Below are 113,137 nucleotides of genomic sequence, written 5' to 3'. Positions count from 1 at the left end.
TCGTCATCCGGTTGAAGGAGTCGACGAGGACGCCGATCTCGTCGTCGGCGCGGACCAGGACCTTGTAGTTCAGGTTGCCCGCGGCGACCGCCCGCGTGCCCTCCGCGAGCATCTGGATGGGCTCCGTGATGCCGCGCGCGAGGTAGAGGCCGAACCACGTCGCCGAGAAGACGATGACGAGGGTCATCAGGAGGAAGAGCAGGATGTAGATGCCCTTGAGCGGCTGCTTGAGCAGCCGAAGCTGCTTGTACTCCTGGAAGGACTGGCTGATGCCCCGCAGGCGGGACTCGAGCCGCTGCGTCACGTAGCTGCCGACGACGAGCGCGCCCGCGACTCCGCGGTCGCTGCTCTTGATGGGCACGATGGCCTGGATCATGTCGCCCCGATCGAGCTCGTGGACCGTCGTCACTTCCTTCCCGGCGAGCCCCTGTCTCACCTGCTCCTTGTTCACCGACTTCGTCGGCACGGCGGGCCCGATCGTCGCGTCCCTGGCGTGCACGATCAGCTGGCCGCCGCGGTTGAAGACCGTGATGGCGGCGAGCCCGAGCCGCTCCTGCTGGCCGTTGAGGTACGTCTGCAGCACCGGGCGCTGGTTCGGGGCCATGAAACCCTCGCGCGCGAGCACGTCGGCCATGTAGCGCGCGTGGCGCAGGGCCATGGCCTCCTGGCCCTGGTAGTACGTCTGCGCGACCTCGAGGGCCTGGTCGAGCGGCCGCTCCACCTGCGGCTTGAACCAGCCCTCGATCGACGTGTTGATGAAGTTCGACGCAATGATGAAGATGAGGATGGCCGGCGTCAGCGACAGCGACAGGAAGGCGAGGACAAGCTTGGCCTTGAACCGGGCGCCCAGGACCTTCTGCCGCCGCTCGAAGGCGAGCTTGACCAGGTTGCGGAAGAGCAGGAGCACGAGCAGCAGGAAGACGATCAGGTTCAGGTTGAAGAGCGCGAATACGGCCAGGTTGGAGGCGAGGGGAACCTGTGGCGTATGAAGCCAGACCTTGAACCCCCACCACGCCAGGGCCAGGAGCGCGAGCCCGCCGGAGACGATGAGCAGGTTGCGCCGGTAATGGCCCCGCTGCTCGGCCGGGGTGTCGATCAGCGGGCTCACTGGCGCCTCGTGGGTGTGAGCAGCGGCGACTGGACCCAGTCCGACTCGGCCGCCTCTCCGCTGAACCGGGCGATCCACGAGTTGACGCCGTTGAGCGAGACGTCGGCGCGGACCCGGATGAAGTAGAGCTCCTGGGGGTCGAGCGCGGCGTCCGGGGCGAGCTTGCCGGCGCGGAGCTCGGAGACGACGCGCTGGGCCTCGCGGAACTTCTTGGTCATGAAGGGCTCGCGCTCCTCGCCGCCGAGCGACACGACCTTGTACTCCTTGGTCGCGGGGTTGTACGTCACCTGGCGCTCGATCGTGCGCGATTGCAGGAGCCGGTTGCGGAAGCGCTGCTGCCAAAGCTCTACGAGGAAGCGCACGTGCACGGGCACGCCGCTGTGCAAGCTCTCGGTGAGCGTGGACGGCACGGCGCCCAAGAGCACGCCCTGGACGGTGACGTCGAAATCGTTGAGGAAGATGGAGAGGTTGCTGATGCGGAGGTCACTCTCGGCCCGGGCGGCCGGGGCCGGGAGACAGACCACGAGCAGGGCGACCAGGGCGATCACCCAGGGGCTAGCCTGGTGGCTCACGGCTGGAGGTCTTCCCACGGACACGTCATTATAGCGTCGGGCGGGGCCAGGAGCCCGGGAAAGCCGGGCAGCTTGGAGGGGTTTGAGTCGGCTGCTAGAGGGCTGCGATGCCGGGGTGGGACGAGAGGCCGTTGCCCGGCACGAGCCGCTCCAGGCGACCTGCGAGGGTCCCCGGGGCTTGCGTCTGCGGCCGCGCGACCCGCTGGCGCCGCTCGGCGGCGAGGGCGTCCATCATGGCGGCGACCAGCTCGTGGTTGAGCGCGTGGCCGGCGTTCCTGGCCGTGATGTGACCCGTGAGCGGGCGGCCCAGGAGCCAGAGGTCGCCCACCAGGTCGAGCATCTTGTGCCGGACGAACTCGTCCTCGAAGCGGAGGCTGTCGTTGAGCACCGAACGCTTGCCGACCACGACGGCATTGTCGAGGGAGCCGCCGCGTGCCAGCCCGTTCTTCCGCATGGCCGCCACGTCCTTCAGGAAGCCGTAGGTCCGGGCCGGGGCCAGCTCGTCCACGAACACACTCTCGCTCACATCGAGGGAGACGACCTGGCAGCCCACGACGGGATGCGGGTTGTCGAGCGTGTAGGTGATGCGGAAGACGTCCGAAGGGGCGATCTCGAGCCAGCGGTTGCCGTCCCCGACGCGCACGGGCTCGCGGACGGTGACCGCGCGGCGCGGAACTGGCAGCGTGACGGCGCCCGCAGAGTAGAGCAGGTCCACGAAGGGCTTGGCGCTGCCGTCGAGGGCGGGGACCTCCTCGGCGCTGACGTCGGCCACGAAGTTGTCGATGCCGAGCGCGGCGGCGGCGGCCATCAGATGCTCGATGGTGCGCACCCGCACGCCGAAGGCGCCGAGCGTGGTTGCCGCACGCCCGTCTACGACATGCTCAATGTCGGCCGGGACCAGGGTCCCGTCAGCCGCTCGGAAGAGAATGCCGGTGTCAGCGGCGGCGGGGGACAGCGTGAGCTTGACCGGTTCGCCGGAATGAAGCCCAATACCTTCCACCGAAACCTGCCGCCTGATCGTCCGCTGGTAGCTCATACCGCGGCGGGTATAGAGCAAGTGAGATGCCATCCCGGACAACATGACATAACCTTTTGTTTTATCTGACTGTTCCTGCATCGAACCGGCCAGCGAGCCCGCGTTCCGATGACTGTAGGACACGCCACCCGGGCCCGCTTGTCTCATTTAGGCTACGCATTCGGGCCACCACCGCCCTGGATGATGACACGCGCTTCAGACCCGTCGCCAACTGCGAGCACCGCGGCACCGTCTTTGCTGATCCCGCGCACCGTTTCCCGCGGGATGTGGCGGGCCGGGTCGAGATCTTCCCCGTGGAGGCGGCAGTGCAGGCGCAGCGGCTCGCCGCCCGGGGCGGAAGCATCGAGAGCGAAGATCGTGAACTCGACTCGCCGTGGGACGAAGCCCTCGACGTCCAGCACGTACAGGCACTCGTTGAGCCAATTCACGAGGAGAGTCTCGGGTGCTCCACCGTGGGCACGGACCTCGCGCGCGTCACGCTCCTCGACCGAGGCCGGATCCGCCAGGAGGGCGAACACGCCGAGGGCCACCTGCGCGAAGGCCTCCGGCAACGTCGCGCCGCGGCCGACCACGCCCCTGCCTCCGCCGGCCTCGACATAGGTGCCAGCCTCGAAATACGTGAACGCTGGGGTAAAGGCTGGGCTCAGGCGCCGTCTCCGCCGAGATCGCCGTAGCGCGCCTGTAGGATAGCCAGCCCCACGGGCCCCGCGGTCTCGGTCCGGAGGATGCGAGGGCCCAGGCCCCCGACCACCGCGCCCGCGACGCGGAGGGTGTCGGCCTCGGCCCGCTCGAGCCCGCCCTCGGGTCCGACCACGACCGTGGCGCGGCTCACGGGCCGCGGCGGCAGCTGGGGGCCGAGGGGCTCGGGCGCGTCTTCCCAGAGGCAGACGAGCAGCCCGTCGGTCTCGCGGGCCGCGATCCACGCGGCCAAGCTCTGGGGCGGCGTCACCTCGGTAATGAGCGCGCGGCCGCATTGCTTGGCGGCTTCCTTGGCCACTCGCTGCCACCGGGAGAGGCGCGGCCCCGGCCGCCCCGGCTCGACGCGCACCACGGTGCGCGCCGTCACGAGCGGCACCACGCGCGCAGCGCCGAGCTCAGTCGCCATGCGGATGATGCCCTCCATCTTGTCGCCCTTGGGGATGCTCTGCGCCAGAGTCAGGTGCAGGGGGGATTCACTCTGCAGCGCCGCACGCGCGAGCAGGGTGCCGTAGGCGAGGCGGCCGCTCAGGCGCTCGAGCCGCACCGTCAGCACGTTGCCCATGCCGTCGAAGGCCTCGACGATGTCGCCCGGGCCCAGGCGCAGCACGCGCGTCAGGTGCCGCGTCTCCTCGGCGTCGAAGGTGACGCGCTCCCCGGCGATGCCCTCGTGGCGGATGAGAAAGCGGGTCACGCGGCGGCCGCTTCCAGAAGCAGCGAGGACCAGCCCTCGATCACGAGCCGCCCGCGGAGCGCCAAGCCCGCCGGCTCGAGCGCCGCGATCACGTCCTTGTCCTCGTGTTCGAGGATGCCGCCGAGGATCAGCGCGCCGCCCGGCGCCGCCAGCCGGCGATAGTGCGGAGCGAGCGCCAGATGGGTGTGGGCGAGGAGGTTGGCGAGGACGAGCGGGAAGGGCGGGACGTCGCGGAGCGACTCGGGCCCAGCCATGAGGAGCTCGATGCGCTCGGCGCAGCTGTTGCGGGCGGCGTTGACCCGCGCGGCCGCGATGGCGTCCGGATCCACGTCCAGAGCCACGACGAGTCCCGCGCCCAGCTTGACGGCGGCGACGGCGAGGATGCCCGTGCCGGTGCCGATGTCGAGGACCCGCTCGGGCCGTGTGTCGGCGATGGCTTCGTCGAGGAGCGCCAGGCATCCCTCGGTGCTGCCGTGGTGTCCCGTGCCGAAGGCGCGCCCGGGCTCGATCACGACCGCGATTCGATCCGTCGCCTCTGCCGCTTCCCACGGCGGCTTTACCCAGAGCCTCCGCCCGACAGCCCGCGGAGGGAAGCACTGCTGCCACGCGCTGGCCCAGGCTTCCTCGAGGAGCGGCGCGATCTCCACATCGCCCGGCGCCGTCAGGAAGCCCAGGGTGCTGAGGCCGGCCGCGTACTCCCGCACCGAGGTTACGAGGGCGGTGGACGAGGCGCTGTCGGAGAAGAAGGCGCGAAGCCTCGCCGCAGAGACGGGGCTCTCCTCCTCCACCACGCCCAGGGCGCCCTGTTCCCAGAGGAAGTTGGTCAGGCCTTCGGAGGTTTCGGGCGAGGTCGGGACGGTGATCTGCCAGAAGGCCATCAACTGCCGAAGAGCTTCTTCATCCGCTCGAGGAAAGAGGAGAGCAGCGGGCCCGAGGACGCCTTCGATGCCTCGCGGAGATCTTCGAGGAGCTCCCGCTCCCGCTGCGAGAGCTTCTTCGGCACCTCGATGACCACCTCGTAGACCGCATGGCCGTGCCCCCGCCCTCTGAAGTGGGGCATCCCCTTGCCCTTGAGCGTCAAGCGCTGGCCCGGCTGGGTGCCGGGCGGCACCGTCAGCCGCGCCTTGCCGTCGAGGACGGGCACGTCGACCTCGTCCCCGAGGCAGGCCTGGGGATAGGTCAGCGGCAGGGCGCAGACGAGGTCGGTGCCCTGCCGCACGAAGATCTCGTGCGGCCGGATTTGGAGCAGCACGTAGAGGTCGCCCGGGGGGCCGCCGTTGAGACCACCCTCTCCCTCGCCCGAGAGGCGCAGCTGGTTGCCGTCCTCGATCCCCGCGGGGATCGTCACCGTGAGCAGTCGCTCGCGCGCCACGCGGCCTTCGCCACGACAGCCCGCGCACGGGTGGCGGTTGACGCGGCCCGCGCCTCCACAGGCCGGGCACGGGCGCGCGACGGTGAGGAAGCCCTGGGAGAAGCGGACCTGCCCCTGGCCGCGGCAGGTCCCGCACGTCTCGGGCGTGGTGCCGGGCTCCTGGCCCGAGCCGCGGCAGGCCTCGCAGGTCTCGTGGCGGGGAACCTGGAGCTTGGTCTCGATCCCGTGCGCGGCCTCCTCGAGCGAGATCTCGAGCCGGTACTGGAGGTCTTCGCCGCGCCGTGCGCGCGCGCGGCGCGCTCCGCCTCCGCCGCCGAAGAACCCCTCGAAGAGGTCCTCGATGATGGTGCCGAAGCCGACGTCGCCGGGGCCGCCGCCGGGCCCAGCGACGGTGCCGAAGCGGTCGTAGTGCGCGCGCTTGTCCGGATCGGAGAGCACGGCGTACGCCTCGCTGATCTCCTTGAAGCGCTCCTCGGCCCGGGCGTCACCGAGGTTCTTGTCAGGGTGGTGCTGCCGGGCGAGGGCGCGGTAGGCCTTCTTGAGTAGGGCGTCGTCGGCGCCCCGGCCCACGCCGAGGACCGAGTAGTAGTCCTTGGACGCCACGCTAGGACGGGTCGGGGCTCGAGGCCACGGTGACCATGGCCGGGCGGAGGACGCGCCCGTTGAGGAGATAGCCGCGCGCCGTCTCGTCCACCACCGTGCCCTCGGGCCGGCCCTGGGCGGGCACGCGCGCGATGGCCTCGTGCCGCTCGGGGTCGAAGGGCTGGCCGACGGAGGGGAAGGGGGTCACGCCGAACTTCTCCAGCACGCGCAGGAGCTCGCGCTGGGTCAGTTCCACCCCGGCCGTGACGGCCGCCGCCGCGGGCTCGCCGCGGGCCGCCTGGAGCGCCCGCTCGAAATTGTCGAGGACCGGCAGGAGCTCGCGCAGGAGCGACTCGTTGACGTAGCGCGTGTACTCCTCGCGCTCGCGGGCGGCGCGCTTGCGGGCGTTGTCGAACTCGGCGGCAGCCCGGAGGTAGCGGTCGCGGTGCTCCTCGGCCTCGCCTGTCTTGGCTTCGAGGGCGTCGCGGAGGCGCCGGATCTCTTCCTCGGGCTCGAGCGAAATACCGCCGTTGTCAGGGTCCAGGATGTGGTCGTTCATGACACAGAAAGTATAGCAGACGGGAGCAGGTTGACCTGCGGCAGGCACCGGTTTGACCTGCGGACGGGGGGAGTGCGGGGGCACGCGGTGTGAGCCGCTGCCGAAGGCGAGGCGCGAGGGCTGAGACTAGTCGAGGCCCCCGCTGATGAACAAGGACCTGCGGCCGGCACCGCATCAGGATGGGAGGTACAGTTCTCTCTGCACCCGCGATAACGAGTCGGAGACGAGCCGCGCGGTCTCGTCCACGATGGCGATGACGTCGCCGTAGGCCATGCGTCGCGGCCCGACCACTCCCAGCACGCCCAGCACCTGACCGCGGTAGGTGTACGTGGAGGTGATGAGGCTGCACTCGCGCATCTCCTCGACCGGATTTTCCCCTCCGATCAGGACCTGCACGCCCCGCTCCTCGGCCATGCGCGTCAGGAGGTCCACGAGGCGCGCCTTGTCCTCGAAGGCCTTGAGCAGCCCGCGCATGGTGCCGACATCGCTGAAGTCGGGGTGGTCGAGCACGTTGATGGCGCCGCTGATGTAGAGGTTGCGGTCGCGCAGCAGCCCGGCGATCTCGTCGAGGACGCCACGGCTCCTGGTCCAGAGCGGGTCGAGCGGGTCGGCCGGGTGCTCGATGTCGTCGAGGATGGCCTGGAAGGTCTTGCCGCGGTAGCGCCGCGTCAGGGTCCGGCCGATCTCCCGCAGCTCCTCGACGCCCGGGCGGGGCAGCGGCGTGATGGCGCGGGCCGTGACCCAGCCCGTATCCGTGACGACCACGGCCAGCGCGCGGTCTTCGCCCAGGCCGACCAGCTCGATCCGGTCCAGCGCGGTGCGGCGGAGCGGCGGGGCGAGGAGCATCCCGGTCATGTGCGTGCCGTCCGAGAGGCGCGTGGGTGTCTCCGACATGAGTCGCTCGCCCGCGTCCGCCGGCGGGGCGGCGGTCTCCGCGGTCTTGGCACCGGCCGGGGCGGCCTTCCACGGCACCTCGCCCAGGGCGCTGACGTAGAAGCGGTAGGCCTTGTCCGTCGGCACGCGGCCGGCCGACGTGTGAGGGTGGGTGAGAAAGCCCTGCTCCTCGAGGTCGGCCATGGCATTGCGGATGGTCGCCGGCGATAGCCCCCGGACGTGACGGCGCGAGACGGAGCGCGACCCCACGGGCTGAGCGGTCTCCACGTATTCCGCGATGACAGCCAGGAGCACCTGCCGCAGGCGCTGGTCGAGAAGGGGCAGAGCCATGGTGGCCGTATCGTACCCGATTAAAGGAGATCGATGAAGAGCGCGTCCGAGAGGAGAAAGCCCGCCTCGGTCAGGCGGACGCGCCCGTCCCGCCCGCCGAGGAGCCCGCGCTCACGCCACGCCGCGAGCGTGGCCTGGAGCCGCGCCGGTCCCAGCGCCGCGCGCTCGTCGAGCCACGCTGCCGGCACGCCGTCGCCGAGCCTGAGACCCAGGATCAGGCGCTCGGCCATGCGCTGGCGCGGCGTCAGCGTCTCGTGCGTCCCGACGGGCGGCTCACCGCCCGCGACCATGGCGCCGTAGCGCTCGACGGACTTGACGTTGCCGTAGCGCACGTCGCCGAGGAACCCGCAGGCGCCCGGGCCCAGGCCCAGGTACTCCTCGGCGCGCCAGTAGATCTGGTTGTGCGTCGAGCGGTGCCCCGGGCGGGCGTAGTTGGAGACCTCGTAGTGCTCGAAGCCCGCCTCCGCCGCGAGCTCGGTGAGGCGCGTGTACTGCGCGGTCACCGTGTCCTCCGGCGGGAGGACTATTGAAATTTCGCTCGCCTCGGTCGGCGGGGCCCCAGCCCCGCGACGTCCTGCGGCTCGCCCTGCGGACGCCGCCGCGTGCCAGAGGCTGCCCTCGTCGAGCGTCAGGGCGTAGGCCGAGAGGTGATCGGGCCCCCAGCCGAGCGCACCCTTGACCGTCTCCTCCCAGGTCGCGAGGTCGAGCGCCGGCAGGCCGTAGATCAGATCGACGCTGACATCCTCGAAGCCCGCGGCGCGCGCGGCATCGAAGGCACGGCACGCCTGCGCGGCCGTGTGGAGCCGGTCCAGCGTCGGCAGGATGCGGTCGTCCAGGCTCTGGACACCCAGGCTGATGCGCGTGACGCCCGCCCGGCGATAGCCCGACAGCCGCTCGAGGCTCACGCTCTCGGGATTGCACTCGACCGTGATCTCGGCGCCGGCCTCGATGCCGAAGCGCGACCGGAGGCGATCGAGGATCTCCGCCATCGCCTCGGCGGGCAGCAGCGAAGGCGTGCCGCCGCCGAGGAAGACGCTGCGAAGGTCGACGGCGCCCGCCCACGGGGCGCGGGCGACGAGATCCATCTCGCCGAGGAGCGTCGGGAGGAAGCGCGCGACGGCGCCGGGCGAAACGGGCGCTGTGTTAAAGGAGCAGTAGCCGCAGCGCTTCGTGCAGAAGGGGACATGCAGATACGCGCCGATCGAGCCCGAGCGCGGAATCCACGAGTCAAATGAGGCCATCACTACCTAATCCCCAGGCTCCTCAAAAAGGTCCAGATGCGAGGCGGCGCCCCGCCGTTCGAGTTGAGCGGCCGTCGCGAGACGAGGGCTGAGTTGATCCGCACGCGAGGCGTACGAACCATCATCTCAGCCCTCGCCTCGGGGCCCCGCCCCTCAGCTCGAACGGCCACGAACGTGCGGCCGAGGGCGCCCCAACAATCTTTTTGCTAAATGGCGCAGATGGCCCCTTATCGGCAGCCTGCCTAGGGCAGCCAGTTGCCCAGGCGGCCCCAACGCGGCCAGTGGCTCTCCCCGTTCCACGACCAGTAGATCAGGAAGGCCTTGCCGCGGATCTTCTCGCGCCGGACGAAGCCCCAGTAGCGGCTGTCCTGCGAGTTGTCCCGGTTGTCGCCCATGACAAAGTACGAGCCCGACGGCACCACGAGCGGGTCGCATCCGTAGAGGTAGCCGCAGTGGCCCGACGGGACGGCGGGGATCGAGCCGGGTCGGACGTAGGGCTCCTCGATCGGCCGGCCGTTGAGCTTGACGCGGTTGTCCTGCACCTGCACGGTGTCGCCCCCGACCGCGATGATGCGCTTGATGAAGTCGCGGCTCTCGTCGTTGGGGTACTTGAACACGACGATGTCGCCGCGGTCCGGCGTGCGGAAGCCCGGCAGGTGGGTGTCCGAGAACGGCAGCTCGGCGCCGTAAAGGAACTTGTTGACGAGAATGTAGTCGCCCACGAGCAGGGTCTCCATCATGGAGCCCGACGGGATGGTGAAGGCCTGGACCCCGCACTGGCGAATCACGAGCGCCAGCAGCACGGCGATGAAGATGGCCTCGGCGTACTCGCGGACGAGCGACTTGCGGCGCGCGGGGGCCCCCGCCTCGACGGGCGCGGGCGCTTCGGGTTGGGTCTCGGTGGGGCTCATCTGACGCTCAGCTCTTGAGGACCAACAGGAACGCCTCCTGCGGCACCTCGACCTTGCCGACCTGCTTCATGCGCTTCTTGCCCTCCTTCTGCTTCTCGAGCAGCTTGCGTTTTCGCGAGATATCGCCGCCGTAGCACTTGGCGGTAACGTTCTTGCCCATGGCCTTGACGGTCTCGCGGGCAATGACCCGGCTGCCGATGGCCGCCTGGATGGCGACCTCGTAGAGCTGCCGCGGGATGACGGCTCGGAGCTTTTCCGCCAGCGCCTTGCCCTTCTCGTAGGCCTTCTCGTGGTGGACGATGACGGAGAGCGCGTCCACGGGGTCGCCGTTGAGGAGGATGTCCAGCTTGACCATGTCCGATTCGCGGAACTCGAGAAAGTCGTAGTCGAAAGACGCGTAGCCCTTCGAGATGGACTTGAGCCTGTCGTAGAAGTCGACCACGATCTCGGAGAGCGGGAAGTCGAACTGGATGTGACAGCGCTTGCCCAGGTACTCGAGCGACTTGTGCTCGCCCCGCTTCTCCTGCGCGAGCTTGTAGATCTCGCTCATGAACTCCGTCGGCACGAAGATGGAGCCGCGGACGTAGGGCTCCTCGATTTTCTCGATCTTGTCCGGCGGCGGCAGCTTGGACGGGTTGTCGATCTCGATGGTCTCGCCTCGGGGTGTGACTATGCGGAAGCGCACGCTCGGGGCCGTGACGATCAGCGAGAGGTTGAACTCGCGCTCGAGCCGCTCCTGGACGATCTCGAGGTGGAGCATGCCCAGGAAGCCGCAGCGGAAGCCGTAGCCGAGCGCGAGCGAGGTCTCGGGCTCGAAGTTGAAGGCGGAGTCGTTGAGGCGCAGCTTCTCGAGCGCGTCCCGCAGGCCTTCGTACTCGGTGTCCTCGATGGGGTAGAGACCGGCGAAGACCATCGGCTTGGCGTCGCGGTAGCCGGGGCAGGGCTCGGCCGTCGGCTTCAGCACATCCGTGATCGTCTCGCCCATCTTCGCGTCGGCCACGCGCTTGATGGAAGCCGTGAGAAAGCCGACCTGGCCCGCGCTGAGCTCGTCGACCGCGCGCATGTCGGGGGCGAAGACGCCGACCTGCTGGACCTCGTACGTCTTGCCGTTCGACATCAACAGGGCGCGCATCCCCGCCCGCACGCGCCCGTCGATCAGCCGGACGTAGACGACGACGCCCTGGTACGAGTCGTAGAAGGAGTCGAAGACGAGCGCCTTGAGCGGCGCCTCCGCGTCTCCCTTCGGTGGCGGGATGCGGCTCACGATGGCTTCCAGCACTTCGGGCACGCCCGTACCGTGCTTCGCCGAGATCGTGAGCGCCGTGTCGCCGTCGAGCCCCAGGATCTCGGTGATCTGCGCCCGCGTGCCGGGAACGTCCGCCGCCGGCAAGTCGATCTTGTTGATGACCGGGATGATCTCGAGCCCGCCGTCCAGCGCGAGGTAGAAGTTTGCCAGCGTCTGGGCCTCGACGCCCTGGCCCGCGTCCACGATCAGGAGCGCGCCCTCGCACGCGGCCAGTGAGCGCGACACCTCGTAGGAGAAGTCCACGTGGCCGGGCGTATCGATCAGGTTGAGCGTGTACTCGTGGCCGTCGCGCGCCGCGTAGAGGAGGCGCACGGTGTGGGCCTTGATGGTGATGCCGCGCTCCTTCTCGAGGTCCATCGAGTCGAGGACCTGCCCCACGGCCTTCTTGGCGTCCATGGTGCCGGTGAGGGACAGCAGGCGGTCCGCCAGGGTGGACTTGCCGTGGTCGATGTGGGCAACGATGGAGAAGTTGCGGATGCGGTCCGTGGTCATCTGTCTCAGGATATCACGCGCTGAGCCGCGATGCGTCAGCGGACGAGGCGGGCGTGCGAGGCCACGACGGCGCCGTCCTCGAGCACGACGCCGGGGCCGACGTGGGCGTGCGGGCCGATGCGGACGTCCGCGCCGACGATGCAGTCGCGGAGCACGGCGCCGGCGCCCACCGAGACGCGCTCCCAGAGGACGGCGCCCTCGACGGCTGCCGCGGCTCCAACGGCGCATCCCGGGCCCAGGACGGCGGACGGGCCGACGCGACAGTCGTCCGCGAGCCGGCACCCCGCGCCGATCACGACCGGCGCCACGGCGGAGACGCGCGCGCCCAAGATTGCATCGGTCGCGATCGATAGCCGGTCGCCGCCCGCGCCCGCCGGGCCCACGTCCGTCGCCACCCGGCCCTCCAGCAGGTCGAGCTGGGCCTGGCGGTACTTTTCGGGGCTGCCGATGTCAATCCAGTAGCCGTCGCCGACCCACCCGAAGAAAGGCAGGCCGTCGGCCAGGAGCCCCGGGAAGAACTCGCGCTCCATGGACGCGACGCGGCCGGGCGGGATTCGCGCCAGCAGGGCGCCGTCGAGCACGTAGATCCCGGCGTTGACCGTGTCGGCCGTGCGCTGCGCCGCGCTTGGTTTCTCCACGAATCCTGTCACGCGCCCGTCGCCCGCCACCTCGACCAGGCCGTAGGGGCTGGGGTCTTCCACGCGCGTCAGGAAGATCGTGGCCCGCGCCCCGCGCTGGGCGTGGAAGCGCAGCATGGCGGAGAGGTCGACGTCGGTCAGGACGTCGCCGTTGAGCACGACGACGAGGCCGCTCACGAGATCGGCCGCGTTCCGGACGCCGCCCGCCGTCCCCAACGGCTCCGCTTCGACGGCGTAGTGGAGCCCGACGCCCCAGCCGGCGCCGTCGCCCATGGTCCGCCGAACCTCGTCCACGAGATAGGAGCACGACAGCACGACGCGCTCGACCCCGTGCCGACGCAGCAGGGCCAGCTGGTAGGCCAGAAACGGGATGTTGAGCAGCGGGACGACAGGCTTCGGGCGGGAGCTCGTCAGGGGGCGCAGGCGCGTGCCTTGGCCCCCGGCCAGGATGACGGCGGTTATGTGTCCGGTGTCCAGGGCTGCGCCTCGCTGATGAGCATGACCGGGATGCCGTCGCGGATCGGGTAGGCCTTCTGGCACCGCTGGCAGATAATGCGCGTTTCCTCGAAGATGAGGTTGCCCTTGCAGGCCGGGCAGGCCAGGATGGCCCGCAGCTCCTCGTCGATCATCGTTTGGTCTCCTTCCTGAAATGGTCGAGAGTCTGGATCAAGCCGTCGCCGAGAGGCACGGTCGGACGCCAGCCGAGCACGCGCTCGGCGAGCTTGGGGCTCAGGCAGCTGCGCCGCTGCTCGCCGGGTCGCGCCGGGGCGTGGACGGCGTCGACGCTCGATCCCGCGGCTTTGCTGAGCGCGACGCAGATGGCGTTCACCGAGGTCTCCACTCCCGTCCCGATGTTCACCGGCCCGGTGACGTCCGCGCGCTCGAGGGCCAGCAGGTTGGCCGCCGCCACGTCGTCCACGTAGACGAAGTCGCGCGTCTGGAGCCCGTCGCCGTTGATCACCAGCGCCTCGCCGGCCAGGACGCGGCGGCAGAAGATGGCCACCACGCCCGCCTCGCCGTGGGGGTTCTGGCGCGGACCGTACACGTTGGCGTAGCGGAGAGAGATGCCGCTCATGCCCCAGAGGGCGCCCCAGGCCTCGACGTACTGCTCCATCGCGACCTTGGTGATCCCGTAGGGCGAGGCGGGCCGGGCCGGGTGCTCCTCGGGCGTGGGGATCAGGTCCGTGTCGCCGTAGCCGGCGCCGCCGCTCGAGGAGTAGATCATCCGCCGCACGCCGAAGCGCCGGCAGCAGTCAAGCAGGTTGAGCCCGCCCCCGATGTTGACCGACGCGTCGAAGGCCGGATCGGCGACGGAACGGCCGACGGAGGCCTGGGCGGCCAGGTGCGCCACCGCGTCGGGACGCTCGGCCGCGAAGACCTCGCTGAGCTGCCCGCTCCGGATGTCCAGCGCGTGGAAGGCCGCCTGCGGGGGGAGCCACGCGCGGTTGCCGGTGGAGAGGTCGTCCACGATGGCCACCGCGTGCCCGGCGCGGATGAAGGCGTCCGCGACGTGGGAGCCGATGAAGCCCGCTCCCCCCGTGACGAGCACCTTCACGCGGGGCGCCCCATCGCGCGGCACCATTCGAGTGTTCGGGCCAGTCCCTCTTCGAGCTCGACGGCCGGCTCCCAGCCGAGCAGCCGCCGCGCCCGGCCGATGTCTGGCTGGCGGACCTTCGGGTCGTCGGTCGGCAGCGGGCGGAAGACGATCTCGCTCGTGGAGCCCGCGGCGCGGATGACGTGCTTCGCGAGCTCGAGGAGGGTCATTTCGCGGGGGTTGCCGATGTTGACCGGGTCGTTGATGGGCGCCTGCATGAGCCGCCAGATGCCCTCCACGAGATCGGAGACGTACGTGAAGGAGCGCGTCTGGGAGCCGTCGCCGAAGACGGTCAGTGGCTCGTTGCGCAACGCCTGGCGGACGAAGGTCGGCACCGCCCGGCCGTCCGTGAGGCGCATGCGGCTGCCGTAGGTGTTGAAGATGCGGACGATGCGCGTGTCGAGCCCGTGGACGCGGTGGTAGGCCATCGTCATGGCCTCGGCGAAGCGCTTCGCCTCGTCGTAGACGCCGCGCGGTCCCACAGGGTTGACGTTGCCCCAGTAGTCCTCGCGCTGCGGGTGCACCAGCGGGTCGCCGTAGACCTCCGACGTCGAGGCGAGGAGGAACTTGGCGTGGCGGGCCTTCGCGAGCCCGAGGGCCCGGTGGGTGCCGAGCGAGCCGACCTTGAGCGTCTGGATGGGCAGCTCGAGGTAGTCGATGGGCGAGGCGGGGCTCGCGAAGTGGAGCACGTAGTCGACGGCGCCCTTGATCGAGATGAAGTTGGTCACGTCGTACTCGACGAAGACGAACCGCGGGTCCTGGATGTGGGCGATGTTGTCGAGCGAGCCCGTCAGGAGGTTGTCCATGCAGACCACCTCGCAGCCCTTCCCCAGGAGGAAGTCGCAGAGGTGGGAGCCGATGAACCCCGCGCCGCCCGTGACGAGGACCCGCACGCGGGCGCCCTCAGGCCGGCAGGACGGGTTTCCGTCCGACCGAGTAGTACTCGAAGCCGAGGCGCCGCATCCGCTCCGGCTCCCAGAGGTTGCGCCCGTCGAAGATCACGGGGCGCTTGAGCAGGCCGCGCAGCCGCTCGAGGTTGAGGTACTTGAACTCGTTCCACTCCGTCACCAGCACGACCGCGTGCGCGCCCTCGGCCGCCTCGTAGGGCGAGGCGCTGAAGGTGACGCCGGCCGGCAGGAGCCGCCTGGCGTTGTCCATGGCCGCCGGGTCGTAGGCGCGGATCCTGGCGCCGGCCGCGTGCAGGAGCTGGACGACCTCCACGCTCTTGGCCTCGCGCATGTCGTCGGTGTTCGGCTTGAAGGCGAGGCCCAGCACCGCAATCGTCGTGTCGTCCAGCGGGCCCAGGGCCTTGGCGACGGTCTCGACGAGATGCGCGGCGCGCTCGCGGTTGATCTCCACGATCGAGCGGAGGAGCTTGAAGTCGTAGCCGAGGCGGCCGGCCGTGTGGATGAGCGAGTCCACGTCCTTGGGGAAGCAGGAGCCGCCGTAGCCCAGCCCCGCCTGGAGGAACGCCCCGCCGATGCGCGGGTCGAGCCCCATGCCCTTCATGACCTGCGTCACGTCGGCGCCGGCCGCCTCGCAGATGTTGGCGATGGCGTTGATGAAGGAGATCTTGGCGGCGAGGAAGGCATTGGACGCGTACTTGATGACCTCCGCCGACGGCAGGTCGGTGATGATCATGGGTCGCTCGAGCGGCGCGTAGAGCTCGACGAGCGTCATCGCCACCTGCTGGGAGGGCGCGCCGATCACGATGCGATCCGGGCGGAGCGTGTCCTCGATGGCCGAGCCCTCGCGCAGGAACTCGGGGTTCGACACGACGTCGAACTCGACCGGGCGCGGCTGGTGGCGCCCGATGACCTCGCGGACGAGCTCGCCCGTGCCGACCGGGGCCGTGGACTTGTTGACGACCACCTTGTAGCGGTCCATCGAGCGGCCGATCTCGGCCGCGACCGCCTCGACGTGCGAGAGGTCGGTCTCGCCGCTGTCCTTGGGCGGCGTGCCGACGGAGATGAAGATCACGTCCCCATGGCGGATGCCCGCGCCCAGGTCCGTGGTGAACGAGAGCCGCCGGTCCTCCACGTTGCGCGCGACCATCTCCTCGAGGCCCGGCTCGTAGATGGGCATGCGCCCGGCCTTGAGGGCGTCGATCTTGGCGCGGTCGTTGTCCACGCAGACCACGTCGTTGCCCAGGTCGGCGAAGACCGCCCCGGTGACGAGCCCGACATACCCTGTGCCGACGACGCAGATGTTCATGGGTGCGCGCTTGCGAGCATCCTAGGATACCAAACCTTGGGGTCAGGTCTTGCATTCCTACATTGGTTCCTTGGCGGGGTATGTCTCAGCGCGTAGGCAATGTAGGAATGCAAGACCTGACCCCGTCAGAAGAGGCGCAGCAGGAGGCGCTCGGCGACCATCCCGGCGAAAAGCAACAGGAGGTAGAAGTTCGAGAAGAGGAAGAGCTTGAGCCAGCCTCGCTGGTCGTGGGGCTCGCGGGCGAACTTGACGGCGAGCCACATGAGCCGCCCGCCGAGCAGCGCCGCGATCACGAAGGTTACCGGCCCGCCGACGCCGAAGGTCGGCGCCGCAAGAGACCACGCGGTCAGCCCCGAGGCGTAGAGCAGGATGAGCCGCGCCGTGCCTTCGACGCCCACCACCTCGCTGACCATGGGGAAGCCGCCCGAGGCGTAGTCGGCGCGGTAGCGGAGCGCCAGCGCCCAGAAGTGGGGCATCTGCCAGAGGAAGAGGATGCCGAAGAGGATGATGGCGCCGGCGTCCGTGAGACTGCCGCCGGCCGCCACCCAGCCGATGACGGGCGGGATCGAGCCGGGGATGGCGCCCGGCACGGCGGCGAAGGGCGAAGTCGGCTTGAGCCACGGCGTGTAGACCCCGTTGTAGAAAACCGCCGCAATGATCCCGAGCACGCCCGCGGTGCGGCCGATGCCGAGCCACAGCACGACCGCGCCCCCGACCGTGGCAAGGGCGGCGAAGGCGAGGCCCTGGGCGTGCGAGAGACGCCCCGAGGGCAGGGGACGGTTCGCCGTCCGCGCCATCAGCGCGTCCTTGTCTCGCTCCTGCACCTGGTTGAGGGCCGACGCGCCCGAGGAGAGCAGCATCACGCCCGCCAGCACGACCAGGCCGTGCGCCCAGGGGAAGTCGGCGCCGAGCGGCGCGCGCAGCATGAAGCCGGCCGCCGCCGAGACCAGCACGAGCAGCACGATGCCGAACTTGGACAGCTCCGCGTAGGCGCCGACGCGCTCGCCGAGGCCCGTGGCCGCCCACGCGCGGGCGGTCGGGCTTAAAGCCCTAGGAGGCACGGGCGACCCCGCCGATGATCTCGCGCGTCGGGGCTTCCGCGCCCCGCGCGACGGCAATCCACCCCTCGGCGTGAGCCGAGAGCCAGACGAGCACTCCCCACAGCGCGTAGGCGACCACGGCGTGCGCCGCACGGAGCGGCACGGCCGGCCCTCCGAGCACGGCCATGATCCCCAGCGCCACCTGCAGGACGGCGAGCACCGCCGCCGCCGCCGCGGGCCTTGCCAGCGCCGTACGCCGCGCCGTCAGCGCGAGGTGGACGAAGAGCCCGAGGAACACCACTCCGAGCCACCGGTGGGTCCAGTGAACCCCGCTCTCCCAGTGGTGCGGCAGGAGGCTGCCGCTGCAGAGCGGGAAGTCGGGGCAGGCGAGCCCCGCCCCCGCGTGGCGCACGTATCCGCCGAGCGCCAGCTGGAGGAGGAGCGCCGCCAGGCCGGCCATGGCCAGCCGCTTGAGCCGCGCCGGCACCGGGGGGTGCGCCCGCGTGCCCTCGGCCAGGATGATGAGCCCGGCGAGGATCAGGAGCGCGTTCACGAGGTGGGCGGTGCTCACGAGATCAGGCAGCTTGAAAAGCACCGTTACGCCGCCCAGGCCGATCTGTGCCGCGAGGAGGGCGACCAGGATGAGGCTCAAGCGTCGCGGCGCGCGCGCCGTCGTGCGCCGCCACGTCAGGACCACGGTCACGAGCAGCAGCAGGGTGAACGGGATGGCCTTGAGCCGGTGGCTGAACTCGATCAGGACCTCAGTTTGCGCGGGCGGCAGGAGGCGCCCGTGGCAGAGCGGCCAGTCGGGGCAAGCGAGGCCGGAGCCGGTGGCGCTCACGATGTTGCCCATGGTCATGAGCAGGGAGAGGGCGACGATAGCCGCCCACGCCCAGGCGCGCGGCGGGCAGGCGCGCGGCGGGCTACCCGCCATGCGAGGCTCCGAGCGGGGCGATGGCGCCGTCCTGGCCACCGGCGGCCTGCCAGCGGAAGAAGACGACGCTGATCGCGATCAGGAAGACGAGCCCCCCGGGGATCCACATGATGAGGCCGCCCAGGTGCTGGTCGGTGTGCGGCGTGAGCGCCTCCCACACCCGGGGCGCCGCAGCGTAGTAGGGGTAGAGCACGCTCCCGGCCATCGTGATGAAGATCGAGACGACGACCATGGGCAAGCCGACCACGAACAGGTACAGCATCTGCACGGGATAGGGCGCGCGCGGCAGCTCGTGCGAGGGCGACATCACCGGCCACCACAGGATGACCGATACGACCATGATCATGAGGTGCTCGACGATGTGCACGCCGTGGTGATCCATCGCCAGGTTGTAGAGCGGCGGCAGGTGCCAGGCCACGAGCACGAGGTTGAAGCTCGCGAACGCCCCCGAGGGCCGCGTCAGGCGGCGCCCGAGGCTCAGCACGAGCGGGTGGCGCAGGAGCGGCGAGAGCATCCAGCCCGGCGTGCCGTAGAGCAGGAGCGGCGGCATGGCGAAAACCAGCAGGAGGTGCTGGACCATGTGGGCGCTGAAGAGGTAGTGGTCCGAGAGATCGTGGAGCGGCCCGGTCAGCGAGCCCAGCAGCACCGCGAGCCCCGCGAAGAAGGAGACCACCTTGACGCCCTTCACGCGCCGGCCCTGGGCGCGCCCCCGGCGGAGCGCGGCTACGTACACGCCGCCGAGCGCCGCGACGCCCGCGACGACGGTGAGATCGGGGTGCCACGCGGTCCAGTCAAAGCCGTCGGGCCCGAGGGGCGGCGGCCCCGCGGGCCCGGGCACTACGTGCGCCATGCTTCTACCCGCGCGCGAGCAGGATGTAGGCGCCGAAGAGCGCCATGATGGCGAGGATGATGGTGACGGCGATGATGAGTGGGCCGACGAAGAGCACGGTCAGCAGCTTGTTGTCGTAGCGCAGGTGCATGAAGAAGGCGACCACCAGCCCGAACTTGAAGACGGAGAAGACGAGGAGCAGCGCGACCAGGGCGTGGCTCGGGATGCCCGGCACGTACAGCGCGCCGATCTCGATGGCGGTGAGAAGGCCTAGCACCACGGCCACCCGAATATAGGTCTGGACCGTGGCATGGCCCCCGCCCGGGGCGTGGGCTGCTGTGGGAGCGGCGTGGCTCGAATCCATAACCCTCGGCCTCCTACGGGATCAGGTAGATGAGGGTGAAGATGGCGATCCAGACGATGTCCACGAAGTGCCAGTACAGGCCGCAGATCTCGACCTTGAGCGAGTCCTGCGCCCCGAGCTTGCCGCGCAGCGCCAGCACCCAGAGCGAGAGGAGCCAGATGACGCCGCCCGTGACGTGGGCGCCGTGGAAGCCCGTCAGCACGAAGAAGGTGGAGCCGAAGAGGTTCGTCTGGAGCGTCAGGCCCAGGTGGACGAAGTGCGTGAACTCGAAGATCTGGAAGCCGACGAAGCCCGCGCCTAACACCGCCGTCATGAAGAGCCAGATCTTGCCCCACTTCATGTCGTTGCGCTGGACAGCGGCCAGCGCCAGCACCATCAGCAGGGACGACATGAGTAGGACGAAGGCGCTGAGCGACGTCAGCGGGATGTTCAGGATCTCGTGGGGGCCCGGCCCGTTGATGCTCTTGCCCTTGTAGGCGAGGTACGTGCCGATCAGCGAGCCGAAGAACATGCACTCGGAGCCGAGGAAGGCCCACATCCCCATCTTGCGATGGTCGAGCCCGGTGCAGCCGATGTTCGGGTCGTGCGCGACGGCGGTGTGCTCCGCGGCCATCAATGGGGCCCTCCCGCGGGCGGCCCCACATCCGTTTGATGATGGTACTCGAGCATGAACCGGATCATGCAGTAGAGCGTCAAGAGGCCGCCCCCGACCACCTGGTAGATGCTCACGAGGGCGCCCGAGAACATCACGAAGAGGGCGCCCGCCAGGAGGATGGGCCAGTAGGACGGCGGAGGCATGTGGATGGACGCCGTGTCCACGTGGGCCGCCGGCGCGCCCTTCCGGGGCGGGGCGCCGTGGCCGTCGCCGTGCTTCTGCACCCAGAAGTCGTCGCGGGCGTGGACCACGGGCTCGGTGGCGAAGTTGTACACGGGCGGCGGCGAGGGGATGGTCCATTCCAGCGTGCGCCCGTCCCAGGGGTCCGCCGGGGCGGGGGCGCCCGAGCGCGTGGTCGCGATCACGTTCCAGATGAAGACCAGGAACGAGAGCACGATCACGAACACGCCCATCGTCGAGACCATGTTCCAGAAGTTCCAGCCGAGGTCGGGCGCGTACGTGTAGATCCGCCGGGGCATGCCGATGAGTCCCAGGAAGTGCATCGGGAAAAAGGTGACGTTGAAGCCGATCAGCATCAGCCAGAAGTGCACCTTGCCCAGCCGCTCGTCGAGCAGCTTGCCGAAGATCTTCGGCCACCAGTAGTAGACGCCCGAGAAGAGCCCGAAGATCGAGCCGCCGAAGAGCACGTAGTGGAAGTGGGCGACGACGAAGTAGGAATCGGTCTGCTGCAGGTCCACCGGCGGGGAGGAGTGCATGACGCCCGATAGGCCGCCCAGGGTGAACATGGCGATGAAGCCCAGCGAGAAGTAGAGCGGGCTCGAGAACTGGATCCTGCCGCCCCAGAGCGTGCCGATCCAGTTCAGGATCTTCACGCCCGTCGGCACCGCGATCAGCATGGTCGAGATGGAGAAGGCCGAGTCGGCGATCGGGCCCATGCCCACGGAGAACATGTGGTGGCTCCACACGCCGAAGCCCAAGAAGCCGATCATGATTCCCGAGTAGATGACCACGGGGGCGCCGAAGAGCGGCTTGCGCGAGAAGGTCGGCAGCACCTCGGATACGATGCCCATGGCGGGCAGGATCAGGATGTAGACCTCGGGGTGGCCGAAGATCCAGAAGAGGTGCTGCCAGAGCAGCGGGTCGGCGCCGCCCGCCGGGGCGTAGAAGAGCGTGCCGAAGAAGCGATCGAACATCAGGAGGATCAGCGCCACCGTGATGGCCGGGAAGGCCAGGATCACCAGGAACTGCACCACGAAGCTCATCCAGACGAACAGCGGCATCCGCATGAGCGTCATGCCGGGGGCGCGCATGTTGATGATGGTCACGATGAAATTGAAGCCGGCCATCAGCGAGGAGATACCGAGCACCTGCAGGCCCAGCATCCAGAAGTCGATGCTGTGCGTGGGCGAGAACTGGGCCGAGGTCAGGTTCGCGTAGCCGAACCAGCCGGCGTCGGGCACCGTGCCCGCGAGGAAGCTCAGGTGGAGCAGCAGGGCGCCCGAGAAGAAGACCCAGTAAGAGAGCGCGTTCAGCCGGGGGAAGGCCACATCCCGCGCCCCGATCAGGAGCGGGATCATGTAGTTGAAGAAAGCCGCGCTCATCGGCATGATCGCCAGGAACACCATGGTAGTCCCATGCATGGTGAACAGCTCGTTGAAGCGCTGGGCGCCGACCAGCGTGCTGTCGGGTTGCGCCAGCTGCAGGCGCATGATCACGGCCTCGATGCCTCCCACCAGGAAGAAGAAGAAGGCCGAGACGCCGTAGAGCTGCCCGATGCGCTTGTGGTCCACGGTCGTGATCCAGGACCAGAGCACGCTCCCGACGCTCAACTTCGTGCCGTGCATGTACGCCGCGTGTGTCGCCATGGAAGTCCTCTTATTTCAGGCTCAGGAGATAGGCGGCGAGCGCCTTGGACTGCTCGCCCCGCATGCCCAGGTCCGGCATCAGCACGCCCGGCTTCATGTGGCCCGGGTTCTCGATCCACCTGGCCAGGTTCTCCGGCGTGTTCACCATCAGGTTGGCGCCCATGGTCTTCCGGCTGCCGAAGTGCGTCAGGTTGGGCCCCAGCACGCCGCCCGAGATGCCCGCGATCGTGTGGCAGCCCACGCAGGCGGACTGGCTGAAGAGATCCTGGCCCTTCTGCGCGAGGGGATCCGTGGGCTGGACGGGCGGCCTCTGCTGGGCCGCCACCCACTTCTCGAAGTCGGCCTTGGTGTGCACGATGACGCGGAAGCGCATGTTGGCGTGCGACATGCCGCAGTACTCGGCGCACTGGCCCGGGTACTCGCCGGGCTCGTCGGGCGCCAGCGTGATGCGGTTGACGCGGCCCGGCACCACGTCCCGCTTGCCGCCCAGCCGGGGCGCCCAGAAGGAGTGGATGACGTCGGGAGCGTGGAGGTTGAGGGCGACCGTCTGGCCCGCCGGGAGGTGCAGCTCGTTGGCCGTGACCACCTTGAGGTCGGGGTACTTGAACTCCCACCACCACTGCCGCCCGCCGACGTCCACCCGCAGCGCCGTCGCCGCCGGCGCCTCCTGGGTCTTGAAGATCGCGGAGATCGTCGGGATGGCGAAGATGAGCAGGATCAGCGCGAAGACGATCGTCCAGGAGACCTCGAGGACCGTGTGGCCGTGGACCTGCTTCGGGATGGGCGCGCCGGGCCTCTCGCGGTAGCGGAAGCAGACCCACAGGAGCCCGGCCTCGACGGCGATGCCGATGCCGAGCGTCCACCACGAGATCAGCATGAAGATCTCGTGCGTGACCCGGCCGAACCCCGACTTCGGCCTCACCGTGGTCATGGGCGAGTCCCACATCGACCAGCCGCACGAGGAGAGCAGCAGTGCCACGGCCAGCAGCAGGAGCGCCGCGGGGATGCGGGAGAGGAGGCTCTTGCGCATAAGGCCCTTTACCTGGGTGGTACGCCCGGATCCGGGGCGGGGGCCACGACGGCGGAAGCCGCCGCCGGACGCTGCAGGTCGAAGACAGCCACCCAGCTGCGGGCGGCCAGCACGAGCACGATGATCACCGGGATCGAGGTCCATAGGACGTCGGAGCGCCGCCGGCGACGCCCGGGCTCCTGGGCGCGGCGGCAGCGCATGACGTAGGCGAAGGAGCGGGCCTGAGCGGCCAGGAACACGGTCAGCACGACGGCCAGCAGTAGGTGCGTTATGGTCGGCACAGCCCCCTCGGTGCGGTGATCAGAGCGTTAGCCCGGAAGTCTACTTGAGGGAGGCGGGAAAACCAAGTGTGAAACTTCACAATTAGCCGGCCAGTTCGAGCAGGGTGTACAGGAGCGTGTTGGCGCCCCGCTCGATGGCCCGCCAGTCGCTCGTCTCGTCTGGGCGGTGGCTGCGCCCGCCCTGCGAGGGGATGAAGAGCATGCCCGAGTCCGTCACGAGGGCGAGATTCTGGGCGTCGTGGCCCGCGCCGGAGGGCATCCGCTTGACCTTGAGCTTGAGCCCGGCCGCAGCGGCCTCCACGGCCCGCATCACGCGCGGCGCGCAGCGCGCGGGTTGGCTCTTCGAGATCGGGTCGACCGTCACCTTGAGCTTCCACTTCTTCGCGACGCTCCTGGCGAGGGCCAGACACTGGCGCTCGAGGCGGGCCAGCACCCTCGGGTCGAGCTCGCGCATCTCGTGGAGGAGGACACAGCGGTCCGGCACGATGTTGGAGACGCCCGGGCCGACCTCGACCCGACCGAAGTTGGTGACGCTGCGGCCGCTGCCCTTCGTGATGATCAGCCGCCGCGCGCGCAGGGCATACTCGGCCGCCGCCATGAAGGCGTCCCGGCGCCAGGCCATGGGTGTGGTGCCGGCGTGGTCGGCCTGGCCCCTGAAGGTCACCCAGCTTCGGCGGTTGCCCACGATACCCTCGACGACGCCGATGGGGATCTTCGCCGCCTCGAGGTGCGGACCCTGCTCGATGTGCAGCTCGACATAGGCCGAGAGCGTTTTGGGGTTGCAGCGCGCCTTGGGAGCGTCGTAGGCGTTGAAGCCCGCCCGCGCCATGGCGTCCACGAGCCGTTCGCCGTCAGCGGCACGGAGGCGCGGGATCTGCTTGGCGTCGAGCTTGCCGGCGAAGGCGCTCGAGCCGAAGAGCCCCGCGTAGCGCCCCTCCTCGTCGCTCCACGCGGCGACCATGAGCGGCAGCCGCGTGCGCACGCCCGACTCGTGGATGGCCTGGAGGCACTCGAGGCCGGCGAGGACGCCCAGCGCCCCGTCGAGCGGGCCGCCGTTGGGCACCGTGTCGATGTGCGAGCCCGTGATGACCGACGGACCGCCGTTGCCGAGACGGCCGAAGGTGTTGCCCGCCTCGTCCACCCAGGTGCTGAGCCCGGCCTCCTTCATCCGCCCCAGCAGCCAGGCGCGGGCCTCCTCGTGCGCCGGGCTCCAGCAGGAGCGCGTAATGCCCCGGCCGTCGGGGTTGCGCCCGAAGCGCGAGAGGGCTTCGAGATGGGTCCTGAGGCGCGGCAGGGAGATCGCGAGCGGGGCGGCCATGGCGGGCCGCAGTATACCCCAGCGCTTCCGGAGGGAAAACCCGCCGCGGATGCGGTCTTGACACCCTTCGCGGGCGGCCCGTATCATGGAAATGAATTGTCGTTCAGTGACGCAGCCGTGTCTCGAAGTCCTCACCCGAGGGAGGGTTTATGGATTTTGCGCTGACGCCTGAACAGACATCCTTCCGGGAAGAGGTCCGGTCCTGGCTCGCGAAGAACCTGCCCAAGGACTGGAGCGACCGGATGCGGGTGGGGTCCGACGTGCCCCGGCCGGAGGTCTACGACTTCCTGCGCACGTGGCAGCGCAAGATGTACGAAGCGGGCTTCATGGGCCTGACCTGGCCCAAGGACTACGGCGGCCGCGGGCTCACCTTCATGGAGGAGATGATCCTCCAGGAGCAGATCGCGCTGGCCAAGGCGCCCCCCGTGCTCAACATCCTGGCCATCGGCATGGCCGGTCCCACCATCATGGCCTACGGCACCGAGGAGCAGAAGCGGCGCTATCCGGCGAAGATGCTGTCCTGTGAGGAGATCTGGTGCCAGGGCTACTCGGAGCCCAACTCGGGCTCGGACCTGGCCTCGCTCCAGACGCGCGCCGAGAAGGTGGGCGACCACTACGTCGTCAACGGCCAGAAGGTGTGGACGTCCATCGCGCACCAGGCCGACTGGATGATGCTGCTGGCGCGCACCGACGGGAAGGCCGAGAAGCACAAGGGGATCACGTACTTCCTGCTCGACATGCACAGCCCGGGCGTGACCGTGAAGCCGCTCAAGCAGCTCACCGGCGACGACGAGTTCAACGAGGTCTACTTCGACAACGTCAAGGTGCCCGAGGCCAATATCCTGGGCGGGCTCAACAACGGCTGGGCGGTGGGCATGACCACGCTGATGTACGAGCGGCTGGCCCTGGGTTTCGGCCTTCAGGTGCGGCTCCGGATCGCCCTCGACGGACTCGTGGACCTGGCCAAGCGCACGAAGAAGAACGGCGCGCCGGCCACGCAGGACCCCAACGTGCGCCAGAAGCTGGCGCAGATGTGGATCGACACCGAAGTGTTCAAGTACACCGGGGCGCGCGCCATCACCAAGCTGCTCAAGGGCGAGCTGCCCGGCCCCGAGGCCTCGGCCGGCAAGATGATGTGGGTCGAGGGCCACCAGCGGCTCCAGGAGCTCGCAATGGAGATCCAGGGTCCGTATTCCCAGCTCGGCCGGGGCAGCCGGTGGGCCGTGGACGGCGGCGTGTGGCAGTACAGCTTCCTCCGCTCGCGCGCCAACTCCATCGAGGGCGGGACAACCGAGATCCAGAAGAACATCATCGGCGAGCGCGTGCTCGGCCTTCCGAAAGGCTAGACCATGAACTTTGGGTTCAATGAAGAGCAGGAGCTGCTGCGGAGCACCGCCCGGAAGTTTTTCGACAACGAGTGCGCCTCGGTGACCGTCCGCAAGCTCATGGACGGCCCCGAAGGCATGACGCCCGACCTCTGGAAGAAGATCGCCGAGCAGGGGTGGACCGGGCTCATCTTCGCCGACGAGCACGGCGGCATGGGGCTGGGCTTCGTCGACCTCGTGGTGCTCATGGAGGAGATGGGCCGCGCGGTCGTGCCCGGACCGTTCTTCTCCACCGTGCTGCTGGGTGGTCTCGCGGTCCGGGAGGCCGGCACGGACGCGCAGAAGAAGGCCTGGCTGCCGAAGATCACCTCGGGCGAGGCGCGCGCGACGCTCGCCTGGATGGAACCCTCCGCCGATCTCGGCGCCCGCGGCATCACGCTCCAGGCGACGGCCAAGGGCGCGGGCTTCACGCTGAACGGCACCAAGCTCTTCGTCCACGACGCCCACACCGCCGACGTGATCGTCGTCGCGGCCCGCACGTCCTCCGGGCAAAATCCCCCAGCGGGCGGGCAAAATCCCGAAGACGGCGTGTCCCTCTTTCTCGTTCCCAAGGGCACGCCCGGCTTGAGCGTCACGCTCCTGCCGACCATGGATCAGACGCGGAAGCTCTGCGAGGTTGGGCTCAAGGACGTCGCGCTCGGAGCCGAGGCGCTCATGGGGCAGGCCGGCTCGGGCTGGGCACCGCTCGCCCGCGTCATCGACCGTGCCACGGTCGCCCTCTGCGCCGAGATGTGCGGCGGCGCGCAGAAGGTGCTCGAGATGACGGTCGAGTACGCGAAGATCCGGCAGGCTTTCGGCCGGCCCATCGGCTCCTACCAGGGCGTCAAGCACAAGGCGGCGGACATGCTGGTGGACGTCGAGAACAGCAAGTCGATCACGTACTACGCCGCGTGGGCCATGGACGAGGGCGTGCCCGAAGGCCAACTCGCGGTCAGCATGGCCAAGGCCTACGTCTCGGACGCGTACCGCCGGGTCTCCGGCCTCGGCATCCAGCTCCACGGCGGCATCGGGTTCACCTGGGAGCACGACCTGCACCTCTACTTCAAGCGGGCCAAGGGGTCGGAATTCACCTTCGGCGACGCCACGTGGCATCGCGAGCGGGTCGCCCAGTTGGTCAACCTCTAGCGTGCAGGCCGCCGATAAGGGCCCATCTGCTTCGTTGACGCCCTCGGCTGCACGCTCAACGTACAGGAGTACGCCTCGCATGCAGCCATCGGGCGCCGCCTCGCATCTGGGCCCTTCTCGACGGCCTGCCGGGTAGTTGAGTGGGACGGGTCCGAGAGCGGTTCGGCAAATGGATCCGTCGGGGCGCCGCGCCGGCGCCTCCCAAGAATCCCCTGCTGTTCGCCGACCACGAAGAGATACAGGACATCGCGCGCCAGATGGCGCGCACCAAGGTCGAGCTCGATCGCTCCATCCTGACGCTCAGGAGCTGGGCCCGCGACATCTCCCGCCGCGTGGCCGAGAGCGGCGGGGGGCTCGACCAGGGCCACGATCTTCGCTCGCTCGGCGAAACCGTGGGCGGTCTCGCGCACAATTTCAACAACTCGCTCGCGGCCATCCTGGCCTACACCGAGCTGCTCCTCCGCGACGCGCCCAAGGATTCGACCGCCCACCGCCGGCTCGTGGTCGTCCGCGAGGTTGCGCTCGAGGCGTCGGCGACGGTGCGGCGGCTCCAGGATTTCGTCTCGCGCCAGCCGGAGGTCGCCTTCGGCCCCGTCGGTCTCCCGGCCGTCATCCAGGAAGCCCTCGACCTGACGGCGCCGCGCTGGCGCGACGACGCCGAGCGCCGCGGCGTCGTCATCACCGTCACGCAGGACATGGAAGCGCTGCCGCCCGTCGAGGGCATCGCCTTCGAGCTGCGCGATGCTCTCGTGCGCCTCATCCTCAACGCCGTCCAGGCGATGGACGAGGGCGGTACGCTCGGCATCCGCGCCGCCAGCGAAGAGTCGGGCTGGATCGTCATCGAGGTGCGCGACACGGGTATCGGGATGACAGAAGAGCACTCGCGGCTCGTGGCCAACCGCGCGCTCGAGAAGGCCCCGACCGGCCGCGGCGGCCGCGGGCTGGCGGAAGTCGCCGAGATCATCGAGCGGCACGGGGGCAGCATGAGCATCGAGAGCGAGCCGGGCCGGGGCACGGTGGTCCGCCTCCGCCTGCACGCGAGCCGCTTTCAGATCATCCCGCCCACCGAGGGCGTCGTGGCGCCCGTGCACCCGGAGCAGGCCTCGCGGATCCTGCTCGTGGACGACGACCCGCGTCTGCTCACCGTCCTCTCCGACATGCTCCAGTCCTACGGGCACGCCGTCACCACGGCTGCCAAGGGCGAGGAGGCGGTGCAGATGTTCGACCCGACCTTGCACGACGTGGTCATCACGGACCTCGGCATGCCGCGCATGAACGGCTGGGAGGTCGCCGAGCGCATCAAGGCGCAGTCGCCGGAGACGCCGGTGTTCCTCCTGACGGGCTGGGGCGAGAGCGTGGCCGCTCACGAGGGCAGCCAGTTCGTGGACCGCGTGGTCGCCAAGCCGGTCTCCGCCGAAGCCCTGATGGAGCAGCTGGCCGAGCTGCATCGCACGCGCGCTCCGGCCCCGTGACGCCCGTCCGGCCCAAGCCCGCGTCGTCCGTCCTCCTCGTCCGCCCGGGGTCGCAGTCGCCGGCCGAGGTCTACATGATCCGGCGGCAGAAGAGCATGCGCTTCCTCGGCGGCTTCTACGCGTTCCCGGGCGGCAAGGTGGATCCCGAGGACGGCGAGCCCCAAATCCTGGCCCGCTGCCGCGGCATCACGGCGGCCCAGGCCGAGCGGCTCGTGCCGTCGGAGGACGGCCTGCCGGCGCTGGCCTTCTGGGTGGCGGCGGCGCGCGAGCTGCTCGAGGAGACGGGTGTGCTGCCGGGCTGCGACAGCGCCGGGCGCCCCGTGGCGTCGGCGGACGCGACGGCGGCCGCGCGGCTCGAGGCGTTCCGCGCCGCACACATGGCAAAGCGCGCGCCGCTTGCCGCGCTGCTCGAGACGGAGGGCTGGTACCTCGATCTCGGACCCTTCCGCTACCTCTCGCACTTCATCACGCCGCCCTCGAGCCCCATCCGCTTCACGGCGCGCTTTTTTCTCGCCCCCGTTCCCGTGGGCCAGAGCCCGCGCCTCTTTCGCGAGGAGGCCTCGGAGAGCTTCTGGATCGACCCGGCCGAGGGCTTCCGTCGTCACCGGAGCGGGGAGTGGGCCATGGCCGAGCCGGCCGACTGCGGGCTGGGCTATATCGCCCAATTCGATACGCTCGCCGAGGTCTGGCGCGCCCATGAAGACGGCAGGCACAAGTTCCACGGCATCCTCGACCGCGTCCAAGCCGCCGGCGTGGAGATCCGGCGGGGCGCCGACGGACGGACGCCCGCCGCGCCTTGACACGCGGGTGCTCCGAAGGCTTACTCTGACCGCCTATGGCTGATCTCGACGTCGACAACGTCGTCTCCTTCCTGATCGACCAGCCGCTCGCCGAGGGGCTGGCCTCCCGCGCGGCCGTCGTGACTCCCGAGCGGACGTACACGTACGGTGAGCTCGCCGCGCTCTCTGACCGCGCAGCCTGCGGGCTCCGCCGGCTCGGCGTCGAGTCCGAGCAGCGCGTGGCGCTCCTCATGCATGACGGTATCGGCTTCGCCGCCACCTTCCTGGGCGCGCTCAAGCTGGGCGCCGTCGCGGTCCCCCTCAACACCCGGCTCGCCGCCCGCGAGCTCCACGTTATCCTCGCGGACTGCCGCGCCAGGGTTGTGGTCGCGGACCGGGAGCTGGCCGCCTCGCTCGACCACATCGAGCGCGCGACCGTCGTCGAGTTCGAGGTGCTCGTGCGGGACGCCCCGGCGGGCGCCGTCACCGCCGAGCCCGTCGGCCGCGACGCCATGGCCTTCTGGCTCTACACGTCGGGGACGACGGGGACGCCCAAGGCCGCCGTCCACTGTCACCGGACGCTGCTCAACAGCCATCACTACGCCAAGGACGTCCTGGCCATCGGCCCTGAAGACCGGGTGTTCGCGACCTCCAAGCTCTTCTTCGCCTATGCCCTCGGCAACGTGCTCGCCCTCCCGCTCGCGGCCAGGGGCAGCTGCTTCCTCCACCCCGCCTGGGCGGAGGCCCCGGTGGTGCTCGAAGTGCTGCGCGGCTACCGTCCGACGATCTACTTCTCCGTGCCCACGGTCTACGCGCGGCTGCTGCGCGCGGACCTGCCGCCCGACGCCTTCCGCTCGGTGCGCCTCTGCATCTCGGCGGGGGAGCGGCTTCCCGCCGAGGTCTACCACGCCTGGAAGGAGCGCTTCGGCGTCGAGATCCTCGACGGGATCGGCGCCTCGGAGACGGTGTTCATCTTCGTCTCGAACCATGCCGGCCGAAGCCGCGCGGGCTCGACGGGCACGGTTGTCGAGGGAAGCGAGGTCAAGCTGCTCGACGACGCCGGCCAGCCCGTGCCGGACGGGCAGCAGGGAGTCCTCTGGGCCAAGACGCCCTCGACCGCGGCCGGTTACTGGCAGCGCCTCGATCACTCGCGGCGGACCTTCGTCGGCGAGTGGTTCCGGACCGGCGACGTCTACGTGCGCGACGCCGGCGGCTTCTACACCCACTGCGGGCGCGAGGACGATTTTTTCAAGGTCGCCGGGCAGTGGGTCGTGCCGGCCGACGTCGAGGCGGCGCTGATGAAGCATCCCGCGGTGCTCGAGGCGGGCGTGGTCGGCGCCGAGGAGGCCTCGGGCCTCGTCAAGCCCTTCGTCTTTGTCGTGCCCCGCGACGCCACGGTCGATGCCGCCGCGCTCCAGGCCGAGCTCATGCGGCATGCCGAGAAGATGCTGCCGAGTCACCAGCGGCCGCGCGAGATACTCGTCGTGCAGGAGCTGCCGCGCACCGCCACGGGCAAGCTCCAGCGCTTCAAGCTCAAGGAGCACGTCAAAGCCCTTGGTTAGCCACGCGATCGAGGTCAAGGTGCGCTGGTCCGAGGCGGATCCCGCCGGGATCGTCTTCTACCCGCGCTTCTTCGAGTGGTTCGACCTCGCGACCGAGGCGCTCTTCGAGTCCCTCGGGCTGGCGTGGGCCGAGATCTTCCCCATGTTCCGCGTCGTCGGCGTGCCGATCATGGAGTCGAGCGCCCGGTTCCGCTCGCCGGTGCGCTACGGCGACGTGGTGCGGATCCGCTCGACGGTGACCGAGGTGCGGGCAAAGACCTTCCGCGTCGAGCACGAGGTGGCGGTGGGGGACCGGCAGTGCGCCTCCGGCTTCGAGGTGCGCGCCTGGGTCGGGTGCCCGGCGGAGCCCCGCGGGCCGCTCAAGGCCAGGCCGTTTCCCGAGGAGGTCGCCGCGCGCCTGAAGGGACAGGGAGGCATCTACGCATGAAGCCGGAAGTTGTCGCGTGCATCCCGGAGAGGTGAGAGCCATGGGAAGCTTGGCCTCCGTCTACCTGTCGAGCCACACGCCGCGCTACTGCACGCTCGAGGCCGCCGTCGAGGGGAAGCTCGCCTCGGAGGCGTTCAGGCCGGTCCGCGACGGCCTGGTCGCGCAGGGCAAGGAGGTCGGGAGAGCCCGCCTCGACGTCATGGTCGTCAACTCCTGCCACCTGATCACGACGTTTCCGACCGTGGTGGACGGGACGCCGCGCCATCGAGGCGTGCTGACGGCGCAGGAGGCGCCCGAGATCATCCACGGTGTCGCCTACGACTACCCCGGCGACTACGAGCTGGCGGCGGCCATCGTCTCCCGCGGCAAGGCGGCTGGCCTCCAGAGCGTGCTCGCCAACGACGTCCACTACCCGCTCGACTACGGCACGGTCATGCCCATGGTCTGCTACCTCGATCGCGCGCAGGAGCTGCCGATGGTGCCGGTTTCGGTGTGCCTGGCGGCCGATCTCAAGGAATCCTTCGAGTGGGGGCGCCACATCGCCAAGGCTGCGCGGGAGAGCGGGAAGCGTGTCGGCTTCGTCGCCAGCGGCAGCGTCTCTCACAAGCTCGTCCGCGGACCCGAGAAGGGGCCCAAGCCCGCCGACGAGGAGCTCGACCACCGCCTGGCCAAGATGCTGGCCGCCGGCGAGTACCGCCAGGCCTGGGAGTGGCTGCCCGAGTTCGCCGAAGCCGCCGAGCCCGAGATGGGAGGCCGGCACCTGGCCATGATGCTGGGGGCCATCCTCGAATCCGCGCAGGGCTTCGAGGCGACAGTCCACGCCTACGGCCCCTCCTCGGGCAGCGGCAACTATGTCATCTCGCTGCTTGCTCGCGAGGGACGGGCCTAGTAGTCTTGTGAGGCTTTTGTCGGTGTCTGTCCACATCGCTCCAATGAAGCCAGACAGCTTCAATGAAAGAGGAGGCGCCATGAGAGAAGTCACGCGTCGGAAATTCCTCGCCACAGCATCGGTGGCGGCAGCCGGGGCCGCGGCCGGCCCGTGGGTGCTGCGCGCCCAGGCCCAGTCGGGACCCTTGAAGGTCGGTGTTATCCTGCCCTACACGGGTGTCTACGCCGAGCTCGGCGTGAGCATCACCCAGGGCATGAAGCTGGTCTTCGCCCGCGAGAACGACATGGTCGCCGGGCGCAAGATCGAGATGATCCAGGAAGACGACGAGATGAAGCCGCCGGTGGGGATCCGCAAGATGGAGAAGCTCATCGACTCGGACAAGGTCGACATCCTCACCGGGCCCGTGCACAGCGGCATCCTAATGGGCATGCGGGACAAGGTCCACAACTCGAAGACCATCCTCATCGTCTCCAACGCGGGCGCAGACGCGATCAGCCGCGAGCGCTGCTCGAAGTGGATCTTCAGGACGTCGTTCTCCAACTGGCAGCCCTGCCACCCGATGGGCACCTGGGTCGCGAAGAACCTCTCGAAGGAGGCGTTCCTCATCGCCCCCAACTACCAGGCCGGCAAGGACATGATGAACGCCTTCAAGGAGAGCTTCGTGGCCGCGGGCGGCAAGATCGTCGACGAGGACTACCCCAAGCTCGGCGAGACGGACTACGCGCCGTACCTGACCAAGATCCGCCAGTCCAAGGCGAAGGCGGTCTTCGCCTTCTTCTCCGGTACGGACGCGGTGAACTTCGTGAAGCAGTACGACCAGTTCGGCCTCAAGAAGACGACCAAGCTCACCGGCGCGGGCTTCCTGACCGAGCCCGACGTGCTGCCCGCTCAGGGACAGTCGGCGCTCGGGATCATCACGGGCCACTTCTACTCGCCGCTTCTCGACAACCCGACCAACAAGAAATTCGTCAGGGACTTCAGGGCCGCCTACGGCGGCAAGGTGCCTGACGGCTTCGCCTGCCAGGGCTATGACACGGCCGAGGTCATCGTTCGCACGCTCAAGACGCTCAACGGCAATACGCAGGACAAGGACAAGTGGGTGGACGCCATCACCAAAGTCGAGTTCGACAGCCCGCGCGGGCGCTTCCGCTTCGACCCCAAGACGCACAACGTCATCCAGCCCTTCATCTACATCCGCGAGGTGAAGGAGACGGCGCTCGGCTTGAACAACGTGCCGTTCGACAAGGTCGCCGACGTGCGCGACCCCGGCACCGGCTGCACCCTGCCGGCGTGACGGAGCCCTGGCGGACCGGGCCCGGAGGCCCGGTCCGTCGCGTCGCACCCGCTCGTGGCCTTCCTCCCTGACGTCTTCGGCCAGGCGCTGAACGGCCTGGCCTACGGCGTCCTCCTCTTCCTCCTCTCGGTCGGCCTCACCCTCATCTTCGGCATGCTCGACGTCGTCAACCTCGCCCACGGCTCCTACTACATGCTGGGCGCCTACGCGGGGCTGACACTCATCGCGGTGACGGGTAACTTCTGGCTGGCCCTCCTCGTGGCGCCCGCCGCGGTCGCGCTGATCGGCGCCGGCATCGAACGGACGTGTCTCCGCCCGCTCTACCGGCGCGGCCCGCTCGACCAGGTGCTCCTGACCTTCGGGCTCATTTATGTCTTCGAGGACCTGGTCAAGTGGATCTGGAGCGGGCGCATTCGCTCGATCCCCACGCCGGCCCTCTTCTCCGGCTCGGTCACGGTCTTCGGCGCCACCATTCCGTCCTACAGGCTCTTCGTCATCGTTTTCGGCTTGGCGATAGCCGTGGCGGTGTGGGCGCTCATCGAAAAGACGCGGCTTGGCGCCATCATCCGCGCGGGCGTGTTCGACTCCGAGATGACGGCGGGCATGGGCATCAACATCGACCGCGTGTTCACGGGCGTCTTCGCCTTCGGCGCCGCGCTGGCGGGACTCTCGGGTGTCATCGCGGGGCCCATCCAGTCGGCGTATCCCCCGATGGGCGCCTCGATCCTGGTGCCGGCGCTCATCGTCGTCGTCGTCGGCGGCCTCGGCAGCCTCAAGGGCTCGCTGGCGGGCAGCCTCATCATCGGCCAGGCCGAGACCTTCGGGAAGGTGTGGCTGCCGGGCGCCTCCATGCTGATGATCTACGTCGTCATGGCCCTCATCCTTCTCTTCCGCCCGCAGGGGCTCTTCGGTAGGGCTCTCAAGTGATTCCCCGCGCTCTTGGCTTCGCTGCGCTGGTGGCGATCGTCGCCGCTTTCCCGCTCTTCGCCGGCAACTACCCCGTCAAGCTCCTCCAGGAGATCCTGATCTGGGGTATCTTCGCCATGAGCCTCGACCTCCTCATGGGCTACGCTGGCATGGTCTCCTTCGGGCATTCCGCTTTCTTCGGCATCGGCGGCTACGTCGCGGCGCTGGCTCTGGTCAAGTCGTCCGGTCTGGTATCGGCCCTGCTGCTCCCGGCGTTGGCGGCCGCGGCGGCGGCGCTCGTGATCGGCTTCTTCTCGATCCGCGTGAGCGGCGTCTACTTCATCATGCTGACGCTCGCCTTCTCCCAGATGTTCTACGCCGTCGCTTTCCAGGCCGCGTGGCTGGGCGCCGAAGATGGCCTCGTGGGCGTCCCGCGGCCGTCCGTGCTCGGCTGGAGCCCGGCGAGCCCCGCTGCCTTCCACGCCTACCTCCTGGTGATCGTGGCTCTCTCCACGCTCTTCCTGTGGCGCATCGTCCGCTCGCCGTTCGGCCACGTGCTCCGCGGCATCCACGACAACGAGGGGCGCATGCAGGCGGTCGGCTACCCCGTGAACCGCTACAAGCTCCTGGCGTTCGTCATCGGCGGGACGGTGGCGGGCGTCGCCGGCTCGCTCTACGCCCAGCTCGTCGGCTCGATCTCGCCCGACGCCTTCCTGTGGACGACCTCGGGCGAGGCCCTCCTCATGGTCATCATCGGCGGTACGGGGACGCTCGGCGGTTCGATGCTCGGCGCCGCCGCCTTCATTCTTCTCCAGAGCATGGTCAGCTCCTACACCGAGCGCTGGATGCTCATCCTCGGGCTGACCTTCGTCCTCCTGGTGCTCTTCGCGCCGGGCGGCATCCTCGGAGTGCTGCGCGGCCGCGTGGGGATCCGCTCGTGAGTCCAGCGCCTCTCCTCGCCATCGAAGGCCTCGTGCGCCACTTCGGCGCGCTCTCCGCGCTCAACGGCGTGTCCTTGGCGGTGGCACCGCGTGAGCGGCGCGCCATCATCGGGCCCAACGGGGCAGGGAAGACCACGCTCTTCAACGTCATCACGGGACAGCTCGCGCCCTCGGCTGGACGGATCCTCTTCGACGGCGAGCCGATCGCGGGGCTGCCGCCGCACGCGCTGGCGCGGCGCGGGATGGGGCGCTCCTTCCAGCGCACGAACCTCTTCCTGAAGCTCACGGTGCTGGAGAACCTCAGGCTGGCCGCCGCCGCCGACGGGCGCGGAAGCTACGATCTCCTCGGCAGCGTCGAGCGGCTGCGGGCGCCGCTCGAGCGCGCGCGCGGGGCGGCCGAGGCGGTCGGCCTTGCCGGCCGATTGGGTGAGCTTGCCGGCACGCTCTCCTACGGCGAGCAGCGCCAGCTCGAGGTGGGCGTGGTGCTGGCGACAGGGCCCAAGCTCATGCTGCTCGACGAGCCCACGGCCGGCATGTCGCCCGAAGAAACAGCGCGCATGACGCGGATGCTCGAAGGGCTGCCGCGCGACGTGACTATGCTGATCATCGAGCACGATATGGACGTGGTCGGCTCGCTGGCCGAGCGCGTCACCGTGCTGCACTACGGCGAGGTGCTGGTCGAGGGCACGTTCGACGAGGTGAAGCGCGACCCGCGTGTCTACGAAGTCTACCTGGGCTCGGCCTGATGCTCGACGTCGAGGCCATCCAGACCTACTACGGCGAGAGCCACATCCTGCACGGCGTGTCGATCCGGGTGAGCGAGGGCGAAGCCGTGGCGCTCCTCGGACGCAACGGCGCCGGCAAGACGACCCTCATCCGCAGCGTCGCCGGCTTCACGCCGCCCCGCGAGGGGCGCGTGGTCTTCGGCGGCCGGCCGGTGCAGGCGTGGCCCGCGTACCGCATCGCGCGGCAGGGGCTGGCGCTGGTGCCCCAGGGGCGGCGCATCTTCTCGCCGCTGACCGTGCGCGAGAACCTCACGCTTGGCGCGCGACCGGGAGAGTGGACGCTCGAGCGCGTCCACGCGCTCTTCCCGCGCTTAGGAGAGCGGGCACTCCAACCGGGGGGTACTCTCTCGGGAGGCGAGCAGCAGATGCTCGCGATCGCCCGCGCCCTCATGACCAACGGGCGTATGCTGGTGCTCGACGAGCCGTCGGAGGGGCTGGCGCCCATCGTCGTGCGCGAGATCGGGCGCATCGTGCGGGGGCTCAAGGGCGGGCGGCTGTCCATCCTGCTGGTGGAGCAGAATTACCACCTCGCGCTCCAGGTCGCCGACCGTGTCTACGTGATGAACAAGGGGCAGATCGTCTGGGAGGGCACGCCCGCCGGCCTCGAGGCGGACGAGGACGTCAAGCGCCGGTACTTGGGGGTCGCATGAGCTGGATCGATCCTGATTTTCCCACGCGCGCCACGCCGAGCGATCGCGTCGGGCGCGTGCTCGGTCTCAACCCGGGGATGATGACGGGCCCCGGCACCAACACCTACCTGGTCGGGCGGAGCGATCCGGTCCTGATCGACACGGGCGCGGGCGTGACCGGGTACGTGGGCGTGCTCGAGGACTATCTCGGCGAGCGTGGGTGGCGCCAGCCCTCCCGCGTGATCCTGACCCACCGCCATCACGATCACCTCGGCGGCGTGCCGCACCTGCGCGAGCGCTTTCCGGGACTATCCGTCTCGAAGATGATCCACAAGGACACCGGACTGCCCGAGGGCACCGCCGACCTGCGCGACGGACAGGTGGTGGAGGGCGACGGCGTGACCCTCCGTGCCGTCCACACGCCGGGGCACGCGTCGGACCACCTGTGCTACTACCTCGAGGAAGAGCGCGCGCTCTTCAGCGGCGACCTGATCCTGAACGGCTCCACCAGCGTGATCCCCGACGAGGACGGCGACCTCGCCGACTACATGGCGTCACTGCGCCGCGTGCAGGCGCTGGGCGTCCGGCGCATCTATCCCGCCCACGGGCCCGTCATCGAGGACGCCCCCGCGAAGATCCAGGAGTACATCGACCACCGGATGGAGCGCGAGCGGCAGATCGTGGACGCTCTCGGGAACGGCGCCCGCACCATCCCGGAGATGGTCAAGGTCATCTATGCCGACATCCCGGAGAAGCTCCACGCGATGGCGGGCATGTCGGTCCACTCCCACCTCAAGAAGCTCAAGAAGGACGGCCGCGTTGCCGAGGAGCGAATCACCAGCGCGCCGTCCCGCTGGACCCTCCTGAACTAACCCCCTTAACCCCCTCACACTCGATCGGGGCAACCGAAACCGGGCGGGTGGCGTCGGGGGCGGCCGCTGCGGGGCCGGCCTCGTTCCCCCTTCGCAAGTGTCCGCAGCCCGCAGGGCTGCGATTCACGCCGGCGTAGGGTGGCGAAGCCGGCCCCGCAGCGGCCGCCCCCGACGACAGGCCCCGCCCGCCTCGCGCGCTGTGGCCCGTGACCACGCCGACCTAGACGGGGTCGGGATAGATGCGCTTGAAGACGGCGGGCGAGCCCGCGTCGAGCTTCATGAAGGGCCGTATCCGGTGGGTCCAGGGATTTTTGTCCCGGACCTGGTTCCACGCCTCGCTCTTCGGCACGTCGGGCCGCTCGAACTCGTACACCGTCAGGTACTTCGGCTGGCCCTCGACCACCATGAAGCGGCGCACCCGTATGACGCCGGGCACGGTCAGGTAGTCCGGAATGTAGACGGTGTTGTACCAGGCGTTCCACTCCTCCTCCATGTGGGCGGGGATGTCCATCCGTCCCATCTGCAGATACGGCGACGGCCCCATCGTCAGCTCGACAGGGGTGGTCCGCGCCGGATGGATTTGGCGGTAGGCCTGGAGGAGGTAGTTGCGCCCGACGTGGCCGCCCGAGGTCTTGGTGCGCCATGGTGACGGGCGGAAGCGCACCTCGTCGAGGAAGGCCTGCGTCCGCAGCACGCTCGGCTCCTCGAGCTCGTACATCGCCAGGTACTTGGGCCCGCCGGACAGTGCCGCGTAGCGCCCCGCGCTGAGAAAGCCCGGCACCTTGAGGAGGTGCTGGATGTGCTCCTCGTTGTACCAGCGGTTGAACTCGACCTCGTGCTCCGGGTCGACGTCCGTCCACAGCATCAGGAGTCCGGTGCCGCGCGTCTTGGGCATGGAGATCTCCGGTTGCCGCGCCGGCGCTTACGTGCGGGCGGCGGTGACGAGAGCGGAAAAGAGGCGGCGGGCCGGCTCGGAATTGCCGACGAGGTGCTCGGGATGCCATTGGACGCCGAGCACCCACCGCGAGTCGTCGTCCAGTTCGACGCCTTCGATCAGCTGATCGGGCGCCCACGCGACGGGGACGAGGCCGCGGCCGAGAGAGTTGATGACCTGGTGATGGAAGCTGTTGACCTCGATGTCCTCGCCGCCCAGCACCCGTGACAGGCGGCTCCCCGCCGCGACCGTCACCTTGTGGGTCGCCTGATCGCGCGCCTCCTTCTGGCTGTGCCGGATCTCGGTCCCGGGGTTCGTCGCCACGTCCTGGTGGAGGCTGCCGCCGAGGGCGACGTTGAGCACCTGGACGCCGCGACAGATCGCGAGGAGCGGAGTCCGCTTCTCGAGCGCCATGAGCGTCACCTGCGTCTCGAGCGCGTCGCGCGAGGGGGCGACTTCGTAGAGCGTCGGGTGCGGCGTCTCGCCGAAGGAGGCCGGGTCCATGTCGCCGCCGCCCGTGAGCAGGAGCGCGTCGAGGCCGCGCACGAGGCGCTCAAGGGATGATTTCGAGAGCTGGGGCGGCAGGAGCACCGGCACGCCGCCCGCCTGCTGGACGGCGTGGAGGTACGCCGAGTTGACGTAGGCGCGCTCGGGAGTCTGCCCGGCCGTCTGCCCAAGACTCCCGTCGACGGTGATCGACGTGGTCACGCCCACGAGCGGATCGCGAAGCATGCGGCTATGCTACCATACGCCGCATGAGCCTCGACTCCGCCTCCTCGCAAAAAGACGTGGGCACAGCGCCGGCAGCGGGCCCGATGCACCAGGTGATGGGCCGTCGCTGGATGGTGGCGGCGGGCCACCCGTTAGCAGCGCAGGCGGCCGCGCGGATCCTCGAGGCCGGCGGCAACGCGATCGACGCCGGAGTCGCCGCGGGGTTCATGCTCGGCGTCGTCCACCCGGACATGGTGAGCTTCGCCGGCGTGGCGCCCATCCTCGTGCATCTCGGGCGCACCGGCGAGACGTTCGAGGTCTCGGGCGTCGGGCCGTATCCGAAGCGGGCGACGGCCGAGTTCTTCCGCGAGCGCTGCGGGGGCCAGATCCCCACCGGCCTGCTGCGCACCGTCGTGCCGGCCTCCCCGGACGCGTGGTGCGCCGCGCTCGAGCGCTGGGGCACCAAGAGCTTCGCCGACGTGGCGGCGCCCGCCATGGAGTGCGCGGAGCACGGGTTCCCGCTGTCCGTCTTCTCCGCGTACCAGTTCGGCCGCGCTGCCGACAAGATCAGGAAATTCCCCACCTCGGCCGCGCTCTACCTGAAGGACGGGCAGGGGCCGCCGCCAGGGCATCTTCTCGTCGAGGCCGAGCTCGCGCAAACCATCAAGACCATGGCCGCGGCGGAACTCAATGCGCGCGCGCAGGGCCGCGCGGGAGCGATCCGCGCCGCCCGGGACGCCTTCTACAAGGGCGACATCGCGAAGCGCATCGCCGAGTACCACGCGCGCGAAGGCGGCCTGCTGACTGCCGAGGATCTCGCCGACTTTTCCGTTGAGATCGCCCCGGCGCTCAAGACCTCGTTCGGCGACTATGAGATCGCGGCGTGCGGCTTCTGGTGCCAGGGGCCCGTGCTGCTGCAGATGCTGAACCTGATCGAGGGCTACGACTGGCGCGCTCTCGGCCACAACACGCCACGCGCCCTGCACATCCTGACCGAGGCGATGAAGCTCGCGTTCGCCGACCGCGAGGCGTATTACGGCGACCCGCTCCACGTGAAAGTGCCCGCCGACGGGCTTTTGTCGAAGGAGTACGCCAAGGCGCGGCGCGCGCTGATCAGGGAGGACCGTGCCTGGCCCGACCTGCCGCCTGCCGGCGATCCGTACTCGCTGCGAGCGGTCGCCAACGGCGGCCACGGCGTCTCCGGTCCTGTCACGATGCGGCCCGGGGGCTCTCTCGACACGTCCTATGTCTCGGTCGTGGACGCGGAGGGCAACGCCTTCTCCGCGACCCCGAGCGACCCGGGCGTGGATTCTCCGGTTATCCCGGGCGTGGGCTGCGTGGTCTCGCCCCGGGGCTCACAGGGATGGCTCGCGCCGGGACATCCGAGCGTGGTCGCCCCCGGCAAGCGGCCGAGGCTCACGCCCGCGCCGTCCATGGTGCTCCGCGACGGCCGCGCATTCATGCCCTTCGGAACCCCCGGAGGCGACGTTCAGCAGCAGGCGATGCTCCAGGTGTTCCTGAACATCACGGCGCACGGCATGGCGCCGCAGCAGGCCGTCGAGGCGCCGCGCGTCGCCACGCGGAGCTTCCCCGATTCCTTCTGGCCTCACGCGCACGCCCCGGGGCTCCTCGAGGCCGAGAAGCGCGTGAGCTCCGAGACGCGCGCCGCGCTGGCCGGCCTCGGACACCGCATGGCCGACTGGCCGGAGTGGGACTGGCGCGCGGGGGCCGTCTGCTGCGTGGTGGTGGGGCCCGACGGCATCCTGATGGGCGGTGCCGACCCGCGCCGCGGAGCCCACGCCATCGGCTGGTAGTTCCCCGCAGGAAATCCTTAGCCTGAAAATAGTCTGGTTTTGGGCGCCGATCGCCCTCGTTTCCTTTTCGGGGCCTTCTCATATCATCTCGGACCGTGGAACGCGGAGGACGTCAAACTAATCGAAGATCCACCTGTGAAGTCATTCCAACGCGAGGATGACGAGCGTGATTGCGATCACCATGACGGCAATTGATGTCAACAGTCTCAAATGGGAGAACTGGATGATCTGAACTCGCCCGGTCTTCGTCAACCTGAGCCCAAAAACTCCCTACTCGTCAGTTTGGACTTCCTCACATTCGTCCTGATGGGCTTTGTTCATGCGACGCAAGAGTCGCGACCATCGGCTCCGCTGTAAGCGCCTCCCGGTACAGGACGGCGAAAGCTCTTCGACACCGAAGACAGCAAAACATCTCAGACCGAACTCCAGCAGGAGGCACGATTCCCCCAGATTCACCCTCGGAGACGGGCCAATTCATCGCACAAGCCTCGTACTCCTCAGAGCGACGGGCTCAGGCGACCGCGCGGGGGCCGGTGGCGTAGGCGGAGAGCAGTGCGGAGAGCTTGAAGGGCTTCGCGATGACGAAGTCCACGACCGCGCTGGCCTCGCCGACCGGCGCTTCGGTCTCGTCCCAGCCGGTCATCAGCCCGACGCGCAGGTGCGGCCAGCGCGCCCTGACCGCGCGGGCGAGGTCGGTGCCCGTCATCCCGGGCATGCCGAGGTCGGTGAGCACGAGGTCGACGGGCTGGCCCGCTTCGAGCCACGCCAGCGCTTCTCTCCCGCCCGCGGCCTGAAAGGCCGTGTGGCCCGACATGCTGAGCACGTCGGCCAGGGCGGAGCGCACCTCGGGCTCGTCGTCCACGAGCAGCACGCGCAGCTGGGTCGGTGACGCCGGCGCCGGCGTCGAGGATGCGGGCGCGCCCGCAGCCGCACCGGCCGCAGGCAGCGTGATGTGCACCGTGGTCCCGCGTTCCGGGGTGCTGTCGATCTCGAGCTTGCCGTTGTGGCGCTGGATGATCCCGTAGGTGACCGAGAGCCCCAGCCCCGTGCTCTTGGGTCCCTTGGTGGTGAAGAAGGGGTCGAGCGCCCGCTGCCGCACCTCCTCCGACATGCCCGCGCCGGAGTCCGACACCTCGCAGTGCACGCCCTGGCCGTCGGCCCATGTCCTCACCCCGAGCCGCCCTCCGTCCGGCATGGCGTCAATGGCGTTGAGCACGAGGTTCATCAGGACTTCGCGCAGCGGCGCGAGCTCCCCGGCCACGGGCGGGATCGCGCCCAGGTCGAGGGCGGTGTCGATATGGATCTGGCGCAGCAGCGCTTCGTTGTGCCAGCGCGGGCGCGTCAGGTCGAGCACCTCCTGCGCCAACTGGTTGAGGTCCACCGGCATGGTGCGCGAGACCGGCTGCACGCGGCTGAAGCGCTGGACGCGGCGCACCACCTCGGCGCCGTCCTGCGCGGCCCGCTGGACGATCTCGAGGTAGCGACGCGCCTCGGGGTCGGGCACCTTGGCCTGCAGGGTCTCGAGTCGGCCGAGGATGACCGCGAAGAGGTTGTTCAAGTGGTGGGCCATGCCCGAGGCGAGCTTGCCGATGGCGGAGAGCGTCTCCCCGCGCACCAGCTGGGCCTGGGTCGCCCGCAGGTCGTCCACCACGTTCTGCAGCCGCGTCGCCGACTGCTGCGCCTCCTGGAGCAGGCGCGCGTTGTCCACGGCGTAGCCGATGTACGTCAGGAGCGCGCTCAGGAATTGGAGATCGGTCGGGCTGAACGGCCGCGGCGTCGGCGGTGAGGTGCTCGCGTCTTCCTTCTTGGCGAGGTTGATCACGCCGATGACGCGGTCGCCTACGCGAACGGGCATGCAGATGAAGGAGCCCGTACCGTACTTGGGGTCGTTGACCTTGGCGAAGCGCGCGTCCTTCTCGATGTCGTCCACGATAACGGCGTCCCCGAGCTGGGCGACCTTGCCCGCCACACCTTCCCCGAGCTTCACCTCCGCCTGTTCGTGGACCTCGTCGGGCAGCCCGCGCGAGGCCGCGATGCGCAGCGTTTCCCGCTGCTGATCGAGCAGCATGATCGAGCCGATGTTGGCGTGCACGGCCCGCATCGTGCTCTGCAGGACGGAGGCCAGGAGATCCTGGATCCTCGGGATGTGGGTGGACATCTCGACCAGCTCGTTGAGCGTGCCCAGCTTGAACACCAGGTCCTCGAGCCGCTGTGTCGAGGTCCGGAGGTCCTCCAGCATCTGGTGGAAGGCGCCCGCCAGCTGGCCGATCTCGGCGATCTGGCCCAGGCCCGGCACGCGCACCGCCGCCTCGTCGGCGTCCGGAAAATCCCGGTCCGCGGGGATGGGCAGCGTGACGTCGGCCGCCAGCCTGGCGATCTGGTCCACCAAGCGGCGGAAAACGACGAACCCCAGGCAGGCGATGATGAGCGCCATGAAAGCCGCGAACTGGGCCTCGGTCTTGGAGATGAGGTTCGAGACCGAGAGGAAGGCGACGAAGAGGAGGAGCGGCAGCAGGGCGACCAGCACGAAGATGACCGCTGCCGCCTCGCGGAGGCTCATGGCTTTGGACACGAAACCGGAGAGCTTCATCGCTGGTTCTGTCTACTGTAGAATCGCGGTGGGCGATTCCGCAAGGGAACTTATCGCCCTCACCAAGCCAGGAAAGGAAGGTCCATGCACGATCCGTCTCTGCACAACCCACTATCCCGCCGGGAAGTCTTGAAATTCGGCGCCTTCGCCACCGTGGGCGGGGTCCTCACGCCCGGGATCTCGATGGCCCAGGCGGTCACGGCGGACACCAAGGGCATCGTCGCCCGGGAGATCCAGCTGACCGTCGGCGGCACCGCCATCCCCGCCTACGACGCCCGCCCCGAGCGCGCCGGGCGGTACCCGATCGTGGTCGTGATCTGCGGCTTCACCGGCAACAACGAGTACAACAAGGACGTCGTGCGCCGCTTCGCCCAGGCCGGCTTCTACGCCATAGCCCCGGAGCTCTACCACCGGGAAGGCGGCATGCAGGGGAAGAACTTCCAGGAGATGGGGCAAATTTCGGGCAAGGTGACGCGCGCCCAGTATCTGGGCGACATCCGCGCCGCGGCCGACTACGCCGAGCAGCAGACCTGGGCGCGGGCGGACCGGCTCGGCGTGACCGGCTTTTGCGGCGGCGGCGCGCTGACGCTCCATTTCGCCGCCGAGTACCCCGGCGTCGCGGCGGCGGTGCCGTGGTACGGTCACCTCAAGCGCACCTTTTCCGACGTCCCCGGCGTGGATGCCTTCAGCCTCGCCGACAAGATCAAGGCGCCGGTGCTGGGGCTCTACGGCGAGGCGGACCCGGGCATCCCGGCGGACGACGTGAAGCGGTTCGAGACGGAGCTCAAGAGGCGGGGCGTCGCGGCGGAGTTCATCCTCTACCCGGGGGCGCCGCACGCGTTCTTCGACAAGTATCTCAAGGCGTAGACCGATTCACCACTGCGGGCCCCGCCGCGCAGCGATCCGGGCGCGGTGGGGGCAGGTCAACAGGGGGCTGACGCCACCGTGAACACGGATCGCGACCCGACGGCGACCACCTATCTCGGGCTCTTCTTCGTCGCGCTCGCGACGGTGATGTACGAGATCGTCCTCACCCGCATCTTCAGCGTGACCATGTGGTACCACTTCGCGTTCGTGGCGATCTCCATCGCCATGTTCGGCATGACGGTCGGTGCCATCATCGTCTACCTCCGGCCGGCGTTCTTCACGCAGGAACGGGTGAGCGAGCATCTGGCGCTCAGCGCGGTCCTGTTCGCCGTGTCCGCCGTCGTGAGCTTTTTCATTTCGCTCTTCGTGCCCTTCGATGGAGATATGACGGTGTCGGGGGTCGCCTCGACCGGCGTCACGTACGCGATCATGGCCGTGCCGTTCGTCTTCAGCGGAGTGTGTGTGGCCCTGGCGCTCACGAAGTTCCCGCGGCGGGTGGGCAAGCTGTACGCGGCCGATCTCATCGGCGCCGCGATGGGATGTCTCTGGGTCATCGTCACGCTCAACGTGACCGACGGTCCCACCGCGGTGATCGTTGTCGGGAGCCTTGCCGGGGTCGCGGCGGCGCTCTTCGGAGCGCGGGCGCGCCCCCGGCTCAAACAGGTCACGGTGACGGTCGCGCTGGTCTTAGCAGCCTTCGCCGCGCTTCACACCGTGCTCGTCCGAGAGCAGTCGCCGCTCATCCGGCTCCAATGGGTCAAGGGCAGGGCCGAGCCCCGCCCCCTCTACGAGAAATGGAACTCCTTCTCGCGCCTCACGGTGTACGGCGACCCGACTCGCGCCTCGGCGCCGGCCGGCTGGGGATTGAGCGCCGCCTTCCGCCCCGAGCGTGGCGTCCGCAGCTGTCATTGTTCATGGACGCCAGCGCCGGCACCGTCCTCACCGGGTTTGACGGCAACCCGGCCGACCTCGAGCACTTGAAATACGACGTCACGAACCTGGTGCACTACGTGCGGCGCGGCGCGCGGGTCCCCGTGATCGGGGTCGGCGGGGGGCGGGACCTCCTGTCGGCGATCCTGTTCGGGCAGCGCTCGGTGCTCGGGGTCGAGATCAATCAAGACATCATCGCGACGGTGAACGGCCGGTTTGGAGGGTTTACCGGGCATCTGGACCGCCTGCCGCAGGTCCGGTTCGTGAACGATGAAGCGCGGAGCTACATCGCCCGGCAGCAGGAGCGGTTCGATATCATCCAGATATCCCTCATCGACACGTGGGCCGCCACCGCCGCCGGGGCATTCGTCCTCACCGAGAACTCGCTGTACACGGCGGAGGCCTGGAAGCTCTCCCTGGACCGCCTCAGCCCGAACGGGGTCCTCGCGGTCTCGCGGTATCACTTTCGATCGAGGCCCGACGAAACATACCGCCTGACGTCGCTGGCCCACACGGCGCTGACGCAGTCAGGGGTGAAGGATCCCCGCGGTCACATCGTGATCGTCAAGCAGATGGATCCGGGCGACCGCACGCCGGTCGGCATCGCGACGATCCTCGTCGGCCGGGCTCCGTTCTCCGATCTCGACATCGACGCCATCGAAGCGGTGACGCGCAGGATGCAATTCGAGGTCGTCCTCAGCCCCCGGTATTCCGCCGACGACACGTTCACCACGCTCGCTTCGGCAGGCGATCCGAGCCGGTTCCTGGCGGGCTTTCCGGTCAACATCGCCGCCCCCACGGATGACAGCCCGTTCTTCTTTCACACGCTTCGGCTCCGCAACGTGTTCAATCGGGCGAGCTCGGGGCAGGAGTTCGATCACATCAACATGAAGGCCGTGTCCGTTCTGGGCGCGCTGCTCATCGTCGTGATCGTGCTGACGGGTCTCTGCATTGTGGTGCCGCTGGCGATGACGACCGAGCGGGCCGATCTCCGGGGCAGCGTCCCTCTCATGGTCTTCTTCGCCGGCATCGGGCTCGGGTTCATGTTCGTCGAGATCTCCCAAATGCAGCGGCTGATCGTCTTCCTCGGCCACCCGACCTACAGCCTGTCCGTGGTTCTCTTCTCTCTGCTCGTGTTGAGCGGCGTGGGCAGCTATCTGACCAGCAGAGTCGAGGTGCGCGGCGCGATGGGCCCGGCGGCGCGGCTCCTGCTGCTTCTCCTGGTCGTCCTCTTCGTGTTCGGGATCGTGAGTCCCGGCGTCATCCGCGCGTACCAGGAGTCGACGACACCGGTGCGCGTTCTGCTGGTGACGGCGATGCTGTTTCCGCTGGGCCTGTTCATGGGCATGGCCTTTCCGCTCGGCATGCGGCTGGCCTCCGGACGCACGCCGGCCTTGACGCCGTGGCTCTGGGGAATCAACGGGGCCACGTCCGTCTGCGCATCGGTTCTCGCGATCGTGATCGCGCTGAGCTCCAGCATTTCCGCCGCGTTCTGGACCGGCGTGGCGTGCTACGGCGCCGCGCTCATTGCGTTCGCGTGGGCGTCGGCCGGGACGGACGGATCGGCGGCCGCCCCGGCCGAAGCGCACCGCCGCGGGGCTCCACGCGAAGGCGACTGCGGCTAGCCCGCGGCGACCGGCGCGCCGGCCGGCGTCGGGCGCCGTCTGGGCTGGGCGCTGATCGGCACTTCCTTGATGAGGAGGGAAAGGCCGGACGCGATGAAAGCGAGCACCGCCGCCGACAGGAAGGCCCAGGAGTAGGAGCCGGTGGCGTCGAAGATGGCGCCGCCGGCCCAGGCGCCGATGGCCGAGCCGACCTGGTGCGAGAAGAAGATCCAGCCGGAGAGCGTGCCCACCGAGAGCCGGCCGAAGATGTTCGCGGTCAGCGTCGTCGTGGGCGGCACCGTCGAGATGTAGTTGAGCCCGAAGACCGCCGCGAAGATGTGGAGCGACGGCACGTTCCAGACGTAGAGCAGGAAGATGAGCGACAACCCGCGCACGCAGTAGTAGAAGGCGAGCGGCCCCTTCCTCCCGAAGCGGTCACAGATCCAGCCGGAGAGCACCGTGCCCACGATGTTCATGGCGCCCATGAGGCCGAGCGCCTGGGCGGCGTGCATCTCCGAGAAGCCGTGCTCCGCCGCGTGCGGCACGAGGTGGGTCAGCACGAGACCATTCGACGTGTAGCCGCAGACGAAGAAGGTGGAGGCAAGGAGCCAGAACGCCGGCACCTGCATGGCTTCGGAGACGGGCACGCGTCGGGTGTCCGCCACCGCGCCGAACGCCGCGCCGCTCGCCGTGCCCGCCCCGTATGGCTGGAGCCCCTTGTCGGCCGGGTCGTCGCGCACGAAGGCCAGGATCACGGGCAGCGCCAGCACGAGGATGCCCACGCCCAGCCAGAGGAGCGAGGCCCGCCAGCCGTAGAAGCTGATCAGGAGCATCGAAAGCGGGACGACGAGCATCTGGCCCGCCGACATGGCGCCGCCGAGAATGCCCAGGATGAGGCCGCGGCGCGCGACGAACCACCGCGCGGCCACGGTGGACGTGGTGGCGATGCCGAGGCCGCCGGCGCCGGCGGCCATCAGGACCCCGGCGGTGACGTACATCTGCCAGAGGTGGCCGACGAAGGACGCCAGGACGGTGCCGACACCAAGGACGGCCGTGGCGAGGAGCATCACGCGGCGTGGGCCCCAGACGTCGGCGAGCCAGCCCACCGTGGGTCCGACTGCGCCGAGCACGAAGAGCGACAAGGCCGCGGCCCCCGAGAGCTGCTGGCGCGTCCAGCCAAACTCCGCCTCGATCGGCTTGATGAAGACGCCGAAGATGGCACGGATCCCCGAGGCGCCCAGCATGACGAAAACGACCGCGGCCAGCACGATCCAGCCGTAGTAGAGCCGCTTCCGGGCGTCGGTCACGTAGCCTCCTGTGGGAGTTTCCTGTTGCGATGCTGCGGGGCCGCCGAGGGATTCGTCAGCGCGCGACCGGCCGGCCGATGACGAGGCCCTGCAGCCCCTCTCCGATCGGTCCGCGGACGTCGTAGAGGCCGGTGCGGGTGAGCCCGATGCCGTGGGGCTCGAGCGCGGTCACGGCGTCGAGCCCGATCCACTCGCCGTCCGGGAGGCGGTGGAGCGCCACGGTGAGATCGGCGTTGATGAACGGAACGAAGCGCGCCGGGTCGAAGGCCGCGCCGACGCCGCTGCCCGAATCGGCCACGGCCAGGACGCGCTGGGCCGGCGAGGGAGTCTCGCCCTGGACGAGCGGCACGCGCAGACGCATCCACGCCGCCGCCCGCCCCGAGCCGAAGCTGCCGCGCGCCATTCGTGTTTCCACGCCGGTGTGGTAGCCGACCGGATCGCGGAAGAACGGGAACTGGAAGGGCGCGGCCTCATCGGGGAGCGGAAGCAGCGGCTCCTGGACGGGCACGGGCGGCGGCGTCACCGGCTCGGTGCGGACCACGAGCGCGGTGCCCCGCGCCACGGCCTGCCCCCCGGCCGAGAGCACGGCGGCATAGCCGCGCGCGCGGCGGCCGTCGCGCACCCGCTCCACGCTGACGGTGAGCGGCTCCATCGGCACGGGCCGGACGAAGTCGATCGTGAAGCGGGTCATGTGGAGCGAATCCGGCTCGCCCGCGGCCTGCTCGATGGCGCGCGCCATGACGGCCGAGGGCGGCCCGCCATGCTGGTGGATAGGGCTCCACGGCCCCCGGGTGAGCACCGTAGGGACGAGGCGCTCGCCTTCGAGGATGAAGAAGGCGGTCTCTTCGCTCATCCCCTCTGCTTCTTGAAGACGATCTCGCCTCCCTTGGCGTCGGTCACGACGGCGTCGCCGTCCTTGAACTCGCCCTCCAGGAGCTTGAGCGCCAGCGGGTCCTGGATCAGCCGCTGGATCGTGCGCTTGAGCGGCCGGGCGCCGTAGACCGGGTCGTAGCCTTCTCGCGCGAGCAGCTCCTCGGCCGCGGGCGTCAGCGTGAGCGCGATCCGCTTGTCGGCCAGCCGCTTCGTGAGATAGGCGGCCTGGATCTTGACGATCCGGCCGATCTCTTCGCGGCCGAGCGCCTTGAAGACCACGATCTCGTCGATCCGGTTCAGGAACTCGGGGCGCAGCGACTGCCTGAGTACTTCCATGACCTCGGTACGCAGGCGCTTGGGATCCTGCTCCTCTCGGAAGAGGTGGCTGCCGAGGTTCGACGTCATGATGACGACCGTGTTCCGGAAGTCCACGGTCCGGCCGTGGCCGTCGGTCAGCCGACCGTCGTCGAGCAGCTGCAGGAGCACGTTGAAGACGTCGCCGTGCGCCTTCTCGATCTCGTCGAAGAGGACCACGGCATACGGGCGCCGCCGCACCGACTCGGTCAGCTGGCCGCCCTCTTCGTAGCCGACATAGCCCGGCGGGGCGCCGATGAGCCGCGAGACCGTGTGTTTCTCCATGTACTCCGACATGTCGATGCGGATCATGGCGCGCTCGTCGTCGAAGAGAAATTCCGCGAGCGCCCGCGCCAGCTCCGTCTTGCCCACCCCCGTGGGCCCGAGGAAGAGGAAGGAGCCGATGGGGCGGTTGGGATCCGACAGCCCCGAGCGCGCGCGGCGCACGGCGTTGGCGACCGCCGTGATGGCCTCGGCCTGGCCGACGACGCGGCGGCTCAGCCGCTCTTCCATCTGCACGAGCTTCTGGACCTCGGCCTCGAGGAGGCGCGTCACCGGGATGCCCGTCCACTTGGCGACGGTTTCGGCAATGTCCTCTTCGTCCACCTCTTCCTTGAGCATGCGCTGGCTCTTCTGCAGCTCCGCGAGCCGCGCGTTCTCGGCCTCGAGTTTACGGTCCAGCTCGATGAGCGTGCCGTACTGGAGCTTGGAGGCCTTCTCGAGGTCGCCACGGCGCTTCGCGTCCTCGATGGCGTGGCGCGCGGCCTCGGCCTCCTCCTTGATCTTGCCGATGGCCATGATCGCGGCCTTCTCCGCCTGCCAGTGCTTCTTGAGCGCGGCGGACTTGGCCTTCAACTCGGCAAGCTCGGCATCGAGCCGTGCCAGCCGTTCCTTGGAGACGGCGTCCGACTCGCGGGCCACGGAGACGCGCTCGATGCCGAGCTGCATGATGCGGCGCTCGATCTCGTCGATCTCCGCCGGCAGCGAGTCGATCTCGATGCGCAGGCGCGAGGAGGCCTCGTCGATCAGGTCGATCGCCTTGTCGGGCAGGAAGCGGTCGGCGATGTAGCGGTGCGAGAGCACGGCCGCCGCGACCAGCGCCGAGTCCTTGATCTTGACCTTGTGGTGGACCTCGTACTTGTCCTTGAGGCCGCGGAGGATGGCGATCGTGTCCTCGACCGACGGCTCCTTGACCATCACCGGCTGGAAGCGCCGCTCGAGCGCTGGGTCCTTCTCGATGTGCTTGCGGTACTCGTCCAGCGTGGTCGCGCCCACGCAGCGAAGCTCGCCGCGGGCCAGGGCCGGCTTGAGCATGTTGGCCGCGTCCACGGCGCCCTCGGCCGCGCCGGCGCCGACGAGCGTGTGGAGCTCGTCGATGAAGCAGATGATCTCCCCTTCGCTCTCGGTGATCTCGCGCAGGACGGCCTTCAGGCGGTCCTCGAACTCGCCGCGGTACTTCGCGCCCGCAACCATGGCGGCGATGTCGATGGCCAGCAGGCGCTTGCCCTTGAGCCCCTCGGGCACGTCGCCGCCCACGATGCGCTGGGCGAGGCCCTCGACGATCGCGGTCTTGCCGACGCCGGGCTCGCCGATGAGCACCGGGTTGTTCTTCGTGCGCCGGGAGAGCACCTGGATGACGCGGCGGATCTCCTCGTCGCGCCCGATGACCGGATCGAGCTTGCCCTTCCGCGCCAGCTCCGTCAGGTCCTTGGCGTAGCGCTGGAGGGCCTGGTACTTCTCCTCCGGGTTGGCGTCGGTGACGCGCTGGGAGCCCCGCACGTCCACGAGCGCCTTGTAGATCGCCTCCGGCGTGACGCCGGCCTTGGCGAGGATGCGCCCCGCCGCGCCCGACTTGTCCTGGGCGATGCCGATCAGCAGGTGCTCGGTCGAGCAGTACTCGTCCTTGAGACGCTGCGCCTCGTCCCACGCGCGGGTGAGCGCGGCCTCGAGCCGCTCCGAGGCGTACTGACGCCCACCGCCCTTGACCGTCGGCAGCTTGTCGAGCGCGGCCTGGACCTCGCCGGCTATCGCCTCGGGCCGCGCTCCGAGCTTCGCCAGCAGCGGCCCGACCACCCCCTCCTGCTGCTGGAGCAGCGCCAGCAGCAGGTGCTCGGGCTCGAGGGCCTGATGATTGCCCTGGTCCGCCAGCGACTGCGCCGCCTGGACGGCCTCCTGCGCCTTCACGGTGAACTTGTCGAACTTCATCGCGTCCCCTCCGTGCGAAGATTCTTGAGCTCCTGGTAGAGCTCGCGCTCCCTCGGGGAGAGACCCGTTGGGATGGTCAGCTGCACCTGCACGAACTGGTCTCCCGCGCCGCCGCCCTTGAGGTGCGGCATGCCGTAGCCCGGCAGGCGGAAGGTCCGGCCGCTGGACGTCTCGGGCGGGATCTTCATCGAGACCTGGCCCTTGAGAGTGGGCACCGAGACTTCGGCGCCGAGCGCCGCGTCGTGGGCCGGCACCGCCAGGGTCGAGTGGAGGTCATCGCCCTTGCGCTCGAAGCGCGGGTCCGGCCGCACCGTGACCTTGAGATACAGGTCGCCGCTGCCGCCACGGCCGCCGCGCGAGCCCTCGCCGGGCAGGCGCACGCGCGAGCCCATGGCCACGCCGGCCGGGATCTTGACCTCGAGGTTGCGCCGGCCCCTGGACCAGCCGCCGCCTCGGCACTGCGCGCACGGCTTGCGGTTGACGTGCCCCGCTCCGCCGCAGGCGGGACAGGGCTCGTCGAGCTCGAGCGAGATGGTCCGGGTGACGCCGTGGAAGGCGTCCTCGAGCGAGACCTCGATGCCCGCCTCGACATCGCCGCCCTTGTCGGCGCCGAAACCCCCGCCGAAATCTCCGAGGTCGACGTCGCGGAAGCCGCCCGCACGACGACCGCCCAGATCTCCGAAGATCGTCCGGAAGAAGTCGGAGAAGCCCTCGTCGCGGCGCCCGGAGTGGACGTCTGCGCCCTCGAAGGGCCCCCGCGCGCCGGCGCCGGCCTCGGCATAGCGCTGCCAGTCGGGGCCGAGCGTGTCGTAGCGCTTCCGCTTTTCGGCGTCGCCCAGGACCTCGTATGCTTCCGAGATCTCCTGGAAGCGGGCGGCCGAGTCCCTGCCCTTGGCGACGTCCGGATGGTGCTTGCGGGCAAGCCGGCGGTAGGCGGTTTTGATCGCCTTGTCGTCGGCGCTCTTGGGCAAACCGAGAATCTTGTAATAGTCCCTGTAGTCCATGGTGTGGCGCGGCGATGGGGCTCGCCCCCCGCGCCCGCGCTCGACGTAAGTGTAGCAGACGGCTGGAGGCCCTGGCGGGACGCCGGCGAGAGCTACTTCTGGGGCCGCCGGACGGCGCTTACGGAGCTGGCGCGGGCGTACTCGGTGCCGGCGGCGCTGCGGAGGGCGGCCTCGAGAAAGACCGTCGAGCGTCCCCTGCGGATGACCGTGCCTTCGCCGAGCACCGGGCCTTCGGTCACGGGCGCTGGGAAGTTGACGGTGATGGACGAAGTCGAGAGAAACTCGCCGTGGTCGAAGAGGGTGTGGGCCGCCAGGGCCGTGCAGACGTCCCCGTAGGCCGTGACGATGCCGCCCTGGACGACCTTGCCCGGGTGCATGAACTCCGGCTTGACCGCGAACTCGACGAGCACCCGCCCGGACTCGACTGACAGCACCCGCGCGCCCAGGAGGCGGGCGATCGGGGCGACCTTGCTGTGGTCGGTAACGAGGGTCCGGATGCGATCTAAGCCTGGGGCCTCCGGCCTCATCCTCTCGCGACCGTGAAGGCCACGTAGAGCGACTGCTGGCCGCGCTGCAGCAGCACGGTGACGCGGTCCCCGGGCTTGAGCCCCTGGGTGGCGCGCTCGTAGTCCTGCGCGCTGCGGATCCGCTGCCGGTTGATCTCGCGGATGACGTCGCCCCGCTGGAGGCCGGCCTCTGCCGCCGGTCCCTCCTCCTCGACGCGCGCCACGACCACGCCTTCCGTCGTGCGCAGGTTGAGCTGGCGGGCGATCTCGGGCGTGATGGGCCGCGTCTCGAGCCCGAGGAGGCTCTTGCTCTTGCCGCTGGGCTCGAGCTGGGCGGTGTCCACCGGGGTCTCGCCCACCTTGATCTCGAGCGTCTTCTCGCCCTTCTCCCGCCAGACCCTGATGGGCACGCCCTTGCCGGGCGCGGTCACGGCCACCACCTTCTGGAGATCCTGAGGGGCGTCGAGCTTCTTGCCGTCGAACTCCATCAGGACGTCGCCCGACACCAGGCCCGCCTTGTCGGCGGGGCTGTCCTTGACGACGTCGGCGATGAGCACGCCCTTGGGCTCCTTGAGCCCGAAGCTCTTGGCGAGCTCGGGCGTCAGCGGCTGGATCGACACGCCGAGCCAGCCGCGCGTGATCTTGCCCCGGGCGACCAGCTCGGTGTAGATGCGCTTGGCCATGTTGGACGGGATGGAGAAGCCGATGCCGACATTGCCGCCCGAGCGCGAGAGGATGGCGCTGTTGATGCCCACGACCTCGCCCGACATGTTGACCAGCGGGCCGCCCGAGTTGCCCGGGTTGATGGCGGCGTCCGTCTGGAGGAAATCGTCGAAAGGCCCCTGGCCGATGGAGCGCCCCTTCGCGCTGATGATGCCCGCCGTCACCGTCTGCTGCAGGCCGAAGGGAGAGCCGATCGCGAGCACCCAGTCGCCGACCTTGACCTTGTCAGAGTCGCCGAGCACCGCCGCGGGGTAGGGGCCGCCACCCTGGAGCCTCAGCACGGCGAGGTCGGTGCGCTTGTCGATGCCGACGATCTTGGCCTTGTGCTTCTTGCCCTCCGCCGTCACGACCTCGATGTCGGTGGCGCGCTCGACGACGTGCGCGTTGGTGAGCGCGATGCCGGAGGGGTCCACGATGACGCCCGAGCCGAGGCTTCGCTGCTGCTGCGGGCGCTCCGGGCTGTCGCCGAAGAAGCGCCGGAAGAACTCGTCGCCGAAGAACTCCTCGACGGGTGTCCGGCCGCCCCCGCTGCGGATGACCGTGTTGATGTTGACCACCGCCGGGCCGACGGCCTCGGCCACCTGGGCGAAGCTGCCCGAGGCCACCGGGAGCGCCGCGGGCACCACGGGCGCCTGCACGGCCGCCTGCATGGGGACCTGCTGCCGCGGCGCCTGGCCCGCGGGCTTGGGCAGGTCCAGCGCGCTGGCGCCCCATGAGCCCAGGCCCACGCCGAGCGCCGCCGCGATCACGAGCATCACCACCAGGGTTCCGCGCTTGACCAGGATCATCGTCTCTCCTCTACGAGGTCGCCGGCCAGCAGCTGCCGCAGGCGGTCGCCTTCGAGGGTCTCCTTCGCTTTGAGTTCCGCGGCCGCCACCAGCAGCACCGGCTTGCGGTCCGTGATGAGGCCGCGCACGCGGTCGTAGATCTTGTCGATGATGGCGCGGGTCTCGCCGTCGATGGCACGCGCCGTCTCGTCGCTGTACTCGCGCTCCTGCGACAGGCCCGAGCCCCTGAGGAACACGGCCTGCTGGCCGCCGCCGAAGGTCATCGGGCCGAGCTGGGCCGACATGCCGTACTGGGTGACCATGAGTCGCGCCATCTCCGTCGCGCGCTCGAGGTCGTTGTGGGCGCCCGTCGAGATTTCGCCGTAAACGACTTCCTCCGCCACCCGGCCGCCCAGGAGCACCGCGATCCGGTCTTCCAGCTCGCTCCGCGTCAGGAGGTAGCGGTCCTGGAGCGGCAGCTGGTAGGTGGCGCCGAGAGCCCCGACACCACGTGGGATGATCGTCACCTTGTGGACCGGGTCGGCCTGGGGCAGGGAGGAGGCGACGAGCGCGTGGCCGATCTCGTGGTGGGCGACGATGTCGCGCTCCTTCTCCGACAGCACCCGGCTCTTGCGCTCGAGGCCGCCGATCACGCGATCGACGGCCTCGTCGAGGTCGGCCATGTCCACGGCATCCTTGCCCTTGCGGGCGGCCAGGAGCGCCGCCTCGTTGATGATGTTGGCGAGATCAGCGCCCGCCATGCCCGGCGTCCGCGCGGCCAGCACGTGGAGGTCCACGGAGGGCGCCAGGATGACGTTGCGCGCGTGCACATGCAGGATGGCCTCTCGCCCCCTGACGTCGGGCTTGTCCACGACCACCTGGCGATCGAAGCGTCCCGCGCGGAGCAGGGCCGCGTCGAGGACCTCGGGGCGGTTGGTGGCCGCCATGATGATGACGCCCTTGGAAGAGTCGAAGCCATCCATCTCGGCCAGCAGCTGGTTGAGCGTCTGCTCGCGCTCGTCGTGGCCGCCGGCGAAACCCGTGGTGCCGGAGCGCGTCTTGCCGATGGCGTCGAGCTCGTCGATGAAGACGATGCACGGCGCCTTCTCCGGCGCCTGCTCGAAGAGGTCGCGCACGCGCGCGGCGCCCACGCCGACGAACATCTCCACGAACTCCGAGCCGGAGAGGAAGAAGAACGGCACGTCGGCCTCGCCTGCGACGGCCCGGGCCAGGAGCGTCTTGCCCGTGCCCGGGGAGCCGACGAGCAGCACGCCCTTGGGGATCCGGCCGCCGAGCCGCTGGTACTTTTTGGGGTTCTTGAGAAAGTCCACGACCTCAATGAGCTCCGCCTTGGCCTCGTCCACTCCCGCGACGTCGGCGAAGGTCGTCTTGAGCTCCTTTCGGTCGTAGATCTTGGCCTTGGAGCGGCCGAAGGACAGCGCCTGGGTCGGCCCCCCGCCCATGCGCCGCATGACGAACATCCAGAGGCCGACCATCAGCACCAGCGGCACGATCCACCCGAAGAGGAAGTCCCGCCAGAACGTGCTCTCCACTCGCCCGGAGAACTCGACCTTGTTCTGCTCGAGCTCCTTGACGAGGGCGCTGTCCTCGATCCCGGGGATGCGGGTGGTCGTGAAGATGGGGGCGGCCTGCTCGGCGCCGACCAGGCTGCGCACCTTGTCCCCGGCGCCGGGCTGCTGGGCCGGGAGCGCTCCGGGCTTGAGCGTGCCCCGGATCTCGCGGTCCGTGACGGAGACCCGTTCGACCTTGCCCTCGCGCACCAGCGCCAGGAACTTGCTCATCGGGATCTCGACCGTCCGCGGCGCCAGGAGCCAGCTCTGCACCACGGAGAGCACGAGCACCGCGATGAGCAAATAAACCAGCGAGAACTGCGTCTTCTGCTTCACGGGGAGTTTCATCGAGGGTCCCTCGAAACCATGCTATCGGAGGCTCTGGGGCCTGTCAAACTGCGGCGGCTGGTGCGGCGCGGCCGGGGGCTACGAGCAGACCTTGCCCTTCTCCATCTCGTAGCCGGGCACCTTGTACGTCCCCACGAAGTTGTCCTCCCACACCTCGATCGGCAGGCGCCCGACTTCCTTGTCGCCGTCGAAGAACGTGAGCCTCATCTTCTCCACGTACTCCTTGGCCGGCAGCGTCTTGCCGAGGAAGCCGCGCGTGCTCGCCTGGTCGGCGAACATCGAGAGGATCTCCATCGTGGGCCTGTTGGGGTCGCTGCCCGGCTTGATCCACTCGACGGCTACCGAGAAGCCGTGGACGTCGGGGTCCGACGCGAACCCCGGCATCGCCGCGAGCCGCTTGATCATCGGAACGGCGTAGCGGGAGAACATGGCCGACGCCTGGCGGTCCAGGGGCAGGGCCGCGAAGACGGCGTCCGGCGCCTGCTCCGCCCTGATCCATACGGCGGCGTAGCGGTTGTCCCCCGACTCCTTGGGGACCTTCTTGAAGCCGAGGCCGTTCTTGATCTCGAGGTAGGGCAGGCAGTGATAGACGTACTCGGAGAACTGGAGGAGCTGGGGCTGGTACTTCACGGCGAGGGCGCGGCCCTTCACCGACGTGTGCTTGTCGACCGGCATGACGTAGTCGGCCGGTCCCGCATACGCTGCCGCCACGACCCCCGCCACCAGAACCACGGCGAGGGCCGTGGCGACGCTTCGACGCGACATGAGAATGTGGCTGAGTCTAGTTCTGGATGACCTGGCCGGGCTCCACCGAGATGTTCTTGCCCCACCAGTTCTGCGTGCGGGAGTTCTCGATGTCGAGGCGGGTGACCTTGGGGTTCGTGCCGTCGAGGTTGTTCGAGAGCGAGAACATGCCGTGATCGCCGGACGCAAAGTGGGTGGTGTGGCCCCGCCACTCGGCCCACTGCCCGGACGTGGCGCAAGCGCCGGCTAGGAAAGCGACCACGATGAGCGCCGCAGCCGTGACGATCTTGGAACGCATAACCGTAACCTCCTATGATGACGTGGGATAACGAACAATCCAGCGGGAACCATGATACGGAAGGCCGAAGCGCTGAGTCAACCTATGTTTTGGCCCGGGTTTGGCCCAAGATGCTTTTGCTCTTGCGGGGATGGGCCCCGTCAGGCATCCTCGCGGAAGGACAGTCCCCATGCCGTCGACCGATCACTTGGTCATGTTCGAGGAGCCGGACGGGCTCCGTCAGCCCATCCTGATCATGGCGTTCTCCGGGTGGAACGACGCTGCGGAGTCCGCGACGACCGCCGCGCGCTTCCTGGGGCAGATCTGGCCCTCGCGACCGCTGGCCAGCATCGATCCTGAGGAGTTCTATCACTTCGGCCTGTCGCGGCCCTACGTGCGCTTCAAGTCGGACTCGCGAAACGAGCGGGAGATCGTCTGGCCATCCACCGATTTCTCCATCTCCCGCCTGCCCTCCGTCGACCGCGACCTCATCGTCGGGGTGGCCATCGAGCCGCACCTGAAGTGGCGCACCTACTGCGGCGCCGTGCTCGAGCTGGCGCGGCGCTCGCGCGCCTCCCTTGTCCTGACGTTGGGCGCGCTGCTGGCCGAAGTCCCGCACACCCGGCCGGTGAAGCTGGTGGGGGGCGCCCATGACCCCGAGCTCGCCGCCGTGCTCGGCATCCGCCCTTCGCGGTACGAGGGCCCGACGGGGATCATCGGCGTGCTCAACACTCTCTGCCGGGAGGAGGGTGTGCCGGCGGCCAGCCTCTGGGCCAATGTCCCCCATTACGTCTCCGGCGTCGAGAATCCGAAGGCGGCCCTGGCCCTCGTCCGGCGGGTCCTCACGCTCTTGGGCACGGAGGCCGACCTCTCGGACCTCGTCGAGGCCACTCGGCAGTTCGAGGGCAACCTCGACGAGGTCGTGGGACAGAACGCGAAGATCGCCGAGTACGTGAAGATGCTGGAGCGCAAGCTGCCCGAGGACGAGGAGGCGGAACGGCCGGTCCCCGGGTCGGGCGACGAGCTGCCGCCGTCGGCGGATCTCGTGGCGGAGATCGAGCAGTTCCTTCGCCAGCAGCGCCCCGAGTCGTCTTAGCGCGCTCTGGCGCGCGCGGTTTCCGGGCGTCCGAGTTGCCGGGCGGGAGGGGGGCCGGGGGTGCCGATCTACCCAGCCCTCGCCTCGCGGCTACGCCGCTCAGCTCGAACGGCGACCCCCGACGGCCATGGGGGTTCGGGGTGCATCCCCCGGCCCCCTCCCACCTCGCGCATTCCCCGTGCGGTTTCTTCGGTGTCGCAGGCTCGGCGCGTACAATCGCCGCATGGCTTCTCTTATGAGCGTTGTGGCCGTTCTGGTTGCTGCGCTGGTGGCGGGGCCGGTTTGGGCGGCGGTGAAGGTGACGGTGACGCCGTCGGTGGTGCGGCAGGGCGACGTCGCGCTGATCGTGGTGACGGGCGCGGCGAGCGCGCTGGAAATGGACGGCAGCCTGGCGGGCCGTCCGCTCTTCTTCTTCCCCTACGCCGACGGGTATGCGGCGCTCATCGGCATCGATCTCGAGGCCAAGCCCGGCAAGACGCCGTGGCGTCTCGGATTCGTGGACGGCACGGGCGCGCCGCGCAAGGCCGCGGGCGCGATCACGGTCAAGGCGCGGAAGTTCCCCGTCCAGCGCTTGAGCCTGCCCAAGTCCATGGTCGATCTCTCTCGGGACGACGAGCGCCGGGCGAACGCGGAAGCGGCGAGGCTCCGCACGCTCTTCGACACGATCGGCCCGGAACGGCTCTGGCGCGGCCGCTTCACCAAGCCCGTCGCCTCCGACGCCAAAGCCGAGGGCTTCGGCTCGCGCCGCATCATCAACGGGAAGCCCCGCTCGCCCCACTCGGGCGCGGACTTCTCCGCTCCAGCCGGGACGCCCGTCGTGGCCTCGGGCCGCGGGCGCGTCGCCCTCGTGGTCGAGTTCTTCTTCGGGGGCCGGCTCGTGGCGCTCGACCACGGCGAGGGACTGTACACGCTCTACATGCACCTCGAGCGGGCGGACGTGGCCGAGGGCGTCCTCGTCGAGCGCGGCTCGATCATCGGGGCGGTAGGGAGCACGGGCCGCGCCACCGGGCCTCATCTGCACTGGTCCGCCCAGGTCCGCAGCGCCCGCATCGACCCCGACGCCCTCCTCAAGCTGCCCGTCAGGGACTGAGCGGGCCGCTCCATGGCCAGGCCCCGCCGGATGCCGCCTCCGCGCCCGGCGGCCCGTGAGGCCGATCCGCGCGCGGCCGAGTGGCTCGTCGTCATCGCGGTCGCGTCTTTGGTCTGGATCGCCTTCCTCCCCGCGCTCCGCGGCGGCTTCCTCCCCTGGGATGACGAGTCCAATCTCGTCACCAACCGCGCCTGGAGGGGCCTTGGCTGGTCGCAGCTCGGCTGGATGCTGACGACCTTCCACAAGGGGCACTGGATCCCGGTGACGTGGCTGTCCTTCGGCGCCGACTATTTCCTGTGGGGCATGGAGCCCAAGGGCTATCACCTGACGAACGTCCTGCTCCACGCCGCCAACGCGGGACTCGTCTGCCTCCTGGGCATGCGCCTCCTCGCGGAGACGGGCGCTCGCGGCGCGGCTCGGCTGGCGGGCGCCGCGGCTGCGGCCCTCTTCTTCGCGCTCCACCCGCTGCGAGTCGAGTCGGTCGCCTGGGTGACCGAGCGGCGGGATGTGCTGTCGGCCTTCTTCTTCCTCCTGGCCGCGCTCAGCTATCTGCGGGCCGCCTGCCATGAGCCCGCCTGCCATGAGCCCGCCTGGAGGACCCGTGCGTACTGGCTCTCCCTCGGAGCCTTCGCGCTCTCGCTCGGATCCAAGTCCATGGCGGTCAGCCTGCCGGTGATCTTGCTGGTCCTCGACGTGTATCCACTCCGTCGTTGGAAGAACGCGTGGCGCACGCGGGTCCTCGAAAAGGTCCCGTTCGCCCTCCTGAGCCTGCTCGCGAGCGCCGTCGCCATGGTTGCCGTGCGGGCGGGAGGCAGCGTCAGCAGCCTGGCCGATCTCGGCGTGGCACAGCGGCTCGCCATCTCGGCCTACTCGCTCGTGTTCTACCTCTGGAAGACGCTTCTGCCCATCGGCCTTTCCCCGCTGTACGAGCTGCCCGTGGGCTTCGATCCGTTCGGGCCCGGCTACCTTCTGAGCGCCGTTCTCGTTGTCGCGATCACGTCTGCCGCCGTCTCTCTGCGCAAGCGCTGGCCCTGGCTGCTCGCTGCGTGGACCGCCTACGTGGTGATGCTTCTTCCCGTGGTTGGCATCGTCCACAACGGGCCTCAGGTCACAGCCGACCGGTACACCTATCTGCCGTGCCTGCCGGTTGCGCTGCTGGCGGGAGAAACCGTAGTGCTGCTGTGGCGATGGGCGTGGGCTGCCGCGGCTTCGGCCGGCGCGCTCCTGGGCTTGGCGGTCCTCGCGGCCTTCCAGATCGACGTGTGGCGCGACGCGGAGTCCCTCTGGACCCGCGCCTTGGCCGTCTCGCCCTCCGCCATAGCCCATGGGAGCCTCGGTGTCGTGTTCGACGAGCGGGGCCGGCACGAGGACGCCATCGCGCAGTTCAGCGAAGCGCTCCAGATCAACCCAGGGCTCGCCCACGCCCAGAACAACTGGGGCATCGCGCTGGCCCGTCAGGGCAAGTGGCAGGAGGCGGTGCAGCATTACGAAGACGCGCTCCGGCTCAGCCCCGGCTACTCGGAGGCGCATCTGAACTTGGCCGCGGCTCTCCAGCGCCTCGGCCGCTATGCCGATGCGCAGCGGCACGTGGACGCGGCGCGCTCGACCTCGCTACCGTCGGGTCGGTAGGACCGGGGCCAGGATGTACCCGCGCCGCCAGGCCGAGGGGCCGTCGGGGTAGAAGCGCATCGAGCGGGGAGCCAGGGACTCGAAGGCCACGGCCACAGCACACAGCACCGCGTCCCACCGATCCTCGATGGATTTGAGTTGGGCGCCGCTCATTCCCGGTCTTGGGTTCTCCGCGACCAGGGCGAGCCAAGCGGGATCCGAGTTGATTACGTAGCGTCCACCGATGACTTGGGCCGTGCGCCGGACGAATGGCCCCAGTCCCTCAGAGGCCCACCTCGCATTGGGACCGAACTTTCGCTTCTTGTACTTGACGATCTTCATCCCACGTTTCAGATCGAAGAGGAGCACCTGGAAGGCATTCGGATAGACCTCGCGGATGGCTGGACGCCCGGCTGCAGGCTCGACGTCTGGCCCCATCGCGTCGATGCCATGGGAGGCCGTCAGCTCGTGCGCGAACTCCTCCAGGCCGGGGTAACTCGGGGTGCTGTGGGTGGACGCGTCGAAGGATCCGAAACTTCGAGCGATCTCGTCCTCGCAGTCTCGCCTGCCGTGCCCGAGCCCGAGGAGCGGCGCGTCGATGCCGACCGAAGCGCGGTGGTGCGCCACGTGGCGGGCAATCCAGCCGAGGACGTCGGCGTGGCGCGGAAGCGTGTGGGGGATCTCCCGCAGATGGAGCGGGAAGCGCTGCCCGCCCAGGAGGGCCACGCCCGAAGGATTGCCGTCCTTCCAGGCGAGATCGACCCCGAGGAACCTCACGCGTCCGGGACGGCGATGCTGCCCGCCAGCACGGTCACGGCCGAGCCGCCGACGCGCACGCGGGCGACGGCGCCGTCATGCACCTGGAGCTCCACGCGCAGTCTGCCCGGGCGGCCCATGCCGTCGCCCTGCTCGGCCGTGAAAGCCGCGAGCGTGCCATCGGCATGCAGGAGCCCCGCCTCGAGGAGCCAGACGCCGATCGAGGAGTGGACGGAGCCCGTGACGATGTCCTCGGGAATGCCGAAGTGGGGAGCGAAGAAGCGGCAGTGCGTCGCCGAGCCTTTGTCTATCGTTTCGCGCGACACGACGCAGACGCCGCGAACGCCGGCGTGGGTCGCGACCTCGGCGAGCGCCGCCATGTTCGGCGTGAGCGCTCGCAGGACGTCGAGCCCAGCGACGGGGATGAGGAGGTCGTGGTCGGGCGTCGTCACCGGGTTTGCCCAGCCTGCGGCCGCGGGAAGCCCGAGCGCCTCCCGAATATGAGTGAGCTGGCCGGTGAAGGGATGGAGCGCGCCCACCTGGGGCTCGAGCCAGATGAGCCGGCGCGCCTTGCCCGCGACCACGCTTGCGCCCAAGTGCCCCGCCTGTGTCTCGAAGACGACGTGGTCGTTGCGGAGCCTCCCCGCTTCGATGAGGGCGTGGACGGCCGCCAGCGTCGTATGGCCCGAGTAGGCGATCTCGCGGGTCGGCGTGAACCATCGGAGGCGCCACTGGGCGCCCTCGGCGGTGGCCGGCGTGAGGCACGCCGTGCCGGCGACGCGCATCTCCGTGGCGATCGCCTGCATCTGGCGGTCGGAGAGCCCCTGCGCGTCGAGGACCACGGCGGCGGGGTTGCCGCCGAAGGGGCGCTCGGTGAAGGCGTCCACCTGCAGGATGGGGATCACAGCCGGATCCGCTCGCGGAGCTGGCGGGCCTTGCGGGCGAGCGCGCGCGTGGACCAGACCGTCGCCACCGACTGCGCCATCATGCCGTAGACGCGGATGCGCGGCACCTTGAGGACGACGTTCGGGTCGAGCCAGTTGGGCGCCTGCGCGAGCAGATCGAGCGTGCGCAGGCCGATCAGGAGCGGCCACGCGCAGGCCAGCCGCATGCGCGTCTCGCGCTTGGGGATGGCGAAGGTGTACTGCCAGCCGGCCTCGTAGTGGTCGAGCGCCACGTTGAGCAGCTCGACGAGAAGCGGCCGGAGGGCCGGTCCCGTCTTGGGGTCGAGCAGGTCCTGGGGCTCGAGGCCGAGGAGGGCCAGGTCGTGGCGGGGGAGGTAGCAGCGGCCCTGGCGCAGGTCACGCGGGATGTCGCGCAGCACGTTGGTCAGCTGGAGCGCCTTGCCGAAGCGGACCCCGAGCGCGGTCATCTTCTCGAGGTCCCAGTGCCTGAGCCGCGGCCGGTGGGCCACGTGCACCTCGGTCCAGAACTCACCGACGCAGCCCGCGACCAGATAGGTGTAGCGGTCGAGCTCCGCGCGCGTCTCGAGCGCGGCGAGCCCGCCCTCGTCCTCGCCGGGGAAGCGCGCGAGGTCCTCCGTCATGCCTAGGACGATGGTCTCGAGGACGCGGCGCACCTGCCGGCGGTCGTCGGCGAGGAGCGCCCGGTAGGCTGCCAGGCACTCGGGCAGGCGCTCGAGCAGCGCGCGCTCCGCCGCGAGCGACTGGACGCCTCGCGTGGCGTCGGCCATGGCTTCGACGCGGCCGGGCTCGGGCACGTCGAGCTCGTCGCGCAGCGCCAGCAGGTGGATGATGCGCTGGTGGCGGTCGATGAGCCGGGTGTCGGCGATGGTGTCGGCGGTGCGCGCCAGGAGATAGGCCAGCCCGATCGCGGGCCTGACGGCGGCGGGCAGGACGGCGAGCGAGAGGTAGAAGGAGCGGCTGACGCTTTTGAGCAGAGCGGAGGTCGGGTCGCCTCCGACCACGGGTGCTAGTCCATGTCCATGGGGTTGATGGGCTTCGAGGGGTCGTCCTTGGCCTTCTTCAAGGCCTGCCGGAGCTTGGCGTCGAGCACCTTCGACTTGTTCTGCTCGGCCTTCATCTGCTCGCGGAAGCGCTCCTCGCGCTTGGCCGCCTCGCCCTGGAGCGAGGTGATCGCGTCGCCCAGGCCGAGCCCCGACCTTGCCCGCGGCGGCGGCTCATGCGCCACCACGGCCTCGAGCTTGGGATCGATGGTCAGCCGGCCGCTACAGCAGGGGCACGTCAGCGTGAAGGTCGCCATGGCCCACACCCTACCAGAAAATCAGAGCGCGAGGTATTGGGCCCGGACGGACTCGTCTTGGCGGAATGAAGCGGCGGTGCCTTCGTAGCGGATGCGGCCCTTCTCGAGCACGTAGACGCGGTCGGCCAGGTCGAGGCAGAAGTCCACGTTCTGCTCGGCGAGGAGGATGGTCAGGCCGTCCTGCTTGAGGCGGCCGATCTGCTCCTTGAGGTGGTCCACGACGAGCGGCGCCAGGCCCTCGGAGGGCTCGTCGAGGAGCAGCAGCTCGGGGTTGCCCATGAGCGTGCGCGCGATCGTCAGCATCTGCTGCTCGCCCCCGGAGAGGAAGCCGCCCTGCCGGTCCCCCAGCTCACGGAGCTGGGGGAAGAGGTCGAAGACGCGCTCGAGGGTCCACGCCGATGTCCCGCTCCGGCTGCGCGCGGCGACGTCGAGGTTCTCCCACACGGTGAGATCGGCGAAGATGCGCCGATCTTCTGGCACGAAGCCGATGCCGAGGCCGGCGATCTCGTAGGGCTGGCGGCCCGCGATGTCCCGTCCCTTCCACACCACGCGCCCCTCGCGCGGCGGGGTCAGCCCCATGACGCTCCGGATGGTCGTCGTCTTGCCGACGCCGTTCCTGCCGAGGAGGCACACGCACTCGCCCGCCGCCACTTCCAGCGAGACACCGAAGAGGACCTGCGACAGGCCGTAGGAAGTAAAGACCTCCTCGACCGCCAGGACCGGCGCGCCTGTCACCGCCGCTCCCCCAGGTACACGCGGCGGACTTCCGGGTGCCGCCGGACCTCTTCTGGCGTGCCGTCGGCGATGACCTCGCCCTGGTGGAGCACGGTGATGCGGTGGGCGATGGCGAAGACCACCTCCATGTCGTGCTCGGTGAAGAGGAGCGTCAGCCCGCGCTCGCGCGCGATGCGCTCAATGAGCCGGATGGACTCGCGCGTCTCCTGGGCCGACATGCCCGCCGTCGGCTCGTCGAGGAGGAGGATCTCGGGCTCGAGCGCCAGCGTGATGCCGAGCTCGAGCTGCTTCTGGTTGCCGTGGGAGAGGAAGCCCGCGACTTCCCCGGCCTTGTCGAGGAGCCCCACCGAGACGAGCAGCGCCTCGGTCTCGTCGCGGTAGAAGCGGTCCACCGGCGCCAGGAGGTTCCAGCCGCGCCCGCGGTGGCAGAGGAACGCCGCCTGGATGTTCTGGAACACCGTGAGCCGCGGGAAGATATTGGTGCGCTGGAAGGAGCGGCCCATGCCCAGGCGGCAGAGGTCGTGCGGCGCGATGCCGGTGATTTCGCGGCTCTTGAAGCTGACGCTGCCCGAGTCGGGCCGGAGGTGGCCGGTGATGAGGTTGAAGAGCGTGGTCTTGCCCGCGCCGTTGGGCCCGATGATGGCGCTGATCGATCCGCGAGGGACGCTGAAGCTGACCCCGGCGACGGCCTGGAAGCCGTCGAAGCTCTTGCGGAGATCGCGGACGTCAAGCAACCTGGCGCCTCCGCCGGAGCCGGCGCCCCGCCGACTCCAGCGCGCCCGCGATCCCGCCGGGGAAGACGAAGAGCAGCACGATGAGGATGGTGCCGAGAATGAGCGGCCAGTACTGCGTGTAGGAGACGATCTGCTGGTTGAGCCAGATGAGGACGAGGGCGCCCAGCGCCGGGCCGATGAAGGTGCCCATGCCGCCCAAGAGCGTCATGATCAGCACCTCGGAGGACTTGGTCCAGTACGCGAAGTCGGGGAAGACGCCCCGGTTGAAGATGCCGAAGAGCCCGCCCGCGAGCCCCGCGAAGGTGCCCGCGACGACGAAGGCCGCCAGCTCGTAGCGGCGCACGTTGACGCCGATGAACTCCGCGCGCTCCGGGTTCTCGCGGATGGTGGTGAGCATGCGGCCGAAGGGCGAGCCCACCACGCGGCGGAGCAGCCAGAGGCACCCGGCGACGAGGACGAGGGTGAGGAAATAGAAGTAATCCGACGTCCGGTAGCCGCCCACGAAGGGGAGCCACGCCGCCACCCGCTCCAGCCAGCCGAAGTCCGGGTAGGGGATCTCCGGCATGCCCTGCTCGCCGCCCGTCACCTCGTTCCACTTGAAGCAGATCGCCCAGACGATCTGGGCGAAGGCGAGCGTCAGCATGGCGAAGTAGATCCGCGTGAGGCGCACGCAGAAGAAGCCGAAGACGAGGGCGAAGAGCGCGGCGAGGACGCCGGCGGCGGGAAAGGCCAGGAGGAACGACACGCCCACCTTCTTCATGAGGATGCCGGTCGTGTAGGCGCCGATGCCGAAGTAGGCGGCGTGGCCGAAGGACACGAGCCCGGTGTAGCCGACCAGCAGGTTGAGACTCGTGGCGAAGAGCGCCCAGATGACGACGTCGTTGGCGAGGAAGGTGTAGTAGCGCGAGCCCGCCGCCGGCACGAAGAACGCCGCCGCGAAGACGAGGAGCGCCCACGGAACGCGTTGGATCCTCATGATTCGGCCGCCGAGGCGCCTTCGCAGAGCCTCCGGCGCCCGGCGTTCGGGCGGACAACCCCCGTGGTCATTTCAGCGGCTTTCCGAGCAGGCCCCAGGGGCGAATGATCAGCACGGCGGCCATCAGGGCGAAGATGGAGAAGATGGAGAAGCGCGGGAAGAAGAGAATGCCGAAGGAGAGCACTTGGCCGTAGATGAGCGCCCCGAGGAAGGTGCCCCAGAAAGAGCCGAGCCCGCCGATGACTACGACCACGAAGGCTTCGACGATGACCTCCGTGTCCATCCCGGGCACGACCGAGCGCATCGGCGTGATCAGCGCGCCGCCCAGCCCGCCGAGGAACGATCCGAGCACGAACACCCCCGTGTAGAGCGCGTTGACGTTCACGCCGAGAGCGCCCAGCGTCTCGCGGTCGAGCGCGGCGGCGCGGATGAAGCGGCCGGCGCGCGTGCGCTGGAGCGCGAACCAGAACCCGAGTGCGATGGCCGGGCCGAGGAGAATGATGAACAGGTTGTAGTACGGGATGGTCGCCCCGAAGAGCGAGAGCGCGCCAGTCAGGCCCGGCGGCCGGCTGACGGACTTCTGCTGCGTGCCCCAGAGGATCTTGGCTGCGTCGCTCAGGATGAGCACGAGCGCGTACGTGAAGAGCAGTTGGTAGAGCTCCTCCTTGCCGTAGAGGCGCTGGAAGAGGAAGCGCTCGACGAGCCCCCCGAGGACAGCCACGCCGAGAGCCGAAAGGAGCACGGCCCACCAGAAGCGCCCCGGACCCGTGCCGAGCCAATGGACGAACTGGTAGGCACCGTAGGCCCCGAGCATGTAGAAGGAACCGTGCGCGAAGTTGAGCACCCGCAACACGCCGAAGATGAGCGACAGTCCCGAGGCGATGAGGAAGAGGAACATCGCGGCTGTGAGGCCGCTCAGCGCCTGCGCGAAGACGAAGGAAAGATCGGGCACGAGAAGCGGGGCGGAGGGGGCGGCGGATCGCCCCCTCCGCGCGCGGCGATTAGTCCATGAACCTGGCTGGGTCCACGTAGATGATCGGTTTCAGGATGGGGAACGGATATTTGGCATCCTTGACCACCTGGCCGTACAGAAGGCCACGGGTAGCCTGGTGGTCCTTCTCGCGGATCGTCATCTTGCCATGCGGCGTGTCGACCGTGAGGCCGAGCAGCGCCTTGGACACCTTGTCCGAATCGGTGCTGCCAGCCTTCTTTATGGCCTCGGCGAGGACATGGATGCCCATGTACCCCTGGATGGCCCAGGAGTTCGGGTACTCATCCTTGAGGTACTTGCTCAGTCGCGCGTTGTACTCTCTTTGCGCGGGCGGCCCCTCCGTCCAGTAGAAGGCATCGTAAGTGTTCGCTGTGATCCCCACCGGATACTCTGCGCCCAGCGCCTTGGTTGTCTCCGGCGAGCCGGCCTCGCCCACGCCGATGAAATTGAGCTTGATGGCCTCGAAGTACCCGAGCGGCCTGGCCTGCTTGACGAATGTGACGAAGTGCCCGCCCCAGAGCGACGAGAACACGGCTTCGGGCTTCTTGGCGAGCTGCGCGTTGATGAAGGGCGTGTAGTCCGCCTCACCGAGCTTCGGCCACTGCTGATCCACGATCTGCACGCTGGGCTTGAGCTTCTTGATGTGTTCGACGAACGATTTGGTGACGTCTTGGCCGTAGGCGTAGTCTGGGCTGATGGTTGCTATCCTGGTCACCGGCCACTTGGCCACGAACTCGGCCGCGCTGCGCCCTTCCATGGTGGTGTTTGCCGAGGTGCGGAACACGTAGGGGTGAAGCTTGTCCGGGGCGGTGAGCTGATCGGTCTTCGGGATGTTGGCGATGAAAACGATCTTGTTTTCTTTGGCCACTACGGAGACCGCCGGACCCTCGGCCGAGGTGAGCGTGCCCACGAGGAAGTCGACGTTCTCCTTCAGGATGAGCTCGCGCGACACGCGCACGGCCTCGTTGGCGTCGCCCTTGGTGTCGCGCGGGATCAGCTCGATCTTCCGGCCCAGCACGCCGCCCTTGGCGTTGATCTCCTCGACGTACATCTGGGCGCCCTTGAGGGCCGGCTCACCGAAGAGAGCGCCCGAGCCCGACAGGATCATGGGGTAGCCGACCTTGATCGGTTTCTGGGCTTCGGCCGCGATGGGCAGGGCCAGCATCGCGGCCAGCAGCAGCGTGAGTGCACGAATCATGACGAGCCTCCTTTGGCTGTGTGCTGCGGAGTGCTACAGGGCCGGGAAGCCCGGCACTTGCACCCGGATCCGGTATATGGACGTGGACGCGGTGATGTAGAGACTCCTGTAGTCGTCGTCGCCCCAGGCGAAGTTGGCCGTGCGCTCGGGCACGCGGATCACGCCGAGGCAGGCTGCCTCGGGAGTGAAGACGTGGATCCCGCCGGGGCCGCAGCAGTACACGTTGCCGGCCGAGTCGATCTTCATGCCGTCGGGGGCGCCGGGGCCCTCGCCCGTCGTCTCCGCCCACACGCGGCCATTGGTCAGGCCGCCGTCCGGCTTCACGTCGAAGACGCGGATGTGCTTCCGCGCGGTGTCGTTGATAAAGAGCCGACGGCCGTCCAGCGAGAAGCAGAGACCGTTGGGCCGGTCGAAATCGTCCACGAGGAGCGTCGGGCGCGTCGGATCGCTGCCGGCGCGGTAGACGCCCTGGAACGGCAGCTCCTGTGGGCGCTTGACCCCGTAGACCTCCGCGCGCCCGTACGGCGGGTCGCTGAAGTAGACGGAGCCGTCGGCGGCGCAGACGATGTCGTTGGGGCTGTTGAGCTGCCTGCCGTCGTAGTGCGTCGCGACGGGCGTGATACGGCCGTCGGGCTCGGTCCGCGACACCTGGCTCGAGGCGTGCTCGCAGGCAAGGAGCCGGCCCTGCCTGTCCCACGTGAGGCCGTTGGACATGTTGCACGGCTTGCGGAAGGTCGTCACGCCGTCCTTCGCCGACCAGCGGCGGAGGTGGTCGCCCGGCATGTCGCTCCAGAGCAGGTACTTGCCCGTGGGATGCCAGAGCGGCCCCTCGGTGAAGAGGCAGCCGCCGGCGATCTTCTCGAACTCGACCTTCGGGCCGACGACGGCCGTGACGCGCGGGTCGCGGATCTCGATCGTCACTTCTTGATCGGCTCCCCGGGCTTGCCCGCCGCGTACCAGTCGTGCGGATTGACCTCCTCGATCACGACCCACACGGCCTCCTTCGGCAGGCCGGTGACGTCGGTGATCGCGCCGGTCACGCGCTTCGCAATCTCGTCCTTCCGCTCCTTGCCCCAGCCTTCATAGATGCGGATGTTCACGAATGGCATGTGGCCCTCCTGTGGGCAAGCAGTGACGTTCGAACCGGGCGGTCCCTGGAAGCGCAGGGAGCCTAGCACGCTTCGGCGGCGAGGGCCACGACGGGACGGCGCGGCGCGTCAGCGTCTTGGGGGGTGCTATGCTTGGGTCGTGGCCGACCTCGTCAACGAGTTTTCCTGGTCCCGCACGCGCGACAATGTCTTCAAGGAGTGCCGGCGGCGCTACTTCTACCAGTACTACGGCGCCTGGGGCGGCTGGGAGGCCGACGCCGACCCGCTCGTGCGCCGGCTCTACGTGCTCAAGCGGCTGGGCACGCGGCAGATGTGGGCGGGGCGCCTCGTGCACGAGACGGTGGAGCGGGCGCTGCTCGCCATGCGCGACGGCCACGCCCTATCGGAGGCGGCGCTCATCGAGGACACCGTGCGGCAGATGCGCCTCGAGTGGCGCGGTTCGAAGGACGGCGTGTACCGTGAGCACCCCAAGCGGACGGGCCTTTTCGAGCACGAGTACGGCGTCCCCATCCGCGACTCGGAGTGGCAGGCTCTCCGCGACCACATCGTCCGCTGCCTGCGGAACTTCCACCGGCTGCCGCTGTTGGAGGATATCAAGCGGACGCCGACCGAGCGCTGGGCTTTCATCGAGGACATCGGCTCCTTTCCCTTCGAGGGCACGCGCCTGTTCTCGGCGCCGGACTTCGGCTACTGGAACGCCGCCGACCGCCTCCAGCTCGTGGACTGGAAGACGGGAGGCAACGGCGCGGGCGCCGGCATCCAGCTCGGCGGCTACGCGCTATACGCTCTCGAGGTGATGCGCGTCGAGCTGTCGCGCGTGGACCTGCTCGAGGTCAACCTCCGCGAGGGCAAGGTTACCGCGCACCCGTGGGACGAAGCCAGTCTCGACCGCGTCCGCGAGCACATCCGTCTCTCCGTGCGCGCGATGAAGGCCTACCTCAAGGATCCCGAGCGCAATCTCGCCGAAGAGGCCAACTTCGAGAAGGCCGAGGAGCTGCGCATCTGCCGGTGGTGCAACTTCCGCGCGGTCTGCAAGCCGGAGCTGCCACCGTTCACGGCTGAGAACCCCCCTCTCCCCTCTGGGGAGAGGGCCGCAGTTCGAGCTGAGCCGCCGCCCCGCCGAGCCGCAGGCTCGGAGAGCGGCGAGGCGAGGGCTGAGTAGGTGAGGGGCCGAGGCATGAAGGCCCTCCTCGTGGATCTGGACGATACCCTGCTCGACTACTCGGGCGGCGTGGACGAGTGCTGGAGCGCGGCCTGCGAGACCGTCACCGGTCCCGCGGGAGTCGACACGGCGGCGCTCATCGACGCCGTGCGGAAGGCCCGGCGCTGGTTCTGGGACGATCCCGAGCGCCATAGGGCCGAGCGCGTGGACATGCCGGGCGCCTGGCGCAAGATCGTGGAGCACGGCCTCGAGCGGATGGGCGCCCCGAACGCGCCGCTCGCCGCCGCCGTCGCCGAAGACTTCGCCGTCCGCCGCTGGACCGTGATGCGCCTCTTCCCGGGCGTCGCCGAGGCGCTCGGGCGGCTTCGCGACGACGGCGTGGCCATGGCCCTCGTCACCAACGGCGATAAGAGCCAGCAGCGCCGGAAGATCGAGCGCTACGACCTTGCCCGCTACTTCGACGCCATCCTGATCGAAGGCGAGTTCGGCGCCGGCAAGCCCGAGGAGATCGTGTACCGCCATGTCCTCGAGCGCCTGGGAGTGCCCGCGCGCGAGGCGTGGATGGTGGGCGACAACATCGAGTGGGACGTGGCGGCGCCCCAACGGCTGGGGCTGCGCGGCGTCTGGGTCGACCGCGAGGGGATGGGGCTGGCGGCGGCCGGCGGCGTGCGCCCCCACCGCATCATTCGGGAGTTCCCGGAGCTGGCGGACCCGACCCACTCACCCTGACACCCCCTCACCCCGACCGTCTCCCCCAACTGGGGGAGAGGGAAGGATGCAGATCCCCTCTCCCTTGAGGGAGAGGGTCGAGGTTCGAGCTGAACACCGGCCGGGGCCGAAGGCCCAGGTCGGCGTGAGGCGAGGGCTGAAACGGGCGAGAGTGATTACTTGGGCTGGACGATGACGGTCCGCAGGACGCCGAGGTACTTCTGCGCGACGCGCTGGACGTCGGCGGGCGTGACCTTCTTGACATCGGCGGCGTAGCGGTCGAGGAACTCGTATCCCACGCCGGCGATCTCGTAGAAGGCCAGGTACCAGGCCTGCCGCGCGTTCGTCCGTCGGTCCATCGCCTGGCTGCCGAGGACGTAGGCGCGGGCGACGGCCACTTCCTCCGCCGAGGCCTGCTGGGTCCGGATGCGCTCGAGCTGCTCCGTGAGCGCGGGCGCGGCCTTGGGGACGTTCTCGGGCGCTGTCCCGAGGATGCTGATGAAGGCGCTCGTGTCCACGCGCGCGGGATACTGCGCCAGCGTCGTGTAGGCCAGCGCCTGCTGGTCGCGCAGCTCGGAGAAGAAGCGCGAGGCCATGCCGCCGCCCAGGAGAGCCGTGAGGACCTTGAGCGGCGGGTGATCCGGATGCGTGAGCGCCGGCGCGAGGGCCGCCATGAGAATCTGCGCCTGGGCGCCCGGGACCACGGCGGCCTCCCGCGTGGCCGCCATCGCGGGCGGCGCGGGCACGGCGGGGCTGGCGACGGTGCCGGCGGGCAGGGCGCCGAAGATCCGCTGGACCTGCGGGATCACCTCGGCGGTTTTGACGTCGCCGCTCACGGCCAGGACCATCTGTCCCGGCACGTAGTGGCGGCGGTAGTAGGCGAGGAGCGCGTCGCGGGTGAGCTTCTCGACGCTCTCGCGGCGGCCGAGAGGATCCCAGGCATACGGGTTGGAGCCGAAGAGCGCCGCGCGCATCCGGTCCGACGCGACGTCGAAGGGCTTGTCACCGCGGTTGCGGATCTGGCGACCGAGGAAGTCGCGCACCGCCTGTACGGTGCCGTCGGGCAGCGTCGGGCGCAGGGCGCAGTCGCCGATCAGCTCCAGCATCTGCTGCCAGTTGCGCGAGAGCGCCGTCGCGGTGATCTCCGAGTAGTCGGCATCCCCGTAGGCGTCGATGCTGCCGCCCATCCGGTCGGCGGCCTCGGCGATCTGCTCACCGTCCAGCTTTTCCGTGCCGCGCACCAGCATTTGCTGGAGAAGGTTGGAGATGCCCGCGATGTCGGGCGTCTCGGTGCGCGTGCCCATCTTGACCATCAGCGAGTAGGCGACGACGGGCGCCGCCGGATTCTCGCGCACCAGCACCGTAAGCCCGTTGGGCAGGCGCGTGCGCGTGACGCCGCCGCTCTGCGCGGAGGCGGCCACGGGAGCGAGAAGGGTCAGCGCGGCGGCGAGAGCGAGGACGCGGCGGGATCTACTCAGCTCTCGCAGTCCACTCAGCTCTCGGCTCGCGTCTCCGACGCTCACCTCGAACGGCCACGCTCTCGTGCCTACGGCAACTCGGCAGCGTCTCGGCTCGAAGATCATTTCGTTTTCCCCGGCACGAAGGCGATGCGTGCGTAGTCCGTCACCGGCAGGTACCTGCGCGCCGCGTCCCTGATCTGCTCGCGCGTGACGCCGCGGAGCCGCTCGACGTAGCGCAGCTCGTCGTCGAGCTTGCCGGTCAACTGGACCAGGCCGTAGGCCGAGGCGACGCCGTCCGTCGTCTCGTAGGCGAAGGCGTGCTCGGACTCGGCCTTGGTGACGGCGAGCTGGCGCTCCTCCTCGGTCGGGCCCTCCTTCTGAAGCCGCGCGATCTCGTCGAGGATGCGCTGCTCGACCTTCGCGACATCGCCCGCCTCGAGCTGCGCCTGCACGTAGACGATGCCCGAGAGCTGCATCGAGGAGTTGCTCATGTTGATGCCGGACACGATCCGCTCGCCGTCGCGGAGGTTCTTCTGCAGGCGCGCGCTCTCGCTGCCCCCCAGGATGGTCGCGACCAGATCGAGGGCGAAGCTGTCTGGATTGGACAGGCTGGGCGCCTGCCAGCCGAGCGCCAGGTGCGCCTGCTGCTCGGGCCGCTCCACCGTCTTCCGCACCATGCCCTTGATCGGGGCGAGCGGCGGGACAGGCGGCGGCGCGTAGCCCGTCTTGGGGCGCTTGCCGAAGATCTGGTCGACCATGGCGCGGACGGCCTTGGCCCCGACCGGCCCGACGACCACGAGGACCATGTTCTCGGGCGTGTAGTACTGGCTGTTGAAGTCCTTGAGCTTCGCCTGGTTCGCCGCGTTCATCGTCTCGGGCGTGCCCAGCACGGGGCGGCCGTAGGGGTGCCCGGAGAAGACCAGGCCGTAGAGCTGGCGGACGACGGCGCTCTTCGGGGTGTCCGTTTCGATGCCCGCCTCCTCGAAGATGACCTGGCGTTCCGCGTCGATCTCCTTCGGTTCGAAGGTCGAGCGGAACGCCATGTCGTCGAGGAGCCCGAGGGCGGTCCGGGTGCCGTCGCTCGGCACCAGGATCTGGAAGGACGTGTAATCGAACGACGTGAACGCGTTGCTGCGCCCGCCCTGGCCCTCCACGGTCCGGTCGATGTAGCCCGGGCCGAACTTGTCCGTGCCCTTGAAGAGCATGTGCTCCTGAAAGTGGGCGTAGCCGAGGCCGTCGGGCTTCTCGAAGCGGACCCCCGTCGCGACCCAGAGATAGACGGCGACGATGTCGGCGGCGCGATGGTCCTGGATGACGAGCGTGAGCCCGTTGGGCAGGACCTGGACGACGGGCGCGGCGGGTTCGGCGGCGGGCGCGGCCGTTTGGGCCCCGGTGGCGCATCCCGACACGAAGAGCGCGAGAGCCGCCACCACGCCGAGCCGCCGCCACGTGCCGATCATGCGGCGCAGTCTAGCATGCGGACGGGACTCCGAGTCCATACGACCTTGGTCGTAGCGCTCAGACCGGGATGCAGGCGCCGGAGACCGCGCCCGCGCTCGAAGAGGCGAGGTAGGCGATCACATCGGCGACCGCCTCCGTGCTGACCCATCCCGAGCGGTCGGCGTCGGGCATGGCGTGGCGATTCGCAGGCGTATCCATGGTGCTCGGCAGCACCGCGTTGACCGCGATGCCGTGCGGCCGCTCCTCCTGCGCCAGCGCCTGAGTGAGCGCGATCACGGCGCTCTTGCCGACGGTGTAGGCGATGAAGCCGCCGGCCGGCGGCACCACGGCGCGCGAGGACACGTTGACGATGCGGCCGCGGCGCGCGGCCCGCATGGCGGGCAGGACGGCGCGGCAGGCGATGACGGCCGAGGTCAGGTTGAGGTCGATCATGCGGCGCCACTCGGCGAGCGAGGTCGAGGCGAGATCGCCGCCCGCGAAGCCGCCCACCGTGTTGACCAGCACGTCGAGCCCCTTGTGGCGGGCGAGGACGTCGGTGACGAACGCGGCGAGCGCGCCCTGGTTGGTCACGACATCCACCCGGGCGCCGTACAGGCGGCCGAGCTGTCCCTTCTCCACGCGCCCCTGGAGACCCGCCCACTCCTCCGGCACCAGCCACGGCACCGCGACCGAGGCGCCGTCCTGGAGGAAGCGGAGCACCACGGACTGCCCGAGGGCTCCCGTGCCGCCGGTGACGATGGCGACGAGTCCGGTCACGCGCGCGTGCCCGCCAGTGTGTCCATCCGCGCCGCGAGGTCGAAGTCGAGCGCGCTGATGCCGCCCGCGTCGTGGGTCGTGAGATCCACGGTCACGCGGTTCCAGACGTTCGACCACTCGGGGTGATGGCCCATCGTCTCCGCCACGAGAGCGACGGCGCTCATGAAGCCCCACGCCTCGACGAAGTCACCGAACACGAAGGCCTTGTGGAGCTTGCCCGCCGCGAGCGTCCAGCCCGGCAGGGCCGCGAGGCGCGCGGCGACTTCGGTGTCCGTGAGCTTGGTCGGGGCGGCCATGCGGCCTGCTCTCAGCCGGCCGCCGGGGCGCCCATGATCGCCGAGCGCTGGATGTCCTCGTACCGGACCGTGGCGACATCGAAGGCCTCGATGTTGCCGACGAGCTTCTTGAAGGTCTGGTCGAAGGACGGCAGGGTCTTGCGCTCGCGCGTGAGCGGCGTGGTCCGCGCAAGGACGAAGTTCTTGACGTACGGGTGGTTGATCCCGCGCTTCTTGATCTTGGCGACCACGTCCGCCAGCGCCTCGTCGGCCCCGCGGACCAGCTCCGCGCGCTCCTCCCGCTCCTCGAGCGTTTTCGGGAAGCGCCCCTTGAGGAACTTGTCCACGCGGCGCAGGATCGGCGCGAAGGCGCCACCCGCGAAGCGCTTGTTCTTCTCGTAGAGGAGCCCCAGCGTGATGAAGTGCGGCGACTCGAACTGGAAGGCGTAGTCTTCCTCGCCGCTCGACGGCTCGTCGACCACCAGGCCCCGGTACATGCGGATCACCTCGAGCGACTTCTCCTTGAGGTTGTGGGCCTTCTCGGTGTTGAGCGCGAGGATCTGGAACGCGACCTCGTGCTCGGGCACGAGGATGGCGGGCACCATCTTCGCCTTGAGCTTCTCGAGGACGGCGCGGCGGTGGTTGCCGTTGGGCGTCCAGTAGAGGCCGGGCTTGGGCGACATGACGACGATCGGGTCGACGAAGCGGTCGATCTTCTTGACCACGTCCTGGAGGCGCTTGACGTGGGTGGGGGAGAGGTCGCGCTGGTAGGGCGTCGGCTCGACCTTCACCATCGGCAGCAGGCAGAAGATCTGCCAGTGGTCGCCGACGGGCTCGCGGTAGATCGCGAGCGCGTGCCCGCCGTCCTTCTCCACCTGCTCCGCCAGCGCCGCGACCGCCTTCGGCGGATCACCGTCCGGATACACCGCCCACGTTGTCATGGCGCCGATTATCGGACTTGGGGTCAGGTCTTGCAATCCAACATTTGACCGCGTGGCCGAGGCTCGGAAATGTCGTAATTCAAGACCTGACCCCAACCGAGCGCCGGCGGATGGCCTCGCGGATGGAGCCGTAGATGCCCGACGGCAGGAAGATGATGGAGATGATGAGCAGCAGCCCGTAGATCGTCTCAGCCATGCCCAGGAACTTGAGCCCGAAGGCGATGCGCAGCCCCTCGGACAGGGCCGTTGTCAGCGCGGTTCCCACCAGCGGGCCCATCAGCGAGTACATGCCGCCCAGCACGACGGCGAACACGATCTTCAGCGACACGCCGATACCCGAGAGCGTGTCCGGGTTGACGTAGGAGATGTACTGGGCATAGAGGACCCCGCCCAGCGCGGTGAGCGCGGCCGAGACCACCGTGATGCCGAGCTTGAAGCGCGTCACGTGGATGCCCACCGAGGCCGCCGCCGTCTCGTCCTCGCCGATGGCCTCGAGCGCGGAGCGCGCCATGCTCCGGTCCACGCGGTCCCAGACCCAGAGGCCGGCCAGAAACATGCCCAGCGAGGCGTAGTAGAACACGCGCTTGTCGGCGAACTGGAGCGTCCACAGTCCGGACGCGGTGCCCGAGGTCTTGAGGCTCGCGCCGAGCGAGCCGCCCGTCCAGTCGCGCTCGGCGATGACGAGGAGGCGGATGACCTCGCCCACCGCGAGCGTGACCAGCGCGAAGTAGTGGCCGATGACGCGGAAGCGGAAGCACGGGATGCCGAGCACCAGGGCGAGCGCGACCGCCGCAGCGACCGCGAACAGGGCGCCGATCCAGGGCGTGAGCGAGTAGAAGTTCCAGAGGAGCGTGGTCGTGTACGCGCCCACGCCGAGAAACGCGCCGTGGCCGAGGGAGACCAGGCCGAAGCGGCCCATGAGGGACCAGGCCTGGCCGATGAAGGACCAGATGAAGATCTGGATGACCACGTGGAGCACGTACTGCTGCACGCCGCCCATGGGGACGAAGGGGGCGACGACCAAGACCCCGAGCACCGCGCCTGCAAAGAGGCGGCCGCGGCTCATTCGCGCTTTGCCATGATGCCGCCCGGGCGGACGAACATCATCACGATGAAGATGACAAAGGCGATGACGTACCCCATCTCGGTCGAGATGACCACGCCGCCGATGGCGATGATCTCGCTCATGATGAACGAGGCAATGAAGGCGCCGACCATGTTCCCCAACCCGCCCAGCACGCAGATCATGAAGGTGAGCGGCCCGAACTGCCCGCCGAAGAAGGGGTGCACGGAGTACTGGAAGATGAGCAGCGCCCCGGCCAGTCCCGCCATGAGCCCACCCACGGCCGAGGTGACGATGTAGATGCGCTGGGGACTGGCGCCCATCAGCGACATGGCGTCGCGGTCCTGGGACACCGCGCGGATGGCTGTGCCGATGTAGGTGCGGGTCAGGAAGAAGTAGAGCGCGATCACGGCGAGGATGGAGATGACGAAGGGGATGATCCGCGTGGCGGGCAGGAAGATCCCGGCGATCTCGTAGCTCGGCAGGCTCAGGCGCACGGTCTTGTGGTCCGTCGTCCACAGGAAGGTGGCGGCCGACTGGAGGAAGAAGAGGAGCCCGCCCGTCGCCAGTAGTTGATTGATGGGGGCGCTAGTCAGGATAGGAGAGATGATGAGAAGGTGCACGCCGACGCCGAGGAGCGTCCCGGCGGCGAGCGAGACCAGACCCGCCGCCCAGATGGGCCAGCCGAACGCGACGTTGAAGAAGTAGATGGCGTACATGCACACCATGACCAGGTCCACGTAGGCGATCCAGACGATGTCGAGCACTCCGAAGATCAGGTTGAGGCCCAGGGCGAGCAGCGCGAGCACGCCTCCCAGCAGGATGCCGTTGATCGCCGCCTCGACGAGGAAGATCGGGTCCATGGGTCGCTAGACTCCCATGTACGCCTTGCGGACGAAGTCCTGCTCGGCGAGCTCCGCGGCCCGGCCTTCCATCTTGATCCGCCCGACTTCCAGCAGGTACGCGCGGTCCACCAGCTTGAGCACCTGGCGCACGTTCTGCTCGACGACGAGGATGGTGTAGCCCTCCTCGCGCACGCGCCGGATCAGGTCGAAGACGCGCAGCACCATCACGGGCGCCAGGCCCAGCGACGGCTCGTCCAGGAGGATGATCTTCGGCTGCGACATGAGCGCCCGGCCGATGGCCAGCATCTGCTGCTCGCCGCCCGACATGCTGCCGGCCCGCTGCTTCTGGCGCTCGGCGAGCACCGGGAAGAGGGTGTACACGCGCTCAAGGCTCTCGCGGTACCGGGCCCGTGCCGCGGGCAGGAAGGCGCCCATCTTGAGGTTGTCCGCCACGGTGAGGCCGGGGAAGAGGCGGCGCCCCTCGGGCACGTGCGCGATGCCGTGCGCCACGATGTCGTAGGCCGGGTGGCCCGCCAGCTCGGCGCCCTCGAAGGCGATGCGGCCCGAGCGCGGGGCGATCAGGCCGGAGATCACGCGAAGGAGCGTGGTCTTGCCTGCCCCGTTGGGGCCGACGACCGCCACCGCCTCGCCCTCGGCCACGCGCAGGCTCACGTCCCAGAGCGCCGTGAAATGGCTGTAGCCCGCCGTGATGCCGGAGAGCTCGAGCATGCTCACGCGAGGACCACCTTTTCGCCGAGGTACGCTTCGATGACCTGCGGGTGCTCGGCGATCTCGAGAGGCGGTCCCTCGGCGATCTTCTCGCCGTGGTCCAGCACCACGATGCGGTCCACCACGCGCATCAGGGTCCCCATGATGTGCTCGACCCAGACGATGGTGATCCCGAGGTCGCGGCGGATGCGCTTGAGCATCTCGGCCGCGTCGTGCATCTCCGACGGGTCGAGCCCGCCGAGGCTCTCGTCGGCCAGGAGCACGCTGGGGCCCGTGGCGAGCGCCCGCGCCAGCTCGAGCTTCTTCAACCCGCCGGCGCCCAGCAGCGTGGTGGCGGCTAGAGGGTCGGTGGGGAGGCCGACCAGCTCCAGCATCTCGCGCGCCCGCTGGCGCGCCTGGGCCTCGGTGTTCGGCTGGTTGGTGCCGTAGTGGGCGGCGACGGCCACGTTGTCGAGGATGGAGAGCTTGCGGAACGGGCGCGGGATCTGGAAGGTGCGGGCGATGCCCCGGTGGCAGATCCTGTCGGGCGTGAGGCCGCCGATCTCGTCGCCGCGGAATCGGATGGCGCCCGCCGTCGGCGGCAGCGCGCCCGACACGCAGTTGAAGAGCGTGGTCTTGCCGGAGCCGTTGGGACCGATCAGCCCGAGGATCTCGCCCTCGTGCACCTCGAAGGACACCTGGTTGAGCGCGGTGAACCCCCCGAAGCGCTTGGTGACCTTGGTGACGGTCAGCATGAGGCGGGCAGCGTGCGGGCCGGGGGGTGGTGCTCTACCCCCCGGCCCGCGAGGAGGCTCAGGTCAGCGAACCGCAAGCGGCGAGGACGCCGGCAGCGGCAGGAGGGGCTGGGCGGTCGCCACGGTCTTGGGGAACACCAGCTCGAACTTGCTCTCGATGATCTCGAACACCGCTGGGAAGGCGCGCTGGTTCTGCCCCGCGAAGCGGTGGCCCGGCGGGTTGAACTTCACCCCGTAGCCCTGCATGGTGCCGCCCTCCGGGATGTCGGTGTCCCGGGCCGCCTTGGCCAGCGCCTCCGGTCCGAAGCCGCCGTACTTGGTGATCGCGCGCGGCACCACATCGTTGAGCAGGATCCACATGTTGTTGAAGCCCATGGAGACGTGAGGCGCGATGGCGCGATCCGCCACGTCCTTGTCGTACAGCGCCTTGTAGCGCTTGACCATCTCGGCCGTCAGGTCGCCCACGCCCGGCTTGAGCTTCTTGGGATCGAGGAGCTGGGAGGCGATGGGGTCGAGGGTGTGGAAGCCCTCGATCTCCTTGGCGCCGTAGGCCTCCTTCAGCTTGTCGATCTGGCTGTGGCCGGCGCCGTGGCCGATATACGCCCGCAGGCGGAGCCCCTGCTCCGTGGCCTGGCGGAGGAAGAGCGCGATGTCGGGGTTGTAGCCCGTGTGGAAGAGCACGTCGGGCCGGACCGACCGGAGCTTGGTCACCAGCGACGACAGGTCGGGCGCGCTGATCGAGTAGCCTTCCTTGAGGACCACGTTGAGCCCCAGCTCCTTGGCCTTGAGCTCGTTGCCGAGGGCCACGTCGGTGCCGTAGGCGCCGTCCTCGTGGATGATGGCCAGCCGCAGCTCCTTGGCCGGCTTCTTGAACTTCTCCTGCGAGTACTCGTTGATGTACTGGACGGAAAGCGCGCCGAACTGGTCACCGGTGGGCTGCGGGCGGAAGGTGTACTGCAGATTGCGCCCGTCGAAGACCTTGGACGAGATCGCCGTGGTGATCCAGAGGAACTTCTTCTGCTTGTCAACGCGCTCCGCGATGGGGACGGCGTGCGCGCTCGAGTAGATGCCGGCCAGGATGTCCACCTTCTCGACGCTCAGCAGGCGCTCGGCCTCGTTGATGGCGACCTCGGTCTTGGACTGACCGTCACCGTCCACCTGGACGATCTTGTACTTGCCCGCCACGCCGCCCCGCTCGTTGATCAGGTCGATCATCATTTTCGCGCCGCGCCAGCAGTTGAGCGAGCCGCCGGCTGCAAAGGGGCCCGTGTGGTCGTAGAGCAGGCCGATCTTGATGGTCTGGGCCTGGGCGTCGGCCAGGTCGCGTGGGGCCAATCCGCCGCCGACACCGGCGATCAGCAGCAGAACGAGGACGATACGGAAGACCTTCATACTCGTGCCTCCTTTGGCTGTGAACATGCGAGCGGGCGCTCCGAGGCCGTCCCGAAAAAAGTGCCCAACCCTAGCACGCCCGCAAGGGTGAATCAACCGGCGCGGCGCTCGGCCAGGACGAGCCACTCGAGCCCGCGGCGGCGCTCGGGCGAGGCAGGGGGAGACCCCGCTTCGACGATGTCGAAGAAGGGTCCGAGGGCGGCCTCGATGCCCGGCCGGGAGACCGGGAAGGGTGGGCCGTCCGTACCGTCCTTTAAAGGGTAGAAGCAGGCGAGGAGCGTGCCCCCCGGCTTGAGGATGTCGTGAAGCGTGCGCGCGTACTCCGTCCGGCGGTCGGGGTCGATGGCGCAGAAGCAGGTGTACTCCCAAACCGCGTCGAAGAGACCGCCGTGGTCGGACGCCAGCGTGAAGACGTCGCGCCGCTCGAAAGCGGCCGCGAGCTGCTCGCGCGAAGCCAGCTGCCGCGCTTCCGTCACTGCGGCCTCGGCGAAGTCGAAGCCCGTGACGGCAAAGCCGTGCCGCGCGAGCAGCCTCGCGTCATGACCCCGTCCGCACCCGGGAACGGCGACGCGCGCGCCGGGTGTGAACGGGCGGCCCGAGGCGAGGCAGGCCTGGAGCGAGGGAGCGGCTTCACCGAGCTCCCAGCCGTCCTGCCGCTCGGCGTAGAGCCCTTCCCAGTAGGCGGCCTCGCTTACCCGGCTGCGAGGCTCTTCCATTCGAGACCCTCGAAATCGGCGATGGTCCGCTCGGCCCCGGCCTCCCGCAGCTCCATCTCGCTGTGGGCGGTGGTGACGCCGACCGCGCGCATGCCCGCGCGCCGCGCCGCCTCGACGCCGACCAACGAGTCCTCGAAGACGATGCAGGCGTCGGGCGGGACCCTGAGCCGCGCGGCCGCCAGCTCGTAGACCTCCGGATCGGGCTTTCCCAGCGTCACGTCGTCGGCCGTCACGATGACGTCGAAGTGGCGGCGGAGCCCCACCCCCACGAGCAGCCGATCCAGGTCGAAGCGCGAGGCCGAGGTGCCGACCGCGCGCGGAACGCCGAGCCGCGAGAGCGCCGCGACGAAATCCCGGACGCCGGGCACCGAGACGACACCGCCGCGCGAAAAGTCCACGTAGAGGTCGCGCTTACGCCGCGCGAGACGCCGGGCCTCGTGCTCCGGGACGCGGCGGCCGAGGAGCAGCGGCACCGCCTCCTCGCTCGGGCGGCCGATGGTGAGGCGCCAGTACTCCGGGTGCGCCGGCTCCTCGCCGAGCTCGGCGAGGAGCGCCTGCCACGCGGCGCGGTGGTGGACGCCCGAGTCGATCAGGACGCCGTCCATATCGAAGATAGCGGCCTCAGTCATCTGCGCGGATGACATCACTTGAGCCGGTACAGCGGCGCGAGCAGTTGGAACGTCTCGCGCGCGGCGCGGACGTAGTCGCGGGGCTTCCACCCTGCGGCCTCCTGGGCCGGCACCGCGCGCCCCAGCACCACCTGGCCGTCGCGCGTGCGCGTGAGCTCGTCGCCCAGCCTCGCGACGTGCTCGGGCGGCAGGTCGGCCAGAACGGCCGCCGGCGCCTCGTCGTGCTCGTTCTTGAACCAGGCGAGCCCCTTGGCGCGCCTCAGGACGGGCGCGAGCTTGGGCCCCTGGCGCTTCCATGCCGACGCCCAGCGCTTCTTGCCGGCGTGCTCGGGGCCCGCTTCGAAGAGGAACCGCACGGCGCCGCGCGAGACCGCCACCTTGAAGTGGCAGTGCTTCTTGTAGCCGCGCTTGTCGAGCGCAAAGGCGACCCACGTGTCATTTGGAGGATTGACGGTCCGGCGCGCGTGTCTGGCCACGTGGGCGAAGGCCGCGTCACCGGCGATGCGCGCGACGTCGGGCAGCAGGTCACGGCCGATCGCCTCGAGCTTGGGGCGGATGCGCGACTTGATGGCCTCCATGCGCGGCTTGAAGCCCTCGATGTCGAACACCTTGAAGTCGGCCGGGGTGAAGCCTGGGAACGCCATGCCGGGGCCTCCTCAGCGGTACGTCGTGTCCGGATCCAGCGGGAAGATCGGCCGCCGGATCCGCTTGAAGTCGAAGCGCGAGAGGTTGGAGGAGGACAGCCCCGGGGCGTCCACCTCGATGATCTCGCTGGCGATGGGCTCGAAGGCGGCCCGGTAGTGGATCGTGGACTTGACGACGAGGATCTTGTGATCGAGCGGGTCGATCCCGACGAGGCGGATCATCTCGGGGTCGAGGGTCTGCCAGCGGTACGAGATCAGGATGACCTTGACGTCGTTGACGTCGAGGACCGCCGTCGTGCCGAGCCGGCCGGGCAGCCCTCGCGCCATGGGCCCCTTATGGACGAAACGGCCATCGGAGAGCGTACGGACCATGCCCGTCACGCGGAGGGGCGCGCCGTGCCTGTCGTCCACCTTGCCTCCAACGTCGAGCGTCACCGAGGCGCCGGCGCCCACCTTGACGCACAGGGCGACGGCCGTAGGGTCCCAAATGCAGGCGACGACCGCCGAGCGGGCGCCGACCCGCACCAGCTCTCGCAGGATTTCCGTGCCGTCGCCGGCGGCGCCCCCGCCGGTGTTGTCGGCCATGTCGGCCAGCACGATCGGCTTGCCGGGGGCGGCGAGCGCCTTGGCGACGGCCTCGCGCACGGGCAGCGCCGCGTGGATGAACTCGTGCCGGTGTGTCCACGCCGTATCCGCGAGCCGGTCAGCCAGCTGGTCGGCCAGGCCCTGGTCGTCGTCGGTGAGGACGTAGACGCCGAAGCCCGCGTCCGGGATGTCGGCGTGCGGGAACCCGGCGAAGATGGAGATCGAGATGACCTTCGGGTCCTTCTCCATCTCGGCCGCCAAGTCATAGAGGCGCCGCATCGGCCCGCGCGCCGTCCCCTGGTTGCCGAGCGGCGGCAGGAGCGGCGGCTTGCGGAGCGCGGCCGTGGGCTTCAGACGCTTGCCGATGATGTCGATCAGTTGTTCGGTCGCCTCGACCCCGCGCTCGGCCATGTCCACGTGCGGGTAGGTCTTGTAACCGTTGAGCAGGTCGGCGCCGCGCACCATGCTCTCCGACAGGTTGCCGTGGAAATCGAGGGTGACGGCGATCGGCACGGCGGGACCGACGGCAGCGCGGACGGCCTCGATGAGGTCGCCCTCGCCGTCATCCAGCCCCTCCGGCACCATGGCGCCGTGGAGATCGAGCAGGACGCCGTCCACCTTCCCGGCCGCCTTGAGGTCACGGAGCATCCGCTCTTTGACGTGCCCGTAGATGTCCTTCGTGACGAGCCCGGCCGGCGAAGCGGCCGCGGCGACCGACGGGACGAGCGTCGCCCCGCGGCGGGCGGCCGCGTCGATCATGCCGCCGATGCAGGTGCCCGTGTCGCGGAACGCCTCCAGGATCTCGCCGCCGTAGTGGAGATTGCGCGCCTCGAACTGGGCGCGGCCGGTCGGGAGGTTGCTGAAGGTGTTCGTCTCGTGGGACATCATCGCCAAGAACAATCTCACCGGGCTCTCCTGTACAATGTCTGCCTCTGGCGTCGCAACCTATCCGACAAGGAGCGTGTCATGGCCGACAGCGAGCACTTCCACAACCTCAAGCGGGGCGGCATCCCGCGCCAGCTGGCCGAAGGACTCTCGGCGCGCGTCTTTCCCGGCGAGCACCTGATGCTCTCCGTGGTCGAGATCGCGCCGGGCTCCGTCTCCCCCGTGCACGCGCACCCCAACGAGCAGTGGGGCGTCTGCCTCGAGGGCGAGTGGGTCCGCGTCCAGGACGGCGTCGAGCATCACGTCAAGGCCGGCGACTTCTGGCAGACGCCCCCGAACGTGCCGCACGGCGGGCGCGCGCTGCCGGACAAACGGGCCGTGGTGCTCGACATCTTTTCACCGCCTCGCGAAGAGTACAAGAAGGCAGGGTCTGGGTACAAGTGAGCATACGCGCCCGCGATCCGGCGCGTTTGACAACTTCCCCGGGCGGCCACCATAATCGGGCGCTCGCTATGATGTCATCCTCTATCTACCTCGTCACCGGCGGAGCAGGCTTCATCGGCTCGCATGTCGTCGAGCGCCTGCTCGCGCAGGGGCACCGCGTCCGCGTGCTCGACAACTTCTCGACGGGCAGCCGGGCCAACCTCGCCTTCGCGAAGGGGAACAGGCGGCTCCAGATCATCCGCGGGGACCTCAAGAGTCTCGCGACCGTCGAGCGGGCCGTGCGCGGCGTGACGGCGGTCTTCCACCAGGCGGCGATGCGCTCGGTGCCGCGCTCCGTCGCCGACCCGCTCGGCGCCAACGCCTCGAACGTCACCGGGACGCTCCACGTCCTCGTCGCCGCGGCGCGCCAGAAGAAGAAGCCGCGCGTGGTGTACGCGTCCTCGTCCTCCGTGTATGGCGAGAGGCCCGATCTCCCCAAGCGGGAGGACCAGGCGACCGCGCCCATCTCGCCGTACGCCGCGTCCAAGGTCGCGGGTGAGCTCTATGCGTCCGTCTGGAGCCGGCTCTTCGGGGTCGAGACGGTGGGCCTGCGCTACTTCAACGTCTTCGGCCCGCGGCAGGACCCCGAGAGCGAATACGCGGCCGTCATCCCGCGCTTCATCCTCTGGGGCAGGCAGGGCAAGCCGCTCCAGGTCCACGGGGACGGGACGCAGTCGCGCGACTTCACGTACATCGACAACGTGGTCTCGGCCAACCTCCTGGCGGCCGCGGCGCCGGCGGCGGCGGTCTCGGGCAAGTCCTACAACGTCGGCTGCGGCAGCCGGACGAGCCTGCTCGAGATCATCGCCTCGATAGCACGTCTCCTCGGGCGCCCGCTGACGACGACGCACCAGCCGACGCGGGTCGGCGACGTGCCGCACACGCTGGCCGACATCAGCGCGGCCAAGCGCGACATGGGCTACGAGCCCCTCGTGGATTTCGGCGAGGGGCTCAGGCGGACGGTGGACTACTTCACGGAGGGGACACGATGACAATGCTGCGCGGCCTCGCATTGGCCCTGCTGGCGCTCCTGCTCTCGGCGGTGCCGACGGCGGCCCAGGGCGCCCTGACGGTGCAGGTGTCGACCGAGCCGCCCGGGCTGGACCTCACGACCAACCCGTCCTCGGCGATCGCCGGCGTCGTGTTCTACAACGTCCAGGAAGGGCTGGTGAAGGTGGACCGGCACGGCAAGCTCGTGCCCTGGCTCGCCGAGCGCTGGTACACGACCGACAGCAAGAACTACACGTTCTTCCTCCGCAAGGGAGTCCGTTTCCACAACGGCCGCGAGATGAAGGCCGCCGACGTCAAGTTCGCGCTGGACCGCGCGGTCAACCCTGAGACCAAGCACCCCTACCGCGTCCAGTACGAGAACATCCAGGACGTCATCGTCAAGGACGACTACACGATCAGCGTGACGCTCAAGCGGGCCGAGGCGAACTTCCTCTGGACCGTGGCGCGGCAGGGATCGGTCATCTACCCGAGAGAAGCGGTGGACAGTCTCAAGGCCCAGCCGGTCGGCACGGGCCCCTTCACGGTCGCCGACTGGGTGCGCGGCGACCGCATCGTGCTCGTGAAGAACAAGGACTACTGGCAGAAGGGGCTGCCGCGCCTCGACAAGGTGACGTACCGCTTCATCCCCGACCCCAACTCGGCGCTCGCGGCGCTCAAGTCGGGCGACATCGACGTCTCGGCCTTCGGCCTGGGCCCGGAGAACGTGGACGCGCTCAAGAAGGACGGGCGCTTCCAGGTCATCCTGGGCGACATGACCAACGACGTCACGCTCAGCATGAACAACTCCAAGAAGCCCTACTCCGACAAGCGCGTCAGGCTCGCCGTCACCCACGCGATCAACAAGGAGGAGGTGCTCAAGGGGGCCATGTTCGGGTACGGCAAGATCCTCGGCTCCAACGTGGACCCGCTGAACCCGTACTACGTGGACGTCTCCAAGCGGGTGTCGTACGACCCGGCCAAGGCCAAGAAGCTCCTCGTCGAGGCGGGCTACCCGAACGGCTTCGAGGCCACCTTCAAGGTCGCGTCGCAGTATTACTACACGGTGCGGAGCGCCGAGGTCGTCGTCAACCAGCTCGCCAAGGTCGGGATCCGGGCCAAGATCCAGCAGATCGAGTGGGGCCAGTGGCTCGCCCAGGTCTTCTGTCTCAAGCCCTGCGAGAACCCCGACTACGACATGTCGATCATCGGCCACGCGGAGGCCTGGGACATCGGGAACTTCGCCAACCCGAAGTACTACTTCCGCTGGGACAACGCCGACTTCCAGGCGCTGTTCAAGGAGTCCGAGGTGACGGTAGACGACAAGAAGCGGCGGGAGCTGTACGTCATGATGCAGCAGATGCTGGCCGACGAGGCGCCGGCCGTATGGCTGTACATGCACCCGCGCCTGGTCGTGACCAAGAAGGGCGTCACGGGCATCTGGAAGGACCTGCCGGTTCCGTCCCTCGACCTCTCCGAGGTCGGCTGGCAGAAGTAAGAGGAGCGGGTTGCGCCGCTACGTCCTGAGGAGGGTGGCCGCGATGCTGCTCACCCTCCTCTTCGTGTCGCTGCTGGTCTTCATGGTCGTGCGCGTGCTGCCGGGCGACCCCGCGCTGATCATGCTGGGCATCGAGGCCAGCCCGGACGCCGTCGCAAAGCTTCGCGAGGGCCTCGGCCTCAACCGGCCCGTGCCGGTCCAGTACGCGGAGTGGGCGGGCCGGGCCGTTCTGGGCGACCTCGGCCGCTCGATCCAGTACGACGTCCCCGTGGCCGGACTCATCGTGTCGCGCCTCTCGGTGACGCTGCCGCTCACCCTGATGGCGGCGGCGCTCATGGTCGCGGCCGCCATTCCCCTCGGCGTCTTCGCCGCCACGCGCCATCGCCGCTGGGGTGACTACGCCGCGATGACGCTCTCCCAGCTCGGCATCGCCGTGCCGGGCTTCTGGGCGGGGCTCCTGCTGATCCTGCTCTTCTCGGTGAAGCTCGGCTGGTTCCACGCAGGCGGCTTCGACGGCTGGGGACAGGGCGTGGGCCACGCGCTCAAGTCGCTCCTCCTGCCGGCCGTGGCGCTCGGGCTTTTCCAGTTCGCCGTCCTCGCCCGCACCACCCGGTCCGCGCTCTTGGAGGTGCTCCGCGAGGAGTACGTCAAGACGGCGCGCGCCAAGGGCGTCGCCGAGGGCGCCGTGATCTTCCGCCACGCGCTCAAGAACGCCATGATCCCCATCCTGACCGTGGCCGGCGTGCAGCTGGGCCAGCTCATGGCGGGCAGCATCATCCTGGAGTCCGTGTTCTATCTGCCGGGGCTGGGCCGGCTGGCCCTGGGCGCCATCAGCGCGCGCGACCTGCCGGTGGTCCAAGGCGTCGTCCTCTTCGTCGCCTCGGCAATCGTCGTGATCAACGCCACGGTTGACCTGCTGTACGGGGTCCTGGACCCCCGCATTCGCTATGAATGAAGCCCCTCAGCCTGACCCTCTCCCCACAGGGGAGAGGGGATCGGAGAGGCTCCCTCTCCCTGGAAGCGAGAGGGCAGGGGTGAGGGTCCGTCGCCCGTGGCGGCGCGCGCTGAGGCACGTGACGTTCACGATGGGCCTTTCCATCACGGCGCTGCTGCTGCTCACGGCGGCGCTGAGCCTGGGCTACACGCCGCGCGACCCGCTCGAGATGTCCATGGAGGCGCGGCTCCAGGGCCCTTCGGAGGCGCATCCGCTCGGCACGGACCAGTTCGGCCGCGACCTCCTCTCGCGGATCATGGTGGGAGCGGTCACGGCCATCCTGGTGGGCGTCATCGCCGTCGGCATCGGCGTGGGGCTGGGCGCATTCCTGGGTATGCTCTCCGGCTACTTCGGCGGCTGGCTCGACGAGGTCTTCATGCGGCTCATGGACGCGGTCCAGGGCTTCCCCGCCATCCTGTCGGCCCTGCTCATCGCGGCCGTGTTCAAGCCGGGGCTCGCCATCACCATGGTCGCCATCGGTGTCAGCTTCCTGCCCATCTTCGCGCGATTGACGCGCGCCGCCTTCCTCGAGCTGAGAGACCGGGAGTTCGTCCTTGCCGCCCGCGCGCTGGGGGCGGGAGATGCCGCCGTCATCGGGCGCCACATCCTGCCGAACACGCTCGCTCCGCTGATCGTCCAGGCGTCCATCAGCTTCCCGGTCGCCATCCTGGCCGAAGCGGCGCTGTCCTATCTCGGACTCGGCACCCAGCCGCCGAACCCTTCGTGGGGGCTCATGCTCAGGGAGGCGCAGGCCTTCCTCGGCATGTCCCCCTGGTTCGCCGTGTTTCCGGGTACCGCAATAGCCTTGACTGTGCTAGGGTTGAACTTGCTTGGCGACGGGCTCAGGGATCTCCTCGATCCAAAGATGATGAGCTAGCGCAGGCTCTTGACCTCATTGCAAAAGGAGCCCCTTCGTGCTGAAAGCGATGCTGGCAGTAGCTCTAACGGTGGTCGTGACCCAGGCCGCCGTGCTCGCGACGTCGATCTACCTCCACCGGGGTCTGGCGCATCGCGCGCTGACCCTGCACCCGATCGCTGACTTCTTCTTCCGGATCATCCTGTGGATCACCACCGGCCAGGATCGTCGCCAGTGGGTCGCCGTCCACCGCAAGCACCACGCCTTCACCGACACGGAGAAGGACCCGCACAGCCCGCTCGTCCACGGCTTCTGGAAGATCCAGCTCGGCAACGTCTACTATTACATCCGCGAGGCGCGGAACGCGGAGACGCTGGCGCGCTGGGCGAAGGACATCCGCGAGGACTGGTGGGACCGCCGGATCTTCTCCAAGGGAACGCTTGGCGGCATCCTCGGACTGATCCTGGCGATGCTGGTCCTCGGTCCCGCGTGGGGCATCTTCGTGGTCGCCGCCCACCTCGTCCTCTACGTCTTCGTGCTGGCGCCCTCGATCAACGGGCTCGGTCACTGGTGGGGGCGGAGGAACTTCCTGGGCAACTCCGCCACCAATATCCGGCTGCTCGCCTGGCTCACCGGCGGCGAGAGCCTGCACAACAACCACCACGCCTACCCATCGAGCCCGAAGTTCAGCGTGCGGCGCTTGGAGTTCGATCCTTCGTGGGTGGTGATCAAGGTGCTGGCGGCCGTGCGGCTCGTCACCCTCGTGGGCGACAAGGTCAAGCTGACCTCATAGGCCGCTGTCGCCGCTCTGAGGTTCAAGAAGCCCCGGCATTGCCGGGGCTTCTTACTTTTCGCCGATCTCGATGTGTCCCCGCAGGATGCGCACAGGGGCGAGCGTCACCGGAATCGGCAGGCGCCTGAGCGCCGGGGTCGGGTCGAAGTGCCGCATGATCCAGTCCACGAGAAACCCGGGCATACGAATGCCCCCGATGCTGACCCGCTCCACGATCAGGGTGAAGGGCCGGTCCCGGTCGGCGGGGCCGAAGCGGATGCGCGCCTGGAGCGCCGGGCCAAGACCTGCTACCAGCACCTCCGCCGTCCCGTCGCGGAGCGCAATGGTCATGCCCCGGCCCACCGGCTGCCCGCGCAGGAACATGTCCAGATCTTGTTCCGTCACCGTGAGCCGGCTCACGCGTAGACCCTCGATATCCAGGATCTCGAGCCGGTCCTCTCCCATGAGGCGCTGTGGATTGAGGAGGAGGCCGTCGACTTCGAGCCTGACATCGCGCACACGCAGGGGTGCGCGGCGGGGCCGGTTGAACTCACCAATCAATACCGAGTCGGCCGTGAGCACCGCGCGCTTCACGCTGCCGCGCAGGATCTCCCGTTCCCCGTAGTCGAGGGCGAGCCGAAGGCCCAAGGCCTCGCGCAGGTTCTCGGCAAGCAGGCGCTCCGGATCGCGCGTGAGACGGGCGGCCACGACGGTCGGCGTCGCTCCTGCCAGCGGTGGGATGCGTCGGGCGCGCAGGATCCCGGTGCTGCCATCGGGCAGGGGGTACTCACCCACCACGGGGAAGGCCGAGACCCAGTAGGGATCGCCGCCGGCGAAGGCACGGGTCAGTCGCTCGGGCCGGGCTGCCGCATAGGCCGGCCCCTGGTCTCGGCTCTTGAGGACGACGAAGTCCACTCCGAGCGGGGCGTCGCTCCATGCCCGTGTCATCCGGTAGGGCAGGCCGCGGCGGACGACTTCGTAGCGAAAGTTGGACACGGAGAAGAAGTTGTCGTTGGGAATCACGGCGACCGTCACGGGTCGGCCGCCACTGGCGCGCCCGAGGTCGGCGAGGATTCTGTCGTGCTGCCAGTCGGCTCGGCTCGGCGCCCGGCCCAGCGCCATCGGTAGGATCATGCCGGGCAGCGTTGGCGGTGTCGGCACCTGGAAGAGCGCCATCGAAACCTGCATGGCGGCAAGGGCCACTACCGCTGCGCCTGCCCATCGACGAGCCATGGCCGGCAGGGAACGCAGGCCCACGGCCGCCACCAGGGCGGCGGCCGGAAGGATAGGCAGCGTGTAGCGGAGGTTCTTGTTCTGGATCAGGGAGAAGACGATGAAGGGGCCCAGCGTGGCGAGCCACAGGATCGGCCGCGCGGCTCGATTCCTTCTGAGCGCCCAGAGCCCCCAGAGGAGCAGGAGCGCTGCCAGGACGCCCAGCTGGGTCGGCAGGGTCCGCGGATAATACAGCAGCGCCGTCGCCGTCAGCGGCTCGGGGTTCTGCTGCTCGGCGGCCTGTTTGAAGGAGCGGTTGAGGATCTGCATGGGCAGCCCGAAGAGCCGCGGTCCGTACCAGGGCAGGGCCAGCAGACCACCGACGGCAAGGGACGCCGCCGCCCATGCGAGGCGCCGGCGCCGATCGGTCGAGCGGAGCGCGCGCCACAGGCTCCACGCCAAGGGCGCCGCCACGTAAATCGCGAAGGGCGGCTTGGTCAGCATGCCGAACCCGAGCGCAGCGCCGAACCCCAGCACCCAGCGCGGCTCGGAGAAGTTCTCCGCGCGCACGAGCGAGTACAGCGCCAGCGCCACCATGGCGGCCAGCGGCAGGTCGAGCTGGAAGTTGGTGAGCGAGAAGACGACGAAGGGCGCCGTGGCGAGCAAGAACGCGGCCCAGAGACCCGTTTCGGCATCGGCCAGCCGGCGCCCGATGCCGTAGAGGCAGGCCAGCGCCAGACCGAGGAAGCCCATCATCACCACCTGCGCGGTGAGCGGGGCGATCGGGAACAGGAGGTAGAGCAGGCCCGCCGCGCAGGTCGCGATCGGCGGGTAGAAGGAGGAGGCCTCGAGGATCTCGCGCACGCCCGAGTCGCTGACGATCCGCAGGCTGCGGTAGCAGTCCAACGCGCGCTCGAGGTGGTTGGCGTGGTCCCACTCGGGCGGCCGGTGGTCGATCGCCACCCAGACCCCGGCCGCGGCGGACATCGCGAGCCAGAGCGCGGCCAGCACTACCTGCGGCCGGCGCGTCATGCGCGTGCCGGGCTAGCGCTTCCGCGCCACGGCGGGCTCGATGTGGGCGCCGTCCGTGGTCACTCGGCCCTGGACGATGTCGAAGCGCTTCAGGATGAACTCGAGCGCCGGGATGCGGTCGCGGAGCGCCGCCGCCGTGTCGAGCCCCGTGCCGTCGGAGCGGACATAGTCGAAGACGAGGCAGCCTCCCGGCGTGAGCGCGCGGTGGAGGTGCTGGGCCGCGGCGATCGGGCGCGGCAGGTGCTCGAAGGTCTCGAGGCAGAAGATCGTGTCGTACTCGCCCGGCAGCGGCACGTCGTCGTTGGGCTGGATGGGCACCATGGTCACGAAGCGGTCCGCCCGGAACTTCCACCGCGCGTAATGGAAGAGGAGGTGCGGGATGTCGGCGCCCACCAGCCGAAGGTCGAGGTGACCGTAATAGCGGGCGAGCGACGTCACGATGGGCGCGGCACCGCAGCCGTACTCGGCCACGCGCCCGCCCCGCGGTACCCAGCGCGTGAACGGGTGCACGCGGAGCGGGGAGAGAGCCAGCCGGTACGCGTGCAGGAACAGGTACGAGACCATGCGCGAGTCACGCCAGGCGTCGAGGTGCTTGTCGTCGGAGGCGAGGTCGGGGCGTTCGAGGTGCTCGAAGTAGAGCGTCTGGGCCCGCTGCCGGTACACGCCCGAGAGGAAGTAGAAGTCGTGCGGATGGATCGGACGGTTGCCGAGCTCGCCCATCCAGTAGTCCTGGAACTCCTGGAACCAGTCCAGGCGCAGGTTGGTGTAGACGAGCCGCCGGTGGAGCCCCGTCTTGACCTGCGCGCCGAGCGCGTAGAGCGCGGCCAGGCTCCGGAGGCGGCCGAGCGCGCCCAGCCTGTCGCCGCTCCGTGCCCGGGGGTCGGGCGCCGGCAGCTTCGCGTCCTGCTCCTTGAGCAGGGCGGCCACGTCGGGACGGAAATCGTCGTAGAGGTTCACGCGGCTACCGGCCCAACGCCGCGCACCAGACGCAGTGATCGGAGCTCTTCCGGACTGGGCAGGGCACGTCCCGGAGCTGGAGCGTGTCGCCGGTGCTCATGAGGTGACACTCAGGGGCGCGCCCGTCCGCGTCTCGAAGCGCTCTTGGCAGTAGAGGACATCGCCGAGGCAGCCGGTGCAGAGCTTGCCCGTGTTCTCCTTGCCCGGGAGCGGCCAGCGGCCGGCCGCGCAGGCGCGGCGGAATTCCCCGACGGTCAGCATGGTGCAGTAGCAGAGAATGACGACGTCCTGCGGCTCGGGCCCGGTCCCAGTCGTCATTTGAAGCCAGTCGTCATTTGAAGAAGGTGAAGAGGTGGTCGAAGAGCACGAGGTCGCCCGAGGGCTCCCGCCGGCCCACGACGTAGCCGGCCAGGCGGAACAACGACTTGGTCTCGACGCGGGTCAGGCGCTGGCCGCCGTGCTCGGGGGCGAGCGCCACCTCGGCATGGGCGCGCGGCCCGAGGGCGACCGTCCGCTCGACGCGCTCGGCCCCGTAATAGACGAAGACCTGCGCCTCGGTGGAAGCGAAGCGCCCGAGATTGCCCAGCATCACCGAGTACCGCGCTGCGTGCGGGCCGCGGCGGAAGACGTAGGTGTCGAAGTTGTTGAGCCGCGACATGTCCCCGATCCGGTCGGGCACGCCGCCGAGCGCCGCGCTGACGGCGTAGTAGAGGGCCGGTGTCGCGGAGCCTTTCCGGTGGACGTAGGCGTAGTGGTGCGGCCGGTACGGGAAGGCGCCCTCGTCGTACCGCGCGTCGAAGACCGCCATCACCCGGCCGTGCTGGCGCGCCGTGTGGGCGAGGAGCGCGCCCAGGTCCAGCGTCTCGTCACGGGTCTCCACCGGATGCTCGAGCAAGAGCTTGCCGTCGGCGCCGAAGGCGGAGAGGTCGAGCGACAGGAGCCGTCGCCGCCCCTCCGGGTCGCGCTGGTGCACGAGCTCGACCAGGTGCTCGTAGCCCGGCTCGTAGAAGGTCGCCGACAGGAGCGCCGAGGGGCTACTTGACATGCATCAGCGACAGCGGCCCCTCGAGATTCCGAGAGCCGGCGCCCACCACGTAGAGGTTGAACCAGGCTGCCCCCTCGAGCTTGAGCCGCCACACGACTGTCGAGCTGTCCGCCGCCGGACAGAGGGTCCCAATATCGAGCAGCGTCGACCCCATCGGCGGAAGCCGCAGCAGCCGCGCGCCCAGGGCGCGCCCGTCGCGGCCGGCCACGACGCGCACCCGGTTCGTCGCGTTGGAGAGGTTCATGATCAGCAGGTGCGAGCGGCTGTCGGGGCCCACGTAGGCGTACTGGTGCCGCACGAAGGCCGGGATCGCGCGGTCCACCAGCGCCAGGAGCCCGCCGACCACCGCCAGCAGCAGGCGCCCCCGCAGGGCGTAGCGCTCGACGAACTCGCCCCTGCCGTGGGTCGCCGTGTACGCCTCCCCATCGGAGAGCGTGACGTAGAGATCCGAGTTGATGCGCTCCCCGCTGACCGTCACGAAGCCGCAGTCTCCGGCCGCGGGCTCGAGCGGCAGCTCGACCGCCTCGACCGCGTCCGGCAGCGTCACGGAGTATCGCTTGGCCACGGCGCCGCGGGCGTCGTACTGGACGGCGGAGACCGGAAAGGTGCCGCGGTTGTAGCCGATCTTGAAGCGGGATTCGACATTGCTCAGCACCAGGGCGCACTGCAGGTGCGGCCTGGTCAGCCACGGCAGGTAATAGGCGGGGCGGCGCTCCACGCCCAGGATCCTTTTCGCGAGGTTTCTCAAGCCCATCGGCCAAGAAGCCTATCACGGCCTCGCGTCGTGCCCAAGGAGAGCGCCGCCGAATGACCTTGACCCGTTCCCGGGCTCTATGTTCATCTATTGAACACCGTGGGCCCGCAGGGGAATCTCGGCAGGAAGTCCCTGGTTCTGTTCGCCGGCACCTGGGCCGCCAGCGGCTTCGGCTTCCTCACCACCATCCTCATCGCCCGGCGGCTCGGGCCGGACGCGCTCGGCATCCTGGGCTTCAGCATGGGCCTGGTGGGGACGCTGACCGCCCTCCTGCTTCCCGGGTTCGGCCAGGCTCACCAGAAGCGCGTGGCGGAAGGCGGTGACCTTGGCCGCTGCGTCGGGACCATGGCCGCGCTTCAGCTGGCCATCCAGGGTACGGCCCTCGTCATCGTGCTGGCGGTGGCGCGCTGGGGCTCGCTGGTGATTCCGGCCGGCGTGCCGCTGACGGTGGTCCTCTTCGTCCTCGCCGCCCAGCTCCTGACGAACCTCTCCACCAGCCTGAGCATCGCCTTCGTCGGGCGCGAGTGGGCCGTCGCGCACGGCGCGACCCAGGTGGCGGGCAAGGCGCTGCGCTTCGCCGTCACGGTGGCGGTGCTCGTCTGGGCGCCGGACATCCGATGGGTGGCGGCCGCCCTGCTGGTCGAGGGCTCGACGGAGATCGTCGTGGGCGCCTATATCCTCGTCGTCCGCCGCGGCGTGGCCGTGCGCCGCCCCGACCGCGAGACCCTCGCCTCCTACTGGCGCTACGCGCGTCCGCTGCTCATCACGAGCCCCATCGGGATGCTCCAGGACTCTCTCGATCGCGTCCTCGTCGCGCGCTGGGCGGGTCTGACGGCCGCGGGGTACTATCAGGTGGCGCGGACGCTCTGGGAGGTCCTCGGGACCCTCAACGCCTACCCCTTCCAGCTTCTTCTCTCGCGCTTGTCGCGCCTCTTCGCCACGCCGGGCGCGGAGGCTGCCGCCGAGATCCGACGCGTCTTCGCCTCGGCCATGGACAGGCTGCTCTTCATCGCAGTGCCGGCGGCCTTCGGGCTCTGGGCCCTGCGCGAGCCCATCGTCACGGTCCTCTACGGCGAGCGATTCCTTCCCGCCGTCCTACCGCTGATGGTCCTCGTCCTGGCTGCGTTGGCCCAGACGGCCTTCAACCCCTACCAGTTCGTCATCTACGCCATGGATCAGCACGCCCGCTTCGTCCCGGTGGTCCTGCTGCGCCTGGCCGTCTATCTCGGGGCCATGATCCTGCTGGTCCCGATCTGGGGCGGCACAGGGGCCGCGGCTGTGCGCCTGCTCCTGGTGGTCTTTCCCTGCTGGGTCTTCATCCGATGGACGCGCCAGCTGGCAGGCATCGGCTTCCAGCGGGTGACCGTGACCTATCTGGCCGGCTTCGCCGTACTCGTAGCCCTCAACGAGGGGACCCGGGCTGGCCTGGTGGCCGCCGGTGGCCCTGAGCCGGCGGCCCTGGCCGGGGGGATGGCGGCCGCTCTCCTCGCGTATGCGGGGGTGCTGTGGCTGACCCATACCGGGACGGCCGGGAATCTCCGCTATGCCCGGGAGCTCGTGGACCCCCGCAGGTTCCTTGCCTTCCTCAGGGGGGATGACTAGCCGTTTGACTCGGGCGGGCCCCCTATGTTCATATATTGAACGCCATGGCCATCCAGCGTCAGGTCGAGCGGGAACTGGAGATCCTCACCGCCATCGAGGAGGGCACGCCGCTGACCCAGCGCGTCCTGGCCCAGCGCCTGGGGGTGGCGCTCGGGCTGACCAACCTGTACCTGAAGAGGCTGGCCGGCAAGGGCTTCATCAAGGTCCGCGATTTTCGCACCAAGCCTCTCGCTCGCAAGCGCCTGCGCTACATGCTGACGCCCAAGGGTGTCGCCGAGAAGGCCCGCCTCACCTACGAGTACATGGGGCACTCGCTTCAGCTCTACCGGCGTACCCGCGACAACCTGCGCGGCGCCATGGGGCAGCTGGCCCAGAACGGCATGAAGCGCATCGCCCTCTGCGGCACGGGGGAGGCGGCCGAGCTGGCGTATCTGACGCTCAAAGAGTTCGGGCTCGAGCCCGTCGGGATCTTCGCCGACGGCGGGGGCGGCCATTTCCTGGGATTTCCCGTCCGGCCGGTCTCTGAGCTGCCCGGGACCGACGTCGATGGGATCGTCGTCGCCACGTTCGAGAGACCGGAGCGGCACCTCGCCGAGCTGGCGCGCATGGGCATCCCGCCCCAGAAGTTCCTCACGCTGCGGCGTCTGGCAACTCCCGCCTCGAATGGCGAGGGTCGGCGCGCCGCCAGAAGGAGCTGAGCATGCCGGAGTTCCTCAAGGGCAACTACAAGGTGGACGCCACGATCGAGGACAAGGCGGACGCCGCGGACTCGACGGACGAGTTCGAGAAGAAGGCGCTCTCGCGCCTCGGCGGCAGCATCTGCTTCGTGAGCAAGAAGAGTCTGATGTGGCAGGGTGAGGCGCAGCCGCAGGCGAGCCGAGCAACTCCCGAGAAGGGTGAGGCGCAGCCCGCAGGGGGAGCCGCTGCCGCAGGCGAGGCGACCACGAGGACAGCGAGCCGAGCAACTCCCGAGAAGGGTGAGGCGCAGCCCGCAGGGGGAGCCGCTGCCGCAGGCGAGGCGACCACGAGGACGGCGAGCCGAGCAACTCCCGAGAAGGGCGACGACAAGGCGAAGACGGATGGAGTTGGGACGAAAGATAGCCGGCGCGCTTGAGGCGGCGACGTTCGAGCGCGTGGCGGGCGTCGGGCTCGCCAATGCCGAGCGCAACCACTCACGCATCGTGCGCTCCGTCCTCGATCTCGTCGAGACCCCGCTCGGGGCGGGGGACGCCGCCATCGTCGTGGGCGCGGGCCCGAGCCTCCATCGCCGCCGGAGTCTGGAGCGGCTGCGCGCCTCGGGCTTCGCGGGCACCATCGTTGCCGCAGACGGCGCGCTTGGCGCATGTCTGCGCGCCGGGGTCGTGCCGCATGTCGTGGTGAGCGTGGACCCGCATCCCGATCGCATCGTCCGCTGGTTCGGCGCCCCGGGGCTCCAGGCGGCTCCGGTCGACGACTATTTCCGTCGCCAGGAGATGGACCCGGTCCACCACGCGGACGAGTTGGCGGCCAACCGGGCCCTGGTCGGGCTCGTGGACACCTACGGGCCCAAGATCAAGGTCGCCGCAGCGACCTCGGCGGCGCCCGCGGTGGTCGAGCGCTGCGAGCAGGCGCGCATGGAGCTGTACTGGTGGAACCCGATGTACGACGACTATGACAAGCCCGGCAGTCTCTCGCGCCGCCTCTGGGAGATGAACGGCCTGCCGTGCCTCAACGGTGGCGGCAATGTCGGCACCGCCGCGTGGGTGCTGACTCACGCGGTGCTGGGCAAGCGGCGCATCGGGCTCGTGGGGATGGACTTTGGCTACGCTCCCGGCACGGCTTACGAGAAGACCCAGTACTACCCGGAGCTGGTCCAGCTCCTTGGCAGCCGGTTCGCGGAGGCATACACGCACGTGCTGAACCCCTACGTGGGCGAAACGTGGTTCTGCGACCCGGCCTATCTCTGGTTCCGCGATGTCTTTCTCGCGACAGCCCGTGAGGCCGACTGCGAGACGTTCAACTGCACCGAGGGCGGGATCCTCTTCGGCGACGGGGTCGAGTTCGCGCCCTTCGACGAGTTTCTCGCCGGGGTGGACGGGCGATCGTGAGCGAGCTGGCCTACGTCCGGGAGTACTTCTCGGAGCACGCGCGCCAATGGCTGCGCCGCGCCTACGATGACGGTCGCCACCCTCGCGCCTACCCGGTGGGCGTCCAGCGCCTGCGCCTGACCATGGAGGCAGTGGTCGAACGACTCGGCTCACGGCGCGGGCAGCTTGTGGACATGGGCTGTGGGGGCGGGGAGCTCTGCGCCCACGCGGCCGGCCTGGGCTTCGAGGTGACGGGCGTGGATATCGCGGGCGGAATGATCGAGGAGGCCGAAGGGCGGCGGCGGACGCTGTCCGAGGCGGTGCTGCGCCGTCTCCACCTGCGTGAAGGCGATGCGCTCGCGAGCGGGCTGCCGGCGGGCGGCGCCGACGCCGTCACGGCCATCGGCCTCGTCGAGTACCTCGATAGTGACGGCGAGTTCTTCCGGGAGGCAGCCCGGCTGTTGCGGCCTGGCGGTGTGCTCGTTGTGTCCTGCCGGAATCGGCTCTTCAACTTGGCGAGCCTGAACGACTATACCCAACGCGAGATCGAGGGCGGCGCCGCGGGTGCTTTGTTGGCCGAGCTCCGGGGTTTTGCCTTCGACGCCGGCGGCCACGACCGCCTGAAAGAGTTCGTGGCCCGTCTGCGCGAGGCCGTGGACGAGCTCGGCGAGGCTCTGGCAGAGGATGCCGGCGAGGCCGGCCGGCCGGCCGCGCCCGCGGCCGTGCCGTCCTTCGCCCGGCCCCGGCGCCAACACTCCCCGCACGAGCTGGCGATGGCCGCAGCGTCGCATGGGTTTTCTTCGCCCGCCTTCATGGCGGTGCATCCGCATCCGCTGCCGCCCACCTTCGAGGCTATCGCTCCGCGGTTCTACAACCGCCTGGCGGCCGCCATGGAGGTCTTCGAGCGCACGCCCGCGAGCCTCGTGTGGAGCTCCGCCTTCCTCGGGGTCTTCTCACGGTGAGCGCGCTCAGCATCGTGATGTACCACTACGTTCGCGACGGCGCGCGCACGCGCTATCCAGGCCTCAAGGTGCGCTCGATCGAAGAGTTCGACGGCCAGCTCGACTACATCACCCGGCACTACCGCGTCTGCGGCACGCGCGACGTGCTCGCGGCCGCGCGCGGCGAGCGCCGTCTGCCGCCCAATGCGTGCCTGCTGACGTTTGACGACGGTTTCCTCGACCACTTCACCGTGGTGCTCCCCCGTCTCGTGGAGCGCGGGCTCTCCGGCAGCTTCTACGCGCCGGTCTCGGCGGTCGAGGAGCGCCGGGTACTGGACACCCACAAGATCCAGATCGTCCTGGCGGAGGCCCCGGATCACGGCAAGGTAGCCCGCCGGATCCTGGACATGCTCGAAGACTACCGAGGGGAGTGGCCGCTGCCGGCCGGCGACGCGCTCTACTCTCAGTACGCTCGAACCTCGCGCTTCGACGGCCCTGAGATCACCTTCATCAAGCGGGTGCTGCAGCGTGGTCTGCCCGAACCCGTGCGCGCCGCCCTCACCGGCCGACTCTTCGATGAGTACGCCGGCGCCGACGAGGACACGGTGGCGCAGGAGCTCTACATGGATCTCTCCCAGCTTCGGACCATGGTCCGCTTCGGCATGGAGGTGGGCGGGCATGGCGCCGACCACGTCTGGCTCGATTCTCTCGAGCGCGCCGACCAGGCCGCCGAGATCGCGCGGACGGCGGCGTTTCTGGCCCGGGTGCACGGCGGGCCACCGGCCGACTGGGTCATGTGCTATCCGTTCGGCGCCTACAACGCCGACACGCTCAGCCTCCTGCCCGGTGCCGGCTGCGCGCTCGGGCTGACAACCCGGGTCGATCTCGCGACGAACCTGCGCGGGCCGCTCGAGCTGCCGCGCCTCGACACGAATGACCTGCCGTTGCGGGGCGACGCGCCGGCGAACGAGTGGACACGGCGCGCCGCCTCCGTCGGGGCGCTCGCGTGAGGGGACAGCATGGCTAAGGTGCTCTTCGTCAATCCGTTGGTGCGCGAGGAGGACGAGCCGCGGCACGTGCCGTACGGCATGGCCCTCCTCGCGAGCCTCGCCGTGCGGGACGGCCATCAGGTGCAGGTCTACGACGCGAACGCCTGGCGGGCGTCCGATGTCGTGCTGACCCAGATCCTCAAGGCCGATCGGTGGGATGTGATCGCGGTGGGCGGGATCACCACGGCGTACGCGGGTATCAAGCACATCGTGCGGGCGGCCAAGGAGGCGGCGCCCGGGTCGCTCGTCGTTCTTGGCGGCGGCGTCCTCACGAGCATGCCGCACGACATGATGCGCTTCCTGCCGTGGGTAGACGTGGGGGTGGTGGGCGAAGCCTTCATCTCCTTCCTCGAGTTGCTCAAGCGTGTGAATGCGGGCAGCCCCGACTGGGCAGCCGTCAAGGGGCTCATCTGGCGCGACCCGTCGGGACGGAGCCACCTCAATCCCGAGCAACCGCTCATGCCGGACATCGACCAGCTGCCGTATCCGGCCTGGGATCTCTTTCCACTCGACATCTACTTCAAGAACAGCATGGCCCTTTTCTCCGAGGAAGGGATGCTGGCGCGCCGCCGGCTCGACATCAACGCCAGTTACGGCTGCTCGCTCATCTGCCGCTTCTGCTTCCACCTGGGCATCTCCGGCGACATGACCATCGAGGAGAACGCCGCGGGTGAGCGTGACGTCAAGTTCACGTACGACCGCAAGATCCGGTACCACGACCCGCGCTACGTCGTGAACCTCGTCAAGTACGTCCGCGAGCGCTTCGGCGTGGACTTCATCAGTTTTCTGGACGAGAACCTGATGACCATGCACCAGTTCTCCGGGAAGAAGTGGCTGACGGACATCGCGCGGCTGTGGATCGAGGAGGGCCTCCAGCCGCAGTGTGTCCGGGACGGCGTGCCACACGACCCTGAGAAGTGCTCCGGGGTCCACTGGGGCGGGACGAGCCACGCCACGCTCGTGAACCGCGAGCTCCTGACCACGCTCAAGCAGGCCGGCTGCTCGCACCTGCTCTACGGCTACGAGAGCTTCTCGCAGCGGGTGATGAAGACGATTGGCAAGGGTGCCACGCCCGAGACGAACGAGCGGTCCCTCCTGTGGACGATCGACGCCGGGATCCGGCCGATCCCGAACCAGATGTTCGGATTCCCGGACGAGGATTTCGACAGCATCTACGACAATGTCAAGGCTTGGGACCGCCTCGGGCTTCAGGTCAAGCCGTTCTTCGTGACGCCCTATCCGGGCACCGAGTGGTACTACACCTACAAGCAGCGGATTCTCGAGCAATACGGCGGAGACCTCGAAGCCTTCATCCTCGATCTCGGCGATGCCACGCGGGTGACCGCGGTCATCTGCAAGAAGTTCAACGCCGTGGAGCTGTACGGGCTCCGGGAGCTCATGGTGCTGCGTGACCTACGGCACATCGCCGAGTACGAGGCCGACTGGAACAAGCGGCACGGCTCCGCCGTCCGCGAGGTGGGCCTGCCCATCACGTCGCGCAAGGGGGAACAGTGAAACTCGCCATCGTTGGGCTCGGATCCATCGGCCGCCGGCACCTGCAGAACTTCCGAGCTATCGGCGTGGACGAGCTGACGGCGTACGATGCCGCGCCGGCCCAGCGGGACTCGGCCGCTCGCCAGTTCCCTTTCGCCTCTGTCACGCCGACGCTCGAGGCAGCTCTCGACGGCGCGCAGGGCGTGGTGATCTGCACGCCGCCCGACTCCCACCTGGCCATCGCCCGCATGGGGGTGGACCGAAGCGCGCATCTGATGATCGAGAAGCCGCTGACGCAGTCCGCCGCCGGCGTGGAAACGCTGCTTCGTGAGTGCGACGACAAGGGCCTGCGGGTTCTCACCGCGTACAATTGGCGCTACTGGCCGCCCATGCAGCTGGTGGAGAAAATGCTCAAGGCGGGGCGGATCGGAGCGCTGCGAGCGGCACGTACCGAGTACGCCTATCACCTGAGCACCCGCTATCCCGGCGCCGACTACCGGACGTTCTACATGGCCGACGCCAAGCAGGGCGGCGGCTGCCTTCTCGACGAGAGCCATGCCATCGATTACATGCGGTGGCTGTGCGGCGAGATCACGGAGGTGAGCGCCGTCGTGGATCATATCTCGAGTCTCGAGATCGCGACGGACGACCTCGCCGATCTCACGGTGCGCTTCGCTTCGGGTGCGATCGGCAGCATCCACATGAATCTCTTCGCCTGGAACGTCCATAGCCACTTCGAGCTGATGGGTGAGCAAGGCGTCATCCAGTGGCGGCGCCTCGAGAACGACATCCGGCTGTTCGACCCCACAGCCAACCGCTGGGAGGTCTACCCGTCCGGCGGCCAGCTCAACGATATGTACGTGGAGGAAGCGAAGCACTTCATCGCGTGTATGCGCGGAGAAACCAAGCCGGTCTGTGACGGCTGGGACGGGCTCAAGACGATGCGCGTCATCGAGGCCGCCCGGAAGTCCGCGGCCGAGCGCCGCTGGGTCACGGTGTAGCGGATGGCGCGGGCGCCGTACGCCTTCGGCGTCATTCCCGCGCGCGGCGGCTCCAAGGGCCTGCCGGGAAAGAATTTGCGCACGCTCGGTGCGCTCTCGCTGATCGGCCAGGCCATCGCCTCGGCCCGCGAATCCAAGCTGCTCACGCGCGTGATCGTCTCGACGGACAGCCCAGAGATTGCCGAGGAAGCGAGGCGCCACGGCGGTGAGGTGCCATTCATGAGACCGGCCGAGCTCGCCTCGGATCAGGCCGGCATGGTGCCGGTGCTCCAGCACGCGGTGCGGTGGCTCGAGTCCGCCGCGAAAGCAAGGCCCGACCTCATCGTGACGCTCCAGCCCACGTCGCCGTTCCGCGCCGGCGTCGAGATCGACGAGACGATCCGGAAGGTCATCGAGACGGGCTCGGACTCGGCACAGACGCTGTGCGAGGCTTCGTACCATCCGTTCTTCATGAAGACGCTCGACGGCGATCGAACGGTCGCTCTTTTTCCCGACGGGCACAAGTATGTCCGGCGTCAGGATGCCCCGCCCGTGTACCAGCCGTCGGGCGCCGTGTATGTCACCCGCTACGCGATGCTGATGGACCACGGGCACGTCCTCGGCGAGGACAACCGCGGCGTGGTCCAGGGCTTCGAGGCCTCGGTCAACATCGACACCGAGTGGGACTTTCTCCTGGCCGAGCTGCTGCTGCGGGAGGGGCGCGCGCCTATTCCGCCCGGTCGGCGGTGAAGGGACCATGGCCGGGCGGCTGCTGATCCTGGGCGCGGGCGGGCACGGGCGGGCCGTCGCCGACCTCGCGGCCGAGTGCGGCTGGACGGTGGCGGGCTTCACCGACCGGTCGAAGGGCCCCGGCGTGCTGGGCGTGGACAAGGATGTGGCGGCGCTCGCGCGCGCCGGAAAGATCGACGGGGCCATCGTGGGAGTGGGCAACACCGCGCTCACTCAGCGGGCCACCCTCTTCGCCCTCCTCAAATCGGCCGGCATCGAAGCGCCCAGCCTGGTCCATCCCCGCGCCGTCGTCTCGCGCTCGAGCGCGATCGGCGAAGGCAGCGTGGTGTTTCCCGGCGGCGTGCTCGGCGCCCACGTCGTGGTCGGCGACAACGCGGTCATCTACAGCGGTGTTGTGATCGAGCACGAGTGCCGGATCGGCGACCACGCCTATATCTCGCCGGGCGCTGTCCTGTCGGGCACCGTCATCGTCGAGGCCGGCGTCTTTATCGGCGCGGGTGCCGTGCTGCTTCCGGGGATCACCGTGGGCGCAGGAGCGACCGTGGCGGCCGGCGCCGTCGTGACCCATGACGTCACGCCGGGCGCTACGGTGATGGGCGTGCCGGCCAAACCGGCCGGGGCCCGCACATGAGCCGCGTCCTCCTCGTCACCGAGGCCACGCGCAGCATCGGCGAGTTCCGACGGCCGTGGGTGCGGCGGCTCTACGCATGGTACGTGCGTCGCTACCGTGCCGCGGTGGCGCGGGCCGCCGCACGGCTCTCGCGGGAGCACGAGGTGTCGGTGCTGACGGCGCGCCAGCTCGTGGACGCGGCGGCGCTCCCGGCGGGGTCCACGGTCCGATACTACGACGACGAGTCCTTCAAGGTCGACTCCCGCGCGCTCGCGCAGGGGACGCGGCGCCTCGTCGCCGGCTGGTGGCCGGACTCCGACCGCGAGCCTGCACTGCGCTACCGCGGCATCTGGCTGCCCGACCTCCTGACGGTCTCGAAGGCGCTTTTGCTCCGCCTCGAGGTCATGGAGCGCGTGGGCGTGCTCGAACAGGTCTTGGACGAGGTCAAGCCGGAGGCGATCCGGTTGCTGAGCGGCGCCTCGGTGCCCGAGCGGCTGGCGCGATTGCTCGCGCGCGGGCGCGACATCCCGGTGGGCGTCGCGGCGCGGAGCCCCCTGCCATGGGCGTTCGCGCGCGCGTACGCCGCGCTCTTCCCTCGCGAGGAACGCCTGCGTCTCCGCGCCCTGCTCGACCAGCCACGCCGCGGTGCGCCGGCGTTCGCGGGGGGAGAAGGCCGCCGTCTCCTCTTCATCACCTGCCGCAGCAGGCACCACTTCGTCGTCGATCCCCTCGTGGAAGCCGTGCGGGCGGCGGGGGCGAAGGCGTGCGTCGTGGCAAGCTCCAACGACGATCCGGAGCTCGAAGCGCGTGTCGAGGGGCTGGCCCGCGCCGGGGTGCCTGCGGGTTTTGCCATGGACTACCTGCCTCGGGACGAGGCGGCGACCCTTGTGCGCCGCTACCGGCCCGTCCTCAGGCGGGCATGGCGGCGCATCGAGAGCGACCCTGGCCTGGCCGCTCGGCTCGAGTGGCACGGCGTGTCGCTTCTGCCCGTGCTGCGCCCCTTCCTGCGCTCGGCGGTCGAGCAGAGCCTGCTCACAGCGCTGCTGCACCAGGAAGCGGCCTTCCGGGCCTTCGACGCCCTGCAGCCGGAGGCGGTCGTCATCACCAGCGACCGGCGCTACGCCGAGCGCGCCGCCGCTCTGGTGGCGCGGGCGCGCGGCATCCCGTCGGTGCTCTGTTCCGGCACGCTCATCCTCTCGCGCGACAGGACCAACGCCTTCGATGTCGGCGATCGGATCCTCGTCATCGGCGAGCATCTCCGCCAGGCTCTGGTGACGGAGGAAGGCGTGGCCCCGGCCCGCGTCTCGGCCGTCGGCGACCCGCGCTCGAACGCGGCGCGGCTCGTGCCGCCGGCGCGCCTGCGTGAAGAGATCTGCCGCGACTTTGGGCTTCTGCCCGAGCGGCCGCTGATCGTGCTCGTCTCGAAGTACGTCTCGATGCTCTTCTCGGCCCAGGAGCGAGAGGCGCTCTACCGGACCATGTACGGCGCGGCGCGGAGTCTCGGCGGGGTGGACGTCGTCGTGAAGGTCCACCCGAACGAGGACCTCGCCCGGCTCAGGAAACAAGTGGGCGAGTGGGGATGCGCCGACGCCATCCTGACCAAGGACTACGACATCCACCGTCTTTTTGCCGGTGCCGACGCCGCGGTCATGGTTACGTCGATGGCCGGGCTCGAGGCCATGGCGATGGACTGCCCGGTGGTGGCCGTGCAGACGCCGGGCAAGGATTTTGAGGGCGAATACATGCTGCCTTACGTCAGCGCGGGTGCTGTGGTCCGAGTCGACCTGGGTGACGCCGCGGGGCTCGCGGCCGCGCTCCGCCGGGTGCTCGACGACCCCGCCGCGCGCGCTGATCTCGTCAGGCGCGGGCGCGCCTTCTCTTCGCGCTACGTCCATCCGGTGGACGGCCGGCTCGGCGCCCGGCTCCTCGCCGCGGTGGACGAGATCCGCCGCGAGCGGGCGCAGGAGGCGGCGCGGTGAGCGCCGGAGCCCGTCCCTTCGCGATCGGCGAGCGGCGGATCGGTCCGGGCGCCTCCGTCTTCATCGTGGCCGAGGCGGGTGTGAACCACAACGGCGATCCGGCGCTGGCGCGGCGTCTGGTGGACGCGGCGGCCGAGTGCGGCGCCGATGCCGTCAAGTTCCAGACCTTTCGCGTGGACGCGTTGCTGACCCGTGGCGCGCCCAAGGCCGGCTACCAGGTCGAGACGACGGGCGCTGGCGAGAGCCAGCGCGACATGCTGGCCCGCCTCGAGCTGAGCCTCGAGGTCCTGGCCGAGCTCAAGGATCGCGCGGCCAAGCACGGCCTCATCTTCTTCTCGGCGCCCTTCGACGAGGAGAGCGCGGATGTCCTCGACGCGCTCGGCGTGGCGCTCTTCAAGGTTCCCTCGGGTGAGATCACCAATCTCCCGCTTTTGCGGCACGTGGCCGCGAAGGCCCGTCCGATGATCCTCTCGACCGGCATGTCGAGCCTGGAGGAGGTCGAGCAGGCGGTGGCGGCCATTCGCTTGGCGGGCGATCCGCCGCTGGCCGTCCTCCACTGCCTCTCCGCCTATCCGGCGCCGGGCGCCGAGACCAACCTGCGCGCCATGGACACGCTGGCGGCCCGCCTCGGCTGCCCTATCGGCTTCTCCGACCACACGCTCGGCATCGAGATCGCCGTCGCCGCGGCCGCGCGCGGCGCGCAGATCATCGAGAAGCACCTGACGCTCGACACGAGCCTGACGGGCCCCGACCACCGTGCCTCCCTCGATCCGCCCACCTTCGCGGCCATGGTGCGGGCGATCCGCAACGTAGAATCTGCCATCGGCGACGGTGTCAAGCGGCCGATGCCCTCCGAAGCCGACACGCGGCGCGTGGCGCGCAAGAGCCTGGTGGCGGCGCGTGCCCTCAGGGCGGGTGAGTCCCTCGCGGCCGGCGATATCGTGATCAAGCGTCCCGGCACGGGCATTTCCCCGGCCGAACTGCCGCGTCTCCTGGGCTGCCGCCTCACTCGGGACGTCGCCGCCGACGAGGTGATTCCGTGGGAAGCGGTCGGCAAGCCATGACGGTCGGCACGCGCCGCATCGGAGTCGTCACGGTCAGCCGCTCGGACTACGGCCACCTGAGACCGGTGCTCGACGGCATCCGCCGGGCGTCCGACCTCGAGCTGGTCCTCTTCGCGGCCGGGATGCACCTTGCTCCAGAGTTCGGCTCGACCGTGGGCGAGATCGAGGCCGACGGCGTCCCCATTGCCGAGCGCGTGCCCATGCTCGAACCGGGTGATTCACCCGAGGCGATCGCCGCCTCGACGGGGCGCGGGGTCGAGGGCTTCGCGCGCGCCTTCGCCCGTCAGCGCCCCAACCTCGTCGTCGTGCTCGGCGACCGCTTCGAGATGCTGGCCGCAGCGGTGGCGGCCTTGCCCTTCGCGCTCCCCGTCGCCCACATCCACGGCGGCGAGGTGTCCGAAGGCGCGATGGACAACCAGATCCGCCACGCGATCACCAAGCTGGCCCATCTCCACTTTGCCTCGGCCGAGGTCCACGCGCGCCGCATCGCGCACATGAGCGAGGAGGCCTGGCGCATCCACGCTGTCGGCGCGCCGGGACTCGACAGGATCGCCACCACGGCGCCGCTGTCGAGGGACGCCCTGGCGCGCGAGCTCGACCTGCCCCTCGACGGCCCGTGGCTCCTCGTGACCTTCCATCCCGTGACCCTCGAGTACCGCGAGACGGCGTCCCACGTCGAGGAGCTGCTGGCCGCGCTCGAGAAGACCGACGGCACGCTCGTCGTCACCTATCCGAACGCCGACACGTCGGGCCGGCTCATCATAGAGCGCCTCGAGGAATTCGCGGCGCGCCACCCGCGGCGCTGCCGGCTCGTGCGGAGCCTCGGCGAGCGCCTCTACCTCTCGCTGCTCCGCCACGCCGACCTGATGATCGGCAACTCCTCGAGCGGGCTCATCGAGGCGCCGTCCTTCGGGCTGCCCGTTGTCAACGTCGGCGCTCGCCAGCGCGGCCGCCTCCGCGGCGGCAACGTGATCGACGTCAAGCCCTCGCGCGAGGACATCCTGCGCGGCATCGAGGCGGCGCAGGCGCCCGCATTCCGCGCGATCGCGCGGGCGGCGGGGAACCCCTATGGCGACGGCCGCGCCGCCCCGCGCATCGTCGAGGTCCTGCGGACCGTCCCGCTCGATGCCCGCCTGGTCCAGAAGCGTTTCGCCGACCCTACGGGAGGCGCCTGATGGCCGATCTTGCCGGCTGCATCCTGGGCCTGGGCGCGAGCCTGCGTGACGTCCTCGAGGCCATGACCCGGAGCGGCAAGCAGATCGTGCTCGTGGTTGACGCCGACGGCCGGCTGGCAGGAGTCGTCACCGACGGCGACATCCGCCGGGCCATGCTTCGCGGCGCGTCCCTCGACGCCAAAGTGGACGAGGTCGTCAACCGCGCTCCGCTGGTGGGGCCGGCCGGCCTGTCCGCCACGGAGGCGCTCCAGTTCATGCGCACGCGGTCCGTGCGGCACCTGCCGCTGCTCGACGCCGAGCGGCGCGTGGTGGGTCTGCTGCGGCTCGAGGACCTCCTGGTGCCGCCGCCTCTGCCGACCCCGGCCGTGATCATGGCGGGCGGCGAGGGCCGGCGACTCCGGCCGCTGACGGAGTCAACGCCCAAGCCGCTCATTGCCGTGGGCGGCAGGCCGTTGATCGAGATCATGATCGAGCGGCTGCGCCAGTCGGGCATCGGCGACATCACGATCGCGCTCCACCACAAGTCGGAGATGATCCGGGAGCGCCTGGGCGACGGCAGCCGCTTGGGCGTGCGCATCGACTACGCGCTCGAGCCCAAGCCGCTCGGGACCATGGGGGCGCTGACGCTCCTGCGGGACCGCCTCGACGCCCCCTTCTTCGTCGTCAACGCCGACATCCTGACCAAGTGCGACTTCCGCGCGATGTGGGACTTCCACCGGGGCCACGAGACCGCCGCGATGACCGTGGGCGTGTCGATCCACCAGGTGGACATCCCCTATGGCGAGTTCACGCTCCACGACGGGCGCGTCACCCGCGTGGAGGAGAAGCCGCGCAAGGAGTTTCCGGTCAACGCCGGGATCTACCTGCTCGATCCGGGCGCGATCGAGCTGATTCCGGCAGGGGAGTACTTCGACGCCACGGACATGATCCGGACGCTGGTCGACCGCGGGCGCGTCGTGGCGGCCCATCTGATCCGCGAGTACTGGCTCGACGTCGGGCGGGTCCACGACCTCGAGAAGGCCAACCGCGACGTCGCCGAGGGGCTGCTCGACTAACCATGAACAGCGTCGGCGTGGTTGGGCTGGGGTATGTGGGCCTGACGCTGGCGGTGACGCTGGCGCGCAAGGGCTTCACCGTCCACGGCGTGGACACGTCTCCCGCCGTCCTCGACGCGCTCGGAAAGGGTCGGCCGCATCTCTTCGAGCCGGGGCTCGAGGAGGGTCTTCGTGCCTTCCTGGGCGACCGGCTCCACGTCGGGCCGGCCTTGCCCGAGGGCGGCGTGGACGCGGCCATCATCTGTGTCTCCACGCCCGTCAACCCCGACACCCACGCCCCCGAGCTTGCCAACCTCCGCGCCGCCGCGGGGCACGTCGCCCTGCGCTGCGCGCCCGGCGCGCTCGTGATCGTTCGCAGCACGGTGCCCGTCGGCGCGAGCCGGGCCGTGGTGCTGCCGGAGCTCGTCACGCGGTGGGGGCGGGCGCGGCTGGCCTTCGCGCCCGAGCGGACCATCCAGGGGCAGGCGCTTCGCGAGCTGGAAGAGCTGCCTCAGGTGGTGGGCGGCCTCGACCCCGAGAGCGCGGAGGCCGCGGCGGCGCTCTTCCGCCGCGTCACCCGTCGGGTCGTCACCGTCTCCTCGCTCGAGGCAGCCGAGCTCGTCAAGCTCGCGAACAACTGTCACACCGACCTCATCTACTCGTACGGCAACGAGGTCGCGCTGATGGCCGAGCGCTGGGGCCTCGACCCGCTCGAGGTGATCCGCGCAGCCAATTTCGAGTACCCGCGCCCCGACCTGGCCAAGCCGGGCTTCGTCGGCGGCGCGTGCCTGTCCAAGGACCCCTACATCCTCCAGAGTGCCTTGCGCGAGGTCGGCTACACGCCATGGCTCGTCGGCCAGGCGCGCGGGCTCAACGAGCACCTGCCGGTTCACGTGGCCGAGCGGCTGATCGCCATGATCCGCGAGATGCGCGGGCGGGCGGAGGGTGCCCGGCTGTCCGTGCTCGGCTGGGCCTACAAGGGCTGGCCGCCGACCGACGACATGCGCGGGACGCCGATCGTTTCCATGCTCCCGCTCTTGAGAGTGGCGGGACTCGAGCTTCGAGGGCATGACTACCTCGTCGCCCCCGACGTGATCCGGGGACTCGGCGCTGAGCCGGTGACCCCCGAGGCCGCCTTCGACGGCGCCGACGCCGTGCTCGTCATCACGAACCATCCGGAGTACGCCAAACTCGACCTCGGGCGGCTCCTGCCGGGCCTGCGCCGGCCGGCCCTCCTCTACGACTGCTGGCGCATGCTCGATGAGGAGACGGTTCGCGGGGCCGGGGTGCGCTACGCGGGGATCGGCTATGCCTAGGGCGCTCATCCTCGGCGGGGCGGGCTTCATCGGCTACCACCTGGCGGCGCGTCTCGCGAACGACGGCTACACGCTGACCCTGGTGGACGACCTCTCGCGCGGCCGGCGCGACCCGGAGATCGAGACGCTGTGCGCCCGATCGAGCGTCACGCTCGTTCAAGCGGACCTGACGCGCCCGGACGCGCTTGCGGAGCTGCCGAGGGCGTGGGATCACGTCTTCATGCTGGCGGCCGTGGTGGGCGTGCGCAATGTCGAGACAGACCCGGCCCGGGTCGTGCGCACCAACACGCTGGCCCTCATGCACCTCCTCGACTGGCTGGGACCCGAGTCGGGCGCTCTCTTCTTCGCTTCGACCAGCGAGACCTACGCGGGCGGCGTCTCGGCCGGCACGGTGCCGGTACCGACGGGCGAGGACGTGCCCCTGACGATCGAAGACATCCGCGCGCCGCGCTTCGCCTACGCCGCGAGCAAGATCCTCGGCGAGGCGGCCGTGATTCACACGGCGCACGCCCGCGGGCTTCACGCAGTGATCGGCCGCTTTCACAACGTCTACGGTCCTCGGATGGGCGTCGATCACGTCATCCCGGAGCTGTCGCTCCGTGCGCTCCGCCGTGAGGATCCCTTTCGGGTTTACGGCGCCGACCAGCGCCGAGCGTTCTGCCACGTGTCCGATGCGGTCGAGGCCATGCTGCGGCTCATGGCGGCCCAGACGGCGTGGGGGCAGATCGTCAACATCGGCAACGACACCGAGGAGACGCGCGTGGAGGACCTGGCGCGTCTGGTGCTGAAGATGGCGCACATCGCGCCGGTGCTCGAGCGCCTGCCGGCGCCGGCGGGCTCGGTTGCGCGCCGCTGCCCCGACCTGAGCCGTTTGCGGGCGCTGACCGGCTTCTCCCCCCAGGTCTCGCTGGAAACCGGTGTCGGCGAGACCTTCGCGTGGTATCACGAATGGCGGGAACGGGCAGGACGGCCGCAGTGAGCACGCCCCGGCGCGTGATCCCCCCCCGGCGCGTGATCCCCAATGCGGTGCCGCATCTGGCCGGCAACGAGTGGAAGTACCTCAAGGAATGCCTCGACACCAACTGGGTCTCCTCCGTCGGGCCGTTCGTCGATCGCTTCGAGCGCGAGGTGGCGGCCTATGCCGGCGTGCCTCACGCCGTCGCCACAGTCAACGGCACCGCGGGTAAGCACCATGCCTCCGCCGCCCGTGGTAATGATCTTGTTGCCGTTGAAAGACAGGCAGCTCAGGAGCCCCTCGCAGCCGACGCGGCGGTC

Annotated in this window: 112 protein-coding genes and 1 pseudogene (1 of these 113 cut by a window edge); 45 read left to right on the top strand and 68 right to left on the bottom strand. The window is 69.4% G+C overall.

Features of this window, described 5'->3' with window-relative positions:
• The 26 genes from Q7W02_17400 to Q7W02_17275 form a co-directional block, all read right to left on the bottom strand.
• A protein-coding gene (locus Q7W02_17400) for an ATP-binding protein (protein MDO8477937.1) crosses the window boundary here: on the bottom strand, window positions 1–1,108 show its 5' end (the start). 1,160 nt of this gene lie to the left of the window's left edge; the window shows 1,108 of its 2,268 coding nt (coding positions 1–1,108); the start codon lies at window positions 1,106–1,108; its stop codon lies beyond the left edge, outside the window.
• A complete protein-coding gene (locus tag Q7W02_17395; protein MDO8477936.1) occupies window positions 1,105–1,680 on the bottom strand; it encodes a DUF4390 domain-containing protein in 576 nt (191 codons plus the stop codon). The genes Q7W02_17400 and Q7W02_17395 overlap by 4 nt, the downstream gene beginning before the upstream one ends.
• 94 nt (window positions 1,681–1,774) lie before the next feature.
• Entirely contained in the window at window positions 1,775–2,737 is a 963-nt protein-coding gene (lpxC, locus tag Q7W02_17390; GenBank protein MDO8477935.1) for a UDP-3-O-acyl-N-acetylglucosamine deacetylase, read from the bottom strand.
• Window positions 2,738–2,868: 131 nt separating this feature from the next.
• A complete protein-coding gene (locus Q7W02_17385) occupies window positions 2,869–3,288 on the bottom strand; it encodes an archease (protein ID MDO8477934.1) in 420 nt (139 codons plus the stop codon).
• A 71-nt stretch (window positions 3,289–3,359) separates the two neighbouring features.
• The gene (locus Q7W02_17380; protein MDO8477933.1) at window positions 3,360–4,106 is read right to left on the bottom strand and encodes a 16S rRNA (uracil(1498)-N(3))-methyltransferase; all 747 of its coding nucleotides are present in this window, start codon (window positions 4,104–4,106) and stop codon (window positions 3,360–3,362) included.
• Window positions 4,103–4,984: a 50S ribosomal protein L11 methyltransferase gene (locus Q7W02_17375; GenBank protein MDO8477932.1), complete on the bottom strand. Its 882-nt coding sequence runs from the start codon at window positions 4,982–4,984 to the stop codon at window positions 4,103–4,105. Before Q7W02_17375 ends, Q7W02_17380 begins: the two co-directional genes overlap by 4 nt.
• Entirely contained in the window at window positions 4,984–6,081 is a 1,098-nt protein-coding gene (gene dnaJ, locus Q7W02_17370; GenBank protein ID MDO8477931.1) for a molecular chaperone DnaJ, read from the bottom strand. Before dnaJ ends, Q7W02_17375 begins: the two co-directional genes overlap by 1 nt.
• A gap of 1 nt (window position 6,082) precedes the next feature.
• Window positions 6,083–6,619 (bottom strand): nucleotide exchange factor GrpE, encoded by a 537-nt coding sequence (grpE, locus tag Q7W02_17365; protein ID MDO8477930.1) that lies wholly within the window; start codon window positions 6,617–6,619, stop codon window positions 6,083–6,085.
• Window positions 6,620–6,793: 174 nt separating this feature from the next.
• Window positions 6,794–7,843: a heat-inducible transcriptional repressor HrcA gene (hrcA, locus tag Q7W02_17360; GenBank protein MDO8477929.1), complete on the bottom strand. Its 1,050-nt coding sequence runs from the start codon at window positions 7,841–7,843 to the stop codon at window positions 6,794–6,796.
• 20 nt (window positions 7,844–7,863) lie between these two features.
• A complete protein-coding gene (hemW, locus tag Q7W02_17355; GenBank protein MDO8477928.1) occupies window positions 7,864–9,084 on the bottom strand; it encodes a radical SAM family heme chaperone HemW in 1,221 nt (406 codons plus the stop codon).
• 242 nt (window positions 9,085–9,326) lie between these two features.
• A complete protein-coding gene (gene lepB / locus Q7W02_17350; protein MDO8477927.1) occupies window positions 9,327–9,995 on the bottom strand; it encodes a signal peptidase I in 669 nt (222 codons plus the stop codon).
• A 7-nt stretch (window positions 9,996–10,002) separates the two neighbouring features.
• Window positions 10,003–11,793, bottom strand: a complete 1,791-nt coding sequence (gene lepA, locus Q7W02_17345) for a translation elongation factor 4 (GenBank protein MDO8477926.1) — start codon at window positions 11,791–11,793, stop codon at window positions 10,003–10,005.
• Between the two features lie 35 nt (window positions 11,794–11,828).
• Window positions 11,829–12,971, bottom strand: a complete 1,143-nt coding sequence (locus Q7W02_17340) for an NDP-sugar synthase (protein ID MDO8477925.1) — start codon at window positions 12,969–12,971, stop codon at window positions 11,829–11,831.
• On the bottom strand, window positions 12,890–13,060 hold the full coding sequence (locus Q7W02_17335; GenBank protein MDO8477924.1) for a Trm112 family protein: 171 nt from the start codon (window positions 13,058–13,060) through the stop codon (window positions 12,890–12,892). The genes Q7W02_17340 and Q7W02_17335 overlap by 82 nt, the downstream gene beginning before the upstream one ends.
• Complete coding sequence (locus tag Q7W02_17330) at window positions 13,057–13,986, bottom strand: NAD-dependent epimerase/dehydratase family protein (protein MDO8477923.1); 930 nt, start codon at window positions 13,984–13,986, stop codon at window positions 13,057–13,059. Before Q7W02_17330 ends, Q7W02_17335 begins: the two co-directional genes overlap by 4 nt.
• Entirely contained in the window at window positions 13,983–14,918 is a 936-nt protein-coding gene (locus Q7W02_17325) for an SDR family oxidoreductase (protein MDO8477922.1), read from the bottom strand. Before Q7W02_17325 ends, Q7W02_17330 begins: the two co-directional genes overlap by 4 nt.
• A 10-nt stretch (window positions 14,919–14,928) precedes the next feature.
• Window positions 14,929–16,239, bottom strand: coding sequence for a UDP-glucose/GDP-mannose dehydrogenase family protein (locus Q7W02_17320; protein ID MDO8477921.1), 1,311 nt, complete (start codon window positions 16,237–16,239; stop codon window positions 14,929–14,931).
• Window positions 16,240–16,364: 125 nt separating this feature from the next.
• Window positions 16,365–17,300 carry a heme o synthase gene (cyoE, locus tag Q7W02_17315; protein MDO8477920.1) on the bottom strand — a complete coding sequence of 312 codons (936 nt, stop codon included), beginning with the start codon at window positions 17,298–17,300 and terminating at the stop codon, window positions 16,365–16,367.
• Window positions 17,290–18,213 carry a COX15/CtaA family protein gene (locus tag Q7W02_17310; GenBank protein MDO8477919.1) on the bottom strand — a complete coding sequence of 308 codons (924 nt, stop codon included), beginning with the start codon at window positions 18,211–18,213 and terminating at the stop codon, window positions 17,290–17,292. The genes cyoE and Q7W02_17310 overlap by 11 nt, the downstream gene beginning before the upstream one ends.
• Window positions 18,203–19,063 carry a cytochrome c oxidase assembly protein gene (locus Q7W02_17305; protein ID MDO8477918.1) on the bottom strand — a complete coding sequence of 287 codons (861 nt, stop codon included), beginning with the start codon at window positions 19,061–19,063 and terminating at the stop codon, window positions 18,203–18,205. Before Q7W02_17305 ends, Q7W02_17310 begins: the two co-directional genes overlap by 11 nt.
• A 4-nt stretch (window positions 19,064–19,067) precedes the next feature.
• The gene (locus Q7W02_17300; protein MDO8477917.1) at window positions 19,068–19,406 is read right to left on the bottom strand and encodes a cytochrome C oxidase subunit IV family protein; all 339 of its coding nucleotides are present in this window, start codon (window positions 19,404–19,406) and stop codon (window positions 19,068–19,070) included.
• 13 nt (window positions 19,407–19,419) lie between these two features.
• Window positions 19,420–20,019, bottom strand: a complete 600-nt coding sequence (locus Q7W02_17295; GenBank protein MDO8477916.1) for a cytochrome c oxidase subunit 3 — start codon at window positions 20,017–20,019, stop codon at window positions 19,420–19,422.
• A complete protein-coding gene (gene ctaD, locus Q7W02_17290; GenBank protein MDO8477915.1) occupies window positions 20,019–21,887 on the bottom strand; it encodes a cytochrome c oxidase subunit I in 1,869 nt (622 codons plus the stop codon). Before ctaD ends, Q7W02_17295 begins: the two co-directional genes overlap by 1 nt.
• Before the next feature lie 10 nt (window positions 21,888–21,897).
• Window positions 21,898–22,917, bottom strand: coding sequence for a cytochrome c oxidase subunit II (gene coxB, locus Q7W02_17285; GenBank protein ID MDO8477914.1), 1,020 nt, complete (start codon window positions 22,915–22,917; stop codon window positions 21,898–21,900).
• Between the two features lie 8 nt (window positions 22,918–22,925).
• Entirely contained in the window at window positions 22,926–23,198 is a 273-nt protein-coding gene (locus Q7W02_17280; protein MDO8477913.1) for a hypothetical protein, read from the bottom strand.
• 82 nt (window positions 23,199–23,280) lie between these two features.
• Window positions 23,281–24,516, bottom strand: coding sequence for a Zn-dependent hydrolase (locus Q7W02_17275; GenBank protein ID MDO8477912.1), 1,236 nt, complete (start codon window positions 24,514–24,516; stop codon window positions 23,281–23,283).
• A 149-nt stretch (window positions 24,517–24,665) separates the two neighbouring features.
• Here Q7W02_17275 and Q7W02_17270 point away from each other — a divergent pair, with 149 nt between their 5' ends.
• From Q7W02_17270 to Q7W02_17210, 13 genes are all read left to right on the top strand, one after another.
• Window positions 24,666–25,862, top strand: coding sequence for an acyl-CoA dehydrogenase (locus Q7W02_17270; protein ID MDO8477911.1), 1,197 nt, complete (start codon window positions 24,666–24,668; stop codon window positions 25,860–25,862).
• Window positions 25,863–25,865: 3 nt separating this feature from the next.
• Window positions 25,866–27,026 carry an acyl-CoA dehydrogenase family protein gene (locus Q7W02_17265; protein ID MDO8477910.1) on the top strand — a complete coding sequence of 387 codons (1,161 nt, stop codon included), beginning with the start codon at window positions 25,866–25,868 and terminating at the stop codon, window positions 27,024–27,026.
• Window positions 27,027–27,166: 140 nt separating this feature from the next.
• Window positions 27,167–28,498 (top strand): response regulator, encoded by a 1,332-nt coding sequence (locus Q7W02_17260; GenBank protein MDO8477909.1) that lies wholly within the window; start codon window positions 27,167–27,169, stop codon window positions 28,496–28,498.
• The gene (locus Q7W02_17255) at window positions 28,495–29,298 is read left to right on the top strand and encodes an NUDIX domain-containing protein (GenBank protein ID MDO8477908.1); all 804 of its coding nucleotides are present in this window, start codon (window positions 28,495–28,497) and stop codon (window positions 29,296–29,298) included. The genes Q7W02_17260 and Q7W02_17255 overlap by 4 nt, the downstream gene beginning before the upstream one ends.
• A 35-nt stretch (window positions 29,299–29,333) precedes the next feature.
• Window positions 29,334–30,839, top strand: coding sequence for a benzoate-CoA ligase family protein (locus tag Q7W02_17250; protein ID MDO8477907.1), 1,506 nt, complete (start codon window positions 29,334–29,336; stop codon window positions 30,837–30,839).
• Entirely contained in the window at window positions 30,832–31,266 is a 435-nt protein-coding gene (locus tag Q7W02_17245) for a thioesterase family protein (protein ID MDO8477906.1), read from the top strand. Before Q7W02_17250 ends, Q7W02_17245 begins: the two co-directional genes overlap by 8 nt.
• 40 nt (window positions 31,267–31,306) lie before the next feature.
• Window positions 31,307–32,155 carry an extradiol ring-cleavage dioxygenase gene (locus tag Q7W02_17240; protein MDO8477905.1) on the top strand — a complete coding sequence of 283 codons (849 nt, stop codon included), beginning with the start codon at window positions 31,307–31,309 and terminating at the stop codon, window positions 32,153–32,155.
• A gap of 79 nt (window positions 32,156–32,234) precedes the next feature.
• On the top strand, window positions 32,235–33,449 hold the full coding sequence (locus Q7W02_17235) for an ABC transporter substrate-binding protein (GenBank protein ID MDO8477904.1): 1,215 nt from the start codon (window positions 32,235–32,237) through the stop codon (window positions 33,447–33,449).
• A gap of 54 nt (window positions 33,450–33,503) precedes the next feature.
• Complete coding sequence (locus tag Q7W02_17230) at window positions 33,504–34,376, top strand: branched-chain amino acid ABC transporter permease (protein MDO8477903.1); 873 nt, start codon at window positions 33,504–33,506, stop codon at window positions 34,374–34,376.
• A complete protein-coding gene (locus tag Q7W02_17225; protein MDO8477902.1) occupies window positions 34,373–35,296 on the top strand; it encodes a branched-chain amino acid ABC transporter permease in 924 nt (307 codons plus the stop codon). Before Q7W02_17230 ends, Q7W02_17225 begins: the two co-directional genes overlap by 4 nt.
• The gene (locus Q7W02_17220) at window positions 35,293–36,042 is read left to right on the top strand and encodes an ABC transporter ATP-binding protein (GenBank protein MDO8477901.1); all 750 of its coding nucleotides are present in this window, start codon (window positions 35,293–35,295) and stop codon (window positions 36,040–36,042) included. The genes Q7W02_17225 and Q7W02_17220 overlap by 4 nt, the downstream gene beginning before the upstream one ends.
• A complete protein-coding gene (locus tag Q7W02_17215; GenBank protein MDO8477900.1) occupies window positions 36,042–36,731 on the top strand; it encodes an ABC transporter ATP-binding protein in 690 nt (229 codons plus the stop codon). The genes Q7W02_17220 and Q7W02_17215 overlap by 1 nt, the downstream gene beginning before the upstream one ends.
• Window positions 36,728–37,582 (top strand): MBL fold metallo-hydrolase, encoded by an 855-nt coding sequence (locus Q7W02_17210; GenBank protein MDO8477899.1) that lies wholly within the window; start codon window positions 36,728–36,730, stop codon window positions 37,580–37,582. Before Q7W02_17215 ends, Q7W02_17210 begins: the two co-directional genes overlap by 4 nt.
• Window positions 37,583–37,802: 220 nt before the next feature.
• Here Q7W02_17210 and Q7W02_17205 read toward each other — a convergent pair whose 3' ends face one another.
• Entirely contained in the window at window positions 37,803–38,477 is a 675-nt protein-coding gene (locus tag Q7W02_17205; protein ID MDO8477898.1) for a hypothetical protein, read from the bottom strand.
• Window positions 38,478–38,504: 27 nt separating this feature from the next.
• Window positions 38,505–39,248, bottom strand: coding sequence for a gamma-glutamyl-gamma-aminobutyrate hydrolase family protein (locus Q7W02_17200; protein ID MDO8477897.1), 744 nt, complete (start codon window positions 39,246–39,248; stop codon window positions 38,505–38,507).
• A gap of 23 nt (window positions 39,249–39,271) precedes the next feature.
• Here Q7W02_17200 and Q7W02_17195 point away from each other — a divergent pair, with 23 nt between their 5' ends.
• Window positions 39,272–41,041 (top strand): gamma-glutamyltransferase family protein, encoded by a 1,770-nt coding sequence (locus tag Q7W02_17195; GenBank protein ID MDO8477896.1) that lies wholly within the window; start codon window positions 39,272–39,274, stop codon window positions 41,039–41,041.
• Between the two features lie 511 nt (window positions 41,042–41,552).
• Here Q7W02_17195 and Q7W02_17190 read toward each other — a convergent pair.
• Window positions 41,553–43,631 carry a GAF domain-containing protein gene (locus Q7W02_17190; protein ID MDO8477895.1) on the bottom strand — a complete coding sequence of 693 codons (2,079 nt, stop codon included), beginning with the start codon at window positions 43,629–43,631 and terminating at the stop codon, window positions 41,553–41,555.
• Window positions 43,632–43,715: 84 nt separating this feature from the next.
• Between Q7W02_17190 and Q7W02_17185 the strand changes: the two genes are divergently transcribed.
• The 3 genes from Q7W02_17185 (at window position 43,716) to Q7W02_17175 (ending at window position 47,053) form a co-directional block, all read left to right on the top strand.
• Window positions 43,716–44,498, top strand: coding sequence for a dienelactone hydrolase family protein (locus Q7W02_17185; GenBank protein ID MDO8477894.1), 783 nt, complete (start codon window positions 43,716–43,718; stop codon window positions 44,496–44,498).
• A 78-nt stretch (window positions 44,499–44,576) separates the two neighbouring features.
• Window positions 44,577–45,479: a hypothetical protein gene (locus Q7W02_17180; protein ID MDO8477893.1), complete on the top strand. Its 903-nt coding sequence runs from the start codon at window positions 44,577–44,579 to the stop codon at window positions 45,477–45,479.
• Window positions 45,413–47,053 carry a hypothetical protein gene (locus Q7W02_17175; GenBank protein ID MDO8477892.1) on the top strand — a complete coding sequence of 547 codons (1,641 nt, stop codon included), beginning with the start codon at window positions 45,413–45,415 and terminating at the stop codon, window positions 47,051–47,053. The genes Q7W02_17180 and Q7W02_17175 overlap by 67 nt, the downstream gene beginning before the upstream one ends.
• Here Q7W02_17175 and Q7W02_17170 read toward each other — a convergent pair.
• The 9 genes from Q7W02_17170 to Q7W02_17130 all read right to left on the bottom strand — a co-directional run bounded on the left by Q7W02_17170 (window position 47,050) and on the right by Q7W02_17130 (window position 57,732).
• On the bottom strand, window positions 47,050–48,339 hold the full coding sequence (locus tag Q7W02_17170) for an MFS transporter (protein MDO8477891.1): 1,290 nt from the start codon (window positions 48,337–48,339) through the stop codon (window positions 47,050–47,052). The genes Q7W02_17175 and Q7W02_17170 overlap by 4 nt on opposite strands.
• Window positions 48,340–48,394: 55 nt before the next feature.
• Complete coding sequence (locus Q7W02_17165) at window positions 48,395–49,192, bottom strand: thioesterase family protein (protein MDO8477890.1); 798 nt, start codon at window positions 49,190–49,192, stop codon at window positions 48,395–48,397.
• A complete protein-coding gene (gene clpB / locus Q7W02_17160; GenBank protein MDO8477889.1) occupies window positions 49,189–51,771 on the bottom strand; it encodes an ATP-dependent chaperone ClpB in 2,583 nt (860 codons plus the stop codon). Before clpB ends, Q7W02_17165 begins: the two co-directional genes overlap by 4 nt.
• Window positions 51,768–52,775, bottom strand: a complete 1,008-nt coding sequence (locus tag Q7W02_17155; protein MDO8477888.1) for a DnaJ C-terminal domain-containing protein — start codon at window positions 52,773–52,775, stop codon at window positions 51,768–51,770. Before Q7W02_17155 ends, clpB begins: the two co-directional genes overlap by 4 nt.
• Before the next feature lie 92 nt (window positions 52,776–52,867).
• On the bottom strand, window positions 52,868–53,302 hold the full coding sequence (locus Q7W02_17150) for a PaaI family thioesterase (GenBank protein ID MDO8477887.1): 435 nt from the start codon (window positions 53,300–53,302) through the stop codon (window positions 52,868–52,870).
• Window positions 53,299–54,792 carry a DegQ family serine endoprotease gene (locus Q7W02_17145; GenBank protein MDO8477886.1) on the bottom strand — a complete coding sequence of 498 codons (1,494 nt, stop codon included), beginning with the start codon at window positions 54,790–54,792 and terminating at the stop codon, window positions 53,299–53,301. The genes Q7W02_17150 and Q7W02_17145 overlap by 4 nt, the downstream gene beginning before the upstream one ends.
• Window positions 54,789–56,690, bottom strand: a complete 1,902-nt coding sequence (ftsH, locus tag Q7W02_17140) for an ATP-dependent zinc metalloprotease FtsH (protein MDO8477885.1) — start codon at window positions 56,688–56,690, stop codon at window positions 54,789–54,791. Before ftsH ends, Q7W02_17145 begins: the two co-directional genes overlap by 4 nt.
• 78 nt (window positions 56,691–56,768) lie before the next feature.
• Complete coding sequence (locus tag Q7W02_17135) at window positions 56,769–57,455, bottom strand: hypothetical protein (GenBank protein ID MDO8477884.1); 687 nt, start codon at window positions 57,453–57,455, stop codon at window positions 56,769–56,771.
• A gap of 16 nt (window positions 57,456–57,471) precedes the next feature.
• Window positions 57,472–57,732, bottom strand: coding sequence for a hypothetical protein (locus Q7W02_17130; GenBank protein MDO8477883.1), 261 nt, complete (start codon window positions 57,730–57,732; stop codon window positions 57,472–57,474).
• A 169-nt stretch (window positions 57,733–57,901) separates the two neighbouring features.
• Between Q7W02_17130 and Q7W02_17125 the strand changes: the two genes are divergently transcribed.
• The 3 genes from Q7W02_17125 to Q7W02_17115 all read left to right on the top strand — a co-directional run bounded on the left by Q7W02_17125 (window position 57,902) and on the right by Q7W02_17115 (window position 61,526).
• Window positions 57,902–58,807: a PAC2 family protein gene (locus Q7W02_17125; GenBank protein MDO8477882.1), complete on the top strand. Its 906-nt coding sequence runs from the start codon at window positions 57,902–57,904 to the stop codon at window positions 58,805–58,807.
• 244 nt (window positions 58,808–59,051) lie between these two features.
• Window positions 59,052–59,897 carry a M23 family metallopeptidase gene (locus Q7W02_17120; GenBank protein MDO8477881.1) on the top strand — a complete coding sequence of 282 codons (846 nt, stop codon included), beginning with the start codon at window positions 59,052–59,054 and terminating at the stop codon, window positions 59,895–59,897.
• Window positions 59,898–59,909: 12 nt separating this feature from the next.
• Entirely contained in the window at window positions 59,910–61,526 is a 1,617-nt protein-coding gene (locus Q7W02_17115; protein ID MDO8477880.1) for a tetratricopeptide repeat protein, read from the top strand.
• On the opposite strand, the gene Q7W02_17110 is transcribed toward Q7W02_17115, so the two are convergent.
• The 11 genes from Q7W02_17110 to Q7W02_17060 all read right to left on the bottom strand — a co-directional run bounded on the left by Q7W02_17110 (window position 61,509) and on the right by Q7W02_17060 (window position 70,227).
• Window positions 61,509–62,282 (bottom strand): DUF429 domain-containing protein, encoded by a 774-nt coding sequence (locus Q7W02_17110; protein MDO8477879.1) that lies wholly within the window; start codon window positions 62,280–62,282, stop codon window positions 61,509–61,511. The genes Q7W02_17115 and Q7W02_17110 overlap by 18 nt on opposite strands.
• Window positions 62,279–63,166: a PhzF family phenazine biosynthesis protein gene (locus Q7W02_17105; GenBank protein MDO8477878.1), complete on the bottom strand. Its 888-nt coding sequence runs from the start codon at window positions 63,164–63,166 to the stop codon at window positions 62,279–62,281. Before Q7W02_17105 ends, Q7W02_17110 begins: the two co-directional genes overlap by 4 nt.
• Complete coding sequence (locus Q7W02_17100; GenBank protein MDO8477877.1) at window positions 63,163–64,188, bottom strand: phytoene/squalene synthase family protein; 1,026 nt, start codon at window positions 64,186–64,188, stop codon at window positions 63,163–63,165. The genes Q7W02_17105 and Q7W02_17100 overlap by 4 nt, the downstream gene beginning before the upstream one ends.
• Window positions 64,189–64,193: 5 nt before the next feature.
• Window positions 64,194–64,484, bottom strand: a complete 291-nt coding sequence (locus Q7W02_17095) for a hypothetical protein (protein MDO8477876.1) — start codon at window positions 64,482–64,484, stop codon at window positions 64,194–64,196.
• A gap of 21 nt (window positions 64,485–64,505) precedes the next feature.
• Complete coding sequence (locus Q7W02_17090; GenBank protein MDO8477875.1) at window positions 64,506–65,219, bottom strand: ABC transporter ATP-binding protein; 714 nt, start codon at window positions 65,217–65,219, stop codon at window positions 64,506–64,508.
• A complete protein-coding gene (locus Q7W02_17085) occupies window positions 65,216–65,953 on the bottom strand; it encodes an ABC transporter ATP-binding protein (GenBank protein ID MDO8477874.1) in 738 nt (245 codons plus the stop codon). Before Q7W02_17085 ends, Q7W02_17090 begins: the two co-directional genes overlap by 4 nt.
• Window positions 65,946–66,929, bottom strand: a complete 984-nt coding sequence (locus Q7W02_17080) for a branched-chain amino acid ABC transporter permease (GenBank protein ID MDO8477873.1) — start codon at window positions 66,927–66,929, stop codon at window positions 65,946–65,948. The genes Q7W02_17085 and Q7W02_17080 overlap by 8 nt, the downstream gene beginning before the upstream one ends.
• Window positions 66,930–66,996: 67 nt before the next feature.
• Complete coding sequence (locus Q7W02_17075) at window positions 66,997–67,881, bottom strand: branched-chain amino acid ABC transporter permease (GenBank protein ID MDO8477872.1); 885 nt, start codon at window positions 67,879–67,881, stop codon at window positions 66,997–66,999.
• Window positions 67,882–67,930: 49 nt separating this feature from the next.
• Window positions 67,931–69,118 (bottom strand): ABC transporter substrate-binding protein, encoded by a 1,188-nt coding sequence (locus Q7W02_17070; GenBank protein ID MDO8477871.1) that lies wholly within the window; start codon window positions 69,116–69,118, stop codon window positions 67,931–67,933.
• Between the two features lie 33 nt (window positions 69,119–69,151).
• Window positions 69,152–70,039: an SMP-30/gluconolactonase/LRE family protein gene (locus Q7W02_17065; GenBank protein ID MDO8477870.1), complete on the bottom strand. Its 888-nt coding sequence runs from the start codon at window positions 70,037–70,039 to the stop codon at window positions 69,152–69,154.
• Window positions 70,036–70,227 carry a 4-oxalocrotonate tautomerase family protein gene (locus Q7W02_17060; protein ID MDO8477869.1) on the bottom strand — a complete coding sequence of 64 codons (192 nt, stop codon included), beginning with the start codon at window positions 70,225–70,227 and terminating at the stop codon, window positions 70,036–70,038. The genes Q7W02_17065 and Q7W02_17060 overlap by 4 nt, the downstream gene beginning before the upstream one ends.
• Before the next feature lie 139 nt (window positions 70,228–70,366).
• On the opposite strand from Q7W02_17060, the gene Q7W02_17055 reads away from it, so the two are divergent.
• A complete protein-coding gene (locus Q7W02_17055; protein ID MDO8477868.1) occupies window positions 70,367–71,389 on the top strand; it encodes a PD-(D/E)XK nuclease family protein in 1,023 nt (340 codons plus the stop codon).
• 15 nt (window positions 71,390–71,404) lie between these two features.
• On the top strand, window positions 71,405–72,118 hold the full coding sequence (locus Q7W02_17050; GenBank protein ID MDO8477867.1) for an HAD family hydrolase: 714 nt from the start codon (window positions 71,405–71,407) through the stop codon (window positions 72,116–72,118).
• Between the two features lie 155 nt (window positions 72,119–72,273).
• Here the strand turns inward: Q7W02_17050 and Q7W02_17045 are convergent, their stop codons facing one another.
• The 14 genes from Q7W02_17045 to Q7W02_16980 form a co-directional block, all read right to left on the bottom strand.
• The gene (locus tag Q7W02_17045; GenBank protein ID MDO8477866.1) at window positions 72,274–73,620 is read right to left on the bottom strand and encodes a pitrilysin family protein; all 1,347 of its coding nucleotides are present in this window, start codon (window positions 73,618–73,620) and stop codon (window positions 72,274–72,276) included.
• A 56-nt stretch (window positions 73,621–73,676) separates the two neighbouring features.
• Window positions 73,677–75,017 (bottom strand): pitrilysin family protein, encoded by a 1,341-nt coding sequence (locus tag Q7W02_17040; GenBank protein ID MDO8477865.1) that lies wholly within the window; start codon window positions 75,015–75,017, stop codon window positions 73,677–73,679.
• 58 nt (window positions 75,018–75,075) lie between these two features.
• Entirely contained in the window at window positions 75,076–75,774 is a 699-nt protein-coding gene (locus tag Q7W02_17035; protein MDO8477864.1) for an SDR family NAD(P)-dependent oxidoreductase, read from the bottom strand.
• A complete protein-coding gene (locus tag Q7W02_17030; GenBank protein ID MDO8477863.1) occupies window positions 75,771–76,070 on the bottom strand; it encodes a 4a-hydroxytetrahydrobiopterin dehydratase in 300 nt (99 codons plus the stop codon). The genes Q7W02_17035 and Q7W02_17030 overlap by 4 nt, the downstream gene beginning before the upstream one ends.
• An 11-nt stretch (window positions 76,071–76,081) precedes the next feature.
• Window positions 76,082–76,990, bottom strand: a complete 909-nt coding sequence (locus tag Q7W02_17025) for a ParB/RepB/Spo0J family partition protein (protein ID MDO8477862.1) — start codon at window positions 76,988–76,990, stop codon at window positions 76,082–76,084.
• 79 nt (window positions 76,991–77,069) lie between these two features.
• Entirely contained in the window at window positions 77,070–78,056 is a 987-nt protein-coding gene (locus Q7W02_17020) for a branched-chain amino acid ABC transporter permease (protein MDO8477861.1), read from the bottom strand.
• Complete coding sequence (locus Q7W02_17015) at window positions 78,053–78,916, bottom strand: branched-chain amino acid ABC transporter permease (GenBank protein MDO8477860.1); 864 nt, start codon at window positions 78,914–78,916, stop codon at window positions 78,053–78,055. The genes Q7W02_17020 and Q7W02_17015 overlap by 4 nt, the downstream gene beginning before the upstream one ends.
• A gap of 6 nt (window positions 78,917–78,922) precedes the next feature.
• Window positions 78,923–79,627 (bottom strand): ABC transporter ATP-binding protein, encoded by a 705-nt coding sequence (locus Q7W02_17010; protein ID MDO8477859.1) that lies wholly within the window; start codon window positions 79,625–79,627, stop codon window positions 78,923–78,925.
• Between the two features lie 2 nt (window positions 79,628–79,629).
• A complete protein-coding gene (locus Q7W02_17005; GenBank protein MDO8477858.1) occupies window positions 79,630–80,361 on the bottom strand; it encodes an ABC transporter ATP-binding protein in 732 nt (243 codons plus the stop codon).
• A gap of 63 nt (window positions 80,362–80,424) precedes the next feature.
• Entirely contained in the window at window positions 80,425–81,753 is a 1,329-nt protein-coding gene (locus Q7W02_17000) for an ABC transporter substrate-binding protein (protein MDO8477857.1), read from the bottom strand.
• A 92-nt stretch (window positions 81,754–81,845) separates the two neighbouring features.
• Window positions 81,846–82,469: a methyltransferase domain-containing protein gene (locus Q7W02_16995; GenBank protein ID MDO8477856.1), complete on the bottom strand. Its 624-nt coding sequence runs from the start codon at window positions 82,467–82,469 to the stop codon at window positions 81,846–81,848.
• Entirely contained in the window at window positions 82,445–83,098 is a 654-nt protein-coding gene (locus Q7W02_16990; GenBank protein MDO8477855.1) for an HAD family phosphatase, read from the bottom strand. Before Q7W02_16990 ends, Q7W02_16995 begins: the two co-directional genes overlap by 25 nt.
• Before the next feature lie 14 nt (window positions 83,099–83,112).
• Complete coding sequence (locus tag Q7W02_16985) at window positions 83,113–83,742, bottom strand: DUF1054 family protein (GenBank protein MDO8477854.1); 630 nt, start codon at window positions 83,740–83,742, stop codon at window positions 83,113–83,115.
• A 12-nt stretch (window positions 83,743–83,754) separates the two neighbouring features.
• Window positions 83,755–85,233, bottom strand: a complete 1,479-nt coding sequence (locus Q7W02_16980) for a M81 family metallopeptidase (protein ID MDO8477853.1) — start codon at window positions 85,231–85,233, stop codon at window positions 83,755–83,757.
• A gap of 60 nt (window positions 85,234–85,293) precedes the next feature.
• Here Q7W02_16980 and Q7W02_16975 point away from each other — a divergent pair, with 60 nt between their 5' ends.
• The 6 genes from Q7W02_16975 to Q7W02_16950 all read left to right on the top strand — a co-directional run bounded on the left by Q7W02_16975 (window position 85,294) and on the right by Q7W02_16950 (window position 90,823).
• A complete protein-coding gene (locus Q7W02_16975) occupies window positions 85,294–85,656 on the top strand; it encodes a cupin domain-containing protein (protein MDO8477852.1) in 363 nt (120 codons plus the stop codon).
• Window positions 85,657–85,724: 68 nt separating this feature from the next.
• Complete coding sequence (locus tag Q7W02_16970; GenBank protein MDO8477851.1) at window positions 85,725–86,687, top strand: NAD-dependent epimerase/dehydratase family protein; 963 nt, start codon at window positions 85,725–85,727, stop codon at window positions 86,685–86,687.
• A complete protein-coding gene (locus tag Q7W02_16965) occupies window positions 86,684–88,180 on the top strand; it encodes an ABC transporter substrate-binding protein (GenBank protein ID MDO8477850.1) in 1,497 nt (498 codons plus the stop codon). The genes Q7W02_16970 and Q7W02_16965 overlap by 4 nt, the downstream gene beginning before the upstream one ends.
• Window positions 88,181–88,190: 10 nt before the next feature.
• Entirely contained in the window at window positions 88,191–89,135 is a 945-nt protein-coding gene (locus tag Q7W02_16960) for an ABC transporter permease (GenBank protein MDO8477849.1), read from the top strand.
• A 79-nt stretch (window positions 89,136–89,214) separates the two neighbouring features.
• Window positions 89,215–90,051, top strand: a complete 837-nt coding sequence (locus Q7W02_16955) for an ABC transporter permease (protein MDO8477848.1) — start codon at window positions 89,215–89,217, stop codon at window positions 90,049–90,051.
• A gap of 37 nt (window positions 90,052–90,088) precedes the next feature.
• Window positions 90,089–90,823, top strand: a complete 735-nt coding sequence (locus Q7W02_16950; protein MDO8477847.1) for a fatty acid desaturase — start codon at window positions 90,089–90,091, stop codon at window positions 90,821–90,823.
• Between the two features lie 51 nt (window positions 90,824–90,874).
• Here the strand turns inward: Q7W02_16950 and Q7W02_16945 are convergent, their stop codons facing one another.
• The 5 genes from Q7W02_16945 to Q7W02_16925 form a co-directional block, all read right to left on the bottom strand.
• Window positions 90,875–93,046 (bottom strand): glycosyltransferase family 39 protein, encoded by a 2,172-nt coding sequence (locus Q7W02_16945; GenBank protein ID MDO8477846.1) that lies wholly within the window; start codon window positions 93,044–93,046, stop codon window positions 90,875–90,877.
• A 12-nt stretch (window positions 93,047–93,058) separates the two neighbouring features.
• Window positions 93,059–94,003 (bottom strand): class I SAM-dependent methyltransferase, encoded by a 945-nt coding sequence (locus Q7W02_16940; protein ID MDO8477845.1) that lies wholly within the window; start codon window positions 94,001–94,003, stop codon window positions 93,059–93,061.
• A 96-nt stretch (window positions 94,004–94,099) separates the two neighbouring features.
• Window positions 94,100–94,321, bottom strand: a complete 222-nt coding sequence (locus Q7W02_16935) for a hypothetical protein (protein MDO8477844.1) — start codon at window positions 94,319–94,321, stop codon at window positions 94,100–94,102.
• A 13-nt stretch (window positions 94,322–94,334) separates the two neighbouring features.
• Complete coding sequence (locus tag Q7W02_16930) at window positions 94,335–95,048, bottom strand: hypothetical protein (GenBank protein ID MDO8477843.1); 714 nt, start codon at window positions 95,046–95,048, stop codon at window positions 94,335–94,337.
• Window positions 95,038–95,766: a hypothetical protein gene (locus tag Q7W02_16925; GenBank protein MDO8477842.1), complete on the bottom strand. Its 729-nt coding sequence runs from the start codon at window positions 95,764–95,766 to the stop codon at window positions 95,038–95,040. Before Q7W02_16925 ends, Q7W02_16930 begins: the two co-directional genes overlap by 11 nt.
• A gap of 135 nt (window positions 95,767–95,901) precedes the next feature.
• Between Q7W02_16925 and Q7W02_16920 the strand changes: the two genes are divergently transcribed.
• The 17 genes and pseudogenes from Q7W02_16920 (at window position 95,902) to Q7W02_16840 (ending at window position 113,044) form a co-directional block, all read left to right on the top strand.
• Window positions 95,902–97,404 (top strand): oligosaccharide flippase family protein, encoded by a 1,503-nt coding sequence (locus tag Q7W02_16920; GenBank protein ID MDO8477841.1) that lies wholly within the window; start codon window positions 95,902–95,904, stop codon window positions 97,402–97,404.
• A 44-nt stretch (window positions 97,405–97,448) separates the two neighbouring features.
• Window positions 97,449–98,102 carry a winged helix-turn-helix transcriptional regulator gene (locus Q7W02_16915; protein MDO8477840.1) on the top strand — a complete coding sequence of 218 codons (654 nt, stop codon included), beginning with the start codon at window positions 97,449–97,451 and terminating at the stop codon, window positions 98,100–98,102.
• 2 nt (window positions 98,103–98,104) lie between these two features.
• A complete protein-coding gene (locus tag Q7W02_16910; protein ID MDO8477839.1) occupies window positions 98,105–98,518 on the top strand; it encodes a hypothetical protein in 414 nt (137 codons plus the stop codon).
• A complete protein-coding gene (locus Q7W02_16905; protein ID MDO8477838.1) occupies window positions 98,490–99,491 on the top strand; it encodes a DUF115 domain-containing protein in 1,002 nt (333 codons plus the stop codon). Before Q7W02_16910 ends, Q7W02_16905 begins: the two co-directional genes overlap by 29 nt.
• Complete coding sequence (locus Q7W02_16900) at window positions 99,488–100,432, top strand: class I SAM-dependent methyltransferase (protein ID MDO8477837.1); 945 nt, start codon at window positions 99,488–99,490, stop codon at window positions 100,430–100,432. The genes Q7W02_16905 and Q7W02_16900 overlap by 4 nt, the downstream gene beginning before the upstream one ends.
• Entirely contained in the window at window positions 100,429–101,421 is a 993-nt protein-coding gene (locus tag Q7W02_16895; GenBank protein ID MDO8477836.1) for a polysaccharide deacetylase family protein, read from the top strand. The genes Q7W02_16900 and Q7W02_16895 overlap by 4 nt, the downstream gene beginning before the upstream one ends.
• A gap of 9 nt (window positions 101,422–101,430) precedes the next feature.
• Window positions 101,431–102,975, top strand: a complete 1,545-nt coding sequence (locus Q7W02_16890) for a radical SAM protein (GenBank protein MDO8477835.1) — start codon at window positions 101,431–101,433, stop codon at window positions 102,973–102,975.
• Window positions 102,972–103,955, top strand: coding sequence for a Gfo/Idh/MocA family oxidoreductase (locus Q7W02_16885; protein MDO8477834.1), 984 nt, complete (start codon window positions 102,972–102,974; stop codon window positions 103,953–103,955). The genes Q7W02_16890 and Q7W02_16885 overlap by 4 nt, the downstream gene beginning before the upstream one ends.
• A 3-nt stretch (window positions 103,956–103,958) precedes the next feature.
• Window positions 103,959–104,684, top strand: a complete 726-nt coding sequence (locus tag Q7W02_16880; protein ID MDO8477833.1) for an acylneuraminate cytidylyltransferase family protein — start codon at window positions 103,959–103,961, stop codon at window positions 104,682–104,684.
• 7 nt (window positions 104,685–104,691) lie between these two features.
• Complete coding sequence (locus Q7W02_16875) at window positions 104,692–105,315, top strand: NeuD/PglB/VioB family sugar acetyltransferase (GenBank protein ID MDO8477832.1); 624 nt, start codon at window positions 104,692–104,694, stop codon at window positions 105,313–105,315.
• On the top strand, window positions 105,312–107,273 hold the full coding sequence (locus Q7W02_16870) for a hypothetical protein (protein MDO8477831.1): 1,962 nt from the start codon (window positions 105,312–105,314) through the stop codon (window positions 107,271–107,273). Before Q7W02_16875 ends, Q7W02_16870 begins: the two co-directional genes overlap by 4 nt.
• Window positions 107,270–108,337 (top strand): N-acetylneuraminate synthase, encoded by a 1,068-nt coding sequence (gene neuB / locus Q7W02_16865; GenBank protein ID MDO8477830.1) that lies wholly within the window; start codon window positions 107,270–107,272, stop codon window positions 108,335–108,337. Before Q7W02_16870 ends, neuB begins: the two co-directional genes overlap by 4 nt.
• A complete protein-coding gene (neuC, locus tag Q7W02_16860; GenBank protein ID MDO8477829.1) occupies window positions 108,334–109,512 on the top strand; it encodes a UDP-N-acetylglucosamine 2-epimerase in 1,179 nt (392 codons plus the stop codon). Before neuB ends, neuC begins: the two co-directional genes overlap by 4 nt.
• The gene (locus tag Q7W02_16855) at window positions 109,512–110,567 is read left to right on the top strand and encodes a nucleotidyltransferase family protein (protein ID MDO8477828.1); all 1,056 of its coding nucleotides are present in this window, start codon (window positions 109,512–109,514) and stop codon (window positions 110,565–110,567) included. The genes neuC and Q7W02_16855 overlap by 1 nt, the downstream gene beginning before the upstream one ends.
• 2 nt (window positions 110,568–110,569) lie before the next feature.
• Window positions 110,570–111,862, top strand: coding sequence for a nucleotide sugar dehydrogenase (locus Q7W02_16850; GenBank protein ID MDO8477827.1), 1,293 nt, complete (start codon window positions 110,570–110,572; stop codon window positions 111,860–111,862).
• Entirely contained in the window at window positions 111,855–112,841 is a 987-nt protein-coding gene (locus Q7W02_16845) for an NAD-dependent epimerase/dehydratase family protein (GenBank protein MDO8477826.1), read from the top strand. The genes Q7W02_16850 and Q7W02_16845 overlap by 8 nt, the downstream gene beginning before the upstream one ends.
• A 32-nt stretch (window positions 112,842–112,873) precedes the next feature.
• A pseudogene (locus tag Q7W02_16840) lies at window positions 112,874–113,044 on the top strand (DegT/DnrJ/EryC1/StrS family aminotransferase).
• The last annotated feature ends 93 nt before the right edge of the window (window positions 113,045–113,137 follow it).

Source organism: Candidatus Rokuibacteriota bacterium, assembly GCA_030647435.1.
In the GTDB taxonomy this organism is placed as follows: Bacteria; Methylomirabilota; Methylomirabilia; order Rokubacteriales; family CSP1-6; genus AR37.
Note: the sequence above shows the minus strand (reverse complement) of the source record. Positions and strands in the feature narration are given on the sequence as shown.

What these genes read in the sequence shown, in the direction of transcription:
- Q7W02_17235 (MDO8477904.1), top strand. Translation starts at nt 32,235, where the DNA reads ATGAGAGAAGTCACGCGTCGGAAATTCCTCGCCACAGCATCGGTGGCG.
- Q7W02_16875 (MDO8477832.1), top strand. Translation starts at nt 104,692, where the DNA reads ATGGCCGGGCGGCTGCTGATCCTGGGCGCGGGCGGGCACGGGCGGGCC.
- Q7W02_17030 (MDO8477863.1), bottom strand. Translation starts at nt 76,070, where the DNA reads ATGGCCGCCCCGACCAAGCTCACGGACACCGAAGTCGCCGCGCGCCTC.
- ctaD (MDO8477915.1), bottom strand. Translation starts at nt 21,887, where the DNA reads ATGGCGACACACGCGGCGTACATGCACGGCACGAAGTTGAGCGTCGGG.
- Q7W02_17125 (MDO8477882.1), top strand. Translation starts at nt 57,902, where the DNA reads ATGCCGTCGACCGATCACTTGGTCATGTTCGAGGAGCCGGACGGGCTC.
- hrcA (MDO8477929.1), bottom strand. Translation starts at nt 7,843, where the DNA reads ATGGCTCTGCCCCTTCTCGACCAGCGCCTGCGGCAGGTGCTCCTGGCT.
- Q7W02_16915 (MDO8477840.1), top strand. Translation starts at nt 97,449, where the DNA reads ATGGCCATCCAGCGTCAGGTCGAGCGGGAACTGGAGATCCTCACCGCC.
- Q7W02_17150 (MDO8477887.1), bottom strand. Translation starts at nt 53,302, where the DNA reads ATGAGGCCGGAGGCCCCAGGCTTAGATCGCATCCGGACCCTCGTTACC.
- Q7W02_17200 (MDO8477897.1), bottom strand. Translation starts at nt 39,248, where the DNA reads ATGCTTCGCGATCCGCTCGTGGGCGTGACCACGTCGATCACCGTCGAC.
- Q7W02_17295 (MDO8477916.1), bottom strand. Translation starts at nt 20,019, where the DNA reads ATGGCCGCGGAGCACACCGCCGTCGCGCACGACCCGAACATCGGCTGC.
- Q7W02_17185 (MDO8477894.1), top strand. Translation starts at nt 43,716, where the DNA reads ATGCACGATCCGTCTCTGCACAACCCACTATCCCGCCGGGAAGTCTTG.
- Q7W02_16930 (MDO8477843.1), bottom strand. Translation starts at nt 95,048, where the DNA reads ATGTCAAGTAGCCCCTCGGCGCTCCTGTCGGCGACCTTCTACGAGCCG.
- Q7W02_17215 (MDO8477900.1), top strand. Translation starts at nt 36,042, where the DNA reads ATGCTCGACGTCGAGGCCATCCAGACCTACTACGGCGAGAGCCACATC.
- Q7W02_17040 (MDO8477865.1), bottom strand. Translation starts at nt 75,017, where the DNA reads ATGATCGGCACGTGGCGGCGGCTCGGCGTGGTGGCGGCTCTCGCGCTC.
- Q7W02_16855 (MDO8477828.1), top strand. Translation starts at nt 109,512, where the DNA reads ATGGCCGATCTTGCCGGCTGCATCCTGGGCCTGGGCGCGAGCCTGCGT.
- Q7W02_16890 (MDO8477835.1), top strand. Translation starts at nt 101,431, where the DNA reads ATGGCTAAGGTGCTCTTCGTCAATCCGTTGGTGCGCGAGGAGGACGAG.
- Q7W02_17190 (MDO8477895.1), bottom strand. Translation starts at nt 43,631, where the DNA reads ATGAAGCTCTCCGGTTTCGTGTCCAAAGCCATGAGCCTCCGCGAGGCG.
- Q7W02_17145 (MDO8477886.1), bottom strand. Translation starts at nt 54,792, where the DNA reads ATGATCCTGGTCAAGCGCGGAACCCTGGTGGTGATGCTCGTGATCGCG.
- grpE (MDO8477930.1), bottom strand. Translation starts at nt 6,619, where the DNA reads ATGAACGACCACATCCTGGACCCTGACAACGGCGGTATTTCGCTCGAG.
- Q7W02_17375 (MDO8477932.1), bottom strand. Translation starts at nt 4,984, where the DNA reads ATGGCCTTCTGGCAGATCACCGTCCCGACCTCGCCCGAAACCTCCGAA.
- neuC (MDO8477829.1), top strand. Translation starts at nt 108,334, where the DNA reads ATGACGGTCGGCACGCGCCGCATCGGAGTCGTCACGGTCAGCCGCTCG.
- coxB (MDO8477914.1), bottom strand. Translation starts at nt 22,917, where the DNA reads ATGCGCAAGAGCCTCCTCTCCCGCATCCCCGCGGCGCTCCTGCTGCTG.
- Q7W02_16845 (MDO8477826.1), top strand. Translation starts at nt 111,855, where the DNA reads ATGCCTAGGGCGCTCATCCTCGGCGGGGCGGGCTTCATCGGCTACCAC.
- Q7W02_16880 (MDO8477833.1), top strand. Translation starts at nt 103,959, where the DNA reads ATGGCGCGGGCGCCGTACGCCTTCGGCGTCATTCCCGCGCGCGGCGGC.
- Q7W02_17270 (MDO8477911.1), top strand. Translation starts at nt 24,666, where the DNA reads ATGGATTTTGCGCTGACGCCTGAACAGACATCCTTCCGGGAAGAGGTC.
- clpB (MDO8477889.1), bottom strand. Translation starts at nt 51,771, where the DNA reads ATGAAGTTCGACAAGTTCACCGTGAAGGCGCAGGAGGCCGTCCAGGCG.
- Q7W02_17020 (MDO8477861.1), bottom strand. Translation starts at nt 78,056, where the DNA reads ATGAGCCGCGGCCGCCTCTTTGCAGGCGCGGTGCTCGGGGTCTTGGTC.
- Q7W02_17070 (MDO8477871.1), bottom strand. Translation starts at nt 69,118, where the DNA reads ATGATTCGTGCACTCACGCTGCTGCTGGCCGCGATGCTGGCCCTGCCC.
- Q7W02_17025 (MDO8477862.1), bottom strand. Translation starts at nt 76,990, where the DNA reads ATGACAACGTGGGCGGTGTATCCGGACGGTGATCCGCCGAAGGCGGTC.
- Q7W02_16870 (MDO8477831.1), top strand. Translation starts at nt 105,312, where the DNA reads ATGAGCCGCGTCCTCCTCGTCACCGAGGCCACGCGCAGCATCGGCGAG.
- Q7W02_17165 (MDO8477890.1), bottom strand. Translation starts at nt 49,192, where the DNA reads ATGAGCGAAGAGACCGCCTTCTTCATCCTCGAAGGCGAGCGCCTCGTC.
- Q7W02_16995 (MDO8477856.1), bottom strand. Translation starts at nt 82,469, where the DNA reads ATGGAAGAGCCTCGCAGCCGGGTAAGCGAGGCCGCCTACTGGGAAGGG.
- Q7W02_17015 (MDO8477860.1), bottom strand. Translation starts at nt 78,916, where the DNA reads ATGGACCCGATCTTCCTCGTCGAGGCGGCGATCAACGGCATCCTGCTG.
- Q7W02_17095 (MDO8477876.1), bottom strand. Translation starts at nt 64,484, where the DNA reads ATGGCGACCTTCACGCTGACGTGCCCCTGCTGTAGCGGCCGGCTGACC.
- Q7W02_16945 (MDO8477846.1), bottom strand. Translation starts at nt 93,046, where the DNA reads ATGACGCGCCGGCCGCAGGTAGTGCTGGCCGCGCTCTGGCTCGCGATG.
- Q7W02_17240 (MDO8477905.1), top strand. Translation starts at nt 31,307, where the DNA reads ATGGGAAGCTTGGCCTCCGTCTACCTGTCGAGCCACACGCCGCGCTAC.
- ftsH (MDO8477885.1), bottom strand. Translation starts at nt 56,690, where the DNA reads ATGAAACTCCCCGTGAAGCAGAAGACGCAGTTCTCGCTGGTTTATTTG.
- Q7W02_17265 (MDO8477910.1), top strand. Translation starts at nt 25,866, where the DNA reads ATGAACTTTGGGTTCAATGAAGAGCAGGAGCTGCTGCGGAGCACCGCC.
- hemW (MDO8477928.1), bottom strand. Translation starts at nt 9,084, where the DNA reads ATGGCCTCATTTGACTCGTGGATTCCGCGCTCGGGCTCGATCGGCGCG.
- Q7W02_17060 (MDO8477869.1), bottom strand. Translation starts at nt 70,227, where the DNA reads ATGCCATTCGTGAACATCCGCATCTATGAAGGCTGGGGCAAGGAGCGG.
- Q7W02_17305 (MDO8477918.1), bottom strand. Translation starts at nt 19,063, where the DNA reads ATGGCGCACGTAGTGCCCGGGCCCGCGGGGCCGCCGCCCCTCGGGCCC.
- Q7W02_17050 (MDO8477867.1), top strand. Translation starts at nt 71,405, where the DNA reads ATGAAGGCCCTCCTCGTGGATCTGGACGATACCCTGCTCGACTACTCG.
- Q7W02_17135 (MDO8477884.1), bottom strand. Translation starts at nt 57,455, where the DNA reads ATGTCGCGTCGAAGCGTCGCCACGGCCCTCGCCGTGGTTCTGGTGGCG.
- Q7W02_17195 (MDO8477896.1), top strand. Translation starts at nt 39,272, where the DNA reads ATGAGCCTCGACTCCGCCTCCTCGCAAAAAGACGTGGGCACAGCGCCG.
- Q7W02_16965 (MDO8477850.1), top strand. Translation starts at nt 86,684, where the DNA reads ATGACAATGCTGCGCGGCCTCGCATTGGCCCTGCTGGCGCTCCTGCTC.
- Q7W02_17210 (MDO8477899.1), top strand. Translation starts at nt 36,728, where the DNA reads ATGAGCTGGATCGATCCTGATTTTCCCACGCGCGCCACGCCGAGCGAT.
- Q7W02_17080 (MDO8477873.1), bottom strand. Translation starts at nt 66,929, where the DNA reads ATGAGGATCCAACGCGTTCCGTGGGCGCTCCTCGTCTTCGCGGCGGCG.
- Q7W02_16975 (MDO8477852.1), top strand. Translation starts at nt 85,294, where the DNA reads ATGGCCGACAGCGAGCACTTCCACAACCTCAAGCGGGGCGGCATCCCG.
- Q7W02_16850 (MDO8477827.1), top strand. Translation starts at nt 110,570, where the DNA reads ATGAACAGCGTCGGCGTGGTTGGGCTGGGGTATGTGGGCCTGACGCTG.
- Q7W02_17000 (MDO8477857.1), bottom strand. Translation starts at nt 81,753, where the DNA reads ATGAAGGTCTTCCGTATCGTCCTCGTTCTGCTGCTGATCGCCGGTGTC.
- Q7W02_16990 (MDO8477855.1), bottom strand. Translation starts at nt 83,098, where the DNA reads ATGACTGAGGCCGCTATCTTCGATATGGACGGCGTCCTGATCGACTCG.
- Q7W02_17310 (MDO8477919.1), bottom strand. Translation starts at nt 18,213, where the DNA reads ATGGCGGGTAGCCCGCCGCGCGCCTGCCCGCCGCGCGCCTGGGCGTGG.
- Q7W02_17005 (MDO8477858.1), bottom strand. Translation starts at nt 80,361, where the DNA reads ATGCTGACCGTCACCAAGGTCACCAAGCGCTTCGGGGGGTTCACCGCG.
- Q7W02_17250 (MDO8477907.1), top strand. Translation starts at nt 29,334, where the DNA reads ATGGCTGATCTCGACGTCGACAACGTCGTCTCCTTCCTGATCGACCAG.
- lepA (MDO8477926.1), bottom strand. Translation starts at nt 11,793, where the DNA reads ATGACCACGGACCGCATCCGCAACTTCTCCATCGTTGCCCACATCGAC.
- Q7W02_17275 (MDO8477912.1), bottom strand. Translation starts at nt 24,516, where the DNA reads ATGGCCGCCCCGCTCGCGATCTCCCTGCCGCGCCTCAGGACCCATCTC.
- Q7W02_17130 (MDO8477883.1), bottom strand. Translation starts at nt 57,732, where the DNA reads ATGCGTTCCAAGATCGTCACGGCTGCGGCGCTCATCGTGGTCGCTTTC.
- lepB (MDO8477927.1), bottom strand. Translation starts at nt 9,995, where the DNA reads ATGAGCCCCACCGAGACCCAACCCGAAGCGCCCGCGCCCGTCGAGGCG.
- Q7W02_17115 (MDO8477880.1), top strand. Translation starts at nt 59,910, where the DNA reads ATGGCCAGGCCCCGCCGGATGCCGCCTCCGCGCCCGGCGGCCCGTGAG.
- Q7W02_16935 (MDO8477844.1), bottom strand. Translation starts at nt 94,321, where the DNA reads ATGACGACTGGGACCGGGCCCGAGCCGCAGGACGTCGTCATTCTCTGC.
- Q7W02_17155 (MDO8477888.1), bottom strand. Translation starts at nt 52,775, where the DNA reads ATGGACTACAGGGACTATTACAAGATTCTCGGTTTGCCCAAGAGCGCC.
- Q7W02_17335 (MDO8477924.1), bottom strand. Translation starts at nt 13,060, where the DNA reads ATGATCGACGAGGAGCTGCGGGCCATCCTGGCCTGCCCGGCCTGCAAG.
- Q7W02_17010 (MDO8477859.1), bottom strand. Translation starts at nt 79,627, where the DNA reads ATGCTCGAGCTCTCCGGCATCACGGCGGGCTACAGCCATTTCACGGCG.
- Q7W02_17300 (MDO8477917.1), bottom strand. Translation starts at nt 19,406, where the DNA reads ATGGATTCGAGCCACGCCGCTCCCACAGCAGCCCACGCCCCGGGCGGG.
- Q7W02_16970 (MDO8477851.1), top strand. Translation starts at nt 85,725, where the DNA reads ATGATGTCATCCTCTATCTACCTCGTCACCGGCGGAGCAGGCTTCATC.
- Q7W02_17320 (MDO8477921.1), bottom strand. Translation starts at nt 16,239, where the DNA reads ATGAACATCTGCGTCGTCGGCACAGGGTATGTCGGGCTCGTCACCGGG.
- Q7W02_16910 (MDO8477839.1), top strand. Translation starts at nt 98,105, where the DNA reads ATGCCGGAGTTCCTCAAGGGCAACTACAAGGTGGACGCCACGATCGAG.
- Q7W02_17205 (MDO8477898.1), bottom strand. Translation starts at nt 38,477, where the DNA reads ATGCCCAAGACGCGCGGCACCGGACTCCTGATGCTGTGGACGGACGTC.
- Q7W02_17175 (MDO8477892.1), top strand. Translation starts at nt 45,413, where the DNA reads ATGGACGCCAGCGCCGGCACCGTCCTCACCGGGTTTGACGGCAACCCG.
- Q7W02_16985 (MDO8477854.1), bottom strand. Translation starts at nt 83,742, where the DNA reads ATGGCGTTCCCAGGCTTCACCCCGGCCGACTTCAAGGTGTTCGACATC.